110 protein-coding genes, 2 tRNA genes and 1 pseudogene (1 of these 113 only partly in view) are annotated in these 111,753 nt (G+C 65.1%); 40 read left to right on the forward strand and 73 right to left on the reverse strand.

The window, feature by feature from the left end:
- Positions 1–111 precede the first annotated feature (111 nt).
- Positions 112–882: a hypothetical protein gene (locus tag ACXJMY_RS17055; protein ID WP_456620498.1), complete on the forward strand. Its 771-nt coding sequence runs from the start codon at positions 112–114 to the stop codon at positions 880–882.
- Between the two features lie 157 nt (positions 883–1,039).
- Here ACXJMY_RS17055 and ACXJMY_RS17060 read toward each other — a convergent pair whose 3' ends face one another.
- The 5 genes from ACXJMY_RS17060 to ACXJMY_RS17080 form a co-directional block, all read right to left on the reverse strand.
- A complete protein-coding gene (locus ACXJMY_RS17060; RefSeq protein WP_456620499.1) occupies positions 1,040–1,846 on the reverse strand; it encodes an SDR family NAD(P)-dependent oxidoreductase in 807 nt (268 codons plus the stop codon).
- 90 nt (positions 1,847–1,936) lie between these two features.
- Positions 1,937–2,314 carry a DUF1850 domain-containing protein gene (locus ACXJMY_RS17065; protein WP_456620500.1) on the reverse strand — a complete coding sequence of 126 codons (378 nt, stop codon included), beginning with the start codon at positions 2,312–2,314 and terminating at the stop codon, positions 1,937–1,939.
- Positions 2,311–4,419 carry a TRAP transporter permease gene (locus tag ACXJMY_RS17070; protein WP_456620501.1) on the reverse strand — a complete coding sequence of 703 codons (2,109 nt, stop codon included), beginning with the start codon at positions 4,417–4,419 and terminating at the stop codon, positions 2,311–2,313. The genes ACXJMY_RS17065 and ACXJMY_RS17070 overlap by 4 nt, the downstream gene beginning before the upstream one ends.
- A gap of 112 nt (positions 4,420–4,531) precedes the next feature.
- A complete protein-coding gene (locus ACXJMY_RS17075) occupies positions 4,532–5,479 on the reverse strand; it encodes a TAXI family TRAP transporter solute-binding subunit (protein WP_456620502.1) in 948 nt (315 codons plus the stop codon).
- 341 nt (positions 5,480–5,820) lie between these two features.
- On the reverse strand, positions 5,821–6,300 hold the full coding sequence (locus ACXJMY_RS17080) for a hypothetical protein (protein ID WP_456620503.1): 480 nt from the start codon (positions 6,298–6,300) through the stop codon (positions 5,821–5,823).
- A gap of 194 nt (positions 6,301–6,494) precedes the next feature.
- Here ACXJMY_RS17080 and ACXJMY_RS17085 point away from each other — a divergent pair, with 194 nt between their 5' ends.
- On the forward strand, positions 6,495–6,797 hold the full coding sequence (locus ACXJMY_RS17085; RefSeq protein WP_456620504.1) for a hypothetical protein: 303 nt from the start codon (positions 6,495–6,497) through the stop codon (positions 6,795–6,797).
- Between the two features lie 209 nt (positions 6,798–7,006).
- Here ACXJMY_RS17085 and ACXJMY_RS17090 read toward each other — a convergent pair whose 3' ends face one another.
- Together ACXJMY_RS17090 and ACXJMY_RS17095 are read right to left on the reverse strand one after the other, a co-directional pair.
- On the reverse strand, positions 7,007–8,197 hold the full coding sequence (locus tag ACXJMY_RS17090) for a hypothetical protein (protein WP_456620505.1): 1,191 nt from the start codon (positions 8,195–8,197) through the stop codon (positions 7,007–7,009).
- A gap of 56 nt (positions 8,198–8,253) precedes the next feature.
- Positions 8,254–8,883: an NUDIX hydrolase gene (locus tag ACXJMY_RS17095; RefSeq protein WP_456620506.1), complete on the reverse strand. Its 630-nt coding sequence runs from the start codon at positions 8,881–8,883 to the stop codon at positions 8,254–8,256.
- Positions 8,884–8,950: 67 nt separating this feature from the next.
- Between ACXJMY_RS17095 and ACXJMY_RS17100 the strand changes: the two genes are divergently transcribed.
- The 6 genes from ACXJMY_RS17100 to ACXJMY_RS17125 all read left to right on the forward strand — a co-directional run bounded on the left by ACXJMY_RS17100 (position 8,951) and on the right by ACXJMY_RS17125 (position 14,009).
- Positions 8,951–9,376: a PaaI family thioesterase gene (locus tag ACXJMY_RS17100; RefSeq protein WP_456620507.1), complete on the forward strand. Its 426-nt coding sequence runs from the start codon at positions 8,951–8,953 to the stop codon at positions 9,374–9,376.
- 205 nt (positions 9,377–9,581) lie between these two features.
- Complete coding sequence (locus ACXJMY_RS17105; RefSeq protein WP_456620508.1) at positions 9,582–10,592, forward strand: aldo/keto reductase; 1,011 nt, start codon at positions 9,582–9,584, stop codon at positions 10,590–10,592.
- 15 nt (positions 10,593–10,607) lie between these two features.
- A complete protein-coding gene (locus ACXJMY_RS17110; RefSeq protein WP_456620509.1) occupies positions 10,608–11,921 on the forward strand; it encodes a tetratricopeptide repeat protein in 1,314 nt (437 codons plus the stop codon).
- Between the two features lie 213 nt (positions 11,922–12,134).
- On the forward strand, positions 12,135–12,713 hold the full coding sequence (locus ACXJMY_RS17115; protein ID WP_456620510.1) for a hypothetical protein: 579 nt from the start codon (positions 12,135–12,137) through the stop codon (positions 12,711–12,713).
- Between the two features lie 229 nt (positions 12,714–12,942).
- Positions 12,943–13,512: a cysteine hydrolase family protein gene (locus ACXJMY_RS17120; RefSeq protein WP_456620511.1), complete on the forward strand. Its 570-nt coding sequence runs from the start codon at positions 12,943–12,945 to the stop codon at positions 13,510–13,512.
- Positions 13,513–13,682: 170 nt separating this feature from the next.
- Positions 13,683–14,009: a hypothetical protein gene (locus ACXJMY_RS17125; protein WP_456620512.1), complete on the forward strand. Its 327-nt coding sequence runs from the start codon at positions 13,683–13,685 to the stop codon at positions 14,007–14,009.
- A gap of 86 nt (positions 14,010–14,095) precedes the next feature.
- On the opposite strand, the gene ACXJMY_RS17130 is transcribed toward ACXJMY_RS17125, so the two are convergent.
- The 4 genes from ACXJMY_RS17130 to ACXJMY_RS17145 form a co-directional block, all read right to left on the reverse strand.
- A complete protein-coding gene (locus tag ACXJMY_RS17130) occupies positions 14,096–15,367 on the reverse strand; it encodes a flavin monoamine oxidase family protein (RefSeq protein ID WP_456620513.1) in 1,272 nt (423 codons plus the stop codon).
- A gap of 9 nt (positions 15,368–15,376) precedes the next feature.
- Entirely contained in the window at positions 15,377–16,084 is a 708-nt protein-coding gene (locus ACXJMY_RS17135) for a RibD family protein (protein WP_456620514.1), read from the reverse strand.
- A gap of 22 nt (positions 16,085–16,106) precedes the next feature.
- On the reverse strand, positions 16,107–16,781 hold the full coding sequence (locus ACXJMY_RS17140; protein ID WP_456620515.1) for an FABP family protein: 675 nt from the start codon (positions 16,779–16,781) through the stop codon (positions 16,107–16,109).
- A gap of 167 nt (positions 16,782–16,948) precedes the next feature.
- Positions 16,949–17,872, reverse strand: coding sequence for a hypothetical protein (locus ACXJMY_RS17145; protein WP_456620634.1), 924 nt, complete (start codon positions 17,870–17,872; stop codon positions 16,949–16,951).
- Between the two features lie 92 nt (positions 17,873–17,964).
- Here ACXJMY_RS17145 and ACXJMY_RS17150 point away from each other — a divergent pair, with 92 nt between their 5' ends.
- The 3 genes from ACXJMY_RS17150 (at position 17,965) to ACXJMY_RS17160 (ending at position 21,613) form a co-directional block, all read left to right on the forward strand.
- On the forward strand, positions 17,965–19,104 hold the full coding sequence (locus ACXJMY_RS17150) for a TRAP transporter substrate-binding protein (RefSeq protein ID WP_456620628.1): 1,140 nt from the start codon (positions 17,965–17,967) through the stop codon (positions 19,102–19,104).
- Positions 19,105–19,196: 92 nt separating this feature from the next.
- A complete protein-coding gene (locus ACXJMY_RS17155) occupies positions 19,197–19,865 on the forward strand; it encodes a TRAP transporter small permease subunit (RefSeq protein WP_456620516.1) in 669 nt (222 codons plus the stop codon).
- Positions 19,862–21,613, forward strand: coding sequence for a TRAP transporter large permease (locus ACXJMY_RS17160; protein WP_456620517.1), 1,752 nt, complete (start codon positions 19,862–19,864; stop codon positions 21,611–21,613). Before ACXJMY_RS17155 ends, ACXJMY_RS17160 begins: the two co-directional genes overlap by 4 nt.
- A 716-nt stretch (positions 21,614–22,329) precedes the next feature.
- Here ACXJMY_RS17160 and ACXJMY_RS17165 read toward each other — a convergent pair.
- Positions 22,330–23,235, reverse strand: coding sequence for a LysR substrate-binding domain-containing protein (locus ACXJMY_RS17165; protein ID WP_456620518.1), 906 nt, complete (start codon positions 23,233–23,235; stop codon positions 22,330–22,332).
- A gap of 112 nt (positions 23,236–23,347) precedes the next feature.
- On the opposite strand from ACXJMY_RS17165, the gene ACXJMY_RS17170 reads away from it, so the two are divergent.
- From ACXJMY_RS17170 to ACXJMY_RS17200, 7 genes are all read left to right on the forward strand, one after another.
- Positions 23,348–23,941 carry an isochorismatase family protein gene (locus ACXJMY_RS17170; protein WP_456620519.1) on the forward strand — a complete coding sequence of 198 codons (594 nt, stop codon included), beginning with the start codon at positions 23,348–23,350 and terminating at the stop codon, positions 23,939–23,941.
- Between the two features lie 181 nt (positions 23,942–24,122).
- Entirely contained in the window at positions 24,123–24,587 is a 465-nt protein-coding gene (locus ACXJMY_RS17175; protein WP_456620520.1) for a cupin domain-containing protein, read from the forward strand.
- A gap of 55 nt (positions 24,588–24,642) precedes the next feature.
- Complete coding sequence (locus ACXJMY_RS17180) at positions 24,643–25,500, forward strand: alpha/beta fold hydrolase (RefSeq protein WP_456620521.1); 858 nt, start codon at positions 24,643–24,645, stop codon at positions 25,498–25,500.
- Position 25,501: 1 nt separating this feature from the next.
- Positions 25,502–26,236 carry a pirin family protein gene (locus ACXJMY_RS17185; protein ID WP_456620522.1) on the forward strand — a complete coding sequence of 245 codons (735 nt, stop codon included), beginning with the start codon at positions 25,502–25,504 and terminating at the stop codon, positions 26,234–26,236.
- Positions 26,237–26,243: 7 nt separating this feature from the next.
- Positions 26,244–27,410: an HlyD family secretion protein gene (locus ACXJMY_RS17190; protein ID WP_456620523.1), complete on the forward strand. Its 1,167-nt coding sequence runs from the start codon at positions 26,244–26,246 to the stop codon at positions 27,408–27,410.
- Positions 27,407–29,017: an MFS transporter gene (locus ACXJMY_RS17195; RefSeq protein ID WP_456620524.1), complete on the forward strand. Its 1,611-nt coding sequence runs from the start codon at positions 27,407–27,409 to the stop codon at positions 29,015–29,017. The genes ACXJMY_RS17190 and ACXJMY_RS17195 overlap by 4 nt, the downstream gene beginning before the upstream one ends.
- A 51-nt stretch (positions 29,018–29,068) precedes the next feature.
- A complete protein-coding gene (locus ACXJMY_RS17200) occupies positions 29,069–29,485 on the forward strand; it encodes a DoxX family protein (RefSeq protein WP_456620525.1) in 417 nt (138 codons plus the stop codon).
- Between the two features lie 534 nt (positions 29,486–30,019).
- Here ACXJMY_RS17200 and ACXJMY_RS17205 read toward each other — a convergent pair.
- From ACXJMY_RS17205 to ACXJMY_RS17250, 10 genes and pseudogenes are all read right to left on the reverse strand, one after another.
- Positions 30,020–30,355 (reverse strand): annotated as a pseudogene (locus ACXJMY_RS17205) (hypothetical protein); the annotation flags it as partial.
- A 78-nt stretch (positions 30,356–30,433) separates the two neighbouring features.
- Positions 30,434–30,509 (reverse strand) — tRNA-Phe (locus tag ACXJMY_RS17210).
- 185 nt (positions 30,510–30,694) lie between these two features.
- Positions 30,695–30,877, reverse strand: coding sequence for a DNA gyrase inhibitor YacG (yacG, locus tag ACXJMY_RS17215; protein WP_456620526.1), 183 nt, complete (start codon positions 30,875–30,877; stop codon positions 30,695–30,697).
- A 146-nt stretch (positions 30,878–31,023) separates the two neighbouring features.
- Positions 31,024–31,653 carry a Maf-like protein gene (locus ACXJMY_RS17220; protein WP_456620527.1) on the reverse strand — a complete coding sequence of 210 codons (630 nt, stop codon included), beginning with the start codon at positions 31,651–31,653 and terminating at the stop codon, positions 31,024–31,026.
- A 324-nt stretch (positions 31,654–31,977) separates the two neighbouring features.
- Complete coding sequence (locus ACXJMY_RS17225; protein WP_456620528.1) at positions 31,978–32,445, reverse strand: arsenate-mycothiol transferase ArsC; 468 nt, start codon at positions 32,443–32,445, stop codon at positions 31,978–31,980.
- Positions 32,446–32,450: 5 nt separating this feature from the next.
- Positions 32,451–32,948, reverse strand: coding sequence for a UPF0262 family protein (locus ACXJMY_RS17230; RefSeq protein WP_456620529.1), 498 nt, complete (start codon positions 32,946–32,948; stop codon positions 32,451–32,453).
- Positions 32,945–34,240: a histidinol dehydrogenase gene (gene hisD, locus ACXJMY_RS17235; protein WP_456620530.1), complete on the reverse strand. Its 1,296-nt coding sequence runs from the start codon at positions 34,238–34,240 to the stop codon at positions 32,945–32,947. Before hisD ends, ACXJMY_RS17230 begins: the two co-directional genes overlap by 4 nt.
- 284 nt (positions 34,241–34,524) lie before the next feature.
- A complete protein-coding gene (locus tag ACXJMY_RS17240; RefSeq protein WP_456620531.1) occupies positions 34,525–34,962 on the reverse strand; it encodes a DUF2948 family protein in 438 nt (145 codons plus the stop codon).
- An 82-nt stretch (positions 34,963–35,044) separates the two neighbouring features.
- On the reverse strand, positions 35,045–35,704 hold the full coding sequence (locus tag ACXJMY_RS17245; protein WP_456620532.1) for an epimerase: 660 nt from the start codon (positions 35,702–35,704) through the stop codon (positions 35,045–35,047).
- A gap of 26 nt (positions 35,705–35,730) precedes the next feature.
- Positions 35,731–36,669, reverse strand: a complete 939-nt coding sequence (locus ACXJMY_RS17250) for an SDR family oxidoreductase (protein WP_456620533.1) — start codon at positions 36,667–36,669, stop codon at positions 35,731–35,733.
- Positions 36,670–36,820: 151 nt separating this feature from the next.
- On the opposite strand from ACXJMY_RS17250, the gene ACXJMY_RS17255 reads away from it, so the two are divergent.
- Complete coding sequence (locus tag ACXJMY_RS17255) at positions 36,821–37,396, forward strand: TetR/AcrR family transcriptional regulator (RefSeq protein ID WP_456620534.1); 576 nt, start codon at positions 36,821–36,823, stop codon at positions 37,394–37,396.
- Positions 37,397–37,402: 6 nt separating this feature from the next.
- On the opposite strand, the gene ACXJMY_RS17260 is transcribed toward ACXJMY_RS17255, so the two are convergent.
- The 5 genes from ACXJMY_RS17260 to ACXJMY_RS17280 all read right to left on the reverse strand — a co-directional run bounded on the left by ACXJMY_RS17260 (position 37,403) and on the right by ACXJMY_RS17280 (position 41,560).
- Entirely contained in the window at positions 37,403–38,227 is an 825-nt protein-coding gene (locus ACXJMY_RS17260) for an alpha/beta fold hydrolase (RefSeq protein ID WP_456620535.1), read from the reverse strand.
- Positions 38,228–38,375: 148 nt separating this feature from the next.
- Complete coding sequence (locus ACXJMY_RS17265) at positions 38,376–38,885, reverse strand: hypothetical protein (RefSeq protein ID WP_456620536.1); 510 nt, start codon at positions 38,883–38,885, stop codon at positions 38,376–38,378.
- 295 nt (positions 38,886–39,180) lie between these two features.
- Complete coding sequence (locus ACXJMY_RS17270) at positions 39,181–39,489, reverse strand: EthD family reductase (protein WP_456620537.1); 309 nt, start codon at positions 39,487–39,489, stop codon at positions 39,181–39,183.
- 124 nt (positions 39,490–39,613) lie between these two features.
- A complete protein-coding gene (locus tag ACXJMY_RS17275) occupies positions 39,614–41,320 on the reverse strand; it encodes an FAD-dependent oxidoreductase (RefSeq protein ID WP_456620629.1) in 1,707 nt (568 codons plus the stop codon).
- A gap of 39 nt (positions 41,321–41,359) precedes the next feature.
- A complete protein-coding gene (locus tag ACXJMY_RS17280) occupies positions 41,360–41,560 on the reverse strand; it encodes a hypothetical protein (RefSeq protein WP_456620538.1) in 201 nt (66 codons plus the stop codon).
- A gap of 320 nt (positions 41,561–41,880) precedes the next feature.
- On the opposite strand from ACXJMY_RS17280, the gene ACXJMY_RS17285 reads away from it, so the two are divergent.
- Together ACXJMY_RS17285 and ACXJMY_RS17290 are read left to right on the forward strand one after the other, a co-directional pair.
- Positions 41,881–41,955 (forward strand) — tRNA-Thr (locus ACXJMY_RS17285).
- Positions 41,956–43,083: 1,128 nt separating this feature from the next.
- On the forward strand, positions 43,084–43,578 hold the full coding sequence (locus ACXJMY_RS17290) for a septal ring lytic transglycosylase RlpA family protein (protein WP_456620630.1): 495 nt from the start codon (positions 43,084–43,086) through the stop codon (positions 43,576–43,578).
- Between the two features lie 164 nt (positions 43,579–43,742).
- Here the strand turns inward: ACXJMY_RS17290 and ACXJMY_RS17295 are convergent, their stop codons facing one another.
- From ACXJMY_RS17295 to ACXJMY_RS17320, 6 genes are all read right to left on the reverse strand, one after another.
- On the reverse strand, positions 43,743–44,231 hold the full coding sequence (locus tag ACXJMY_RS17295) for a Crp/Fnr family transcriptional regulator (RefSeq protein ID WP_456620539.1): 489 nt from the start codon (positions 44,229–44,231) through the stop codon (positions 43,743–43,745).
- A 202-nt stretch (positions 44,232–44,433) separates the two neighbouring features.
- Positions 44,434–45,063 (reverse strand): ferric reductase, encoded by a 630-nt coding sequence (locus ACXJMY_RS17300; RefSeq protein ID WP_456620540.1) that lies wholly within the window; start codon positions 45,061–45,063, stop codon positions 44,434–44,436.
- Between the two features lie 12 nt (positions 45,064–45,075).
- Positions 45,076–45,579 (reverse strand): Twin-arginine translocation pathway signal, encoded by a 504-nt coding sequence (locus ACXJMY_RS17305; RefSeq protein WP_456620541.1) that lies wholly within the window; start codon positions 45,577–45,579, stop codon positions 45,076–45,078.
- A 145-nt stretch (positions 45,580–45,724) separates the two neighbouring features.
- A complete protein-coding gene (locus tag ACXJMY_RS17310) occupies positions 45,725–46,486 on the reverse strand; it encodes a metalloprotease (protein ID WP_456620542.1) in 762 nt (253 codons plus the stop codon).
- Between the two features lie 11 nt (positions 46,487–46,497).
- Positions 46,498–47,040 (reverse strand): hypothetical protein, encoded by a 543-nt coding sequence (locus ACXJMY_RS17315; protein ID WP_456620543.1) that lies wholly within the window; start codon positions 47,038–47,040, stop codon positions 46,498–46,500.
- Positions 47,041–47,405: 365 nt separating this feature from the next.
- A complete protein-coding gene (locus tag ACXJMY_RS17320) occupies positions 47,406–48,563 on the reverse strand; it encodes a hypothetical protein (protein WP_456620544.1) in 1,158 nt (385 codons plus the stop codon).
- Between ACXJMY_RS17320 and ACXJMY_RS17325 the strand changes: the two genes are divergently transcribed.
- The 3 genes from ACXJMY_RS17325 (at position 48,541) to ACXJMY_RS17335 (ending at position 50,980) form a co-directional block, all read left to right on the forward strand.
- Positions 48,541–48,717, forward strand: a complete 177-nt coding sequence (locus tag ACXJMY_RS17325) for a hypothetical protein (protein ID WP_456620545.1) — start codon at positions 48,541–48,543, stop codon at positions 48,715–48,717. The two genes, ACXJMY_RS17320 and ACXJMY_RS17325, sit on opposite strands and share 23 nt — an antisense overlap.
- 394 nt (positions 48,718–49,111) lie before the next feature.
- Positions 49,112–50,119: an LLM class flavin-dependent oxidoreductase gene (locus tag ACXJMY_RS17330; RefSeq protein ID WP_456620546.1), complete on the forward strand. Its 1,008-nt coding sequence runs from the start codon at positions 49,112–49,114 to the stop codon at positions 50,117–50,119.
- A gap of 132 nt (positions 50,120–50,251) precedes the next feature.
- Entirely contained in the window at positions 50,252–50,980 is a 729-nt protein-coding gene (locus tag ACXJMY_RS17335) for a helix-turn-helix transcriptional regulator (protein ID WP_456620547.1), read from the forward strand.
- A 31-nt stretch (positions 50,981–51,011) separates the two neighbouring features.
- Here the strand turns inward: ACXJMY_RS17335 and ACXJMY_RS17340 are convergent, their stop codons facing one another.
- Genes ACXJMY_RS17340 through ACXJMY_RS17365 form a run of 6 tightly spaced genes read right to left on the reverse strand, consistent with a single transcriptional unit; the run spans position 51,012 to position 55,625 of the window.
- The gene (locus ACXJMY_RS17340; RefSeq protein WP_456620548.1) at positions 51,012–51,887 is read right to left on the reverse strand and encodes an amidohydrolase family protein; all 876 of its coding nucleotides are present in this window, start codon (positions 51,885–51,887) and stop codon (positions 51,012–51,014) included.
- An 11-nt stretch (positions 51,888–51,898) separates the two neighbouring features.
- Complete coding sequence (locus ACXJMY_RS17345; RefSeq protein WP_456620549.1) at positions 51,899–52,291, reverse strand: RidA family protein; 393 nt, start codon at positions 52,289–52,291, stop codon at positions 51,899–51,901.
- Between the two features lie 25 nt (positions 52,292–52,316).
- Positions 52,317–53,120, reverse strand: a complete 804-nt coding sequence (hpaH, locus tag ACXJMY_RS17350; protein ID WP_456620550.1) for a 2-oxo-hept-4-ene-1,7-dioate hydratase — start codon at positions 53,118–53,120, stop codon at positions 52,317–52,319.
- 3 nt (positions 53,121–53,123) lie between these two features.
- Positions 53,124–53,984, reverse strand: coding sequence for a fumarylacetoacetate hydrolase family protein (locus ACXJMY_RS17355; RefSeq protein ID WP_456620551.1), 861 nt, complete (start codon positions 53,982–53,984; stop codon positions 53,124–53,126).
- A 54-nt stretch (positions 53,985–54,038) separates the two neighbouring features.
- Complete coding sequence (locus ACXJMY_RS17360; protein WP_456620552.1) at positions 54,039–54,656, reverse strand: flavin reductase family protein; 618 nt, start codon at positions 54,654–54,656, stop codon at positions 54,039–54,041.
- 3 nt (positions 54,657–54,659) lie between these two features.
- Positions 54,660–55,625, reverse strand: a complete 966-nt coding sequence (locus tag ACXJMY_RS17365) for a Bug family tripartite tricarboxylate transporter substrate binding protein (RefSeq protein WP_456620553.1) — start codon at positions 55,623–55,625, stop codon at positions 54,660–54,662.
- Between the two features lie 130 nt (positions 55,626–55,755).
- Between ACXJMY_RS17365 and ACXJMY_RS17370 the strand changes: the two genes are divergently transcribed.
- The 3 genes from ACXJMY_RS17370 (at position 55,756) to ACXJMY_RS17380 (ending at position 58,925) form a co-directional block, all read left to right on the forward strand.
- The gene (locus tag ACXJMY_RS17370) at positions 55,756–56,556 is read left to right on the forward strand and encodes an IclR family transcriptional regulator (RefSeq protein ID WP_456620554.1); all 801 of its coding nucleotides are present in this window, start codon (positions 55,756–55,758) and stop codon (positions 56,554–56,556) included.
- A 287-nt stretch (positions 56,557–56,843) separates the two neighbouring features.
- Positions 56,844–58,139 carry an O-acetylhomoserine aminocarboxypropyltransferase gene (locus ACXJMY_RS17375; protein ID WP_456620555.1) on the forward strand — a complete coding sequence of 432 codons (1,296 nt, stop codon included), beginning with the start codon at positions 56,844–56,846 and terminating at the stop codon, positions 58,137–58,139.
- 3 nt (positions 58,140–58,142) lie between these two features.
- Complete coding sequence (locus ACXJMY_RS17380; protein WP_456620556.1) at positions 58,143–58,925, forward strand: alpha/beta fold hydrolase; 783 nt, start codon at positions 58,143–58,145, stop codon at positions 58,923–58,925.
- A 174-nt stretch (positions 58,926–59,099) separates the two neighbouring features.
- Here ACXJMY_RS17380 and ACXJMY_RS17385 read toward each other — a convergent pair whose 3' ends face one another.
- Both ACXJMY_RS17385 and ACXJMY_RS17390 read right to left on the reverse strand, forming a co-directional pair.
- Complete coding sequence (locus tag ACXJMY_RS17385) at positions 59,100–60,053, reverse strand: aliphatic sulfonate ABC transporter substrate-binding protein (protein ID WP_456620557.1); 954 nt, start codon at positions 60,051–60,053, stop codon at positions 59,100–59,102.
- A 21-nt stretch (positions 60,054–60,074) separates the two neighbouring features.
- A complete protein-coding gene (locus tag ACXJMY_RS17390; protein ID WP_456620558.1) occupies positions 60,075–60,296 on the reverse strand; it encodes a hypothetical protein in 222 nt (73 codons plus the stop codon).
- A gap of 391 nt (positions 60,297–60,687) precedes the next feature.
- On the opposite strand from ACXJMY_RS17390, the gene ACXJMY_RS17395 reads away from it, so the two are divergent.
- Positions 60,688–61,419: an SDR family NAD(P)-dependent oxidoreductase gene (locus tag ACXJMY_RS17395; RefSeq protein WP_456620559.1), complete on the forward strand. Its 732-nt coding sequence runs from the start codon at positions 60,688–60,690 to the stop codon at positions 61,417–61,419.
- Between the two features lie 175 nt (positions 61,420–61,594).
- Here ACXJMY_RS17395 and ACXJMY_RS17400 read toward each other — a convergent pair whose 3' ends face one another.
- Genes ACXJMY_RS17400 through phnG form a run of 9 tightly spaced genes read right to left on the reverse strand, consistent with a single transcriptional unit; the run spans position 61,595 to position 68,523 of the window.
- A complete protein-coding gene (locus ACXJMY_RS17400) occupies positions 61,595–62,206 on the reverse strand; it encodes a pyridoxamine 5'-phosphate oxidase family protein (protein WP_456620560.1) in 612 nt (203 codons plus the stop codon).
- 27 nt (positions 62,207–62,233) lie between these two features.
- The gene (gene phnN, locus ACXJMY_RS17405) at positions 62,234–62,830 is read right to left on the reverse strand and encodes a phosphonate metabolism protein/1,5-bisphosphokinase (PRPP-forming) PhnN (RefSeq protein ID WP_456620561.1); all 597 of its coding nucleotides are present in this window, start codon (positions 62,828–62,830) and stop codon (positions 62,234–62,236) included.
- Entirely contained in the window at positions 62,827–63,984 is a 1,158-nt protein-coding gene (locus ACXJMY_RS17410) for an alpha-D-ribose 1-methylphosphonate 5-triphosphate diphosphatase (RefSeq protein ID WP_456620562.1), read from the reverse strand. The genes phnN and ACXJMY_RS17410 overlap by 4 nt, the downstream gene beginning before the upstream one ends.
- A 14-nt stretch (positions 63,985–63,998) precedes the next feature.
- On the reverse strand, positions 63,999–64,697 hold the full coding sequence (phnL, locus tag ACXJMY_RS17415) for a phosphonate C-P lyase system protein PhnL (RefSeq protein WP_456620563.1): 699 nt from the start codon (positions 64,695–64,697) through the stop codon (positions 63,999–64,001).
- An 8-nt stretch (positions 64,698–64,705) separates the two neighbouring features.
- A complete protein-coding gene (gene phnK / locus ACXJMY_RS17420) occupies positions 64,706–65,503 on the reverse strand; it encodes a phosphonate C-P lyase system protein PhnK (RefSeq protein WP_456620564.1) in 798 nt (265 codons plus the stop codon).
- A complete protein-coding gene (locus ACXJMY_RS17425; RefSeq protein ID WP_456620565.1) occupies positions 65,496–66,392 on the reverse strand; it encodes an alpha-D-ribose 1-methylphosphonate 5-phosphate C-P-lyase PhnJ in 897 nt (298 codons plus the stop codon). The genes phnK and ACXJMY_RS17425 overlap by 8 nt, the downstream gene beginning before the upstream one ends.
- The gene (locus ACXJMY_RS17430) at positions 66,389–67,492 is read right to left on the reverse strand and encodes a carbon-phosphorus lyase complex subunit PhnI (protein ID WP_456620566.1); all 1,104 of its coding nucleotides are present in this window, start codon (positions 67,490–67,492) and stop codon (positions 66,389–66,391) included. Before ACXJMY_RS17430 ends, ACXJMY_RS17425 begins: the two co-directional genes overlap by 4 nt.
- A 4-nt stretch (positions 67,493–67,496) precedes the next feature.
- Positions 67,497–68,105 carry a phosphonate C-P lyase system protein PhnH gene (gene phnH / locus ACXJMY_RS17435; RefSeq protein WP_456620567.1) on the reverse strand — a complete coding sequence of 203 codons (609 nt, stop codon included), beginning with the start codon at positions 68,103–68,105 and terminating at the stop codon, positions 67,497–67,499.
- A gap of 4 nt (positions 68,106–68,109) precedes the next feature.
- Positions 68,110–68,523: a phosphonate C-P lyase system protein PhnG gene (gene phnG / locus ACXJMY_RS17440; RefSeq protein WP_456620631.1), complete on the reverse strand. Its 414-nt coding sequence runs from the start codon at positions 68,521–68,523 to the stop codon at positions 68,110–68,112.
- A gap of 171 nt (positions 68,524–68,694) precedes the next feature.
- On the opposite strand from phnG, the gene phnF reads away from it, so the two are divergent.
- On the forward strand, positions 68,695–69,426 hold the full coding sequence (gene phnF / locus ACXJMY_RS17445) for a phosphonate metabolism transcriptional regulator PhnF (protein ID WP_456620568.1): 732 nt from the start codon (positions 68,695–68,697) through the stop codon (positions 69,424–69,426).
- A 126-nt stretch (positions 69,427–69,552) separates the two neighbouring features.
- On the opposite strand, the gene phnE (ACXJMY_RS17450) is transcribed toward phnF, so the two are convergent.
- The 4 genes from phnE (ACXJMY_RS17450) to phnC form a co-directional block, all read right to left on the reverse strand.
- Positions 69,553–70,401 carry a phosphonate ABC transporter, permease protein PhnE gene (gene phnE, locus ACXJMY_RS17450; protein WP_456620569.1) on the reverse strand — a complete coding sequence of 283 codons (849 nt, stop codon included), beginning with the start codon at positions 70,399–70,401 and terminating at the stop codon, positions 69,553–69,555.
- On the reverse strand, positions 70,398–71,282 hold the full coding sequence (gene phnE / locus ACXJMY_RS17455) for a phosphonate ABC transporter, permease protein PhnE (protein ID WP_456620570.1): 885 nt from the start codon (positions 71,280–71,282) through the stop codon (positions 70,398–70,400). Before phnE (ACXJMY_RS17455) ends, phnE (ACXJMY_RS17450) begins: the two co-directional genes overlap by 4 nt.
- 77 nt (positions 71,283–71,359) lie before the next feature.
- Positions 71,360–72,295, reverse strand: a complete 936-nt coding sequence (gene phnD, locus ACXJMY_RS17460; RefSeq protein WP_456620571.1) for a phosphonate ABC transporter substrate-binding protein — start codon at positions 72,293–72,295, stop codon at positions 71,360–71,362.
- A gap of 62 nt (positions 72,296–72,357) precedes the next feature.
- Entirely contained in the window at positions 72,358–73,167 is an 810-nt protein-coding gene (gene phnC, locus ACXJMY_RS17465) for a phosphonate ABC transporter ATP-binding protein (protein WP_456620572.1), read from the reverse strand.
- Positions 73,168–73,340: 173 nt separating this feature from the next.
- Here phnC and ACXJMY_RS17470 point away from each other — a divergent pair, with 173 nt between their 5' ends.
- The 3 genes from ACXJMY_RS17470 to ACXJMY_RS17480 are packed head-to-tail and all read left to right on the forward strand — an operon-like array spanning position 73,341 to position 75,898.
- A complete protein-coding gene (locus ACXJMY_RS17470) occupies positions 73,341–73,991 on the forward strand; it encodes a chloramphenicol acetyltransferase (RefSeq protein ID WP_456620573.1) in 651 nt (216 codons plus the stop codon).
- Entirely contained in the window at positions 73,988–75,181 is a 1,194-nt protein-coding gene (locus ACXJMY_RS17475; RefSeq protein WP_456620574.1) for an alpha-D-ribose 1-methylphosphonate 5-triphosphate diphosphatase, read from the forward strand. Before ACXJMY_RS17470 ends, ACXJMY_RS17475 begins: the two co-directional genes overlap by 4 nt.
- Positions 75,182–75,199: 18 nt before the next feature.
- The gene (locus tag ACXJMY_RS17480) at positions 75,200–75,898 is read left to right on the forward strand and encodes a DUF1045 domain-containing protein (protein ID WP_456620575.1); all 699 of its coding nucleotides are present in this window, start codon (positions 75,200–75,202) and stop codon (positions 75,896–75,898) included.
- Between the two features lie 3 nt (positions 75,899–75,901).
- Here the strand turns inward: ACXJMY_RS17480 and ACXJMY_RS17485 are convergent, their stop codons facing one another.
- The 7 genes from ACXJMY_RS17485 to ACXJMY_RS17515 all read right to left on the reverse strand — a co-directional run bounded on the left by ACXJMY_RS17485 (position 75,902) and on the right by ACXJMY_RS17515 (position 83,592).
- Positions 75,902–76,495, reverse strand: a complete 594-nt coding sequence (locus tag ACXJMY_RS17485; protein ID WP_456620632.1) for a hypothetical protein — start codon at positions 76,493–76,495, stop codon at positions 75,902–75,904.
- Between the two features lie 77 nt (positions 76,496–76,572).
- Entirely contained in the window at positions 76,573–77,973 is a 1,401-nt protein-coding gene (locus ACXJMY_RS17490) for a selenium-binding protein SBP56-related protein (protein WP_456620576.1), read from the reverse strand.
- A gap of 394 nt (positions 77,974–78,367) precedes the next feature.
- The gene (locus ACXJMY_RS17495; RefSeq protein WP_456620577.1) at positions 78,368–79,309 is read right to left on the reverse strand and encodes a dihydrodipicolinate synthase family protein; all 942 of its coding nucleotides are present in this window, start codon (positions 79,307–79,309) and stop codon (positions 78,368–78,370) included.
- 127 nt (positions 79,310–79,436) lie between these two features.
- Complete coding sequence (locus ACXJMY_RS17500; protein WP_456620578.1) at positions 79,437–81,518, reverse strand: methyl-accepting chemotaxis protein; 2,082 nt, start codon at positions 81,516–81,518, stop codon at positions 79,437–79,439.
- A gap of 123 nt (positions 81,519–81,641) precedes the next feature.
- Complete coding sequence (locus ACXJMY_RS17505; RefSeq protein WP_456620579.1) at positions 81,642–82,412, reverse strand: enoyl-CoA hydratase; 771 nt, start codon at positions 82,410–82,412, stop codon at positions 81,642–81,644.
- 12 nt (positions 82,413–82,424) lie between these two features.
- On the reverse strand, positions 82,425–82,889 hold the full coding sequence (locus ACXJMY_RS17510; RefSeq protein ID WP_456620580.1) for a MarR family winged helix-turn-helix transcriptional regulator: 465 nt from the start codon (positions 82,887–82,889) through the stop codon (positions 82,425–82,427).
- A 31-nt stretch (positions 82,890–82,920) separates the two neighbouring features.
- Complete coding sequence (locus ACXJMY_RS17515) at positions 82,921–83,592, reverse strand: TetR/AcrR family transcriptional regulator (protein ID WP_456620581.1); 672 nt, start codon at positions 83,590–83,592, stop codon at positions 82,921–82,923.
- 90 nt (positions 83,593–83,682) lie between these two features.
- On the opposite strand from ACXJMY_RS17515, the gene ACXJMY_RS17520 reads away from it, so the two are divergent.
- Together ACXJMY_RS17520 and ACXJMY_RS17525 are read left to right on the forward strand one after the other, a co-directional pair.
- A complete protein-coding gene (locus ACXJMY_RS17520; RefSeq protein WP_456620582.1) occupies positions 83,683–84,930 on the forward strand; it encodes an HlyD family secretion protein in 1,248 nt (415 codons plus the stop codon).
- The gene (locus tag ACXJMY_RS17525) at positions 84,878–86,491 is read left to right on the forward strand and encodes a DHA2 family efflux MFS transporter permease subunit (RefSeq protein ID WP_456620583.1); all 1,614 of its coding nucleotides are present in this window, start codon (positions 84,878–84,880) and stop codon (positions 86,489–86,491) included. The genes ACXJMY_RS17520 and ACXJMY_RS17525 overlap by 53 nt, the downstream gene beginning before the upstream one ends.
- Before the next feature lie 162 nt (positions 86,492–86,653).
- Here ACXJMY_RS17525 and ACXJMY_RS17530 read toward each other — a convergent pair whose 3' ends face one another.
- The 5 genes from ACXJMY_RS17530 to ACXJMY_RS17550 form a co-directional block, all read right to left on the reverse strand.
- Positions 86,654–88,315, reverse strand: coding sequence for a tannase/feruloyl esterase family alpha/beta hydrolase (locus ACXJMY_RS17530; RefSeq protein WP_456620584.1), 1,662 nt, complete (start codon positions 88,313–88,315; stop codon positions 86,654–86,656).
- Between the two features lie 97 nt (positions 88,316–88,412).
- A complete protein-coding gene (locus ACXJMY_RS17535; protein WP_456620585.1) occupies positions 88,413–89,867 on the reverse strand; it encodes a GntP family permease in 1,455 nt (484 codons plus the stop codon).
- A gap of 3 nt (positions 89,868–89,870) precedes the next feature.
- Entirely contained in the window at positions 89,871–90,890 is a 1,020-nt protein-coding gene (locus ACXJMY_RS17540; RefSeq protein ID WP_456620586.1) for a patatin-like phospholipase family protein, read from the reverse strand.
- 123 nt (positions 90,891–91,013) lie between these two features.
- On the reverse strand, positions 91,014–92,258 hold the full coding sequence (gene serA / locus ACXJMY_RS17545; protein WP_456620587.1) for a phosphoglycerate dehydrogenase: 1,245 nt from the start codon (positions 92,256–92,258) through the stop codon (positions 91,014–91,016).
- 284 nt (positions 92,259–92,542) lie between these two features.
- A complete protein-coding gene (locus ACXJMY_RS17550; protein ID WP_456620588.1) occupies positions 92,543–93,775 on the reverse strand; it encodes a rhodanese-like domain-containing protein in 1,233 nt (410 codons plus the stop codon).
- 237 nt (positions 93,776–94,012) lie between these two features.
- Between ACXJMY_RS17550 and ACXJMY_RS17555 the strand changes: the two genes are divergently transcribed.
- Positions 94,013–94,630: a hypothetical protein gene (locus ACXJMY_RS17555; RefSeq protein WP_456620589.1), complete on the forward strand. Its 618-nt coding sequence runs from the start codon at positions 94,013–94,015 to the stop codon at positions 94,628–94,630.
- 57 nt (positions 94,631–94,687) lie between these two features.
- On the opposite strand, the gene ACXJMY_RS17560 is transcribed toward ACXJMY_RS17555, so the two are convergent.
- The 4 genes from ACXJMY_RS17560 to ACXJMY_RS17575 form a co-directional block, all read right to left on the reverse strand.
- On the reverse strand, positions 94,688–95,881 hold the full coding sequence (locus tag ACXJMY_RS17560; RefSeq protein WP_456620590.1) for a PepSY-associated TM helix domain-containing protein: 1,194 nt from the start codon (positions 95,879–95,881) through the stop codon (positions 94,688–94,690).
- Positions 95,874–96,902 (reverse strand): extracellular solute-binding protein, encoded by a 1,029-nt coding sequence (locus tag ACXJMY_RS17565; RefSeq protein ID WP_456620591.1) that lies wholly within the window; start codon positions 96,900–96,902, stop codon positions 95,874–95,876. Before ACXJMY_RS17565 ends, ACXJMY_RS17560 begins: the two co-directional genes overlap by 8 nt.
- Before the next feature lie 2 nt (positions 96,903–96,904).
- Complete coding sequence (locus ACXJMY_RS17570) at positions 96,905–99,232, reverse strand: TonB-dependent siderophore receptor (protein WP_456620592.1); 2,328 nt, start codon at positions 99,230–99,232, stop codon at positions 96,905–96,907.
- 211 nt (positions 99,233–99,443) lie between these two features.
- A complete protein-coding gene (locus tag ACXJMY_RS17575; RefSeq protein ID WP_456620593.1) occupies positions 99,444–100,328 on the reverse strand; it encodes a dihydrodipicolinate synthase family protein in 885 nt (294 codons plus the stop codon).
- 178 nt (positions 100,329–100,506) lie between these two features.
- Between ACXJMY_RS17575 and ACXJMY_RS17580 the strand changes: the two genes are divergently transcribed.
- Entirely contained in the window at positions 100,507–101,919 is a 1,413-nt protein-coding gene (locus ACXJMY_RS17580; protein WP_456620594.1) for an FAD-binding oxidoreductase, read from the forward strand.
- A gap of 26 nt (positions 101,920–101,945) precedes the next feature.
- Positions 101,946–102,626: a GntR family transcriptional regulator gene (locus ACXJMY_RS17585; protein WP_456620595.1), complete on the forward strand. Its 681-nt coding sequence runs from the start codon at positions 101,946–101,948 to the stop codon at positions 102,624–102,626.
- Positions 102,627–102,632: 6 nt separating this feature from the next.
- Here ACXJMY_RS17585 and ACXJMY_RS17590 read toward each other — a convergent pair whose 3' ends face one another.
- Positions 102,633–102,797 carry a hypothetical protein gene (locus ACXJMY_RS17590; protein WP_456620596.1) on the reverse strand — a complete coding sequence of 55 codons (165 nt, stop codon included), beginning with the start codon at positions 102,795–102,797 and terminating at the stop codon, positions 102,633–102,635.
- Positions 102,798–103,018: 221 nt separating this feature from the next.
- On the opposite strand from ACXJMY_RS17590, the gene ACXJMY_RS17595 reads away from it, so the two are divergent.
- The gene (locus ACXJMY_RS17595; RefSeq protein ID WP_456620597.1) at positions 103,019–105,040 is read left to right on the forward strand and encodes a YgiQ family radical SAM protein; all 2,022 of its coding nucleotides are present in this window, start codon (positions 103,019–103,021) and stop codon (positions 105,038–105,040) included.
- A 149-nt stretch (positions 105,041–105,189) separates the two neighbouring features.
- Here ACXJMY_RS17595 and ACXJMY_RS17600 read toward each other — a convergent pair whose 3' ends face one another.
- Complete coding sequence (locus tag ACXJMY_RS17600) at positions 105,190–106,005, reverse strand: outer membrane protein (protein ID WP_456620598.1); 816 nt, start codon at positions 106,003–106,005, stop codon at positions 105,190–105,192.
- A gap of 43 nt (positions 106,006–106,048) precedes the next feature.
- The gene (locus ACXJMY_RS17605; protein WP_456620599.1) at positions 106,049–109,180 is read right to left on the reverse strand and encodes an autotransporter outer membrane beta-barrel domain-containing protein; all 3,132 of its coding nucleotides are present in this window, start codon (positions 109,178–109,180) and stop codon (positions 106,049–106,051) included.
- A 417-nt stretch (positions 109,181–109,597) separates the two neighbouring features.
- Between ACXJMY_RS17605 and ACXJMY_RS17610 the strand changes: the two genes are divergently transcribed.
- The gene (locus tag ACXJMY_RS17610) at positions 109,598–110,671 is read left to right on the forward strand and encodes an AraC family transcriptional regulator (protein ID WP_456620600.1); all 1,074 of its coding nucleotides are present in this window, start codon (positions 109,598–109,600) and stop codon (positions 110,669–110,671) included.
- 226 nt (positions 110,672–110,897) lie between these two features.
- Positions 110,898–111,753, forward strand: the 5' portion of a protein-coding gene (locus ACXJMY_RS17615; protein ID WP_456620601.1) for an AraC family transcriptional regulator. 113 nt of this gene lie beyond the right edge of the window; the window shows 856 of its 969 coding nt (coding positions 1–856); the start codon lies at positions 110,898–110,900; its stop codon lies beyond the right edge, outside the window.

Consider the following 111,753-nt stretch of genomic DNA (forward strand, 5'->3'; position numbering starts at 1 on the left):
GTCTTCGCCAAACACACGCCTGTGGTTATGGGTCCCGGCCTTCGCCGGGACGACACTGGAGGGTGAACGGCTGGCGTTGAACCCAACGCCGTCGTCGTAGACTCACTCCAGATGACGACCCTGATCGACGACCGTCGTGTACGCGCGCGTGATGCGGCGCCTGCACGATATTTTTATCTGCACATGGCGCTGGCCTGCGCGGCCACCGCTTTTCTCGGCTTCGCACCGACCTATTGGGTGCCGCTTGCCAACCGGACATTCTCCGCAAGTCCGGTGATCCATTTTCACGGACTCTTGTTCTTTACCTGGACGCTCTATTTCGTGCTCCAGACCTGGCTCGCCGCCTCCGGCCGCGTGGTCAATCACCGCTCGCTCGGCATCGCCGGCGTGTCGCTTGCGACCGCGATGACGATCTTCGGCTTCCTCGCTTCCGTGCATGTGATGCAGCATTCCGCCGCGCTCGGGCAGAAAGAGGCCGGCATCGCGTTCTCGATCGTGCCGATGAGCGGGATCGCGTTCTTCGCAGGCGCGTTCGTGCTCGCGATCATGAACACGCGGAAGCCCGAAGTTCACAAGCGCCTGATGCTGCTCGCCGCGGTCTCGATCCTCGACGCCGCGATCGCGCGCTGGTTTCTCACCTTCCTCGCCCCTCCCGGACCGCCGGGCCCGCCGCCGGTGCCTGTGACCATCGCGCCGGCGGTGGTCGCCTCGCTGCTGCTCGTCGTCGCCATGGTGCGCGACTTCCGCATCGAAGGCCGCGTGCATCCGGTCTACATCTACGGCACGCTCGCGCTGCTGGCGGTGAAGGTGTTGAACTGGCCGATCAGCGAGACCGCGGCCTGGCACACCTTCGCCGGCGGGATTCTGGCGCTGGCGCAGTAATGTCGTCCTGGCGAAAGCCAGGACCCATTACCCCGAAAGCCAGTTGTTGAAGCACGCTGGAGCAATCAGCGTGCCTATTCCACCGTCCTGTGGTTATGGGTCCCGGATCTGCGCGCGCTTGAGGCGCGCTTGTCCGGGACAACGGCGGAGATTGGAGCTACGCCCCCGCCTTGCACGTGATCCCGCCGTCCACCACGAGCTCGATCCCCGTCACATATTTCGACTCGTCCGATGCCAGGAACAGCGCGGCGTTGGCGACGTCGAAGGCGTCGCCCATGTGGCCCATCGGCACCTGGGCGTCGCGGGCGCGCCACATCGCTTCGACGTCGCCCTTGGCGTAGCTTGCCGCCAACCCTGCCGAGTGCTCCACCATCGGCGTCTTCATCAGGCCGGGCAGGATCGCATTCACGCGCACATGGTGGCGCGCGAACTCGATCGCCGTGGTGCGGGTCATCTGGTTCATTGCGGCCTTCGAGCTGCCGTAGGTGACGTAGGAGATGCCCATGTGGCGGATCGAGGCGATCGAGGAGATGTTGATGATCGAGCCGCCGCCCTGCTTCATCATCACGGGAATGACGTGCTTCATGGCGAAATAGGCGCTCTTGAGATTGACGCTGAAGACGCGGTCCCAGCTCTCCTCGGTCACATCGACCACGCTGCCCATCTCGGCGATGCCGACATTGTTGTCGAGCACGTCGATACGGCCGTAGGCCTTCAGGCACGCCGCGACCATCGCCTCGATCTCGGCTGCCCGCGACACGTCTGCGGTGAACGCGGTCGCCTTGCCACCTTCGTCCTTGATGATCTTCGCGGTCTCCTCGGCAGCAGTGCCGTTGCGGTCGATGCAGAATACCTGCGCACCCTCGCGCGCAAAGGTCACCGCGGTGGCCTTGCCGTTGCCCCAGCCGGGCCCGATCGAGCCGGCCCCCACCACCATCGCAACCTTGCCCTTGAGCCGATCCATCACGTGTCTCCCGTTGTTGTTCTTTGTAGCCCGGATGAGCGAAGCGATATCCGGGGGCGCCGTTCCCGGATATCGCTTCGCTCATCCGGGCTACGGATCTTTGCAGACGCTCATTTTTGTAACGTTAGCACCTATGGGATGCCCGACAATCTCCGACAACGTCCGGCACACGCCGTCATGGCAGAGTCGCCATTCCCCGGCCGCGCCGGAATTGCCGAGCACGACCTCCCGCATCGGCGCACGTTTCGGCTGCCATTGAAACCAGCCATCAACGAGCCGCGCCTCCGGCGGCGGCTCCATGCCGGCGCCGGTGCCCTTGACGCGCGCCTGCACCAGCTGGAGGCCGGCCGGCGTGACGCGCCAGTCCTCCTGCCAGTCGACCTTCTCGATCGAGTGCGTCCACACCAGCGTGAAGGCGGAAAGCGCCAGCGCCTTCACGCCGCCCGCTGTTGCGAGGCAGAGGCTCACACCGCCTCGACCGTGGCCGGCGGGCGCTGCCGCCACTGCCACAGCACGAGGGCCGCGGAGAGGGTAAAGCCCGCAGTGTCGCTGAACGGGAAGTCGCCGAGCAGGCAGAGCGCCGCGCCGAGCGCGACCACGCGCTCGAGCAGCGTCAGCCGCGTGAACAGGAAGCCGATCGCGACCATGCCGAACAGGCCGATCGCCACCAGCGCCTTGAAGCTCGCCAGCGCCACCGCGCCGTAAAAGCCGAGCTTGGCCGCCATCGGATCGCCGGCCTGCAGCATCAGCGCCGGCGAATAGACGAAGATGAAAGGGATGACATAGCCGGCAAGCGCGATGCGCATCGCCTCCCAGCCGATCTTGTCCGGGTTCTCTTTCGCGATCGGCGCCGCGGCAAGTGCGGCGAGCGCCACCGGCGGCGAGAGATCGGCCATGATGCCGTAATAGAACGCGAACATGTGGCTCGCGATCAGCGGCACGCCGAGCTTTGCCAGCGCGGGTGCGGCGAGCGCGGCGGTGATGATGTAGGTCGGGATGGTCGGGATGCCGGTGCCGAGCAGGATCGACAGCAGCATGGTCATGATCAGCGCCAGGAACAGGCTCTTCTCGCCGAGCCCGATCACCCAGCCGCCGAAGATGGTGCCGACGCCGGTCTGCGACATCATGCCGATGATGACGCCGACGATGGCGCAGGCCATGCCGACGGTGATGGCGGATTTCGCGCTCTCGGCCAGCGCGTCGCGGCAGGCCCGCAACGCCGCGGGGCCGCCGCGAATGAAAGCGGTGATCACGATCAGGCCGACCACGACGCTCGCGACCGGCACGATCTGCAAGCCGTCGCGCGACAGCGCGGCAACGACGAGCGCGAGCCCGATCCAGAAGATGTAGCGGATGGCCATGGAGGAGGCGCCAGCCGTGATGCTGGCGCCGAGGATCAGCGTCACCGTCAGCGCGAGGCCCATGCTGCCGGCATAGAGCGGCGTAAAACCTTCGAACAGCATGTAGACCAGTGCCGCCAGCGGCAGCACGAGGTACCAGCGCGTCACCAGCGCCTTCCAGGCGCTCGGGATCTCCGAGCGCTTCATGCCGACGAGGCCATGCTTGCCGGCTTCCAGATGCACCATCCAGAAGGCGGAGGCGAAATAGAGGATGGCGGGGATCGCCGCCGCTTTCACGATCTCCGAGTACTGGACGCCGAGCGTCTCCGCCATGATGAAGGCGACGGCGCCCATCACCGGCGGCATGATCTGTCCGCCCATCGAGGCCGTCGCCTCGACGCCGGCGGCGAACGCGCGGCGATAGCCGAACCTGATCATCAGGGGAATCGTGAACTGGCCGACGGTGACGACATTGGCGACGCCGGAGCCGGAGATCGTGCCCATCATGCCCGAGGCGAACACCGCGACCTTGGCCGGACCGCCGCGGGTCCTGCCGAACAACCCAAGAGATACGTCGGTGAAGAGCTGGATCATGCCGGCGCGCTCCAGGAACGAGCCGAACAGGATGAACAGGAAGATGTAGGTCGCGGACACGTAGATCGGCACGCCGTAAAAACCTTCGGTGCCGAAGGACAGATGCGTGACGATCTGGTCGAAATCATAGCCGCGATGGTTGAGCGGCGACGGCAGGTATTGCCCGAAGAACCAGTAGACGAGGCAGGCCCCGCACATCAGCGGCAGCGCCGCGCCCATCAGCCGCCGCGTGCCCTCGAAGATCAGCACCGCGAGCAGCGTGCCGACCACGAGATCGAGCCGCGTCGGATCGCCGTCGCGCGCGATCAGGTCGGCGTAGAAGATCCATTGATAGAGCCCGCACAGGAAGCCGGCGCCGCCGATCAGCCAGCCGAGCGCCCGGCCGACATCGCTTTTGGCGGTGAAATTGCCGATCAGGCCGAAGGTGAGGAGGATGAGGAAGCCGACATGGACGCCGCGCACCACCTGGCTCGGCAGATAGTTGAAGGCCGCGACATAGAGCTGGAAGGTGGCAAACGCGATGCCGATCCAGTAGGCGAGATGGCCCCACCAGCCCGGGCCAAAACCTTCCGGAAAGCCGTGCTCGAAATTGTCGAACTCGACCTTGATGGGCGCTTCGGTGCCCTCTGCCTGCAACATATTCGTTTCCCCGCGCCCTGAAATCGTCATGCCCGGGCTTGACCCGGGCATCCATCAAAAGATGACTCTTGGAGGATGGATGGCCGGGTCAAGCCCGGCCATGACACCTGTATTACTTGATCAGCCCTTTTTCCTTGTAATAGCGGATCGCGCCGGGATGCAGCGGAACCGGGCTGCCGGTGGCGGCCGTCTCGAGCTTGATCTCCTTGCCCGCCGCATGGGCATTCTGCAATTCCGGCAGCGACTCGTAGATCAGCTTGGTCATCTGGTAGGCGAGATCGTCGGACACCGCCGAGCTGGTCACGAGATAGTTGACCACGGCCGCGGTCGGCACGTCCTTGTCCTGGCCGGTATAGGTGTTGGCCGGAATGATCGCGGCGATGAAGGGCGGGCCGATCTTGTCGACGGTCTCCTTCGGCACCGAGACCACGGTGATCGGGCTCGAGGTCGAGAGATCCTTCAGCGAGGCGACGCCGAGGCCGGCCGATTGCAGCGTCGCCCCCAACTGGCGGTTCTTCATGAGGTCGACGGATTCGGCGAACGGCAGATATTCGACCTTGCCGAGATCCTTATAGGTCATGCCGGCGGCGGAAAGGATCGCGCGCGAATTGAGCTCCGTGCCTGACTTGGGCGCGCCGACCGAGAGGCTCTTGCCCTTGAGGTCCGCCAGCGTCTTGATGCCGGACTCGGCGGTGGCGACGATCTGGATGTAGTTCGGATAGATCGCGCCAATGGTCCTGAGCTTGTCGAGCTTGGTCTTGAAGCCCGCCTCCTCCTCGCCCTCCCAGGCCGCTTTCAGCGAGTCACCCAGCGTGAACGCCAGCTCGCCGCGGCCCTGCTGGAGCAGGATCAGGTTCTCGACCGACGCCTTGGTGGCCTGCACCTGCGTCTTCACGTTCGGAATCTTGTCGCCGTAGATTTTCCCGATCGCGACCCCGAGCGGATAGTAGACGCCGGAGGTGCCGCCGGTCAGCACGTTGATGAAGGATTGCGCATGCGCGCAAGGCGCCGACGCCGCCAGAGCAAGAGCCGCGGCCGCGCCGATAATCGTCCGTTTCATGATTTTCGTACTCCCCAAACCGGCGGGGAAATTGGCCGGATGAGGAGAGCGGGTCAACCCATCCAAAAGACAAAACAGGACTGCGGTAAACGGCCGTTCCGCCTCGACTTTTGGGGAACTGGCGGGTGCGGCGAGGTGGCGCAGGCGGATAATGAGYGGGCTCAAATGAGAGCGCACTCAGGCGCGCGGCAGGCTCGGTCACCTCTCCGCTTGCGGGAGAGGTCGCGCCGAAGGCGCGGGTGGGGGCTTTCTCCTCCAGGGGATTGTCCCGTTGCGGATGCACCCTCTCCCCAACCCTCCCCCGCAGGCGGGGGAGGGAGCGCACCGTCACTGGCAAGCCGTCACTGGAAGGTCATGTCCAGACACTTGGAGATGTCGGAGCCCAGCCCGGAGGAGATGATGATGCAGCCGCGGACCTTCTGCACGGTGACGTCGGCGGCCCAGACCGAGTAGCCGCCGGGGCCGAAGAACGAGTTGGTGTTCGGCGGCTCGGTCTCGGTGGCGTCGAAATCGTAATGACCGTCGGTCTCGAAGATGCGCGGCTTCTTGGTGCAGCCGCCATCGGTCTGGACGTTGATGACTTCCTTGTTGTCGCGGGTCAGCGCCAGCGAGACCTGGCAGCGGAAATATTCCGAGGTCTTGGTATTGAACAGGTAGGTGTAGGACTTGCAGGTCGCGGTGTTCAGCTTGCCCGGGGCCAGGCCGCGGCTGCACGAAATCCGCTGGTTGTGGCTGAGCTGGTAATCATCGGCCCGGGCGGCCGGCGCGAGCACCGTCAGCAACAGGCCGGCGGCCCAGCAAGCTTTAATGACAAGGTTCATCCGAATCATCCCCACCAATATTTTTGTCGAATTGCGTTCTAGACGGAAAGCGGAACATAGTCGCGAGGGGGCGAAGGGAAAATCACAAACTGCTGGACAAGACGTGATGCGCTGCGGCGCTTTCGCAAATTGACCGGGATACGCCGTTCGTGATTTGTTCAAGCCGGGCACCCCAATGGCGGGGAGGATGGATGATGGCATTTTCAACAAAGACATTTGCACTTGTAGCGGTGCTGGGCGCGTTCGCGGCGCCCGCACTGGCGCAGACCGCGGCGACGCCGTGGGAGCTCAAGCCCGACATGGGCTACGCCTATGACAAGGACGGCAAGACCTTCTCTTACAAGATGGGCACCAGCAATGCCGGCGAACTGCTGAAGGGCGCCAAGAAGGTGCCGCGCGGCACGCTGTTCTTCATTGGCCATAACGGCCAGCTCTACATGCGCAGCGGCCCGTATCTCGAAGGCGACGGCAAGTTCAAGTTCGGGTCGGATCAGTAGGGGATGGGCGGGGCACGCCACATACTCAATGTCGTCCCGGCGAAGGCCGGGACCCATACCGCGTGATCTACCGGCTTGCGCAAGGTGGCAGTACTGAACGACTAATCATCGCCAAACTGCTCCCTGGGGTTATGGGTCCCGGCCCCCCGTGCGCAATTGCGCACTAGGCCGGGACGACACCTTTTAAAGCGCCGACGCCAGATCCCTCGCTAAAACGCCGCAGCCAATTCCCTCGCGCCGGCATTGTTGCTGTTCGAGTCCATCCGCGAATCCGTCACCGCGAGCAGCTTCGCCACCGTGTTGTGGCGGATCGCGACCGGGTTGCGCTCGTAGCCGCCGCGCTGGAAGAAGTTCGAGGTCGGCACCCGCTCGCGCATGGCCTGCGGCATCGTCACCATATCGAGGCCGGTGCCGTCGCCGGTGAGGTTCATCATCTCGAGCTCGGCCGCGGTGAGCGGGCGGGTGTAGCCCTTGGCGCGGGCGAACAGCACCGAGGTCAAGAGCTTGTGGGTCTGCAACATCGGCCCGATGTCGATGTCGAGCACCATCGCATGCATGGCCCAGCCCTGCGCGGTGTCGCCGATCTTCTCGTGCTCCGACCAGGTGTCGGGCACCGATTTGGCATGCGCCACCATGCGCTTCAGCACGCCGAACTTGTGCTCCAGCGTCTTGCGTGCCGGTCCCGAGCTCTGCGCCACCTTGTCGCCGAGCGCACGGATGAATTCGTGGCCCTGCTCGGCCAGCAGCTCAACGCTGTTGGTGGTCAGCAACTGGTTGTAGCCCATCGCGGTCGAGATCGCGCGCTTGCCGCCATGCTCGATTCCCGATTGCACGTCGTAACTGCCGGTGCCGCCGGTCTCGAACGCATAGACCCGCACCGCCTGCTCGCGCGTGAGGCCTGAGGCGAGTGCGTAGCGCGCATAGGCGCGCTTGAACTCGACCTCGTTCGTCGCGCGCTGCGGCGTGAACTGGTAGAGCTCCTGCGCCGCGCGCAGGAAATCGGCGGCCACGGGTATAGGCCTTCGCGGTGGACGTTCCGGGGCTTCATCCGGCTGCGGATTCACCGGCCGCTTCGGCCCCGTATAGAGCGGCGGATGCTCCAGCACGTAATCGTCGAGCGTGACCTGCTGTCCGCTGCGCCGCTTGGCGTTGCGGCCACGCCGCTTCTCCGAGATCTGGCTCCAATAGGCGCCGGCCTCGGCGTCGAAGGCGGCGCGCGCCTCCTGATACTCCGCGAGCTTGCGGCGATATTCCGCGATCGCCTGCGGCGAGGCCTGCGCCATCGCATTCCTGACGGCTGGCGGCAGCGCGGCGGAATCCTGGGCCGGCGCCGCCGGCGCAAGCAGGACGAGCGCGAATGGAACCAGCGTCAGGGCGTGTCGAATCGGGTGATGATGCATGATGCCCTCCTAGCAGGCATCCGGTAACCGTCACGTTAACGTGCCGTTTACCATCGTCACTTCCAGGCGAACACCGGCTGTTCCAGTTCAGTCACGCGGGTCGGCCGCCCCGCCAGCACCTCGCGGAACTGATAGATCAGCGCCGCCGTCGGTGCGTGGATCAGGCTCGCCTGATGATGGAAGCGGATCACGCGGCGCGCGCTTTCGGGGATCGCGATAAAGTCGAAGGCGTCGTCGCGCTCGATCGTCGCGAGCCCGATGCGATGGACCGAGGCGACCTCATCCGGGTTCGGCCGGATCGCGGCGCTGTCGGCGGCCCAGACCACCACCGGCGTGATCAGATAGCCGGAGCGGGTCGGATAGTCGTCGAGCAGGCCGAGCACGTCGGTTGTCGTCAGCTTGAGCGCGAGCTCCTCGTCGAGCTCGCGCAGCGCTGCCTCGACCGGCGTTTCGCCTTGGTCGCAGCGCCCGCCCGGCAACGCCCACTGGCCGCGATGCGCGCGCAGGTGTGATGCGCGCAATGTGAGCAGGAACGCGGTGTCGGCGCCCCCATTCGCCGCAGTCAGCGCCAGCACCACCGCGGCCCGCTTCAGTGGCGACGGCTCGGCCGCGTCGGGCAGCCGCGCGAACGCCGCGCAGGCACCTGCGATATTCCGTCTGGTGGCATCGTCGAACGGTCTCATCATGCTTGACTACACCAGGACCGCATCTGATGAAACGAGGAGAGATACGCGTGCAAGGATGGGCCGGAAGATGATCGACAAGACCGCCGCAAAGCTCAAATCAGACGGCTGGACCATCGTCGACACCAGCGGCTTCATCCATTTGATCGGCCCCTTGTGGGAGCGCAAGGTCGACGGCCATTACGAATTCGCGCTTGGCACCGAGGACAAGCACCACAACCGTCGCGGCATGGTCCAGGGCGGCGTCATGATGACCTTCGCCGACCGCACCTGCGGCATGACTGCCCGCTATGTCTCGGGCAAGGAGTTCATGGCGACGGTGCAGCTCGACACCCATTTCCTCGAGGCCGGCCAGATCGGCGACATCCTGATCTCCCGCCCCCGCGTGGTGCGCGCGACGCGCAGCCTCATTTTCATGAGCACCGAGGTGACGGTGGACAATCGCTGCGTGGTGATGGCGAACGGCGTGTTCAAGATCTTGAAGGGGCCGGGGTAGCGTTAGGCTGCCACCGCGGCCGCGACAAACTCTCATGTCGTCCCGGCGAAGTGGAGGCAGTGCGGCTCAACGAACCCCGTCATTGCGAGCGCAGCGAAGCAATCCAAGTCTTTCCGCGGCGGCATTGCTGGATTGCTTCGCTGCGCTCGCAATGACGTAATTGGGAGGCTATGCTCGCGCCCAGAAGAAGCATCGAGGATAGCCCATGCAATACCGCCAACTCGGCCGCAGCGGCCTCAAAGTGTCGCCGATCTGTTTGGGCACCATGATGTTCGGCGGTCCCACCGATGAAGCGGACTCAACGCGCATCATCGCCAAGGCGCACGAGGCCGGCATCAATTTCATCGACACCGCGGATGCCTATTCGAAAGGTGCGTCCGAGGAGGTCGTCGGCCGCGCCATTGCCAGCAACCGCCACGACTGGGTGCTCGCGACAAAACTCGCCAATCCGATGGGCGACGATCCCAACCGTGTCGGCCTGTCGCGACGCTGGGTGTTGCAGGCCGCGGACGACAGCCTGACGCGGCTCGGCACCGACCACATCGACATCTACTATCTGCACAAGGAAGACCATGCGACGCCGCTGGAGGAGACGGTGCGCGCGATGGGCGATTTGATCCGCGCCGGCAAGGTGCGCTATTTCGGCGTCTCCAACTACCGCGCCTGGCGCGTCGCCGAGATCTGCAACATCTGCGACCGGCTCGGCATCGACCGGCCGGTGGCGAGCCAGCCTTATTACAACGCGATGAACCGTATGCCGGAGGTCGAGCACTTTCCGGCCTGTGGCTATTACGGCCTCGGCATCGTGCCCTATAGCCCCTTGGCGCGCGGCGTGCTCACCGGCAAATACCGCCCCGATGCTGCTCCGGACAAGGAGACGCGCGCGGGCCGCAACGACACCCGCATGATGCAGACGGAATGGCGGCCGGAATCGCTTCTGCTCGCGCAGGAGATCAAGACCCACGCCGAGAAGAACGGCATCACCGCCGGCCAGCTCGCGGTCGCCTGGGTGCTCAACTCCGCCTTCGTCTCCTCCGTCATCGCCGGCCCCCGCACCGAGGCGCAGTGGGACGACTATATCCGCGCGCTCGACTACCGCTTCACCGCCGAGGACGAAGCGTTGATCGACCGCCTGGTGACGCCGGGCCACCCGTCGACGCCCGGCTACAACGACCCGGCCTATCCGATCGAGGGACGTCGCGCGCGGACGGCGTAAGGGCGGGAGGCGATGATGGCGCAGGAGGACCGCTACGGACTGCCGCTCTCCACCGCTTCGCACGCGGCGGCATCCGCCTATCGCGAGGGCGTCGACCTCATGCTGGCGGGCTGGACCGGCACGGCGGAGGCGCTGGAGCGTGCGATCGCGGCCGATCCCGACTTTGCACTCGCCCATATCGCGCGGGGACGGCTGCACGCGTTCTATCAGCAGGGCGATCTTGCGCGAAGGAAAGCGGCGGTGGCGCGCGAGCTCGTTGCCAAACGCGGCACGGAGCGCGAGCGCTCGCATGTCGAGACGCTGGCGCTCGCGATCGAGGGACGCCTGCCCGAAGCATTGGCGGCGACGCTGAAGCACATCGACACCTGGCCGCGCGATGCCGTGGTGCTGTCGCTGCCGCTCGGCGCGTTCGGCCTGTTCGCCTTCTCCGGCATGGCCGATCACGACCAGGCGCGGCAGGCTTTGTGCGAGCGCGTCGCACATCATTACGGCGAGGACTGGTGGTTCCTGACGCTGCACGGCTGGGCGATGACCGAGAACGGCCATGTCGCGCGCGGCCGCAGCGTCACCGAGCGCGGTTTCGGCCTGCGCCGTGAAAATGCCCATGCCGCGCATGCCGTGCTGCATGCGATGTTCGAGGACGGCTCGATCGACGAAGCCGACCGCCTCGTCGACGACTGGATTCCTGGTTACGGCCGTGCCGGAATCCTGCACGGCCATATCCGCTGGCACCAGGCGCTGGGCGCACTCGAACATGGCGACGCGGCACGCGCGCTCGCGATCTATGCCGACGTGCTCCAGCCGCAGGCGACGCAGGCGCCGCCGCTCAACGTGATCACCGACGGCGGCTCGCTGCTGTGGCGCTTGTCCGCCTACGGCCATGCCGTGCCGCAGGCGCTCTGGGCCGAGGCCGACGCCGCGGCGCAACGCCTGTTCCCGAAATCGAGCCTGCCCTTTGCCGACGTGCACATGGCGCTGTTCGCGGCCGCCACGCAAAACCGTGAGGCATTGGCCGCGCGCCTCGCCATGATCGAGCAGCGGCTCACCGAGGGCAAGCTGCCCGCAGGTCCCGTGGTGCCGGCGATCTGCCGTGCGATGACCGCCTTTGCCGGCGAGGATTACGAGGCCTGCGTGCGCGAGCTCGCACCGGTGCTCGGCGAGGTCGTCCGCATCGGCGGCAGCCACGCCCAGCGCGAGCTGATCGAGGACACCTACATCGTCGCGCTCATGCGCGGCGGCGAACTGCCCAAGGCCCGCGCCCTGCTCGATGCCCGCCTGCACCGCCGCCCCTCCCTGCGCGATCAGCGCTGGCAGGCGGCGATGGCCTAGCGCCTGGGCCGGCTCCGCCACGAAAAAAACATGGCCCTGGCGGCAAGTGACGTCCGGGACGGATTGAGGCGATGTCACGAATCGCCGACGGGTGGCGCGGTGGTATTCCAGACTGGCTTGGCACGGACAACGGGATCGCAACCAATTCGTGGTTCGCTGGTTATTGCACGGAACCTTTCCACGTCCGTGGTCTCCTGGCACGCGAGCCTGACGATGCGCCTCCGCCGACCGGTTCTGGCCGCGACCCTCATGGTCTTCGCAAGCCCTTGTTTTGCTGAGTCTTCCACCCCCATCCCGGTCAACAATCCGCCCCTGCAGCAGCAGAACTTCATCGACCTGCTGGCGCTGATGTCGGGCCATTGCAAGACACTGAAGGTCGCCGGGCGCACCTTCGCCTGCAAGACGGTGGCCTACGCCCATGGCGACAAGGGCCGGGTCAATTTCGCGGTCGCCGTCGACGACCCCAGCGATGAGAACCACGTGGTGTCGTTCTCCGGCGAGAACGGCAAGCGGGCCGACGACAATTCCTACGAGCTGCCGATCGACCGTATGCTGCTCAATTCCAAGGACCGGCCGAAGGTCGACGGCCTGCCGGTACCGGCCGAGCAGACCTCCACCGGGACCTGCCGCCAGACCGGCAATTTCGCCGCCAAGCAGGTCTCCGACGTCACCTGCTCGGCGACCGACAGCGAGGGCCGCAGATACGAGCTGCTGTTCGTCTCGGACGGCAGGCCGGTGAGCGTGCGCCGCATCCGCCAATCCGCGCCGTCGATCCAGGATCCGTTCAAGTAGGGATCAGTTGCCGCGCAATATTCCGGATGGAGCTTTCTGCGTAGGGTGGGTTAGCCGAAGGCGTAACCCACCACGTCTATCTACGCGGAGACGAAAGAGGTGGGTTACGCTTCGCTAACCCACCCTACGCACTATTGCTTGCTTCGTCTCGAAACGAGGGAAGTTCGGCGTTGCCTGCGCAAGCCGGCACCTCGCATACTCGGCTCGACACATCGGAAAGCCGCTCTCCATGACCAGCCCTCTGCCTGCCCTCATCGTCGTCGATGTCCAGCGCGCGTTCGACCAATGGGAGGCGGCGGGAAAGCGGCGCAACAATCCGGACGCGGTCGCGCGCATCGTTGATCTCCTGACGGCGTTCAGGGCGAGCGGCGCACCGGTCTTCCACATCCGCCACGAGGGCACCAAGCCGACCTCGTCATTTCTGCCGACGAGCTCCGGCCACGCCGTCAAGGACGAGGCGCGCGAACAGCGAGGGGAGCCCGTGATCGTGAAGCGCGTCAACAGCGCCTTCATCGGCACCGACCTGGAGGACAGGCTGCGCGCGGCCGGCATCGGCACGCTGGTGATCTGCGGCGCCACCACCAACCATTGCGTCGAGACGACGACGCGGATGGCCGGCAATCTCGGCTTCGACGCAAGGCTCGTGCGCGACGCGACCTGGACGTTCGATCGCGTCGGCCCCGATGGCGATGTGCATTCGGCCGAGGCGATCCATGCGATGACGCTGTCGAATCTCAACGGCGAGTTCGCCCGCATCGTCAGCACGGATGATGTGATCGCTGCGCTCGCAGCGGCGTAACAGCAAGGCGATTGCATGGCGATCACGGCGTCATGCGACAATAAATCGCGCGACCTTCGATCCTTCACGCGTGAATCGGAACTACGTCTGCGTCGTTTCGACGCCCGCACTGGCCGGAACGCGCCGCACGCCCATGTGTTGTCACTCGACATCTCAACTGGAGTGATGACATGAAGTATCTCTTTGTCGCGATCGCTGTCGGTGCTGCGGCGTTGACCGGCGGATCCGCGGCATATGCGGCTGGCGGTGGAAACGTAAAGCAGAACGCGCAGGCCGGCCAATCGACCGACATCAGCGCGCAGCACAGACACCACCATCATGGCTACCGCCATCATCACTGGCGCCATCATGGCCACGGCTACTATCGTCCGCACTACCGGAGCTACGGCTATTACCCGCGGCACCACGGCTATTATGGCGGCGGACCGTACGGATATTACGGCGGCGGCGGTCCCGGCGTGACGTTGGGCTTCGGCAGTGGCGGCTACCGCTACTAAAACAAAAGGCCCGCAAGCGCGCGGGCCTTTCTGCTGATCGTCATGGCCGGGCGTGTCCCGGCCATCCATGTTCTTGATGTAAGCCGTCATTCCCGCAAAATCATGCCCGCCGTCTCCAGGCCGCTCGCAAGCGCAGCCTCGACCGTGCCCATGTCGCGGCCGCGATAGAGTGCTTCTCCCGAGAACAGGATCGGACCGTCGGCGCGCGCCAGGATCGCCTGCGCGGCGCGCGTCTGCGGCGTCRCCCAGGAATAGGCGCCGCGGGCGAAACGGTCGTGGGCCCAATTCGTGGCGGCGGCCGCCACGACATCGCGTGCGAGATCGTCGCGCGACAGGCCGAACATTGCGGCAAGCGAGCCAATCCCGGCCTCGATCAGCGCCTGCGAATCGAGGCCGGAGAGTCCTGCCGTTCTTGGACCTCCGAACCAGCCGGTGAGCACGGGATGCTCCGAGGGACGTTGCGTCCACCACACCGGGATCGTCTGGTCCGACAGCAGGAAGGTCATGTCCGCGAGATCATCCCTGCCGTCACGCCACCAGGGCCGCTCGAAGCGCAGCAGGATCTTGATGACATTGCCGAAGCCGATGTCATCTGCGGCAGCCGCCTTCGCGCGCGCAGCTTGCGGCAGTGCGATCTCGCGCAACAGCGGCAGCGGCACGGTGAGGATCACGCGATCGCATCCATGCACGTCACCGCCGGCGCAGCGGATGGTCACCGCGCCGCTGCTCTCCTCGATCGCCGACACCACGCAACCAAGGCGGATCGCAACGCCATGCCTGCGGCACTCCTTCACCAGGAGGTCGATGAGCGCACCATAGCCGCCGGCGATGCGCGCCTGCCCGGCGTGTCCGCCATCCATCCATTCCTCGCGCAGCGCCAGCGTCGAGGCGCGCTCGGGGTCGGCGGCGTCGTAGCCTTCAACCATGCGCTCGATCGAATGCCGCATCCGCGCATATGCGTCGCCGGCAAAATGGCGGCGCAGGAAATCGGCGACGGTGAGGTCGTGCTTCAGCCCGTTCAGCGCGGCTTGAAGCACGGCCTCATGCGGCTCGTGGCGATCCTCGCGCGACAGTTTTGTGCCATCAAAGCTCCATTGCGCGCCCTCGATCACCTGCAACGACAGTCCCGCTTCTCGCAGCAGGCCGCGCGTGACCGGCGCCTCGCCATGGACGAATTCGGCGCCGCCATCGGCCGGGTAGGCGAACTGCGACGCGGGCAATGGATGGATGCGCCCGCCGCAGCGGTCGCGCGCCTCCAGGATGGTGACGCGCCGGCCCGCACGCGCAAGCTCGCGCGCGGCCATCAAGCCGGCCGCGCCGGCGCCGACAATGACGATGTGCTCTGACTTGTCCGACATGCCGGCGCTTTATCTGCCCGCGCCTTGCGGCTCGTTCTGGATCAGATAGCGCAGCAGCAAAACACCGCCGCCGAGCGGCCGCGTGCTCTCCAGCGTCATCGCGGTGAGCGGAGCGCGCCGGTCGCTGTCGGCCTCCGTCGAGTCGAACACGAAGGGAGCGCCGCTTGCGCCATCCACCGCGGGGCTGAGGATCAGATTGAATTCGTCGATCAGACCGGCGCGCAGGAACGCGCCATTGGCGACGCCGCCGCCCTCCACCAGCAGGCGCTTCACGCCGAGCTCGCGATCGAGGATATCAAGCGTCAGCGCCAGATCGATCTCGGACTTGCCGGCGAAGATGTAGGACACGCCCTCGCCGCGCAGCCCCGCCAGGTGCGAATCCGGCACGCTGTCGGTCAGCACCACGACGATCGGATCGCCGCCGATGTCCGATCGGCCCCAGCCGATCTTGCCGTGCGCATCGAGCACGACGCCATAGGTGTCCGCATCGCGCCGCGCGAACCAGTTGTCGCGCGGAAACGTCGCGGTCGTCGCGGGATAGGGCTTGCCCTTGGCGAATTCCGAGCCGGTGACACGGCCGATCACCCAGGCATCCCCCTCGAGCTCCTCATGGATCTTCTCGAACCAGTCCACGCCCGCACCCTTCGGCCGCCAGCGGCTGGGATGGGTGCGGCCGTCCAGGCTGGAGTGCATCAGGCAGATGACGTAGGGTTTCATGCAAATTCTCCGTACCTGCGCCTCAGGTCGCCGGCCCTTTGCCCTTTCCACCGTCTTTGGCGCGATCGTTCACGATCACCGCAAGCGGATTGAGTTTGGGCGGCGCGACGAGCTTGAGCGTGTTGCTGTCGTGATGATTGAAAGGCGCGCCGCGCACGAACAGCTCGGTCTGGATCAGATAGCTCCAGCTTCCATCATCGTTGAAGGTGATGTCGCAGCGGTAAGAATCGGTGCGGAAGGCTTGTTCCAGAAAATCGGTCGAGCAGATCCCGTAAGCGGTGTCGCCGCGCTTCGCCGTGACCGCGATTGTCTTGTCATCCGGCGCGGCCTTGCCCGACGCCAGCAGCACCTGCCCGCGCGGGATCGCCAGCGTCTGCATGATCAGCCCGGTCGCGGGCTCCCACAGCCAGTAGCCGACCTGGTCGTGGAAGGTGATGTCCTCCTCGGGCGTGTTGATGTGGATGTGATAGCGCAGCCCATAGAGCAGCTGCGGCCCGTTGGCCTGCGGATCGATCGGGTCCATCCGGATATGCTCGATGAAGGTCCGCCGCTCCGGCCCCTCCGCCTTCGGGTTGATGTCGATGCCCTTGTCCGCCTGCCACACGCCGGCGAGCCGGCGCAGCGGCCCGAGATTGGCGAGGCCGTCGGGGGAGACGTCGTCGGGCTCGGTGAAGATGTCGGCGGGAATGGGGAGCATGGGGGCCTCGCGGGGATGTGGAGGCCAGCCATATCACGAGAACCACGTAGCCCGCATGAGCGAAGCGACATGCGGGATGGGCGTTAACCGCAAGCCCCGGATGTCGCCTTGCAAATCCGGGCCAGGCCCGCCGGGGCGGGCCTCGCCTCCTCCAGCCGCGGCCTCCGTTACTTCAACGCCAGGCTGCTGCAATACGCCGAGGTTTCACCGGATCGCCAGCCGGTGATCCGCCCGGCCTCCTTGCACTCGTCGTAGGTCTTGTAGTTGCCGACGTTTCGGCACGTGAACGAATACACGCCGCCCGAAGCATTGCAGCCAACCCAGGGCTTATCGCCCGTCTTGAAGCTCGATTGGCAGCCGCCGACGCAGCTGCCCGTGGCGGCGGCAAGCTTGGCAAGCTTCGCGGCGTCTGACTTCGGCGACGCCGACGCCGTCGAGATGGTTGGCGATGACCGGTCGGACGCGCTGCTGCGGGCCACCGCGTGCTGTGTCGGCTTGTGAGGCCTCGCCGCCTGCTTCGGCGCGTCGACCACGACGCCGGGAAGCTGGGTGCCGGCGCCGCCCGAGGGTGTCGGTTGCGACATGGCCGCGCCGCTCAGGCCACAGAGTGCAGTCGACGAGATCGCAACAACCAGACCAGCAACGAAGCACGACGAATATCTCATGGCCTTGCCCTTCCAGATGTGGGGACAGTCAATTCCGTCCCGGAACGGAAGGATATCACGGTCCGACGTGAGTTGCACCACGGCCTCCCGGCAACCGGACAGCGGCCGGCGACGGATTGCGCCTTCCGGCACCTCACATCCGCCGCGCCGTGACGACCGGCAATCCGTTCGACATGAAGACGGTGGAAGCCACGACATTCGCCGCGACAGTGGAGACCCTGACGGCCCGGCGTCGTCCTGGCCGACGAGGATTCGAAGATCGTTCACACCATCGCCAGAGCCGCAGCGATGCTCGCAGCCGGCGACCCGATCGCGGTGCGACATGGCCGGATCGCCGTTCAAACCGCGACGACCACGAGCACATTGATCCTTGTGCGGCGCGTCATTACCGCAATCCGCGTCGTAGCGTCGCATCATCCCGAACATTTCTTGCCAATCCCCTGCGCAAGTCTTTGACTTCTCCCAATAAAAAAGGGGCTGATCCGCAAGGGATCACTATCCCAAGGGAGGAGGAAACTATGACCAAATCATACAAGAGAAGTACGTCCAGCCGCCGCCGCTTTCTCAAGTTCGCTGCTGCGGGGGCCGCCGCGACGGTAGCCGCGCCGACGATCGTTAGCGCGCAGGGCCCAATGAGTATGCGCTTTCAGAGCACATGGCCGTCGAAGGATATCTTCCACGAATACGCGCTCGACTACGCCAAGACGGTCAACGACATGACCGGCGGCGACCTCAAGATCGAGGTGCTTCCCGCCGGCGCCGTGGTGCCCGCGTTCGGGCTGATCGATGCGGTGTCGAAAGGCACGCTCGACGGCGGCCACGGCGTGCTGGTCTACCACTACGGCAAGCAGAACGCGCTGGCGTTGTGGGGCTCGGGTCCGGGCTACGCCATGGACGCCAACATGCTGCTCGCCTGGCACAGGTGGGGCGGCGGCAAGGAGCTTCTCGCCAAACTGTATGCATCGGTCGGCCTGAACGTCGTGTCGTTCCCGTACGGACCGATGGCGACGCAGCCGCTCGGGTGGTTCAAGAAACCGGTCGCCAGCGTCGACGATCTCAAGGGCCTCAAATACCGCACCGTCGGCATCTCCATCGACATGTTCACCGCCATGGGCGCCGCGGTCAACGCGCTGCCGGGCGGCGAAATCGTGTCGGCGATGGATCGCGGCCTGCTCGACGCAGCCGAGTTCAACAACGCCTCGTCGGACCGCCTGCTTGGCTTCGCCGACGTCTCCAAGGTCTGCATGCTGCAGAGCTACCACCAGAACGCCGAGCAGCTCGAAATCACCTTCAACAAGACCAAGTACGACGCGCTGCCGGACAAGATGAAGGCGATCATTGCCAATGCGGTGAGCGCCGCTTCGCAAGAGATGCAATGGAAGGCGATCGACCGTTATTCGCAGGACTACATCGAGCTGCAGACCAAGGACAAGGTGAAGTTCTACAAGACGCCGGACTCCATTCTCAAGGCGCAGCTCGAGATCTACGACGAAATCGTCAAGAAGAAGTCGGCGGAAAATCCGCTGTTCAAGGAAATCGTCGAATCGCAGATCGCGTTTGCCAGGCGGGCGACGCAATGGGAGCAGGACACCGTAGTCGACCGCAAGATGGCGTTCGATTACTACTTCGGGCCAAAAGGGACCGCGAAGAAGTCCTGACGACATATTGAATCGGCGAGGCACCGTTCGGGACGGCGACCGGATGGTGCTTTGTCATTTCATTCTTTCCTCGGATTAATCGGCGGCGACCAATGACCGTCCAGAAATTTTTGCTTGTCATTGACGAAATCAGCACGTGGTGCGGCAAGGCCGCGGCCTGGTTGATCATATTGCTGATGACTGTCGTCTGCATCGAAGTGTTCAAGCGCTACATCATGAACATGCCGACGGCGTGGATCTTTGACCTTGAGAACATGCTGTACGGAAGCGCGTTCATGCTGTGCGGCGCCTACACGCTGGCGCAGAACGCCCATGTCCGCGGCGACTTCCTCTACAGCTCGATGCGGCCGCGCATGCAGGCGTCGCTGGACATCGTGCTCTATGCGGTTTTCTTTATCCCGGGCATCGCCGCCCTCATCTACGCGGGCTTTGACTACGCTTCCGACTCGTGGCGGATCGCGGAGCATTCGAACGTGACGGCAGATGGGCCGCCGGTTTATCACTTCAAATCCGTGATCCCCATCGCCGGTGCGCTGGTGATGCTGCAAGGCGTCGCCGAGATCGTGCGTTGCGTCGTCTGCCTGCGGACCGGCGAATGGCCCAGCCGGCTGAGGGACGTCGCCGAGATCGACGTCATCGAGCAGCAGCTCGCCCACAGCGAATATGTCGACGAGGAATCGCGCAAGATCGCCATCGAGCGGGCGCATGAAATCGACGAGAGTGCGCGCCAGCGCGGTATGGGCGGGGACGTGAACACATGAGCGATCCGGCACTCGGGCTCCTGATGCTCACGCTCATCGTGGTTGTGATCATGATGGGCTTCCCGACAGCGTTCACGCTGATGGGCCTCGGCATATTTTTTGGCTACATCGCGTTCTACGACCCGACGCATTCGTGGGCCGACAACCGCGTGTTCGATTTGATGGTTGAGCGCACCTACGGCGCCATGACCAACGACGTCCTGATCTCCATCCCGCTGTTCGTGCTGATGGGCTACGTGATGGAGCGCGGCGCGCTGGTCGACAGGATGTTCTATTCGATCCAGCTCGCGTTCCGCCGCGTGCCGGCTTCGCTTGCGGTCGCGACCCTGATCGTCTGCACGTTTTGGGGGATCGCGAGCGGCCTTGTCGGCGCGGTGGTGGTGCTGATGGGCGTCATCGCATTCAATCCCATGCTCAAGGCGGGGTACGACGTGAAGCTCGCCGCCGGCGTCATCACGGCCGGCGGCACGCTCGGCATCCTGATTCCGCCGTCGGTCATGATCATCGTCTATGCCGCGGTCGCCGGTCAGTCGATCGTCAAGCTGTACGCGGCGGCGATGTTCCCGGGCTTCTTTCTGTCGTTCCTGTATCTCATTTACATAGTCGCCTGGGCGATGATCAGTCCGAAGATCGCCCCGCCATTGCCGGAGGACCAAACCAAGGTTCCGGTGCCGGCGTGGCTGTCGAAGTTCGAGGACACCTATCGCTCGCAAACGATCCTGGTCTCGCTGATCAAGGGGCTGATCTCGCCGACGCAGGCAAGGCGGATCGACGCGGAAGGCCGTCCCGTCAGCTACTGGATGCTGCTCTCAAACCTCGGTTACGCGCTGGTGCCGTTTACGATCGTCGCCGGCACGATGGCCACCATCTGGTGGTACGTGGTTATTCACCAGCAGGCTGCCGTCGAACTTCCGGTAACCGGCGTGCAGCAATTGGGCACGCCAGAGCTGGTTACGCACGAGGCCACGCCCGCTGAACTGGGGCCGGGGCTCCAATTCCACCTCTGGTTCTGGGGCATCGCGGCTGTTTGCGCGCTGTTGCAGGTTCGTTACTACTGGAGGTTCGACGCCGAGCGGCTCTCGGTTGTGAAACTGCTGACCTCGTCGACCATGCCGCTCGGCATTCTCACCGTCGTCGTGCTCGCCGTCATCCTGTTCGGAATCTGCACCGCGACCGAGTCCGCCGCCGTTGGCGCCTTTGGCGCATTCTTGCTGGCGCTGCAAGCCCGCACGCTCGACTGGAAGCGTACCAAGGAAGCGGTGTTCCTGACCGCGAAGACCACCGCGATGGTGTGCTGGCTGTTCGTCGGCTCGGCGCTGTTCTCGGCAGTGTTCGCAATTCTCGGCGGGCAGGCGCTGCTTGAGCGATGGGTCCTGTCGCTCAACATGACACCGGTGCAGTTCATGCTCCTGTCGCAGGCGATCATCTTCGTGCTCGGCTGGCCGCTCGAATGGACCGAGATCATCATCATCTTCGTGCCGATCTTCCTGCCGATGCTGAAGCACTTCAACATCGACCCGATCCTGTGGGGGACGCTGGTGTTCGTAAACCTGCAGGCGGCGTTCCTGTCACCGCCGGTCGCGATGTCGGCGTTCTACCTCAAGGGCGTCGCACCGAAGCATGTCACGCTCAACCAGATCTTCGCCGGCATGATGCCCTACATGATGATCGTCATCCTGTGCATGGTCATCATGTACCTCTGGCCCGGCATGACGCTGTGGCTGCCGAACTATCTGTACGGGGGTTGAGGCGTAGCGGGGAGCTCCGGGCGCTAGTCACACAGGAATGGTGCCCAGGGAGGGAATCATACGTAACCACCGACAGGACGAACCGCTCTTTGTCCTTAGTATGGTGGCCTGAGCGCTTGGCGTAGTTGACGGAGGTCGGCTGCACCGCCATCGGAGGCGCCCAGTTTTCCTATTGGAGGGGCGCCTAACTTGCGAGGGCGAGCCGGGCTTTTGGCCGGCTATCACGTGAACGACTTTTAAGTTCCCCCTTGGGGAAGGCGCTCACTTCCGGATTGTGATTGACGAAAGAATATTTCGCGGCCGGGCGCGTGGGGTGACCGCTGCCCTCCAAAGGCACGTGTCAAGCCGGCCAGTGCGAAAGTGAGGAAGAAAGAGTATTGTACTGCAGTGGCTTGCGAGGGCTGCGCGTTGGGGATGCTCTGCTTTGGGCCTGCTGCCCCGCTCACCACACCGGAATGTAGAATCGGGCATACTTCTTGTTGATATAGTCCTTCACTTCCGCCGACCGGTAGATCGAAATAAACCGGGACGCGCCTGCTGCCGGCAAAGACGCAGCGCTTCATCGAATTTCCGCAGGAGCGCTTGGGAAAGGCCGGATGATTGGTGACGAACGATACCGCAATTCGATTGCGCATTTGGCCACCGTGTACCGCGATCGAATGCGAACGGCTCTGATATTTTCACGCAGCAGCCCAAGCACGCATTGGGACAGCAATCTAGACCTCGGCGAGTTTGGCGCGCAAGGCTTCCTCAAACACGCCGACGATGGCCTTGATCAGGCGTCCCGTGATTCTGTCCCTCTGCCACAACGCGGTCGTCTCGACAGGTGACGGCTCCCAGCCAGGCAGGACGGGAACGAGCGCGCCGGTTGCCATGGCGTCCTTGATCAGGAACACGGGCAGATTTGCAATACCGAGACCAGCGCGAGCAGCATCGACAAGAATGGTCTGGCGGTTTGCAGCAAAGGCGATCTGGGGGCGTACGACAACCCGGGTCCCGTGAGCATCTTTTAAATCCCATTCGATCAGATCGCGGCGGATCGCGAGCGCCGGCAGCGCTTCCACGTCTTGTGGGTTGCTCAGGCCGGGATGGGCGGAGAGGAAGGCGGGACTGGCGACCAGCACGCGCGGCACATCGGCGATTTTTCTGAACATCAGTTCGGAGTCCGCAACCGGTCCCATGCGAACGACGAGATCGTATCCTTCTTCGATGAGCGAGACCCTGCGATCCGCTAGCGTCATCTCTATTGTGACGTCGGGATGTCTGGCCTTGAAGGCGAACAGAACGGGAGCAAGAACGGCGCTCGCCATGTCCGGGGGAAGCGACAAGCGAGCTAAGCCTGATAGTGCGACGCGGTTATCCTGAACCTCGGCAACGGCATGCTCGGCCAGCATGAAGGCGGTCCGGCCTCGCTCGAAGAGTTGCTGCCCCTGCTCTGTCAGCACCACGCCCTTCTTTGTCCGGCGCGCAAGCCGGACGTTCAGGGTCTCTTCCAGGACCGACAGCCGGCGCGACAGCGTGGCCTTCGGGATCCCCGTCGCGCGCTCGGCTGAGGCGAGCCCACCAGCCTGCACGATGCGGATAAACAACGCGAGGCCGTCAAAATCGCCGAAGGTCTTCATGTTTCATTTATGGAACATGATGGTAGCAAATATCAAGTCTCCTCAACGTTTCGTTCCAACCCTAGCTTCCAGAAGGAGCCGCGGAGCTCACAACGAGCACAGGAGATTAGCCATGACCACGACCTTCACCCCCGAGAATTCGGCGCTTCTGCTGATCGACCATCAGGTTGGCACGATGCAGCTCATCAAGAATATCGACGTCGCGCTGGCCAAGCGCATGTCGCTCGCACTGGCCAAGGCCGCCAAAATCCTCGGCATCCCGACGGTGCTGACCTCCAGCCAGGAGGACCGTGTGCAGGGACCGCTGTTGCCGGAGCTGAAAGACATTCTGCCAGACGCCTACGACAAGCGCGTCAAGCGCGCAGGCATCGTCAACGCCTGGACCGACGCCAACTTCAAGGCGGCTGTCGAGGCGACCGGCCGAAAGAACCTGATCATGGCCGGCGTGACGACCGACGTATGCCTCGTCTTCCCGGCGATCGACGCGGTGACCGAAGGCTACAACGTGCAGGCCGTCATGGACGCTTCAGGTTCGCCGTACGAGCTTTCCGAGGACATGTCCCGCCGCCGCATGCAGGACGCCGGCGTCATCCTGACGGCCACCAACACCATGCTCGCTGAACTCGCCCAGAATTGGGGCACGCCCAAGGGCCAACAGCTCATCCAGTTGCTGTTCACCGACGTTCTTCCGCCCATCCAGTCGTAACCGGCGAACGCGACGCGATCGACGCGGCGGACAAGACTGGAGCCGCCAATGCGGCGGATATCTTCCTCGAAACGCTGCGGCTCTTCGACAAATCCCTCCGGTTCATCGAGGTGCATTTGTCGAAGAGCGCGCCGCCTAAGCCCCACCATAGATCAAACAGATCAAGAAGGCTGGACGGAACATGACCCAAAAACACATACCGATCGTCAATGCGCTCGCCACGGGTGAGGCCAACAGCGTTTTCGGATTCAAGCGCTATTTCCGGATCACGCCCGAAGATACGGGCGGCGCGTTCTGCGTGTTCGAGGAGGAAATCGAAGAAGGGGACGGCCCTCCTTTGCACATCCATTATGACGCGCACGAGATGTTCACGGTGCTGTCCGGGTCAGTGAAGTTTCACTGTGACGGAACGGAAGCCATGGCCGGGCCGGGAACGACCGCGTTGATCCCGCCTGGCGCGCGCCACGCCTTCAAAGGCATCGGCCCCGGCACATCCCGCGTGCTCGTCATGCTGTCCCCGGGGTACGGCGAAGGCTTCTTCCGTGCGGTCGCGAAAGAGGGGCTTTCAACGCAGGACGGGACGGACAGGGTGAACGAGCTCGCAGCGAAATACGGCGTCGAATTCGTCGGCCCGCCCATCGACTGACCATCACCAGCGCATGTTGCACCACCAATTCTCTTTAGTTGCAGAGAACCTTGCAATGAACCACATCAGTCACCGCGTTCCCTTCGATGGCGGCTTCCTGCATGCGTTGTCGTCCGGCCAGGGCGACGAAACCATTGTGCTCCTGCACGGCTGGCCACAGACAAGCCGGCAGTGGGAGCGCGTCAGCGCCTTGCTCGACGGCGACTATCAGCTCATAGCACCTGATCTGCGCGGGTGCGGCGACAGTTCCAAGCCGTTGACAGGCTATGATGCGTCAACCCAGTCCGACGATATCCTGGCGCTGGTTCGGCATTTCGGTCTCGGGCGCGTCCATCTCGTCGCCCATGATGTCGGCGGCCCGGTGGCTTACGCCTTCGCTGCCAAGCACCGCGATCACTGCGCGTCCCTCACCCTGATCGAAGCGCCGCTGTGGGGCATCGTCAGCGATAACGTCCCCGACCTGGTGACACTGTTCTGGCATCTGAAATTCCATCAGGACGTGGATATGGCCGCCAAGATGATCGGGGCAGATATCCCAGCCTACCTGAATCATTTCTACCGGAGCTTCGCTTTCAATCCCCATGCGGTAGTGCCCGACGAGGCCGCGGACTACATCCGCGCCTATAGCGGGATCGGCGCCTTGCGCGCGAGCCTGATGCACTATCACGCGATCCCCGAGACCGGCGAGCAGCTAAAAGAATTCAGCGCGCGAAAGCTGACCATTCCTGTTGCATCCTATGGCTCTGCAATGGTCATGGCTGACTATTCGGGGAACGCCGCAAAGCTGATCGCCGAGAAGGTCGATACGGGGATCGTTGAGAATTGCGGGCACTGGATGCCAGACGAGAAACCCGAATTCGTCGCTGAGCTGATCCGCAAGACCGTTACAAAAGCTCAGCAGGGAGTTTCCTGACGTGTTGAGAATTCTGTGCGCACAGGCCAGCCGCGGCTTCGAGCAAGGGCCATTCAAGATCCGGCGCGTGCGGCCGGGCCGTGTCTTCGGATCGAACGCCGATCCCGCCTTCGGGCCGCTCGCCGTCCTCGATCACGCCAATCTCGGCGTCGGCACCGTGGTGCGATTCCACGAGCACGTCAACGACGAGATACTCAGCTACATGTGGCACGGCACCATGGTGCACGAGGACTCGTCTGGCAACCGCGTTGCGCTGTCTCCGCACAGACTGATGATGATGAATGCAGGCAAGAGCTTCTGGCATGAGGAATCCGCGCCTTCAGACCCCGTTGAAATGCTTCAGATCTTCATCCGCCCGCGCGAGGCGGATCTGCCCGGCGAAGTCCAGTTCCACGACCGCGACGACACCGTTGCCGACGGCAACTGGCATCTCATCGCCGCGCCGGAGACAAGCGACGCGCCGCTCACGATCCGCCAGCAGGTCATCGTCTATGACGCGCACCTGCCGGCCGGCCGCGAGATTGAAATCCCGCGTGCCGATGGCATGCAGCAACTGCTGTATGTCTTCGACGGCGAGATCAATGCCGGCGCCGCCCATCTTTTGAAGGGAGATGCGCTCGCCGACAACGAGACCGCGCTTCCGGCGATCAAGGCCATTCGTCCGTCCACACTCCTGGCCTTTCTGGTCGATCGCGATGCGCATGCCACGCGCGCGGGCACCATCAGCGGCGGATGAGCGACACATGTCGATGCCCCTGCCCCAGCCCCCCGCGGATGCTGCCGAGGTGCCGCTCCCGGAACGGGTGCCGCATCCGGGAGCCGAACGGACGATCTCGCCCGCCCTGTGGGGCGCGCTCGGACGCTTCGGCATTCCGGCGCTCGCGCTTGCGATCATCCTGGGCTTTGTCACCATCGCGATCACACGATGGGACCTGTGGACAGCCCAGGCCGCGGTTCAGGAGACAGACAACGCATATGTTCGAACAGAGATGACGCGCCTCGCAAGCAGAGTCGCCGGAACGGTGCGTGCAATCGGGGTCAAAGACTACCAGCGTGTCAAAGCCGGCGATCTGCTAGCAGAAATCGATCCCTCTGATTATACCGTCCAGGTTGCTCAGGCCGTGGCCACTGCTGCCTCAGCCAGAACTGCACATAGCAACCTCGATAACCAGATCGCGCTGCAGCGTGCCACGATCTCACAAGCCGAAGCACAACAGGCATCTGCATTGGCGCAAGAAATTCAGGCTCGCCAGGAACGCGAGCGACAGGAGAAGCTTGCACAATCGGGTTTCTCCACGCAGCAAAAAGTCGAACAAGTCGTTGCCTCCCACGTCAAGGCCCAGAGTGACCTGCGGGCGAGCGAAGCTGCCGTGGAAGCGCAGCGACGACAGCTCGACGTACTGATTGGCACAAAGGCGCAACGTGCTGCTGACTTGCAGACTTCCGAGGCCGCTCTCGCGGCAGCGCAACTGCACCTCGATTATACCCGGATCACTGCCCCATTCGACGGCGTCGTCGGCGAACGAGGGGTGCAACAGGGTGACTATGTCAATGTCGGCAGCAGCCTGATCACGATTACGGCGCTCCCCAAAATCTATGTGATCGCCAATTACAAGGAAACCCAGTTGACACGGGTGACCGAGGGACAGCCCGTCGATATCACGGTCGATACATTCCCCGGCGAAGTACTGCACGGCTATGTCGAGCGCCTCTCTCCGGCAAGCGGGTCGCAACTCGCGCTGCTGCCTGCCGACAATGCGACGGGCAACTTCACCAAGGTGGTGCAGCGGATTTCCGTGCGGATCGGCTTCGCACCGAACCAGAAGCTGCTTGAGCGCCTTCGCTCAGGTATGTCGGTCACGACACGCATCCATACTGAAGCCTCCCGCAATCAGAGCGCACAGCCGTGAACGGTTCCGTGGAGAAAGGCGACAGCGACCCGGCGGCCAAGCCCACCTCGCCGTACCAACCACTTTACGCGGTCGCAGCCGTTCTGCTGGGGCCGTTCATCGTCGGCTTTCACAGCCGCTTCTTCGCGATCGGGCTCGTCGACATCAAGGGGGCCTTCGGTCTGAGCTTCGACGAAGGTGCCTGGCTCAGTACCGCCGGAACCGCGTCACAGATCATGATCGCGCCAGCCGTTGCCTGGTTTGCCTCGACGATCGGCATCCGGCGCCTATTCCTAATTCCGACGCTGCTCTACACCGTCGTCTCGATCGTCATCCCCTTTGTGCGCGCAGTCGATCTGCTGCTCGCTCTGCACATCGTCCATGGGCTGTGTCTCGGCGTATTCGTGCCGGCCACCATGATGGTGATCCTGCGCAACCTGCCACCCCGATGGTGGCTGCCGGCCATGGCGCTCTATGCGTTTCGGCTGGCATTCACGGCGAATGCCGGCATCTCCCTGGTGGGGATGTATGTTCAGACCCTCGGATGGGAATGGGTCTATTGGGGCGATGCACTGCTCGCTCCGCTCATGACCTTGTTCGTCTATCTTGGCGCCCCGTCCGTGCCGATCAATTACGATCTGCTGCGCCGGGCTGACTGGGGCGGCATGCTGCTGTTCGGCGCGGGACTCACTTTGCTTTACACAGGGCTCGATCAGGGCAACCGGCTCGACTGGCTCTCCTCCGGTACGGTCCTGGCCCTTCTGTGCGGCGGCGCGGCGCTGATTGCGGCATTCCTGGTGAACGAGGCCATCGTGCCGGAGCCCTGGGCCAGAGCGAGCGTCATCCTCTCGCGCAACATCGGATTGATGCTGCTCGCCGCGCTCTGCTTCATCTTGACCAGCCTGTCCAACGTCGCGCTCATCCCCAATTTCCTCACGACGGTTCGGCTATTGAGACCCGAACAAATCGGTCCGCTGCTGCTGAATTACGTCGCGCTGCCGCTCCTGCTGCTGGTTCCGCTGGCCGTCGTCCTGCTGCGACGGATCGATGCCCGGCTCGTGCTGATCCTCGGTCTCTCGGCATTTGCAGCCGCCGGCTTGCTCGGCACACGACTGACCAGCGACTGGGATCCCGCGGCCTTCGTGCCCCTCGCGCTTCTTCAGTCGGTGGGGTACGGCCTGACATTCATTGCGATCATGATCTATGCCTTCGCCAATGCCGATCCAACTCGCGCGACGGCCTTCTCGGCCTATATCCAGGTCTTGCGCCTCGGCGGCGCGGAAATCGGCGTGGCCCTGATCACGACCTGGCTGCGTGTCCGCGAACAGACGTACTCTAACCTGCTCGGTCAACACGTCGCCGCCGGTGACGCCGGCGTCACACAAGCTCTCTCTCAGATCACCGCGCCTTTCATCAGCCATGGATCGGATATTGCGACAGCCCGGGGGCTCAGCACCATGGCTGCCCTGGTCCGGCGCGAAGCCAATGTTCTCGCCTACATCGACGGGTTCTGGCTGACGTTCTGGGCTGCGCTTCTGGGACTCGTGATGGTCGTACTGATGACGTCCCCGCCGGAAGGTCCCTTCACCCCAAAACGCAACATGCATCCCGTCCGCAACGCCCAGTGATCAAAGTGAGATCGCTCGGTCGAGCCAGCCAAACATTACAGGAGACCATCCATGATCGAGGCAGACGCAACGCTGGTGATCGCACGCATTGCGATCGGATCACTCTTCGTTGTCAGCGCGATGGACAAGTTCCGGCTCGATCCGATGGAGATGGAGCAGGTCGCATCTCTTCATTTGCCCGTGCCTGCGCTTCTCATGCGGCTGACCGGTGCGTTCGAGCTCGCCGGTGCACTCGCACTTGGTCTGGGGCTCTATGCCCGAATTGCGGCGATCGGATTGGCGCTGTTCCTGGCCTTTGTCTCGCTCGCCTTCCTGCAGTTTTGGTCCGTCAAAAACCCTGCACAGATCCGCGCGATGATGCGCAACGCCTTCATGGGCAATATCGCTGTGATCGGTGGCCTGCTCTATATCAGCGTGTGCGGAGCGGGCGCTCTTGCGATTTGCGACCTCAATCTAGGCCCGCAGTAGCCCCATACAGCTAAAGCGATCCCGGCACGTGAGTGCCAAAACAGAAACGATCCAAAGGAACGATCTGATGATATTTTCAATGCTTCGCAAGGCTGCTTCGATCGGCGGGATCGCGCTGCAACCATAGCGTTTTTATCTGTTTTAGCCACCCATGGGGGCTCCCCGGTGCTAGCCAAACGGCGGAACGATAAAGCCCATCGGGCGGGTCCCCGAAATTTCAATCGACTTCCCGTCAAACACACAATCCGGCAGAGAGAGGTTGCCGCTGGCCGAGCTCGAGCAAGCATGGGTTGGGATCGATGTCCGAGGCGATCTGGCTGAAGTCCTGACGGTCGCTCTCAAAACGAAAACCCAGCCACCAGGGGTGGGGTTTAGCAATTTGAGTTGGTTGCGGGGACATGCAACCATCTCAAATTGCTATTTCAGGCGGTCGCTTAGCGTTGCCCTCCGAAGGCAAAGGTCACACGTTCGAATCATGTCGGGTGCTCGCGCGTCCGGTGCCCCGTCCCAAGAGCAGCGTCGCGCTGCGCGACTCTATCGCCGCGCCGACGAAACACCTCGCCACAATGCAAAGCTGCGCGGCCAACTGAGACTCCTGTTCGGGCTCGTCAAGTTCAGCGCTGGAAGCCTCTTCAGGAAGCGGGCCAGGGCAGCTTTGCGTGAACCACGGTCTAACGCATAGGCGGTCTGCTTGGATTCGATGCCGTCAAGGAGCCCTTGAATGTAGCCCGAGATTGTGTTCGCAGCCACGATAAGCGCCGTGTCGAGCGTATGGATGTACTTGCTCGTTACCGAGCCGTTGGCATGGCCGACCAGTGCTGCGACGGTTGCCTCGGTAAAGCCGAGTTCGTTGGTGATGCTCGACGGCGAACGCGCGACGTAATGGACCCCTAGGCCAGCACTCACGTCATTGCACAAAATCGCAGTCTAGCGCACAAAAGCGTAGTTTGGTGCCCAGGGGCGGAATCGAACCACCGACACTGCGATTTTCAGTCGCATGCTCTACCAACTGAGCTACCTGGGCGTGCTCCAAAGAGGGGCCAAGGCCCATCGAGCGGGCGGTTTATAGTGGGCTCGGAGCGGCCTGTCCACCCACGCTTCGCCGATGGCCTCTCGGAGCTTGGCCCGGCTGTGCACAAGCTGGGATGAGATTGGGATGACGCCGGCGAGCGCTCCGCCCTCATCAGGCAACCATTTGAAACTACTTAGTTATTCGACGTCATCGACCTCGTCATCCTTGCCGGGGATGACGTAGGAGCCCTTCAGCCAGCGGTTCAGGTCGACGTCGCGGCAGCGCGACGAGCAGAACGGACGGGTGGCCTCGGACTGCGGCTTGCCGCAGATCGCGCAGGTCTTGAGGGGACTGGCGGGCTTTTTGACTTGGTGGTCCATGATCGGGGCGGCGTCTACGAGGTTGCGGGGGTCAAGAGCCTGTCGGCAAACGGGTTCCTCGGGCGGCGGCGCATGCGTCCTCCGCAAGGACCCGGTGGGCCATTCTACTGTGCATGGGGTTGTTTTCGATATTTTTGTCGCCGCTCTCACACGCCGACTGCGTTGAGCCAGCCGAAGCGGATCGGAAAACCCTCGCCGCCGAGCAGCGTGGTGGTCTCGTAGAGCGGCAGGCCGACGACGTTGGTGTAGGAGCCGACCATCTTCACCACGAAGGACCCGGCGATGCCCTGCACGGCGTAGCCGCCGGCTTTGCCGCGCCACTCGCCGGAGCCGATATAGGCCTGGATGTCGTCCTCCGAGAGGCGCTTGAAGCGCACGCGGGTCTCGACCAGGCGCTGGCGGAAGGCCTCGCGCGGCGTGACGAGACAGATCGCGGTGTAGACGCGGTGGTTGCGGCCGGACAGCAGCCGCAGGCACTGCGCGGCCTCGTCGACGAGGTTGGCCTTGGGCAGGATGCGGCGGCCGACCGCCACAACCGTGTCGGCGGAGAGGATGAAGGCGCCGCGCAACTCGTCGTCGAGCTGCACAGACTTCAGCGCCGCATCGGCCTTGGCCCGCGCGAGCCGGTTGGCGCAGGCGCGCGGCAGCTCGCCCCGCTTCGGCGTCTCGTCGACGTCGGCCGGCCGGAGCGCGTCCGGCTCGATGCCGGCCTGGTTGAGCAGCGACAGGCGCCGCGGCGAACCGGAGGCAAGAACGAATTTGGGGCGGCCGAGCATCAGGTGATTTGGGGGATGAAGCAGGGGGTGAATTGCGCGCGGAACCTATCGGAAGGGGGCTGATTTCACAACCCGGGAACCCGGACTTTACTGATTCGACGGGCCCAGCATGCGTGTGCCTGCGGTCTGTGACGCCGGTGTTACGGCCTCTACGCCTCTCCCCGCGTGCGGGGAGAGGCCGGATTGCATCGAAGATGCAATCCGGGTGAGGGGGAGCATCCGCGCGCTCAACTTTCACCGTCCTCGCGGAGACTCCCCCTCACCCCGCCCCTCTCCCCGCAAGCGGGGCGAGGGAGAGGAGGCGCTGCGTCCGGGGCGCGAGGGCTACCCGCTCGCCGCCCCCACCTTCGCAAACCGCCTGCGGATACGCATCAACAGCTGGTCGCAGACGTCGCGGTAGGCGGCGAGCTTCTGGTCGCGGCTGCCTTCGATGGTGGTCGGATCATGCGTCGGCCAGTATTCGACATCGGCGGCGAGCGTGCGGGTCAGCTCCAGCGCCTTGTGATGCGCCTCCGGCGACAGCGTGATGATGAGGTCGAAGTTCAGCCCCTCCCAATCCTCCAGCTCCTCGAAGGTCTGCGGCTTGTGGGTGGAGATGTCTTGCCCCAGCTCGTCCATCACCGCGACCGCGAAGGGATCGAGCTCGCCCTTCCTCGCGCCGGCCGACTTCACGTAGAGGCCTTGCGGAAACATGTGCCGCAGCAGGCTCTCGGCCATCGGCGAGCGCACGCTGTTCATCGCGCAGGCGAACAGCACCGATTGCGGATCGCGTGCGCGTGGCGGACCCGCCATCGCACCTAACCCTTCCAGTGCAAGACAGTGATGAGCGTGAACAGGCGTCGCGAGGTCTCGAAATCGACCCGGACCTTGCCCTTCAGCCGCTCTTGCAGCGTGCGCGAGCCTTCGTCATGGATGCCGCGGCGGCCCATGTCAATGGCTTCGATCTTGTCCGGCGTCGCGGTGCGGATCGCCTGATAGTAGCTATCGCAGATCATGAAATAGTCCTTCACGATCCGCCGGAACGGCCCCAGCGACAACAGATGCACGACCACGGGCGTCGCGTCCTCGCAGCGGATGTCGAACATCAGCCGGTTGCCAGTGATGCCGATATGCAGCGTGAACGGCCCCTTGCCGTCGGCGCCCTCCGGCGCAAACAGGTTCTGCTCGATCAGATCGTAGATCGCGATCGCACGCTCATGCTCGATGTCGGGCCCGGAACGGCCGATCGACTCCTCGTCGAGGGTGACCGCGACGATGCGATTGGTCGAGTCGTCCTGTTCGGGCGGCCTGGTCATGACAGATTGAGGCGCAATCCAACCGAGCGCGAATGGGCATCAAGCCCCTCCGCCTTTCCGAGCGTCATCGCGGCCGGGCCCAGCGCACGCAGCTGATCCGGGCCGCATTTCAGGATCGAGGTGCGCTTGATGAAGTCGGCAACCCCCAGCCCCGAGGAGAACCGCGCCGAGCGCGCCGTCGGCAGCACGTGGTTGGAGCCGCCGACATAATCGCCGATCGCCTCCGGCGTATGCGCGCCGAGGAACACCGCGCCGGCGTTGCGGATCTTTGCGGCAAGCCCATCCGGGTCCGTGGTCATGATCTCGAGATGCTCGGCGGCGATGGCGTCCGCCAGCGGGATCGCATCGGTGAGATTCTTCACCATGATGATGGCGCCGAAGTCGGCCCAGGAGCGACCTGCGATCGCGGCACGCGGCAGCGTCTTCAACTGGGCTTCGACCGCCTTCTCGACATCGGCGGCAAGGCGCGCGGAATCGGTGATCAGGATCGATTGCGCGCTCGTGTCGTGCTCGGCCTGCGCCAGGAGGTCGGCGGCGATCCAATCGGCATTGCCGGTGTCGTCGGCGATGACCAGCACCTCGGAGGGGCCGGCGATCATGTCGATGCCGACCTTGCCGAACACCAGCCGCTTGGCGGCGGCGACATAGGCATTGCCGGGGCCGACAATCTTGGCCACCGGCGCGATCGTCGCGGTGCCGTGGGCGAGCGCGGCCACCGCCTGCGCGCCGCCGACACGATAGATCTCGGTGACGCCGCCGAGCTTTGCCGCCGCCAGCACCAGCGGATTGAGCTTGCCGTCGGGCGACGGCACCACCATCACGAGGCGCGCGACGCCGGCGACTTTTGCGGGCACGGCGTTCATCAGCACCGAGGACGGATAGGCCGCAGTCCCCCCGGGCACGTAGAGGCCGGCGGATTCGATCGCGGTGTAGCGCCAGCCGAGCTCGACGCCGAGCGGGTCGGTGAAGCGCTCGTCCTTCGGCAATTGCCGGACGTGGTAGGTCTCGATGCGGTCGCGCGCGAGTTTGAGCGCATCCAGCGTTGCGGCATCGCAGGCCTCAACCGCGGCCTCGATCTCGCCGGCCGTGACGCGCAGCGAGGCCGCATCCAGCGTCAGCCGGTCGAATTTTGCCGTGGCCTCGAGCAGGGCGGCATCGCCGCGCCTGGCCACATCGTCGACGATCGCGCGCGCGGCGGCCTCGACGTCGGCCGAGACCTCGCGCTTGGCGGCGAGGAAGGCCGCAAATCGCTGGTCAAAATCGGCGCTGCTGCGGTCGAGGCGAACGGGCATTTTGGGCTTGGCTTCCGGCTGGTTTTCGAGGGGGCGGATTGGCTCACCAGGTCCCCTGCTCAATGGCGCGACGGCCACCCGCCGTCAACCCTCGGCAGGTGTCGCCGTTTTCTGTGGTCATCCTGCTTTGACGTCGTCCTGGCGAAAGCCAGGACCCATTACCCCAAGTCTTTGTTATTGAACCAGGATGTTGCTCCAGCCCACTCTATCATAGCCGCCGGTGGTTATGGGTCCTGGCTTTCGCCAGGACGACGGCTGAGGGTTTGGCGCGGGATGCCCGTCCCTCACCCCTCCCCGACCGTTCCCAGCTCATCCGCCCCCAGATCGGTCAGCTCGCATTCCAGACATTCGACGTCGAGGCGGATGGCGCCGCCTTGGGCAAACAGCAGCAGCGCGCTGCCGCCGGGCTCCTCGTCGCGGCCGTCCTGGGGGTGAAACTCGATGCCGAGAAGATCCAGCAGCTTGTCCGGCGCGGCGAGGTCGATGTTGCGCGACTTGCAGGCCAGCACACGGTCGAAGCGCAGCGCGGCGACCAGCCGGCGCGGCGCGGCCTCACCTTCCAGCGTCTGTTCCCAGTCCAGCCGGCTCATGCCGACCACCAGCCGCTTCTCACCCTGCCGCCAGACGATGTCCGATGTCTGCACGCGGGCATCCTGCACATGGGTCGAGATCACGGCGAGATCGTCGGCATCGAGCGCAATCAGTTTGAGCTGGGGAGACATCACCGGCGCTTCTCCTTCGGGGCGGATGCGGCACAACGCGCATGGGCGCCAGAAATATCCGCAAAACTAACGGGCCGGCGGACTAGAGGCTATTGATATCCTTCATCTCCAGCACCTTCCGCGGATAACCCTGCCGGGCGACATGGATCATGGCGCGGCCGATCTGCTCGGTCGAGGTGACGAGCCCTGGCGAGATCCGGCGGAGCACCGACCAGAGTGGCCATGTCGCGGTGTAGACGGCCTGCACCCACGCGGTCTTGGAGCGGGCGCCGTGCAGGGGCTGGATCGCGCCGGGACGGAACATGTAGGCGCCCTTGAACGGCAGCTTGAGCAGATCGTTCTCGGTCTTGCCCTTGATCCGCGCCCACATCCGCGTCCCCTGCTCCGTGGAATCGGTTCCGGCGCCGGTGACGTAGGTGAAAATCATCTGCGGATTGAGCCTGGCCAGCATCGTCGCCGCCGCGAGCGTGATGTCGTAGGTGAGGTGGCGGTAACGCTCCTCGCTCATGCCGATCGAGGAGACGCCGAGACAGAAGAAACCGGCATCGAAGCCGGTGAGCTGCGCTTCGATCGCCGAATAGTCGATAAAATCGTCGTGGATGATCTCGGTGAGCTTGGCGTTGCGCACGCCGGTCGGGCTGCGACCGACCGCGACGACGCGCGCGACGCCGGGATCGATCAGGCATTCGCGCAAAACACCCTGCCCGACCATGCCGGTCGCGCCGAAGATGATGACTTGCATCGGAACGTCCCCAACGGCGTCGCGGCTCATGCGGCGGCCGCGATCTCGTCGAAGGATACACCGGTCAGTGTCGCCGAGACATCCCACAGCATCGCAGCAGCGGCAAAATCCTTCGCCCGCGGCATGATCTTCGCCGGCTCGGGCGGCCCCTTCAATTCATAGAACCCGTTCGGACCGTAATAGCCGCCGGGCTCGGCGAACGACGAGGTCGCCGCGAACAAGGTGGGCAGCGCGCCGTCGGCTGCGGACTGGCTGATCAAGGGCTGCAACAGCCGTCCGACTTGCCATGACAGGGTGTTGGTGCCCGGACCGTTCGGAATGAGATCGGTCCGCGCGTAGCCGGGATGGGCGGCGAGACTCATCACGCCCCACCCTGCCGCGTCGCTGCGGCGCTGCAACTCCAGCGCAAACATCAGCATCGCGAGCTTGGACTGGCAATAGGCCCGCCACGGCCGATAGGAGCGCTTGCATTGCAGGTCGTCGAAATCGATCGCGCCGGAGCGGTGCGCGAGACTGGACAGATTGACGATCCGGGCCGCCTTGGTGCGGCGAAGCTGCGGCAGCAGGCGTGCCGTGAGCGCATAATGGCCGAGATAGTTGGTGCCGAGCTGCATCTCGAAACCGTCCGCGGTCTCCTGCCGCGTCGGCAGCGCCATCACGCCGGCATTGTTGATCAGGAGGTCGAGCGTTTCATTGCTGGCGGCAAAGCGTCTGGCGAAATCGGCCACGGAGGCGAGACTTGCGAGATCCAGATGCTCATAGGCGATCAGCGCGTTGGGAAAGCGGTTGCAAATGCCCTCGATCGCCCGCAGGCCCTTTGCGTCGTTGCGCCCGGTGAGTATGACGATGGCGCCGGCACCCGCCAGCGCCAGTGCCGTCTCGTAGCCGAGGCCGCCCGTGGCTCCGGTGACGACGGCGGTCTTGCCGCTGAGGGAGGGGATGTCTGCCGTGGTCCAGTCGGTCATGCCATATCTCCAGGCTGGGGGATACAAAAGGCCCGCGACCGAACTAAATGTGCACTTGGTGCAACTTTGCAAGGGGTGAAGGAATTTGAAGGCTTCGAGGCACATCGGGAAACGCGCCAAGCCATTGTCTTCGGAAGAGAAACCGCCGGCAATGCCGGGCCTGCGCCAGCGCAAGCGGCAGCAGACCCGCGAGCGGCTGAAGCGCGCGGCGATGGCGCTGTTTCTGGAGCGCGGCTTCGAGGCCACGACCATCGACGATGTCGCGGCCGCGGCGGACGTGTCGCGCCGCAGCTTCTTCCATTATTTCGCCTCGAAGGAGGATGTGGTCGCCGCCTGGCAGGAGGATGCAGCGGCCGCGCTGGTCGCCGAGATCCTCGCCAGGCCCGCGGACGAATCCATGCTGACGGCGGCGGAGAATGCGATCGCCGCGGCGGTCAAGCGGATCGATCCGACCGAGGCAGCCGCGATGTCGCGGCTCAAGCGCGACAATCCCGCGCTTCACGCGCGCGACCAGCTCAAATACGAGAAGCTCGAGCGGGCCTTGGCGGAAGGGCTGGCCCAGCGCTCCGGCCGCAAATCAGACCGGCTGAAGGCGCGTCTCGTCGCCATGATCGCCACCGGCGCGATGCGCGTCGGCGGCGAGAGCTGGATCGGCGAAGGTGCGCGGGAAAAGCCGGAGGCTTTCGTCAAGCGGACCTTCGACGCGATCAGGGGGATATTGGAGTGAGGCGCCTCACCCCTTGAAGAACGCCAGCAGATCCGCGTTGATGGTCTCGGCATGTGTCGTCGGCATGCCGTGCGGAAAGCCCTTGTAGGTCTTCAGCGTGCCGTTCTTGAGCAGCTTGGCCGACAGCGGCGCAGAGTCGGCGTAAGGCACGATCTGGTCGTCGTCGCCGTGCATCACCAACACGGGCACGTTGATCTTCTTCAGGTCCTCGGTGAAGTCGGTCTGCGAGAAGGCGACGATGCCGTCGTAATGCGCCTTCGCGCCGCCCATCATGCCCTGCCGCCACCAGTTCTGGATCACCGCTTCCGACGGTTTCGCGCCGGGACGGTTGTAGCCGTAGAACGGGCCGGCGGCGATGTCGCGGTAGAAGCTCGAACGGCCGGCGGCGAGCTGGACCTGGAAATCGTCGAACACGCTCTTCGGCAGGCCGCCGGGATTGGCCGCGGTCTGCACCATCAGCGGCGGCACCGCGGACAGGATCGCAGCCTTCGCCACCCGGCTCTCGCCATGGCGCGCAATGTAATGCACGACCTCGCCGCCGCCGGTGGAGTGGCCGACGTGAATGGCGTTCTTGAGGTCGAGATGCGCCGTCACGGCCGCGAGGTCGTCGGCATAGTGATCCATGTCGTGGCCGTCGGCGACCTGCGACGAGCGGCCGTGGCCGCGGCGGTCATGGGCGATGACGCGGTAGCCGCGGGTCACGAAGAACATCATCTGCGCGTCCCAGTCGTCGGACGACAGCGGCCAGCCATGGCTGAACACGATCGGCTGACCGGAGCCCCAGTCCTTGTAGAAGATCTCGACGCCGTCTTTGGTGGTGATGGTGGGCATGAAAGGCTCCTTTTAGTGGGACGTCATTCCGGGGCGCGCATCCGCGCGAACCCGGAATCTGGAGATTGTTGTGCGAGATTCTCAGGTGCGCGATTGCGCACCAGAGTTCATCGCTGCGCGATGCCTCGGAATGACGAGGATCGTGCGATCAGGCAAACGCCATCGGCTTGAAGCGGCGCCAGGCGCCGACGGTCACCACCACGAAGAACACCAGCACGATGCCCTGCACCACGGCGAACACCGGGCCCGACGGCGGTGCCGGCGGCACGGCGGGCGCGAGCGCGGCCAGCGCCGGCACCTTCAGGAACGACTGGATCACCAGCACGAAGACGTTGAAATAGAGCGAGATCATCGCGGTCACGACGTAGACCGGACGCCAGACGCCGGCGAGCTTCATGCCGTACAGCGCGAAGCAGGCGATCGCGAGCAGCACCAGCGAGATGATGCCGATGATATGCGACGGCAGCAGCTCCTTGAACGGAAACAGGAAGCCGGTGGCGCTGGTCAGAATCGTGAACAGCAGGAAGATCGCGGTGAGGCCCGGCAGCGGCTTCGAACCCAGCAGGCCGAACATCACGATGAGGCCAGCGACGATCGCGATCAGGCTGATGATGACATGGACCAACGTGAAGGCGGGCAGGCTCAACCCAAGAACCATGGCATCTCTCCTATTCTCTGCATTGAGATCGGATTAGTATTACGGTCCTCATGAGATTGCCACATGCGTTGTCGTCACACGCATGGTCAAAGCCATGCGTCATCGTGCGAATCGACAAACGCATGGCTGAATTTTTTGCATCGCTGTCACAAACGACGGCAGTTTGTAGTTTGTAGCCCGGATGGAGCGTAGCGTAATCCGGGAATCGTGCCACAAGCGACAGCGGCCCCGGATTGCGCTTCGCTCCATCCGAGCTACGAGCTCTCAGGTCTTCGACGAAAGTTGAATCGATCCTTCACACGTCCTTGGTGTCGAAGATCAGYAGGTCGGCGCCGCCGCTGGCGAATTTCGGCACGTCGCCTGCTGCCGCCTTGCCCTCTGCACTGCCGAATGCCGCCTGGATGTCGGCCACGCTGTTGAAGGAGAGAATGGCGACGAGGTGGACTCCGGAAGGTCCCGCGGGGGAGCCGACCGGCCCCGTGCTGACGGCGTATTTTTTCAGGCCGGGAAGTTTCTTGGCGAGTGGAATGTGGGTCTCGGCATAATGCTTGTCGAAGGCGGCAGCATCCTTGGGCGTCTTGTAGAGCACGACGAGTTCAGCCATTTAGTCCTCCCTTGCGAATCCTTGTTCTTCCACGCGCGATTGGCCTCGCGACGGGGGATAGTCCGTGGGACACGGCAAGATGGCAAGTCAGATTCCGCTTGCCACCTGCTTGTCTTGTCCTTGGCTAAAGCGCCGGTTTTGCGGCGTCGCCGAGGAAGCCGTGCAGGGACGCCACGACCTGCGCGCCCTCGCCGATGGCGCCGCCGACGCGCTTGACCGAGCCGGAGCGGACGTCGCCGACGGCGTAGACGCCGGGCACGGAGGTCTCCAACGGCGCCACCAGCCGGCCCTGGTTCTGCTCGGACTGCGCGCCGGTGACGACGAAGCCGCCGCGATCGAGCGTCACGCCGCAGCCGTCGAGCCAGTTGGTGGCGGGATCGGCGCCGACGAACAGGAAGAGATTGCGGATGTCGGCAACATCCTCGTCGCTCGACAGCCGGCTCTTCCAGCGGATGCGCCGCAGCAGCGAGGCTTCATCGCCCTCGAGCGCCGTGATCTCGGTGTTGAACAGCAGCTCGATGTTCGGCGTCGCTTCGATGCGCTCAATGAGATAGCGCGACATGCTGGCCCCTAAGCCGCCGCCGCGGATGATCATCAGCACTTTCTTGGCATGGCCCGACAGGAACACGGCGGCCTGCCCCGCCGAATTGCCGGCGCCGACCAGCGCCACCTCCTCGCCGGAGCAAAGCCGCGCCTCCACGGGCGAGGCCCAGTACCAGACGCCGCGGCCCTCGAACTTGTCGAGGTTCGCCATCTCAGGCCGGCGATAGCGCGCGCCGCTCGCGACCACCACCGCACGCGAGCGCAATGTGTCGCCGCAATCCAGCGCAAGCGCGAAGGTGCCGGCTCTGCGCGAACAGTCCAGCGACTTCACCGACATCGGGATCATGATCTCGGCGCCGAACTTCTGCGCCTGGGTGAAGGCCCGGCCGGCCAGGGCCTGGCCGGAGATGCCGGTCGGAAAGCCGAGATAGTTTTCGATGCGCGCGCTGGCGCCGGCCTGGCCGCCGAAGGCGCGCGTATCGACGACCGCGACCGAGAGGCCTTCGGAGGCCGCGTAGACCGCGGTCGCGAGCCCCGCCGGCCCGCAGCCGACGATCGCGACGTCGTAGATGCGATCGTCCTTCGACCCGCCGATCATGCCGATGGCGCGCCCGAGCTCGATCTCGCTGGGATTGCGCAGCACGCTGCCGTCGGCGGTGACGACCAGCGGCCAATCCTCGGGCTTCGGCGAATAACGCGCAATCACCTCCGCCGCGTCATTCTCGCTGTCGGGATCAAGCAGATGATGCGGCTGGCCGTTGCGGGTGAGGAAGCCCTGCAAGCGCACCACGCCGGCGGAGTTCGACGGCCCGATCAGCACGGGGCCACCGATGCCGCCCTGGATCAGGCTGACCCGGCGCAGGATCAGCGCGCGCATGATGCGCTCGCCGAGCTCGGCTTCGGCGACCAGCAGCGCGCGCAGCCGGTCCGGCGGGATCAGGAGCACCTCGACATCGCCCTCGGCGCGGCCATCGACCAGCGCCGGCCTCCCCGAGAGCTGGCCGAGCTCGGCCAGGAATTGTCCCGGCCCCTGATCGATCACCGGGGTGATGTGACCGAGCCCGTCACGCTGGGCGATGGCGACATGGCCCTTCAGCACGACGAACATGCCCGGCCCCGGCTTGCCGGTCTCGAACAGCAGCGCGCCATCCGCGTAGGTGCGAAGCTCGCCGAAAAGACGCATCCGCTCGATCTCGGCGGGCGTCAGCGTCGGAAAGGTCTGCTCGGGGCGCGAGAACTGTGCCATCTGCGCCTCCCTGTCGGTTCGTTGCACCTCGTCTTGCCCCATGGTCACTCTCACTCATTCCAAAATTCTCGCCGCCGGATTCTAACCACCGGTCTTGCCGGCGATCCCCTCATCTAGGGAATCATCGTCGTTCTGCGAGGGCTCGGTGATGGCGGCACGTTCGCGCGCCTGCACCTTCCGCCGCTTCAGGTTTTCGCGCAGCGCCGATTTCAGCCGGTCGTCCCGGGACGCCCGGTCCTGTCTTGAGTCCTGCCTTGCGCTCTTGTCGTTCTCGTCGGTCATCACGGGCCCATCAATGCGATCGGCCGCAGGATGCCATCGAATAACGGCAGCTCAAGAGGCGATCACCGGCTGCGACAACGAAGTCGCCAGATTTGGGCGAATTCGAGGGCGTGGCCAACTGGCCAATTGGCTGGGGGATATCGGTACCCGAATCGGCCGAAAGCTGGCCGGCTCAAGCCAAAACAGCCATTTTGGCCCCGATATCAGCCCGATTTTCTCGATTTGACGGGGCCTGCAAGCTTGCACAGGCGGGGGGCTTGTGGCAGATATCGGCCCGCTTGGTAGGCCCCTCATGGCGGCCGATTCTTATCCCAGCACCTGCTGCCGTAGCTCAGTGGTAGAGCACTCCATTGGTAATGGAGAGGTCGACAGTTCAATCCTGTCTGGCAGCACCATTTTCTGGGTTCAATCACGCACAGATCGGCATTCTCGCGGCACGTAGCGCCCGAGTTTTTCTCGTTTCCTTGACCCTCTTTCCGTGAAGAGGGCGCAGGGAAGACCGGGTGCCGGCTGGCACCCATGATCCGCTGTGCGAAGAATTTGCACACGCAAATGCACAGGCGGACAACAGGTGGGCCGGAAAACACCCGGCCTTCCCTGCGCGATGGGTTGACGGCTTATGCGCGCTCTCCCCGGAGCCGAGTTCCTTCTGGCCTCCGTCACCTTGCGAATTGGCGATGTCCCGCGGCCCGGTTGAGCTCCGATCCATCTCCGCAAGGCTTGACCGTAGCAACGACGGTCAGGACCACACGTTTTCGCCGTACGCTTCAGCGCCGTCCGTTCCGCACGCAGCAAGGATCTCACGAGGTTCATCTCGCCCTGATCCCGCCTTCGCGTGCCCGACGCCACCGCGTCCACCGCACCCCCGCCCACGTTCGTGACGACGTACGATCGCCCCTCTTCCTGGACCAGGATGGCGGAATAGTGCCGTAAATCCGAATTTCGGTAAAGTGAAAAATTTTTGCGACGGGGGATTGACGGTGTTTCGGGGGAGCCAGGTGTTTTGCCCGACGGGTCAAATGAGCGCGGGCGTCTCAGCTCGTAGGATGGGGAGAGCGGAGCGAAACTCATCGCGCCTTGTCTGCGCGGAAGCATGATGGGTTTCGCAAGTGCTCTACCCATCCTACGCGCTCTCGCATCCTCGCCTGTCATCTGACGCGGGTGATGAACATCGTCGGGATCAAGCCGCTGATCGCTGCGATCATGGCCTGAGAGACGCAACAGGAATCTGGCTTCGGCGCCGACGCACCTGCGAAGCCGTATTTACACGGACAAGATCCTTGGCCGACGTCGCACGCGCCACTCACCTCAGGTTCCATCGAGCCATGCTGCTGACGCATTCTCTGTCTTAGTCGGTGAGAACCTAAAACACTGCGTGCGGACCACTCTGGTTCGCACAACGGTTCCGTAGCCAGGGGTTGGCTCGAATCCGCAAAGCTTTGGCGCAAGTTCATGAACGCTTCCGCGTTCGCTTGACCATGCTTGCGGTATCGGAACCGGACATCGAAAAAATCACAGGAGTTATGATGCTGTTCCGCTCGAGCGCCGCAAATTGCGGCGCCCTGGTTGCGCTTGCCGTTTCTGTTACCGTTGCTCGAAGTGAAGCGTGTGGCGTTCGCTCAAGCGCCGTCGTCGATGCCGCCTCTGGAGATGCGATCGTTGGCGCCGCGTCCATGTACAATCCGTTCAAGCCCGGCAAGGAGGAGGGCGGTCCGAGCACAGCTTCCGGCGAGCGTTATGATCCCTCTGTCTGGGCAGCCGCGATCAAGACGAATTTGCGCGGAAAATTCGGTGGGGTCCAATTTGGCGCAAGGCCGAAATATGCCCTCGTCGAGGCCGTCGGCAAGAAGGTCATCGTCAAGATCAATGACGTGGGGCCATTGAGGCCTGGCCGCATCATCGACCTCAACGAGCGGACGATGCGCCATTTCGATCCAAGCCTGGAGCTCGGAGTCATTGGCGACGTAAAAGTTAGCCCACTTTCAGGGGACGATTGGATCCCGGGACCGGTGGGCTGAACGTCCCACGCGAAGTGGCGTGGCCCGGATGGAGCGCAAGCGTAATCCGGGGCCATCAGTTGCGGAAGCAATCGTCACGGATTGCGCGGAGCCTGTCATCCGGCGGCGCTTCGCGCCGACCCGTTGGCTCCATCCGGGCTACGCGCTGAACGTCCCACACACATTCATCGCGCGGGGGTTTCCTCTTCGCCCGCCTGGTGTCCGGTGAAGCGATCGTCGGCACGGCGCAGCCGCCGGCAAAGCTCGCGATTGATGTTCTGCAGCACGATCACATAGGCGTGGATATCGGCCTTGTAGCAGGCGTAGAGCTTTTGCGCCGTCAGCTCGTACAGCACCGTCGGACTCTCCGCGACCACCGTGGCGGAGCGATTTTGCATTTCAATCAGCGCCATCTCGCCGAAGAAATCGCCGGCCTCCAGAACGGAAATCGGGATGACATTCCCCGCGTTCGCCCGTTTGCGCACCGCCAGCCGGCCGGACTTGACGATGAACATCGAGCGTCCCGGGTCGTCTTCCGCCACGACGGTCGCTCCGGCATCAAAGCGGCACTCGACCAGCATCGAAATCAGGAGGTCGAGGCTTGGGTCCGGAAGACCGCCGAAGAACGGCGTCGCGAGCAGGAACGCTTTCAGCTCGGGGGCACTGACAACCATCGCGCTAGGATACGCCCCGTCGCTATCTCCGACAAGCAGAGCACACGCAGGCGATGACGACGCTCAACGTGTTTGAAAAGCGGCGTAGCCCGGATGGAGCGAAGCGTAATCCGGGGCCAGCAGCCACGGATACAGTCGTCCCGGATTGCGCGGAGCCTGTCATCGGGCGGCGCTTCGCGCCGCCCCGTTGGCTCCATCCGGGCTACGAGCTCTCGCCGCGCAACGTCCTTCGCTTTCGCCACACCTGCAGGTCAATCATGACCTTTACGGTGGCCGCGAGGACAAGCGCGCACAGCGCCACTTTCGAGATTGTCTCCATCGTCCCCTCGATCAGCAGGCAATGGGCCACACTGCCTGCGACGATGACGATGGCGAGGGGAATATGGACGATGCGCCAGGTCAGGAGCCGCAGTCCCAATCGCCGGCGCAGCGCAGCCAGCAGCGCGACAGTGAAGATGGCCCACATGGCGGTCACGCCAAAGGGCGAGAACGGCGTCGGTGACGAGAAGGTCAGGGCGTCGATCATGTCGGGCGGACTGGTGATCCAGAGGCCGGCGACGTGGACCACCACCGCCAGGACCAGCGCGCCGCCGATCCAGTGATGCGCACGCCGTCCACGATAGGCCGACAGTCCCGGCAGATATCCGCCAATCAACAGAGGCTGAACCAGCACGAGACCCAGCGCAATGATCCCTGCGAATCCGGCCAGGATGTAGACCGGACCGCGCCATGCGAGCTGCTCGCTTCCCGCAGCAGCGGCGATCGGCACGCCAATGGCCAAAGCAAGGGCGGCCCAGATCAGGGGCGCCCGGGCCAATCTCCACCGCTTCATTCGCTGGCCCGGTCAGGCCGGCAGCAGGACGAAGTGCGCCTCGAGGCTGGTTTCCTTCGCGCTCCGCATCACCGGGCGCAGAAAGACGGTCTTGAATTCACCGCTGTCATAGGCGAGGTGGCCGTGCGGCTGGCCGAAAATCGGAATGATCTGCGGCATCTCGAGCCGGAACTTGCCGTCCTTGTCGGTGAGCGTGGCGCCATGACTCTGCGGCTCGTGCTCCTGCCCTTCGGTCGTGTGCGCCCAGATCTGGATGCGCTGCCCGGCGAGAGGTGCCCCGTCGCCGGCGCGGCGCACGGTGCCGCTCATCCAGAAGCCACCCTTTCCGATCCGCTCCACGATCGGCGCGCCCTTGCGATAATTGTTCGCCCCGCCCGACATCGAATCGGTCGGAGCGAGGCCTTCCGCGTGGGCCGGCAACAACAGCCCGGACACCCCGGCTGTCAAAACCCCGGTTGCCAAAACGGAACCGCCGGCGGCGAGGAGACTGCGGCGGTTGAATACGACCGTGGTCATGTCAGTTCCTCCTGGCGACGATGCACTGGCGCCGCCAAGGGTACATCAACAAGCGCGAGCCGCCCAGTTGGGATGAACGGCGCAACGGGTCGCAATAACGCTGTTGTGAACCGCGCCACGGCCCACATGCGTGGCGACGGCGGCGTCAGAATTTGTCCATGACGTATTTCATACCGATCGGAATGGCGTCCAGCAGCGGCTTCCTGTCATCGTGCCCGATCTGGTAACCTTTGACGATCGCCTGTCCCCGTTCCTCCGGCGTGCCATGATGGTCCTTGTCGTTGACCAGGGGGTCTCCGAACTTGAATTGCGTCATGGCGACGACGGCCGCGTTGAAACTCGGCTTCTCCCACTTTCGTACGCCCGCGAAATAGCCGGCCAAAAAATCGGCGTGCAGTTCCAGCCGTTTCACGGTGGTCTGTCCGTCGAGGAGAAGCTTGTCCAGCTTCAGCTTGAACTGGAGGATGTGTCCGAACTCGTGGGCGCAGACCGCCACGACCGCGGCATCTGGTGCCTCGGGCCTTGCCAGCAATTCCTTCAGATACCGCCGTCCGAAAAGGACCGTCCCATCGGTACCGGCCACGCGCTTCCTATCGGTTGCGAACGCAGCCGGAGCATCAGAGTCGTCGTAATATGCGAATGCGGGGGTGACGTTCAGACAATCGGAAATCCTGTTCAAGGTCTGCGCCAGCGCATAGTCGAAGTCCTTGTCGCCTGACGTGAGGATCATCGGTACATCGCCGGTAGGCCTTCGCGCATCCTGCTCGTTGCCGAGAATGTTGTCGGCCTCGCTGCTCGACAGGCTGCAGCCATAGATCGGATTGTGGCGGCTTCCCGCTGCCGCCGCGCCGGCGATGTCGAAGAGAAGAAGACCACAACCCGCGAGACAACATCTCCGTGTCAGCATCTGACGCCTCCCTAGCAGAGGTTTGGAAATTTCCGGCAGGCCTCTGAGGCCTTGTCCACCGGAGGTGGAGACTCCGACGGCGGATTCGGCGCGCTTCCCGGGGTCGGAGCGGCGGTTCGGGGAAGCGGCACGGGTTGGGCCGGCAGCGGCTGGGGCGCCGGGTTTCCAACGTTGAAGTTGGCGTACTCGATGCGGTTGGTATAGAGGCTGATGCCGAGCTGCCAGGTCGACACGCCGTTCTGATGCTGCGCCACCAGGGAGTAGACCGGCCCTGCAGGAAGCTGTGTCTGCCCGCTCACGACGACATTGGTCACCTGCCCAAGCTGGACCAGCTGCGGGTAGACGCCGCTGTTGCCCGTCTGCATGGCGATCGTCTGCCAAAGCTGCGGACCATACCAGGTGATGTTCGGCGTGCCCGTCTGCAATTGCTGGATGACGGCCATCAGGATTTGCCGGGGATCCGCCTGCGCTGACGCCGTCCTCGTCGCCGGCGCCTGAAGCAGGCAGGCCAGCACCACCGCGATCAAAAACCTGATCGATCCTTTCAAAATCATCTGCATCCCCTGCCACTCACGAACCGACCACAAGGCGCGACGTCCTCGGTCCAGCCCTGGTCTTCCCCTTCAGCCGACTACTTGATTTGCTCGGACCTGCTCCTGGTATCCGTATCCGTCCGGGGCACGACGACTGGCCGCTCCTGAGGCGGACGGTTGACGCCGGGAGCCGCATTGAATGAGCTCGTCGATCCGCCTCCAGTCCCCTGGCCTGAGCCAATGCCCGAACACATGATCCTGCAGCCGAAATCGCTCTGGTCGCACTTGCACTCGGCAGCGACGCGGCTCAATAGCTCGCCGTGGCGCAACGGAAACGCGATCAGCAGCAAGCCGGCCAACACCAGTGTTTTACGTGTGCTCATCCTTCACTCCACGGGTCTGAAACGAACGCTCTTGAAACCGACCACGACCGGGCGCGGCAGCAACGTATCGGGCAACAGCACGTTTGATGTCGCGCGGCGCTCGAAGGCGATCGCGCCACCCGGCGCGTTGTTCGTGCCGGCGTGGGGCGGCACCGGAGCGGGTGGCGGCGGTTTGCCGTCAGCATCGGCACCGCTGCCACTGGTGCCTGCGGTCACCGGAGCCGGTGACGCTGCAATCGCGGGCGATGCGGCCGGCTGGTTCACCCCGACATTTCCCCGTGTCCCGCCGTCTTCGCCCATGCTGGTCTGAATCGAACGCGCCAGGAACACGCGGCTGACGAGCGCAAGCTCCACCGAAAAGCGTGGCCGTTCGACCCCCGTCTTGCGGTCTTTCACCTTGTCGTCGATCCGCTTCCCGATCAGGATCGACAGCTGTTTGCGCAGTCCCAGCTCCGTGCAGAATAATTTCGTTGCGGAGGCCTGACAAAAATCAAGCAACCGAAGCTCCGCCGGCACCGCAGGAACGCCATAGGTTTCGGTGGCTGAAAACTTGACCTCGACCGTTTCGGTCGAGCTGGCGTCCGCGCCAAACCCGCCACTCAACAACTGGGACATCGCGCTTGCGCTGCCGCTTGCCCGCTTCACATTGGTGATGGTGAAGCGCGGGAACAACACAAGCGGAAGGGCGGTCCGGGTCGCGGGAGGCTTGAACAGCGAATCGGTGGTGGTCGCCTGCGGCCAAATCTGTCCGTCATGGTCGGGGCGCGCATTGGTGGCGGGAAATTGATAGACCGCCCGATAGGCATCCTCGATTTCCCGGGTCAAATCGAGATGCAGCAATTTGATCGAGCGCCCCGCAAACGGCTCGTCCGCCGCCGAATCGGTGGCCTCGTCGTCGGTGATCATCGCAAAAACGTCGCCGACCTGGATGTCCTCGACCGGCGGATAGACCGGCTCGAAGCCGAGCTTCTGGATTGCCTCATTCCATTGCTTCGCCACCGAGAGCTTGGGCTGCTCGCCGGACCCCGCCCAATTGATCGCCGCAAATATCGCGCCTGCCAGGACGATGAATCCAACCACAATCCAGGCCGTATAGCCCCGCTTTGCCGGGGGAGAAACGTCGTCAGGAGGATCACCCATGACCCAGCTCTCTATGTCCATCACGCGGCGCAGCCTGCGGCTGGGACGCCTTGCCAAAACATTTGCAGCGAGCCCGGCCCACCCTGCCGGCGGCCCGCCCGCGACGACGCTGCATCGACAACCAATCTCGTCGCAGGATGCCGCTTCGTTCGCCAAACACGACTTCAAACAATAAGCGCCACTAAACATGAAACTCGCGGTAGTTGCCACTCCCAATTCGGACAATCGCGGAATTACCGAGCGGCAACAGCAATGGGCTGGACGCTCGATCGCAACGACACGCCAACGACGAACGCGTCGCCGCGACGGCGTCCTGCCCAACAGGCAAGGCGCCGGGCGACGGCTTTACGAAGACGCCGCAGCGATGCACCGCCGGATCGCACAGGCGACGGATTTTCGTGATCGGCAATCCGAATAAATTCCTAATTATTTCAAATAGATGTGAACCGGCTCAGATCCGCATGGCGTCATCGAACCGGAGCGACGCGGCGGCGCTGACATTCCCTCGGCCGGACACTACATGTGAGAGCCCGACGCACGTCCCCGCGCGCCCCATCCGGTACCCCCACATGATCCCCTTTTCCGTGCTCGACCTCGCTCCCATTCGCCAAGGCGGCAATGCGGCGCAGGCGTTTGCCAATTCGCTCGATCTCGCCCGGCATGCCGAGGCGTGGGGCTACAAGCGGTTCTGGCTGGCCGAGCATCACAACATGACGGGCATCGCGAGTGCCGCGACGTCGGTGGTGATCGGGCATGTCGCGGGCGGGACCAGGACGATCCGCGTCGGCTCCGGCGGCGTCATGTTGCCGAACCATTCGCCGCTCGTCATCGCCGAGCAGTTCGGCACGCTGGAGTCGCTCTATCCGGGACGGATCGATCTCGGGCTGGGTCGCGCGCCGGGCACCGACCAGTTCACCGCGCGGGCGTTGCGGCGCGATCTCGCAACGAGCTCCGAGAACTTTCCGCATGACGTGCTGGAATTGCAGGCGCTGCTCGGCGACGTCCAGCCGAACCAGGCGATCCGCGCGGTGCCCGGCATGGGGACCAAGGTGCCGCTCTGGATCCTCGGCTCGAGCACCTTTGGCGCGCAGCTCGCAGGCATGCTCGGGCTGCCCTTCGCCTTCGCCTCGCATTTCGCGCCGCAAATGATGATGCCGGCGCTGCGCGAGTACCGGGCGCGCTTCGAGCCCTCGGTGCAGCTCGACAAGCCCTACGCGATGGTTGGCGTCAACGTGTTCGCAGCCGACAGCGACGTCGAGGCGCAGCGCATGTTCACCTCGCTGCAGCAGCAGTTCATCAATCTGCGCCGCGGCACGCCGGGTCCGCTGCCGCCGCCGGTCGACGACATGGACGCGCTGTGGTCGCCCGCGGAGAAGGCGGGCGTGGCCCAATCGCTGTCCTGCGCGGCGGTCGGCTCGCCCGCCGTGATCGAGCAGAAGCTGAAGGCGCTGATCGCCGAGACCGGCGCCGACGAACTGATAACGACGGGGCAGATCTACGATCACGCCGCCCGGCTGCGCTCGTTCGAGATCGCCGCCGAGGTGCGCGACAGGCTGGCGGCGCAACCGGCCGGGTGATCAAGGCATCACACGGCCGTCCCGGGCGTGGCAAATTTCGCGCAGATTGCAGTGACGGCATTGACGTCCTACACTCGGTGCCCGGAAGGGTGGCGCAGCGCCGATCCCTCAAAGCCTGATCGTAGGCCGCCGATGGACGTGGTCCGCAGTCGAGCATTCGATTTCGTCGAGACGGTGCGGCAGCTTCCGGACGTCGCGAGCATTCTGGATGCGATGAGCCGCACGCTCGGCCAGCACGGCTTCGACTATTTCTGTAGTTCCTATGTCGCCCCTCTGTCGACCGAACCGACGCGCAATGCCGTTCTCGCCGAACGGCTGCCGGCCGGCTTTCTCGACATGTATTCCGAGGCGCAGTATGTGTGGGACGATCCCGCGCTGCGTTATTGCAGGACAACGCTTCAGCCGTTCCGCTGGTTCAGGGAAGCGCCGTACGATCCGGAACGGGAGCCGCGCGCCGTCGAACTCGTGCGACGCGCCCGCGACTTCGGCATGGTGGATGGCGTGGTGATCCCGGTCATCTCGCCGGCGGGCCGCACCGGCCAGGTGTGGTTCGGCGGCGCCGAGATCGATCTGCCGGAGCGCGATCTCCCCGCGCTCCACCTCATGGCGCTTTACGCCTTCGACCGGGTGCTGAAGCTGCGCGGCCTGCCCGAGGCTCCGCAGCTCGTACTGTCCTCGCGTGAGCGCGAGGTGCTGACGCTTGCGGCCGTCGGGCGATCCAGCGACGAGATCGCCGACGCCCTGGCCATCACGGGACGCACCGTGAAGGCGCACATCAAGAGCTGCTGCAAGAAGCTCGGCGCAGCCACCCGCACGCAGGCCGTGATGATCGCCATGCGCGACCGGATCATCTCGCCCTGAGCGTGACAGCCCCGATCGCGACCGGAGCCGATCAGTCGGCGAAGCCGAACAGTTTTGCCGGATTGTGCACGAGGATCTTCTCCAGCGTCGCCTGGTCCGGCGCGTAGCGGTACATCAGCTCGAGCAGATCGGCGTCGTTGGGCGGCTGCTTGACGGAGACCGGATGCGGCCAGTCGCTGGCCCAGACGCAGCGATCGACTGCGGCCTCGATATAGGCGCGCGCGATCGGGATCACGTCGTCGTAGGGCGGGCCGGCCTTCGAGGTCTTCTCGCCGAGCGACAGCATCACCCAGAAGTTTCCCTTGGCGAGCAGCTCGAGCATCTTGCGCAGGTTCGGGTCGTTCCTGCCGGCTTCCGGATCGGGACGCGCCATGTGATCGATCAGCACGGGCACGTCGAGATTTTCGTACTTTGCGACGCTGGAGACGATGCCGTCCTTCTCGGGCTGGATCTTGACGTACCAGCCGAGCTCGCGGATGCGCGCAATGGCGCGGGCGAAATCGGCGTCCGACAGCACGGCGCCGAGCTCCTGGCGGAAGCTGAAGCGCGCGCCGCGGACGCCGGCATCATGGAGCTTTGCGAGATAGGCGTCGTTCGCCTCGGCAAACACCAGCGCGTTGGCGCAGCCGCGATAGTTCGGGCCCATCGCGGCGAGGCCGTCGAGCACGACGGAATGGTCGGCGCCGTAGGTCGTGGTCTGCACGATGATGCCGCGCTCGATGCCGAGCGTCTTGTGCACGCGCAGCGCCGCTTCCCAGGTCGCGGTCGGCATCCGATAGGCCGCACCGGGACGCTCGGGATATTTGTCGATCGGGCCCAGCACGTGAAACTGGCTGTCGATGGTCCTCAGTGGCGGCGCCTTGACCGGGCGGCGCGGATTGGGGTCGAACGGCAGATAGGTCGGCATGCGCATGCTCCTTAGTCGATCACGGCGGTGAAGTCGCACTGCACCAGCGCGCCGCCGTCCATAGTGTCCATCGGCAGCGCGTGGCGCGCCGGGCGCGAATGCTCGTCCGGGAACATCTTGAGCCACTCGACATTGACCGGGCCGCGCTGCGTACGGTCCTTCAGCCACACCGTCATCTTGATGATGTCGTCGGTCGAGCCGCCGGCGGCCTCCACCGTCGCCTTCATATGCGCGAACATGTTGGCGCATTGCGCGTCGAGACTCTCGGGCATGACGCCGGCCGCATCGCGGCCGAGGATGACGCCGGACATCACGAGATTGCCGATGCGACTGGCGTTCGGAATCGGGTTGGCATGCTTGAAGCCGCCGATGTGGATGCTCTTGCGCCGCGCTTGACCGGTCATGGTTCGCTCCCTCTCAATTGTTGGTTCAGACGAACTGGCACGACACCGAGCCGAACGCGCCATAATCGGCGTGGAAGGTGTCGCCGCGGCGGATGTCGACCGGCCGCGTGAACGATCCCGCCAGCACCACCTCGCCGGCCGCGAGATATTCGTCGTGCGGCGCGAGGCGATTGGCGAGCCAGGCGATGCCGTTGGCGGGATGGTTGAGCACGCCGGCGGCAAGCCCGGTCTCCTCGACCTCGCCGTTGCGGAACAACAGCGCGCCGATCCAGCGCAAATCCGCGTCCATCGGGCGGATCGGCCGGCCGCCCAGCACCAGCGCGGCATTGGCCGCGTTGTCCGAGATCGTGTCCATGACCCTGCGGGTCTTGCCGGTCTCGGGATCGACGCGATGCATGCGCGTCTCCAGGATCTCGAGCGCCGGCGTCACATAGTCGGTGGCGTTGAGCACATCGAAGATGGTGCAGTCCGGACCGCGCAGCGGCGCCTTCAGCACGAAGGCGAGCTCGACCTCGATCCGTGGCGCGTGGAAGCGATCGAACGGGATCGGCGTGGCGTCGGGATAGAACATGTCGGCGAACAGCACGCCGTAATCGGGCTCCTTGATGCCGACCGCGTTCTGCATCGCCTTGGAGGTCAGGCCGATCTTGTGGCCCTTGATGACGCGGCCGCGACCGAGCTGAAGTCTTGTCCAGGCGCGCTGGACGGCATAGGCATCCTCGATGGTGAAGCCGGGATAGTCTTTCGAGAACATCGGGATCAGCGCCTTGGTGCGCTCGGCCTCATCCAGGCGCGCGGCGAGACGTTCGATCGTGGCGGTGTCCAGCATGATCTATTGCTCCGCGGCGACGACGTTGCGCAGCACGCCGATGCGGCTGGATTCGACCTCGACGACGTCGCCGACCTTGAGCCAGCGCGGCGGGTCGAAGCGGGCGCCCGCCCCGGTCGGCGTGCCGGTCACGATCATGTCGCCCGGCTTCAGCGTGGCGAAGGTGGAGAGATAGGAGATCAGGACATCGAACGGGAACATCAGCCGCTCGGTCGTGTCCTGCTGCCGCACCTCGCCGTTGACGCGGGTGATAATGTCATGGGGCCCGCGCGGATCGAGCTCGTCCGCCGTGACGATCCACGGCCCGATGCTGCCGGAGCGGTCGAAGTTCTTGCCCTGCGTGACGTTGAACTTGCCGTGGCGCAGCCAGTCGCGGATCGTGCCCTCGTTGCACAGCGTCATGCCGAAGATGTGCGACCAGGCCTTTTCGCGCGATATGTGCCGGCCGCCGCGGCCGATCACGATGACGAGCTCGCCCTCATAATCGAGCTGCTCCGACACCTTCGGCTTCTCGATCGGCTGCCCCGAGCCGGTCATCGACGAGGGGCTGCGCACGAACAGGCTCGGATATTTGGGCAGGTCGGAGCTGTCCTTGTATTCCGCGTTGCGCTCAGCGTAGTTGACGCCGATGCACCACAGCTTTTCCGGCGCCAGCACCGGCGGCAGCAGCACGAGATCCGCGAGCGCATGATCGGGCTTCTGCCCGGCCGCCGCCTCCTGCGCATCCGCCAGCGCATTGGCCGCGATCAGCGCCTTGACGTCGGAGAAGTCGCGGCCGATCCGCTTCGTCAGATCGACGACACCGCCATCAACCGCCGCGCCATAGCGTGGCTCGCCGTCCAGGAGATAGCTTACAAGTCGCATGGTCGTTCTCTCCAATAGGTCTTCAGGCAAAGATCGGCGCGATTGGCTGCACGCTCAGTCCTTCGATTTCGGAGTCTGAAAGACGGTATTCAGCGTCACGATCTCGCCAAGACGGGCGTAGCGCGGCCCGCCGATGCGGGCGATCGGGTCGAGCGCCGCAGTCTCGACCTTGCCGTCGTTCACGAGGCCGTCGCGAATGTGGAACATCACGACCTCGCCGACGATGAGCCGGCTGCGGGCGTCGCCGAATTCGAGGCACTGCCGGAAGCGGCATTCCATCGCGACGGGTGCAACGCTAAGCCGCGGCACCCTGATGCGCTCGCTCGCGATCGTCTCCAGGCCGAGCTCCGCGACCTCGCTGATTTCAGGCGGATGCTCGACGGAGCTGTCGTGCACCGCAGACATCAGCGGGGTATCGGCGATGTGGATGACGTATTCCTCGGTATCGAGGATGTTGTGCGCGGTGTCCTTGTAATCGGCGCCCTTGCGGCCGACGCTGATGGCGAGCATCGGCGGCTTCTGCGAGACGAAGGTGAAGGCGCTGAAGGGCGCGAGGTTGAGTACCCCGCTCCGCGACAGGCTCGTCACCCAGGCAATGGGGCGCGGCACCACGATGCCGGTCATCAGCCGGTAGATGCGCTCGGCGCCGAGCTCGGTGGGATCGATCCGCATCGATCAGTCCGCCTTGATGTTGGCCTTGCGCACGACCGGAATCCACTTGGCGTCCTCGCGCTCGAGATAGGCCCTGAACTCGACCGGCGTCATCGCCACGGATTCCGCACCGAGCTTGTCGAACTTGTCGATGACGCCGGGATCTTTCAGGATCGCGGTCAGCGTCTCATGCAGCTTCTCGACGATCGGCGCCGGCGTACCGGCGGGCGCGAACAGGCCGGTGAAGGTCTGGCCGTCGAAATCCTTGTAGCCGAGCTCGGCGAAGGTCGGCACGTCCGGCAGCGACTTCAGGCGATGCGGGCTGGTGACCGCCAGCGCCCGGAACAGGCCGGCCTTGATGTGTTGCAGGCTGACCGACAGCTGGTCGAACGCGAACTGCACCTGACCGCCGAGCAGGTCGTTGATGGCCGGCGCATTGCCGCGGTAATGCGCGGTGACCCATTGCAGCTCAAGGCTGGACTGCATCAGCTCGCTGAGCAGATGGTTGGTGGTGCCGGGGCCGGGCGAGGCCATGGTCAGCTTGCCGGGATCGCGCTTGGCGAGATCGATGAACTCCTTGAAATTATTGGCCTGGACCGACGGATGGACCTCGAGCACCAGCGGCGTCATCGAGATGGTCGAGATCGGCAGAAAATCCTTCTTCCAGCTATAGGCGTCGCGCTTGTTGATCTCGGTTGCGAACAGCACCGGGCCGTTGGCGCCGACGAACAGCGTGTAGCCGTCGGGCGCCGATTTCGCGAAGGCCTCGCCCGCGATCATGCCGCCGGCACCGGCCTTGTTCTCGATGATGAAGGGCTGGCCGAGCTTTTCCTGGAGCTTGTCGGCGATGATGCGCGCCGCGCTGTCGACGTTGCCGCCGGCCGGATAGGGCACGATCAGCTTGACGTTGCGCGTCGGCCATTGCTGGCCCGCTGCGGGTCCCGCCAGCATCGCAGCTGCTGCAGCTATGGCAATCCAGATTAATCTCATGTTAACCTCCCGGCGGCGCTTCCAAATTCACATCGATTGCCCTGACGTCGCACATGGCATCTCGACCGGAGCGCAATCTCCAGATGAGCGCTTTACCTGTCGAGCGAATTGTGGCGTTCTTGTCCATATTATGGACAAGACGATTTCCGCAAGGTCCACGCGCGGCAGCACGGAACCGCGACAGGGCGCGCAGGCGATCCGGCGCGCGCTCGCGGTGCTGCGCATTCTTGCCGCAGGGCGCGAAGACGGCGTGCCGCTGGCCGAGGTCGTTCGGGCGACCGGCCTCACCCGTCCGACCGTGCATCGGATCGTTCACGTGCTGATCGAGGAAGGCATCGTCGAACGGCACGGCAGGAGTGGCCGCTACGCCATCGGCAACCAGGTGCCGGAGCTGGCGCTCGCGCGTCCCCAGCCCTCGCCGCTGCTCGTCGCCGCGGCGCCCTCGCTGCGACGCGCATCCGCAGAGGTCGGCGACACGCTGTTCCTGACGGTGCGGACCGGCAACGACACGCTGTGCGTGGACCGCAGGATCGGCTCGTACCCGATCCAGGTGCTGTCGATCGAGGTCGGCGCGCGCCGCCCGCTCGGCGTCAGCAGCGCAGGCGTCGCGATCCTTGCTGCGATGCCGGCGCAGGACGCGCGAAAAATCGTCGCAGCCAACGAGAAGCGGTTCGAGGCCTACCGGACCGACGTCGCGACTGTGCTGAGCGGGATCAGCGCGGCGCGACGGCGAGGATATAATATGAGAGAGATCGGCCTGGTGCAGGGCACGAAATCGATCTCGACCTGGATCAAGACCCCGGACGGACGACCGGCCGCCGCGATGACCGTCTCCGCCGTGCGGACGAGGCTCGGCCCGCGCCGCGAGCAGGAGGTGGTAGAGATCCTGCTGCGGGAGGCGCGGATCATCGAGCAGGCCATCCGCGGCTAGGCTTCGCCTCTCCCCGCGTGCGGGGAGAGGCCGGAATTCAAGCGCAGCTTGAATTCCGGGTGAGGGGGAGTCTCCGCGAGTCCAACTCTCACCGTCCCCGCGGAGAGTCCCCCCTCACCCCAACCCTCTCCCCGCAAGCGGGGCGAGGGAGCGCACTGCCACTGCGGCAACRGTTCGCATCACATTCTGGCGCTGCGAGCCGTCACGCGGCGCTGTCAATGGGCTGACGTGGTGCATCGTTTTGTGGCACAACGGCCGCCATCGCCGACCGACCAACGAGGCCACGCATGCCCGCGCCAAAACCGCCTGCCTTCGAGACCCTGAGCCTGCATGCCGGCCAGCATCCGGATCCCGCGACCGGGGCCCGCGCGGTGCCGATCTACCAGACCACGTCCTACGTGTTTCAGGATTCCGATCACGCCGCCGCGCTGTTCAACCTGGAGCGCGCCGGCCACATCTATACGCGCATCTCCAACCCGACCACCGGCGTGCTGGAGGAGCGGCTCGCGGCGCTGGAGGGCGGCGTCGGCGCGATCTGCACCGCCAGCGGCCAGGCGGCGATGCATCTCGCCATCGCGACGCTGCTCAACGCCGGCGACCACATCGTGGCGTCGAGCTCGCTCTATGGCGGCACCATCAACCTGCTGGCACACACGCTGCCGCGCTTCGGCATCACCACCACCTTCGTCAAGCCGCGCGACCACGACGCGTTCCGTGCGGCGATCAAGCCAAACACCAAGCTGGTGATCGGCGAAACCATCGGCAATCCCGGGCTGGAGGTACTGGACATTCCGAAGGTCGCTCAGATCGCGCATGACGCAAAAATCCCGCTGCTGATCGACAACACCTTTGCGACGCCCTATCTCAGCCGTCCCATCGAGCTCGGCGCCGACATCGTGATGCATTCGGCGACAAAGTGGATCGGCGGCCACGGCATCGCGATCGGCGGCGCCATCGTCGACGGCGGCCGTTTCGACTGGCGCGGCTCCGGCAAGTTCGGCGTGCTGACCGAGCCCTATGGCGGCTATCACGGCATCGTCTTCGACGAGCAGTTCGGCACGGCGGCCTTCATCATGCGCGCGCGCACCGAGGGCCTGCGCGATTTCGGCGCCTGCCTGTCGCCGACCAACGCGTTCCAGCTGCTTCAGGGCGTCGAGACGCTCGGCGTCCGCATGGACCGGCATATGCAGAACACGCATCTGGTGTTGGAAGCGCTGAAGTCCAACAAGGCGGTGGACTGGGTGCTGCATCCCTCGCTTGAAGACCACACGGACTACCAGCTTGCCAAGCAGCTCTTGCCGCGCGGCGCCGGCTCGATCGTCTCGTTCGGCATCAAGGGCGGGCGGCCCGCCGGGCGCAAGTTCATCGAAGCGCTGCGCATGATCAGCCATCTCGCCAATGTCGGCGACGCCAAGACGCTGGTGATCCACCCGGCTTCGACCACGCATCAGCAGATGGACGCCGCGCAGCTCAAGGCCGCCGGCGTCGGTGAGGAGCTGGTGCGGCTGTCGGTCGGGATCGAAACCGCCTCCGACATCATCGACGATCTCGCCCAGGCGCTGCGCATCTCGCAAAAGGTTTAAGCCATGAAGCTCTCCGTCAACGGCACCGAGGTGTTTGTCGCAACCGGCGGCCGCGAATTCGACAAGTCCCTGCCCGCGGTGGTCTTCATCCATGGCGCCGGCTTCGACCATTCGACCTGGGCGCTGCACACGCGCTGGTTCGCCCATCACGGCTTTGCCGTGCTGGCGCCTGATATGCCCGGCCACGGCCGCTCGGCCGGGCCTTCGCTCGCAAGCATCGCCGAGATGGCGGATTGGACTGCGGCGCTGCTCGATGCGGCAGGAGCTGCGAAAGCGCATCTGATTGGCCACTCCATGGGATCGCTGATCTCGCTGGAGACGGCGGCGCGTCACCCCGAAAAAGTCTCGGCACTGAGCCTGATCGGCACCGCCGCGACCATGACGGTCGGCCCGGATCTGCTGAAGGCCGCCGAAGCCAACTCGCAGGATGCCAACGACATGGTGTCGATCTGGGGCCTCGGCTTCAACGCCGAGCTCGGCGGCAGCCTCGCGCCGGGACTGTGGATGCATGGCGGTGCGCAGGCCGTGCTCAAGAGTTGCGAGCCGGGCGTGCTGTTCAGGGATTTGTCCGCATGCAATGCTTACGCGAATGCGCTCACCGCCGCCGCGAGCGTGAAGGTGCCGACGACGCTCGTCCTCGGCGAACGGGACATGATGACGCCGGCAAAGGCGGGCAAGGCGCTCGCCGCCGCAATCCCGCATGCAAAGACGGTCGTGGTGGCGGGCGCCGGCCACATGATCATGGCGGAGCGCCCGGATGAACTTTTGGCCGCACTAACGGGCTGAAGGCTTGGATAGAGGAGTGCCTGCACGGCGTCATGGCCGGGCATAGCCGTCCGAAGGACGGCGTCGCTCCGCTCGCCTATGTCCCGGCCATCCACGTCTAGCCGCGTGGAAGGAAGAAACGTGGATGCCCGGGACAAGCCCGGGCATGACGACGACAAATTGTTCGTGCTCAGCTCAAGAGCCCGGCGTCCACTTCCAGACGATGTCTGAGACGTTGACCGGCTTCGGAATCAGGCCGAGCTTTGCAAAACGGTCGGCAACCGCCTGCTGGCTCTTGATCACCTCCGCATCGAGCGGCACCACGCGATAGTTGGAGCGGTTGACGAAGCGGCGGATTGCCTCGATGTCGACGCCGGTCGCCTCGGCTTGCGCCTTCGCGACCTCCTCGTGATGTGAATCCGCCCACACGCCTTCCGACGCAAAGGCCGTGTTGAGCTTTGCGACCAGCGCGGGATATTTCTCCACGAAGTCCGTTCCGGCGATATAGAACGCATTCGGCTTGTGCACGTCCTTGTCGAAGGCGATGACGCGCGCGTTCTCCTTCAGTTCGGCGAGCGCCAGATACGGATCCCAGATCGACCAGGCATCAACCGAGCCTTTCACGAAGGCCGCCGTCGCATCGGCCGGCGCGAGCGGTGCCGGCGTGATGTCGGCCCAGGACAGGCCTGCCTTCTCCAGAGCTGCGACCAGAAGATTATGCGCGCTCGATCCCTTGCCGAACGCGATGCGCTTGCCCTTGAGATCGGCCAGCGTCTTGATCGGCGAGTCCTTCGGCACGACGATGGCCTGGGTATTGCCGTCCGACTTCACCGCCGCAACATAGCGGATTCTTGCGCCGCCGGCCTGCGCGAAGATCGGCGGGGAATCGCCGACATAGCCGAAATCGACGCTGCCGACATTGATGGCCTCCAACAACGGCGGGCCGAACTGGAAGTCGACCCACTTGATCTCGATGCCGAGCGGCTTGAAAGCGTCCTCCAGCGTCTGACGCTGGCGCACCGCCGGGAAGAAGCCGCCCTTCTGCGTGCCGATGCGGATTTCCGCCGGCTTGTCCTCGGCGTGCGCGGGTGCAGCCAGGGCTGTCGCAAGCAGGAGCGTCGTTGCGAGAATGTGTCGTCGAGTAATCATATCGCGGTCCTTTCGGTGGGGTCAGTTGGCGAAGAGTTGCAAATTCGTGCGCCGGCTCCGCTCGGAGAACACCGCGCGCGCGGCCCGCTCGGCTTCGCGCGCGGAGCGGAACTGTCGCCCTTCGAGGCTGTCGAACAGCCGCTCGGAGGAGAAGAAGCGGAAGCCGCGCTCATCGCGCGTGATGATGCCGGCGGCGCGGTCGTGGATTTCGATGATGTAGGCGTTTGACTGGGATTGGGACATGACTGCTCGCTCGCCGGATTTCTCGGCGTTCCTGTCTGGGATTTTCGGAGTGAGGTGCTGCTACAGCGCGGTCAGCAACAACAACAGGCGCCGGTGGCCGCCGAGAAACAGCGCCGCGTCATGCATTCATGCATGTCGCCCGGACGACGCTGGTGATCGGTTCTCATATCGCGGCTTCGGCTCGAGGAGCAGTTTCGATGCCTCGAATATCGAGCGAATAACGCGACTGGTCAATGAAATGGCTATCCATATTTGCCGCGAGCGCGCATGGGCGCTTCTTCGGGTGGACGCAGCGGCAAACGAATTCATCTCGCGATGAGTTCAACGCAAGCTCAGGGCTGGCCGTGGTACTGTCCGGTCAACATGGAACAAATGACAGGGAGGCCTGGACATGGCGGATGATCTGAAGGGGCGCACCGCGCTCGTCACCGGCGGCTCGCGCGGGATTGGCGCTGCGGTCTGCCGCGCGCTGGCTGAAGCCGGCGCCGCGGTGGCGATCAACTGCCGCGAGCGGATCGGGCAGGCCGAGCAACTGGCGGACGAGATCGGCAAGCGCGGCGGCCGCGCGATGGCCGTTGCCGCCGACGTGTCGCAGCGCGAGGCCGTGACCGCGATGGTCGAGCGCGTCGCGGCCGGGCTCGGGCCCATCGACATCCTCGTCAACAATGCCGGCATCGCCATCACACGCGGCGTCGACGATCTCACCGAAGACGATTTCGACCGCACCATCCTGGTCAACCTGAAATCCGTCTTCCTGTGCACGCAGGCGGTGCTGCCTGGGATGCGCGCGCGAAAATGGGGCCGCATCGTCAACATCTCCTCCGGTGCCGCGCGCGGCGCCGGCGCGATCGGGCCGCACTACAACGCATCCAAGGCCGGCATGGAGGGCCTCACGCGCGGCTATGCGGCGCGGCTGGTCAAGGACGGCATCACCGTCAACGCGGTGGCGCCGTCGCTGATCGAGACCGACATGATGAGCGGGCAGAAGCAACTCGTCAGCCGCATCCCACTCGGCCGCTTCGGCACCGCGGAGGAAGTGGCGAAGGCCGTGATGCTGCTGGTCGACAATGCCTACATGACCGGACAGGCGATCGCGCTGAGCGGCGGGATGGCGTTTAATTGATGGGACCCTTCGCCTCTCCCCGCGTGCGGGGACAGGCCGGAATGCGCGCGCAGCGCGGATCCGGGTGAGGCGGACTCTCCGCGAGTCCATCTGTCACCGTGTTTGCGGAAGCAGCCCCTCACCCCAACCCTCTCCCCGTAAGAACGGGGAGAGGGAGACGAGAGAGCGGGGACACTCACCACATCGTCGCAGCAGCCCGCTCCGGCCAGATGCGATCATATTCCGCACCACCCACCTTGTTCTCGCTCATCTCGGCGAGGATCTGCCCCGGCGTCGGCAGCGTCTTGGGATCGACCCGCTTGTCGGGATTCCAGAGATCGGAGCGGACGATGGCGCGGGCGCATTGGAAGTAGATCTCATCGACCGTCATCACCATGACGCTGCGCGGCGCCTTGCCTTCGACCTTGAAGGACGCCAGCAGTTCGGGATCGATCGAGAGATGGGCGCGGCCGTTGGCACGGACCGCGTTGCCAGAGCCGGGGATCAGGAACATCAGCGACACCCGCGGATCGCGCACGATGTTGCGCAGGGAATCGACCCGGTTGTTGCCGCGGCGATCCGGCAGCATCAGCGTCTTGGGATCGTGAATGCGGACGAAGCCGGGCAGATCGCCGCGCGGCGAGCAGTCGATGCCCTCCGGCCCTATGGTCGCGAGCGCCGCAAACGGCGCCTTCTCGATGAAGATACGGTAGAGGGGCGTGACGTGGTCGGCGACTTTCACGGTCGAGGCGTCATTGGTGGCGCCGTAGATGGCTTCAAGCTGTTCGACCGTTTCGATCACCGTCATTCCACTCTCTCCTGGTTGCGCCGGCCGTTACTCGTGCCAGCCTTCGTTCCTGATCACGCGCACGAGCTGGCGGCTGTGGTACTCCGCGCTGCCGGCGTTGAGAATGGTGACATCCGCCTGCGATGCTGCGTCATCGACGCTGCGCGACAGGCGCTCCACGATATTACCGTCGCTGTGCCGGGCGCGCGCGGCGAGCCGCTGGGCCAGCACGTCCGGCGGCGCGGTGATCGCGACCACGACGACGTCGGCATAAGCCTGGCGCAGCGCGGCAATCACGGTGCGCGAGACGTTGGCGACGACCGCACGCCCGGCCTGGATGTCGTCGTTGATTTCGAGCGGCAGCGCGTAGGAATGCCCATGCGCCTCCCAGTGCACGGCGAAATCGCCGTGATCGCGTCCGCGGTGGAATTCGGCGGGACTCATTGCAATGTTGTCCTCGTCGGCGGAGGACTCGCGCGTCACGACACGGCGCGGGAAGACGATGTCGTGATCGTCGACGCAAGCCGCCTGCGCGAGCCGCAGCAGCGTATCCTTGCCGGCGCCGCTCGGACCGACCACGAGCACGAGCCGCCCGGGCCCGATCGCGCCCGCCTGCCCGGGCGCCATGGTCGCGGTCTCGCTCATGCGACACGGCCTCCTTCGCGCCAGACGCTGCGAACGACGGGAACGCTGCCCGCGACGTGCACGCGGATCAGATCGGCACGCTTGCCGACCGCGACCTCACCGCGGTCGGAGAGCCCCACCGCGTCGGCCGGGGCCTTGGTCACGGTGCGGACCGCCGAGGGCAGATCGATCGTCGGCACATGCTCGGGCAATTGCAGCGCGCCCATCAGGAGGCTCGACGGGATGTAGTCGGACGACAGGATGTCGAGCAGGCCTTCGCGCGCGAGATCGACCGCGGCGATGTTGCCGGAGTGCGAGCCGCCGCGCACCACGTTCGGCGCACCCATCAGGATATCGATGCCGGCCTGATGCAGGCCGCGCGCAGCCTCGATCGTGGTCGGAAACTCCGCCACCGCGACGCCGTCACGCACGGCGTCCGCAACGTTTTCCTCGGTGGTGTCGTCATGGCTCGCGAGCGGGATCTTGTACCCATGCGCGAGCGCGACGATCTCGCGCATGTTGGTCGCGGCATAGGCCTTCTGGTATTCGAAACGCCGTGCGAACAGCTCGTCGAGCTCGGCGTCGGTCTTGCCACCATTCTTGCCGCGGTAATAGTCGCGCAGCTTGCCCTCGTCGCGGAACTGGCGCTGACCGGGCGTGTGGTCCATCAGCGACATCAGCCGCACGTCGGGACGGCCGACCAGCTCCCTGGCCTCCTCGACCACGCTCGGCATCGGGATTTCGCAGCGCAGGTGCAGAAAGTGATCGGCGCGCAGCAGATCGGCGTCCCGCGCGGTCGTGATCGCGGCGGCCAACGTGCCGGCGCGGCCGTCGACTTCCTCGGCGCCGTCCTCGCGCCAGACCCGGAGCGAGTCGAACACCGTGGTGATGCCCGAGGTCGCGAGCTGGCCGTCGTAGGACACGACGGCGGCGACCGGGTTCCAGAAAACTTTCGGCCGCGGCACGTAATGCGCTTCGAGATGATCGGTATGGAGTTCGATCAGGCCAGGCATGATCAGATCGCCGCCGGCATCCTCGGCGCCCGCGGGGGCTTTGCCCTCGCCGATCTCGGCAATGCGTCCATCCGCAAGCGCGAGCCAGCCCTGCTCGATCACCCGGTCGGCCAGAACGATCCTGGCGTTGGCGATCACAATGTCCTTCGGCTTGGCGTACATGTCCTTGTCTTCCTTCAGGCCGCGGCGGCAAAGCTGGCGACGTCGACGATGCGGTCGGCGATCAGATGGCGGATCTCGTCGTCATGGACGATCGCGACCATGGCGACGCCCTGGCGTTTCTTCTCGCCGATCAGCTCGACCACCACAGCGCGATTGGCGGCGTCGAGCGAAGCGGTCGGCTCGTCGAGCAGCAGGATCGGCAGGTCCGGGATGAAGCCGCGCGCGATGTTGACGCGCTGCTGCTCGCCGCCGGAAAAGGTCGCAGGCGGAAGCTGCCACAGCCGCTCGGGGATGTTGAGGCGATGCAGCAGGCCGCCCGCGCGCGCCTGCGCGTCGGCCCGGCTCATGCCGCCGGCGATCAGGGGCTCGGCCACGACGTCGATGGTCGCAACCCGCGGCACCGCGCGCAGAAACTGGCTGACATAGCCGATGGTCGCGCGGCGGACATTGAGCACCTGCCGCGGCTCGGCGGTGGCAAGATCGATCAGCGCGCCGCGATGGCGGATGCCGATGCGGCCGGAGTCGCAGCGATAGTTGCCGAAGATCATCTTCAGGATCGACGACTTGCCGGCGCCGGACGGACCGGACAGCACGACGCATTCGCCCGGGTCGACGTGGAAGGTCACGCCGCTGACGACAGGCAGCTCGATGCCGCCTTGCAGGTGCATCGTAAAGGTCTTTTTCGCGTCGGCGATTTCGATCATGGCGGTCATCGGAAAACTCATGGCGGCAAAATCGAGGAAACGAGGAGCTGGGTGTAGGGCTCGCGGGGATCGTCGAGCACCTGGTCGGTGAGCCCGGTCTCGATGACGCGGCCGCCCTTCATCACCATCACGCGATGCGACAGCAGCCGCGCGACCGCGAGATCATGCGTAACGATGACCACGGCGAGATGCAATTCGGAAACGAGGTTGCGCAAGAGATCGAGCAGGCGCGCCTGCACGGAGACGTCGAGACCGCCGGTCGGCTCGTCCATGAACACCAGCCGCGGTTCGGTGACGAGGTTGCGCGCGATCTGGAGGCGCTGGCGCATGCCGCCGGAATAGGTGCGCGGCGCATCGTCGATCCGCGCGACGTCGATCTCGACACGGGTGAGCCAGTCGGACGCGGTGTCGCGAATGCGGCCGTAGTGGTTCCAGCCCACCGCCATCAGCCGCTCGCCGACATTGGCGCCGGCCGAGACCGCCATGCGCAGGCCCTGCGCAGGATCCTGGTGCACAAAGCCCCAATCGGTGCGGAACAGGAAGCGCCGCTCGGCCTCGCCAAGCGTGGCGAGATCGCGGGTGACGCCGTCGCGCATCCGATACGACACATGCCCGCCGCTGGCCGCGAGCTGGCCCGACAGCAGCTGGAGCAGCGTCGACTTGCCCGAACCGGATTCGCCGACAATCGCCAGCACCTCGCCGGGAAAAAGCGAGAACGACACGTCGCGGCACGCCGCGATGCGGCCATAGGATTTGCTGAGGAATTTTGCGACCAGCAGCGGCTCATCGGTCTCGAGCATGTCTCGATCAGCCATTTGACTTCTCCTGCGCCTTCTCCTTGTACGGCGCAGCACTCAGGCTGCCATGATGACCGGCGGCCTGACGTCCCTCGCAATAGTCGGTGTCCGAGCAGACGAACATGCGACTGCCCTTGTCGTCGGTGACGATCTCGTCGAGATAGGAATTCTCGGTGCCGCACAGCGCGCACGGCGCGTTGAAGCGATAGGGCTCGAACGGATGATCCTCGAAATCGAGCGACACCACCTGCGTGTAGGGCGGGATCGCATAGATGCGCTTCTCGCGGCCGGCGCCGAACAGCTGCAGCGCCGGGCAATTGTCCATCTTGGGATTGTCGAATTTCGGCGTCGGCGACGGATCCATCACATAGCGCGCGTTGACCTTCACCGGATAGGCGTAGGCCGTCGCGATATGGCCGAAGCGGGCGATGTCCTCGTAGAGCTTGACATGCATCAGGCCGTATTCGGCGAGCGCGTGCATGCGCCGCGTCTCGGTCTCGCGCGGCTCGAGGAAACGCAGCGGCTCCGGGATCGGCACCTGGTAGACCAGCACCTGGTTGTCGCTCAGCGCCGTCTCCGGGATGCGGTGACGGGTCTGGATCACGGTTGCCTGTTCCGTCGCCGTCGTCGTGGCGACGCCGGCGGTCTTGGCGAAGAATTTCCGGATCGAGATCGCGTTGGTGGTGTCGTCGGACCCCTGGTCGATCACCTTCAGCACGTCCTCAGGCCCCAGGATCGCGGCGGTGACCTGCACGCCGCCGGTGCCCCAGCCATAGGGCATCGGCATTTCGCGGCTGGCGAACGGCACCTGATAGCCGGGAATCGCGATCGCCTTGAGGATCGCGCGGCGGATCATCCGCTTGGTCTGTTCGTCGAGATAGGCGAAGTTGTAGGCGGGCGCGTTCATTCCGCGGCCTCCTTCATGGCATCGGGCGCATTGGCCTCGGCAAACTCCTGACGCAGCTTGCGCAACAGGCCGAGCTCGGACTGGAAGTCGACATAATGCGGCAGCTTCAGATGCTCGACGAAGCCGGTCGCCTGCACATTGTCGGAATGCGACATCACGAATTCCTCGTCCTGCGCCGGCGCGACGGCCTCCTCGCCCAATTCGCGGGCGCGCAGCGCACGGTCCACCAGCGCCATCGACATGGTCTTGCGCTCGCTCTGGCCGAAGGCAAGGCCATAGCCCCGGGTGAAGCACGGCGCTTCCGTCGCAGACCCCTTGAACTGGTTGACCATCTGGCACTCGGTGAGCTCGATCGCGCCGAGCGGCACGGCGAAGCCTGCGTCCTCCGCAAAGAATTCGACCTCGACCTCGCCGAAGCGAATCTCGCCGGCGAAAGGGTGGTTGCGGCCGTAGCCGCGCTGGGTGGAGTAGCCCATCGCCAGCAAGAACCCTTCGTCACCGCGCGCGAGATTCTGCAGGCGCAGGTCGCGGTCGGCCGGGAAATTCAGCGGCTCGCGGGTGAGATCGCCGACGCTGGCGCCGTCCTCGGCTTGCGGCGAGGATTCGATCAGTCCGTCACGCCCCAGAATGTCGGTCACGCGCGGCGTCGGCGCTGTCGAAGCCTCTGCCGTAGCCGGCTGCTCGGGCACAAAGCCTTCGGCGAGCGTCGGATCTAGCAGGCGATGGGTATAGTCGAAGGTCGGCCCGAGGATCTGGCCGCCGGGAATGTCCTTGAAGGTCGAGGACACCCGCCGCCGCACCCGCATCGCGCCGGTGTCGACCGGCTCGCTCGCGCCGAAGCGCGGCAGCGTGGCGCGGAAGGCGCGAACCAGGAAGATCGCCTCGATCAGGTCGCCGCGCGCCTGCTTGATCGCGAGCGCCGCGAGCTCGCGATCATAGAGCGAGCCCTCGCTCATGACACGATCGACCGCGAGGCCAAGCTGCTCCGAAATCTGGTCGAGCGAGACTTCCGGAACGCTTTGATCGCCGCGCCGCGCATGCGCCAGCAGGCGATGAGCGTTCTCGATGGCGCGTTCGCCGCCTTTGACTGCGACATACATGTGGCTAGCTTCCCTTGCTCACGACGCGCGTGGTGCGGGGGATCGCGACCACGGCGTCATCCGCGACCAGCACCAGATCGATGCCGCGCGGAAACAGCGCCTCGTTGATGCGCAGACGCTCGAACAGGTCGAAAGGCTTGATCGAGGCCTGGAGCGTCGCGACGCCGTCGATGCCGGGGCCGCGCAGCTCGAAGCTGCGGCCTGCGTCCAGGCTCTCGACCTGAATGATCACCGTGGTCGAACGGTCCGGATATTCGCTAGTGCCGAGCGCGAAGCGCTCGAACGCCGGCAGCGCGGCGCCGTCGCTGATCAGCGCGAAGCTCGCGATCGAGGAGTCCTGGATGACCGGCGCGCCGGTGTGGAATTTCAGCCACTTCACCACGTCGGTGTTTTCCGACATCCGCGCGTCGAGCCAGAGCGGCGTATCGTGATCGAACAGCGTCAGCGCGATCGCGGCCGTGCCGCGCATCATCGTATCAGGGGTTCCCGCCATCGGGACGATGCGCTGGACCGAGCCCGGCCGCGCCATCGCGTCCATGACCGAGCGAAAGGTCGATTGCGCCGACAGCACCTTGTCGACGAATCCGGGCGGCAGTTCCGCAATCGTGGTCATGGCCTCAACCCTCACCGCGCACCATGGTGTAGAAATCAACCTTCGTCGCGGCGGTCTCGGCCGCCGCCTGGTTCCGGCGCAGCATAAGCTGCTCGCGCAACGGCGCGATAACGTCGCGCTCCACCAGCCCGCCGAAATCCCGCGACTGCGCCAGCGCGTCGCACAGCGCGATCAGCCGCGCCTTCTCGCCGTCGCGCCCGAGCGTGTAGCCGAAGCCGACCTCGCCGCTCGCAAGCCGCACGGCGGCGCGCGACACCGTCGCCTCGCCCAGATTGAACGGCGCGCCGTCGCCGCCGACCCTGCCGCGCAGCATGACGAGGCCGTTTTCCGGCGCGCGCAGATCCTGATGGCCGGGCAGAGCGAGAGTGCGGAGGCGAGCGGCGATCTCGCCCGCCTCCGCATGCGCCAGCACGGCCATCGCGGCCTTGCGCTGCGCTTGCTGGTTGTTGTTCTGGGTCACCGCTTTCACCGAACTTTTCTACAGAACTTGCCGAATTCAAGTTGTCTATGATAATAGACAACTTGATACGGAAGCGCCATGACTGTTTCGTGACAAACGTGTGATTTCTGGGCTAGGCTGACCAGCGATATGAGCATGCAGGACACCGCCTCTTCAGGCGTCGCGCTGTGGCGCCTGGTCGCCGACGGCATCGAGCGCGGCATCGCCGACGGCCGCTTTGCCGCCGGCGACAAGCTGCCTGGCGAGGTGGAGATCGCGGAAACCTATCGCGTGAACCGCCACACCGTGCGGCGCGCACTCGCTGCCCTTGCGGAGCGCGGCCTGGTGCGGGCCGAGCGCGGCAGCGGAACCTATGTCGAGGCACAGCGCCTCGCCTATCCGCTGCGCTCGCGCACGCGTTTCTCCGAGATCGTCGGCGCCGGCGGCCGCGAACCGCGCGGCCAGTTGATCGAGGCCTCCGACGACGTCGCGACCCGCGAGCTGGCGCGAGAGCTCGGCCTGAAGATCGGTGCACCGCTGGTGCGGATCGAGGCAATCCGTCTCGCCGACCGCACCCCGATCTGTGTCTCCACCACCTGGCTGTCAGCGGAACTGTTTCCAAGCGCAGGAACTGTATTCGCCGCGACGCGCTCGATGACGAAGATGCTGGAGCATTATGGCATCCGCGACTACCGCCGCGGCGCAACCCGGATCACCGCCGGCATCGTCGATGCGACCGACGCCGCGCGGCTCGATCTGCCGCTGGGACGGCCGATCCTGGTGGTCGACGCGACCGATCTCGACCTGGACGGCAAGCCGCTGGTGACCAAGCACTCGCGCTTCGCCGCGGAGCGCGTGGAGTTTCTGGTGGAGAACGGCTGAGCGAGCGACCACGCAGGGCTCGTAGGGTGGGCAAAGGCGCACTTGCGCCGTGCCCACCATCTCGCCGCGATATCTAAACAGCAGTGGTGGGCACGCTTCGCTTTGCCCACCCTACGAGATCGGTGATCAGGCGACAGCCCGCCGGCCAATGATCGCAAACCGCAGCTTGCCCGAGATGAAATCGATCGCGGCGACCGCGACCAGGATCATCAGGATCAGGAACGACACCTTTTGCCATTCCAGCACGCGGATCTGCTCGGCGAGCTGGAGGCCGATGCCGCCGGCGCCGACGATGCCGATGATGGTGGCCGAGCGGGTGTTCGATTCAATGAAGTAGAGCACCTGGCCGGCGATGACGGGCAGTACCTGCGGCAACAGGCCGAAGCGGATCTCGTGCAGCGGGCTGCCGCCGGAGGCGCGGATGCCCTCGACCTGCTTCTGGTCGGCGCCTTCGATCGCCTCCGAGAACAGTTTTCCGAAGGCGCCGAAATCCGATACCGCAATCGCAAGCACGCCGGCGAAGGGGCCGAGCCCCACGACGTTGATCCAGACGAGCGCCCAGATCAGCGTATCGACGCCACGGATCGAATCCAGGAACCGCCGCACGGGAAAACGCAGGATCGGCGAGGGTATGATGTTGCGCGCGGCAAACAGGCTGACCGGAAGCGCGAACAGAGCGGCGAGCGTGGTGCCGAGCAGCGCGATCGACAGCGTCTCGCCGAGCGCCTTCAGATAGATCGGCAGCGACGAGCCGGGATCCGGCGGGATCATCATCAGGCTGATCCAGCCGAGCTGGCTGAGGCCGGCAAAGAAGCGCGACGGCGAGAAGTCGAGGTCGACCAGGCCATACACCAGGATCGCGAACGCCGCGACGATCATCGCCGGCGTCGCGAGCCGCGCCGAGGCCGGCCGCTCGAACACATCGGGATAGCGCGCGCGAAGCTGCGCGGTATCGAGTTCCTGCGGCTTCGTCACGTCCGCGCCTCCTTGCCGAACAGGCGGCCACGCAGCCAGCCGGTGCTGATGTCGATGACGAAGACGGTGATGATGATGGTGAGCAGGATCGCGCTGACGTCGGAGTAATAGAACTTGCGGATGGCGACGACGAGCTCCTGGCCGATGCCGCCGGCACCGACGAAACCCATCACCGAGGCCTCGCGGACGTTGATCTCGAAGCGCAGCAGCGCGTAGCTGGCGTAGCCCGCCGTCACCTGCGGCACGACCGCGAAACGCATGCAGGACAGCCAGCTCGCCCCGGTCGAGCGGATGCCCTCGACCGGCTTCATGTCGGCATTCTCGACGATCTCCGAGAACAGCTTTCCGAGCGCGCCGGTGGAGTGGATGGCGATCGCGAGCACACCGGCCATCGGCCCGAGCCCGAAGGCGATGACGAAGATCAGCGCAAAGACGATGCCGGGGACGGTGCGGGCGAACTCGAGCAGGCGGCGCACCACGAAGCGCAGCCAGGACGACGGCGAGGTATTCTCGGCCGCGAAAAAATTCAGGGCGAAGGCGAAGGTCGCGCCGATCAGCGTGCCGACATAGGAGATCAGCAGCGTCTCGCCCAGCATCTTCAGCCATTTGCGCCAGCCCCACAGCCACTCGCCGACATCGGTCCAGACCCGCTGGCCGCTGTCGAGCGTGAAGATGCGGTCGAAATAGCTGAGGAAATTGCCGAAATGGTTGAAGAGCGTGCGCAGATTCACTTCCGCGCCGACTGCGGCGAGAAGCAGCGCGGCGGCGAACACCACAGCTCCGAGCAGAAGACGGAGCCGCCTGCGCGCGACCGCCTGGCCATAGGCGGCGTTCAGCGCAGCCAGCTGCTGCTCGGGGAGAATCGAAACCGCGACGGTCATGGGGTCAAGGCAGGTGGTCGATCAAAAGAGAAAGAGCCGGGTCCAGGGACCCGGCTCGAGTAGCTCGTCCCAAAAGCTCAGGACGCCTTCTTCTTGCGCAATGCATCGACGAACTTGATCAGCTCGATCGTGCCATCCCAGTCCTTGGTGGTGGCGTGATTAAAACCCTTCTTCTGGCCGTCCTGGAGGCGATCGAACGCCGCCTTGTCCTTCGCCGGCGCGTCGAAGAAGGCCTTGGCGATGGCCGCCTTGGCGTCATCCGGCAGGTCGGAGTTGTAGGCATAGGGGCCGTTGATGATCGGCGCCGACTTGTGGATGATGCGGAAGTCGTCCTTCTTCATCGCCGAGCCGTCGGCATTCTTCAGCATGCCCTTGGTCAGCATCTGCGCCAGCGTCGAATCGTCGTCGGTGGTCCACTGGTTGGCGGCGACGTCGACCGTGCCCTGCGCCAGCGCCAGCATCGCGTTCTCGTGACTGCCGGTGAAGACGACCTTGCTGAAATAGGTGTCGGCATCCGGGATGCCCATCTTGTCGAGCTCGAAGCGCGGCACGTTGTTGCCCGACGTCGAGTTCGGATCGACGAGGCCAAGGTTCTTGCCCTTGAGGTCGTCGACCTTCTTGTAGGCACTGCTCGCCTTGACGAAGAACACCGAATAGTAGCCGGTCGAGCCGTCGGCGTTGATGTCGTTGGCGAAAGCGTCGGTCTTGACGCCGGTCAGGCGGGCGCGGGCGAACGAAGCCGAGCCGTAGCTCGCGATATGAATGTTGCCAGCACGCTGGCCTTCGATGACCGCGGCGTAGTCGTTGGCAATGCGCAGCGTGACCTTCACGCCCAGTTCCTTGGAGAGATAGCTCATGAACGGCGCCCAGCGTTCGGTGACGCCCGAGGCGTTCTCGGCCGGGACGACCGCGAAGGTCAGCTCAGGATATTTGGCTTTCCAGTCGTCTGCGGAGGCGGAAGCGGTGAACGCGAGCGCGGCGGCGCCGGCAAGGACTAATCTGCGAGTGATCATGATACCCTCTTCATAGGTTGGGTCGGTTGACGCAAAAATGGCAACTACAGGTGCGGCGCCGCTCAGGCGGCGGCCGCCGTTCCAAGCGCCGGAATGGCCTCGGGCGCCGCTGCAGGCGTACCGCCCATGACGTCGGCGGCTTCGAGGTCGTAAAGCTCGCGCGCAACGTGATCGGTCAGCGCAGCCGGCGCGCCGTCGAACACCACGCGGCCCTGCGCCATGCCGATCAGGCGGTCGCAATAGCTGCGCGCCAGATCGAGCGAATGCAGGTTGCAGAGCACGGTGATGCCGAAGTGCTTGTTGATGCGCAGCAGCGCATCCATCACGATCTTGGTGTTGCGCGGATCGAGCGAGGCGATCGGCTCGTCGGCGAGGATGATGTCGGGCTGCTGGACCAGGGCGCGGGCGATGGCAACGCGCTGCTGCTGGCCGCCGGAGAGCTGGTCGGCGCGCTGGGCCGCGAGCGAGGCGATATCGAACTGCTCCAGCGCGGACATCGCCAGCGCCTTGTCGTGCTCGGGCCAGGTCTGCGTCAGCGAGCGCCAGGCCGGCATGGTCGCGAGACGGCCCATCAGGACGTTGGTCAGCACGTCGAGCCGGCCGACCAGGTTGAATTGCTGAAAGATCATCGCCGAGCGGGCGCGCCACTGCCGCAATTCCTTGCCGCGCAGCGCGGTGACGTCGAGGCCGTCGAACAGGATGCGGCCCTGCGTCGGCGTCGCGAGGCGATTGATCATGCGCAGCATGGTCGACTTGCCGGCGCCGGAGCGCCCGATCACACCGACGAAACCGCCGGGGGAGATTTGAAACGAAGCGTCGTCCACCGCGGCTTTTGCGCCGAAGCGGCACGTCAGACCTTCAACCACCAGCATGCAGGGCTCCAGAGTAGCTGGGACCCACCGCTAACGCCGGCGCTTGACACTTGTGTGACACGCGCGCTGCGGTGCGGCGATCCTACACACCTCATCCCCTGTCATCGCGGCGTCATGACATTGTCATCAAGCCACTCGAAGAGGAACGCCGTCCCCAAACTTTCGGATGCAACATGGTCGCCAAAGCGCTTTCGGTCCAACCGACCATCGATCCCTCGGCGAAGCTGCACGAAACGAAGCTCGGCACCTATACCGAGGTTGGCGCGCGCACGATCCTGCACGAAGTGACGATGGGCGATTATTCCTATGTGGTGAACGACGCGCAGATCACCTACACGACCATCGGGAGATTCTGCTCGATCGCGGCGATGACCCGTATCAATCCCGGCAATCATCCGATGCAGCGCGCCACGCAGGCGCATTTCACCTATCGCTCCAGCGCCTACTTCCCGGGCGAGAGCGACGATACCGAGTTCTTCGACTGGCGACGCCAGCATCACGTCCATATCGGCCATGACGTCTGGATCGGCCATGGCGCGATCGTGCTGCCGGGCCGCAACATCGGCACCGGCGCCGTGATCGCGGCCGGCGCCATCGTCACCAAGGACGTGCCGGCCTACACCATCGTTGCGGGCAATCCGGCGCGGATCGTCCGGCGGCGGTTCTCGGAAGAGATCGCCGGACGGCTGGCCTGGTGGGACTGGGATCACGACAAATTGCGTGAAGCCCTGCCCGATTTCCGCAAGCTCGGGATTGAAGATTTCCTCTCGACATACGAAGCACGGGCTTACTCCCCTGCCAGCAAACGAAGCGCGATCGCGTGACAGATATCTTTCTCGAAGGTGGCCGGGCCCTGATCGGCTCGAAGATCGTTGAAGCCTCGCTCGCCGTCTCCGGGCAGGACATCGCGGAGCTTGGTGGCGGCCGCGGCCGTGCGCGGGTCGCGATCGACGCGCGCGACCTGCTGGTGCTGCCCGGCATCGTCGATCTGCACGGCGACGCGTTCGAGCGGCAGATGATGCCGCGCGCCGGCGTCGATTTTCCGATCGACGTCGCGCTCGCCGACACCGACCGCCAGGTCATCGGCAACGGCATCACCACGGTGTTCCACGCCACGACCTGGTCGTGGGAGCCGGGCCTGCGCAGCGGCGACAATGCGCGGCGCCTGCTGGAGGCGATCGAACGGCAGCGCCCGCACTTCGCCGCCGATACCCGTTTCCACCTGCGGCACGAGACCTACAATCTCGACGCCGAAGACGAGATCGGCCGGTGGCTCACCGAGGGTCGCGTCGACCTGTTCGCCTTCAACGACCACATGGACGGGGTCGTTGCCGACATCTCCAATCCGCGCAAGCGCAACCGCATGGTGGAGCGCACCGGGCTGTCGAGCGAGGATTTCGACGGGCTCGTCGCGCATATCGTGTCGCGCGCCGCCGACGTTCCGGCGTCGATCACCCGGCTCGCCGCGGTTGCCCGCGCGGCCGAGGTGCGCATGCTCTCGCATGACGATGCGACGCCGGCGATGCGGCAGGGCTTTCGTGCCATGGGCGTGACGCTCGCCGAATTTCCGATCAACGAGGAAACGGCGCGCGACGCCGCGGCCGCCGGCGATGCCATCGTCTACGGCGCGCCGAACGTGGTGCGCGGCGGCAGCCACACCGGCTGGACCAGGGCGTCCGACATGATCGCCAAGGGGCTCTGCTCGGTGCTGGCGTCGGACTATTATTATCCCGCGCCGCTGCTCGCCGCGTTCCGGCTCGCAGCCGACGGCGTGCTGCCGCTGACGGAGGCCTGGAATCTGGTCTCCGCCGGACCAGCGCACGCAACCGGTCTCGCCGATCGCGGCGTGCTGGCGCAAGGACGCCGCGCCGACATTCTGCTGGTCGACGACAGCGTGCCGCTGCGGCCGCGTCTCGTCGCGGTGATCGCAGCCGGAAAGCTCGTGCACTTGACCGATGCGACACGGCTGCTCAGCGCGGCGGCGACGCCGCGCGAGGCTGTCGTCGCGGCCTAAACCGGTTATGCTCGGTCAATGACTGATTTTCCCCGCTACGCGATCTACCATGCCGCCGGCGCCGACAGCGCCGTCTCGCGCTTCGGCGCCGAACTGCTCGGCTATGACGCGCACACCGGCCGCGAGCTGCCATTCCCGGACGAGGCGCTGCGCACGGCTCCGGACTGGCGCGACGTCACCGCCGATCCCCGCAAATACGGCTTTCACGCCACGCTGAAGGCGCCGATGGCGCTGGCGCCAGGCAGGAGCGAGGCCGGACTTGTTGCGGCTTGCGCGACATTCGCCGGCAGGCCGCGCGCCATTCCGGTGATCCGCCCGGTCGTCGATTCCATCAGCGGCTTCATCGCGGTCATTCCGGCCGAGCCGGTCGACGAACTCCAGCAGCTCGCGGCCGATTGCGCTCGCGATTTCGATGCTTTCCGCGCGCCGCTGAGCGCGGAAGACCGTGTGCGGCGCAAGCCCGAGAAGCTCAGCGAACGGCAGCGCGACTATCTCGATCGCTGGGGCTATCCCTACGTCATGGAGGAATTCCGCTTCCACATGACGCTGACCGGCCGGCTCGATGCGGAACGGCGCCGGCCGATTCTGGACATGCTGCGGGGAAGGTTTGCCACGCTCGGTCTTGATACGCTCGCGATCGATCGCCTCGCGCTGTTCAAGCAGGACGAGACCAAGGCGCGCTTCCGCATCATCGGTGAGTGGGCTTTGACGCGGTAGGCGTCAGTGCCAGCTCGCGAGATTGAAGGCGAGCGCCACGACGCCCACCAGAATGAGGCTGGTCGCCCAGATTGCGTCCAGGTTGAACCAGCTTCGCGAGACGAACCTCAATCCCAGATGGCGGTAGACCAGCCACGCCAGACATCCGCCGGCGCCGATCATGGCGGCAACGTGCACCAAGGACACCAGCACCGCCATCCCGAGGCTTGCCTTCATCAGCGCGCCCGCCGCCTCATGGCTGGCATCAAGTTCGAAGGCCTGGCAGAGCCCGAGATAGATCGGCACGAGCATCAAGGCGGCGCCGTGAGCAATGGCAACGGCAAATGACCAGAGCGCCAATTGGGTTGGCGGAATTCGTGCCAGCGCGCGCGGATGGCGCCGCTCGACCAGCCGATAGACGCCGAAGCCGATGACGAGGAGGCTCGCGCAGAGCTGGATCGAACGCTGCCACTCGGCCAGCACGAGCAGGAACGCGAATGGCAGCAGCACGAGAAGTGTTGCCAGCAGATGTCCGGCCGCCAGCGCCCACAACGCACGGAAAAGTGCGCGCGGGCTCTTGTCCATGAGCCCGGCCGAAACGGCGAGCGGCCAGCCCATTCCCGGATTGACCCCGTGATAGAGACCGCTCGCAACAAGGGCGAGCCACAGCCAGCCGAGGCTCGCGTGCGCCCAATCTAGGCCGACGGGTAGCAAAAGGAGTCCGTCGAACAATCGCCGCCCTCCAGCCTGATCTGGTGCGCACGATATCCGTCGGGGAAGCTCACGAAGTAGTTCTTGTCGAGCTCGAGGCCGCCATTGCGACCGACATTGGCCATGACTTCCGCACCGGGAACGCCGTCGGGATAGAACTGGTCATCCCAGGTGGAATAGAGCGAATTGGTCCAATACACCCGCCTGCCGTCGCGGCTGATCTCGACCATCTGCGGGCCGGCCGCAAATGCCTTGCCGTTCGGATGGGGGGTGCGGCGCGCGATGCCGCCGATGTGAACCGAGCCCGCAAGCTTCGGCTTGCGCGGATCACTCACGTCGTACTGGCGCATTTCACCCGTGCCCCAGCACGAGACATAGAGAAAACGATCATCCATCGACAGGTCGATGTCGGTCACCAGCGGCGGCACGGCGCCAAAGCCCTGGAGCAGCGGCGGGAGCTGCTCCTTTGGCGCGGGTTCGGGCGGGATCGTCGCCGTCTTCTCGGCATGGAATTTTCCGCCTTCGCGCCACCAGGTCCAGATCGACGCTTCGAGATTCGTGGTGTCGACCACAACGCCGACGAAGCCGTATTCGCGAACCGGATCGTGCGCCGGCCGTACCTCCAGCGCCATCTGATGATTGGCGCCGAGGTCGATGGTCTGCACGTTGCGACGGGCGTGGAGATCCCAGAAGTGGAGACGATGGCCGTATTTGTTCGACAGCAGATCCTCCGGGACGATCCCGTTCTCGAACTGCGGCGGCAACGCCCACTCGCTCGTCACCATGTAGTCGCGCGGCAGGTTCCACCAGAAATCATAGTGCAGCGTCTGCGGACCGCGGTCGATCTCCCATCGTCCAAGGACCTCAAACGTCTCGCAATCCAYGATGAAGACGCCCGGAGGCCCGTTGGTGCCGTCCTTGCCGCCGCCGCCCAGCGTGCTCACATAGATGCCGTCCGGCCCGCAATGGATGGTATGCGGCCGCGAGTAGCCGGTCTTCTTGAAGATTTCCTCGGGCTCGATGATCTTGTGGATTTTGGCCTGGGTCGGATCGGGCTTGGTGTCGATGATGTAGATCCGCGACGAGCGTATCCCGGGGATGATGAGATAGCGTCGCTCGATGAAGGCGTGTCCAGCGAGCGGCGACAAGGCGGAGGAGCAGGCATTCCAGCCGAAGTGATGAAACTCATCGCCCTTGTTGGGCATCGTCACGGTGTGGACGATTTTGCTGTAGGTCGGCGATCCCGGCTTGACGTCGATGACCGCGAGAGCATCCGGTTTTGAGAAATCCGGACTGAGCAGCAACGTGTAGGCAAAGTTCTCCGCTGGTGCTTCCATCGCAAGCTTGGGCGATGCGTGAAAGGTGGGATCCGGCCTGATCGTCATGGCACTGCCTCCCTGTTTCGTCGGCTCGCTCCAACCTGGCTCGGGATAGCGGCATAATAAAGAGCTGTTACGCGATGTCTTGAGATGCTCCGCGGGCCCGATTGGCGAGCGTACAATATGCCATCGCCGGGCTGCGGGAAACCGCCGGAACCGCGTTAATTCGACGCCTTCAGGCGGATGGAAGCTGGCGGGATGAGGCCAGGGCGCGCGGCCCAAGCCTCAGTGTCGTCCTGGCGAAGGCCAGGACCCATAACCCCAGGGAGGGGTTATGGAGCAGGCTGACAACTCCGAGTCTTCGCCAAACTCGATCCTGTGGTTATGGATCCCGGATCTGCGCGCGCTTGGGGCGCGCTTGTCCGGGACGACAGCGGGGATCATCGGGACGACAGCAGCGCTACTTCCCCCACCGCAGCGCCAATGCATCACGCTCCTTCGCCAGTTCCAGCAGCCCCGCCCGCGTCGCCGGATGCAGTGGCTGGAGCGGATGGCGCACGGCGTCCGACTTGATCACGCCGCCGGCCTGCATCATGACCTTGCAGGCGATCAGGCCACATTGCCGGTTCTCGTAGTTGATCAGCGGCAGCCAGCGCTCGTAGGCGGCTTTCGCCTCCTCGCGCTTGCCGGCGAAATAGGGGTCGATGATCTGACGGATGCCATCGGGATAGCCGCCGCCGGTCATGGCGCCGGTCGCGCCGGCATCGAGATCGGCCATCAGCGTGATCGCCTCTTCACCGTCCCAGGGACCCTCGATGTCCTTGCCGCCCGCCTCGATCAGGCTCCGGAGCTTTGCGGCGGCGCCGGGCACCTCGATCTTGAAGTAGCGGACGTTCGAAAACTCCCGCGACAGCCGCGCGAGCAGCTCGACCGACAGCGGCGTGCCCGCCACCGGCGCATCCTGGATCATGATCGGAATAGTGATCGCGCCCGAGAGCACACGGAAGAATTCGACGATGCCCTTCTCGGGCACGCGGAAGGTCGCGCCGTGATAGGGCGGCATGACCATGACCATGGCGGCCCCTGCTGCTTCGGCCTGCTTGCTGCGCGCGGCGCAGACGGCCGAGCTGAAATGCGTCGTGGTGACGATGACGGGAAGGCGGCCGGCGACATGCTCGAGCACGGCATGCATCACGGTCTCGCGCTCGGCATCGGTCAGCACGAACTGCTCGGAGAAATTGGCGAGAATGCACAGGCCATGCGAGCCGGCGTCGATCATGAAATCGACGCAGCGGCGCTGGCCGTCGAGATCGAGCTCGCCGCGCTCGTCGAAAATGGTGGGCACGACCGGGAACACGCCGCGATAGGGGCGCTGGACCTTGGTTTGTGGCGTGACCGGCATCGAACTCTCCATCCCTGATGTGTCTTACGTCTGCGGCGCGCGCGTGGCGCAGCGTCACAGATGTACCCGCCGCGCGGATCGGCGGCAATGCCGATCGCGCGACGTTGGGATGGAGAAAATGTCGAGATTATGCCGTCTTCACCGCGCCCAGAAAACCTTCGACCGCGACGCGGAGACGATCGGCGTCGGCCGACATCTTCTTCACGGATTCGAACAGCACCGTGCCGGCGTTGCCGGTCTCCTGGTTGAGCCTCGCGACGCTGCCGATGGTGTCGGTGACCTCGCGGGTTCCCTGCGCGGCCTGCTGGAAATTGCGCGAGATCTCGGTGGTGGCCGCGCGCTGCTCCTCGACCGCTGCCGCAATCGCCGTCATCTTCTCGTCGATGCCGCCGATGGCACCGCCGATCGACCGGATGGCCGCGACGGCCTGGCCCGTGGCGCCCTGGATCTCCTCGACCTGGCGCGAGATCTCTTCCGTTGCGGTGGCGGTCTGTGCGGCGAGGTTCTTGACCTCGCCGGCGACCACGGCAAAGCCGCGGYCCGCCTCGCCGGCGCGCGCGGCCTCGATGGTGGCGTTCAGCGCCAAAAGGTTGGTCTGGCCGGCGATCGCGTGGATCATCTTCACGACCTCGCCGATTCGGCTCGCGGTCTGGTCGAGGATCTCGACCGTCGCGTTGGTCTGCTCGGCCTGCGCCACGGCTTCGCGCGCCTCACGCGCGCTGGCCTGCACCTGCGCGGAGATCTCGCCGACGGACGCGGAGAGCTCCTCGGTCGCGGCCGCGATGGTCTCGAGATTGTTGGTGGCCTGCTCGGCGGAAGAGGACACCGCCGCGGTCTGGCTGCTCGATTCCGAGACCAGCGAGCGCACATCGGTCGCGGTGGCATCGAGTTCCCGCGCCGACGCCGCAACGCTGTGGATGACGGCCTGCACGGTGTCGTCGAAACTGCGGCATGCGGCATCGACGGAGCCGGAGCGGGCGAGCTGCAACGCCTGCTGCGATTCGCGTTCCTGGCCCAGACGCTCCGCGGTCGCCGCACTTTCGCGCAGGCTTTCGAGCGCGGCGGCCATGGTGCCGAACTCGTCGGGATATTTCGACTGCGGCACCGGCGTCGCGTAGTCGCGCGCGCCGATCCGCGCGATGGCGTCGAGCAGAGCGCGCACCGGGCGCATCAGGCGGTTGCGAATCACATACACGCCGGCCAGGGTCACGGCGAGCGCCAGCATGAACGCCAGCGACTGCACGATGAGGTTGGTCAGAGCCTTCGCCTGCACCGTCTCGGCCCGCGCGATCGATTGATCCAGCGCCTTGGTCGCGACCGCGACGATGAGCGGGAACGGCGACTGGCACAGCGTGTTCCACTCCGAGGCGGGCATCGCGGGCTTGCCGCTGCCGTCGAGATTCCTGGTCAGCTCGCCGATCTGCTTCAGGACGCCATCGGTCTTGGCCTTCGCGTCCGACGCTGCCGTAACCAGCTCCGCCGTCACGTCGGGCGCAGCCAGCAACTCGGCCATGCCCGCCCAGCCGGAGGCGATCGTGCCATCCCATTGCGCCACCGACCGCTTCTGAACGTCGTCGAGCGGCTTGCTGCTGTTGATGTTCGAGCGAAGCGACGAACAATGGACCCCATAACGGTCACGCACCTGCCAGGCGAAGCGGCGGACCTGAATCATGCGAGCGATGTAGGGATCGTTCATCCAGGCGCGGTTTGACACCGCGGTGGAGGCGAGGTTCGCCGTGTCGATGACCTTGGTGACGGCATCGTACCAGGAATTGGTCCGCTCCATCTTGCGCTCGGCACGCGGCAGCTTGGCCTCGTCGTAGAACAGCTGGAATTTCGGCGCGGCCTCGTCCCAGCGCTGCTTCAACGTGCTGGCGAGCTCGTCGCGGCGGGCGAAATCGACGGTGGCGAGCGCCGCGGTGATGGCCTCATAGCCACCCTGCTCGGCCTTCTCGGCTTCGCCGAGCTTCGCACGCGGATCCTCCTCGCCGAGCAGCGCGCTCTGGGCGTCGCCGCGATTGCTGCGCAGCGACAGCACGCCCTGGAAGATCGCCTTGTCAGCGGCGGCAAGCCGCGCGGTCTCGAGACTGTCGCTATGGCGGCCGAAGGCCCCGACCATCTGAATCGCCGTGCTGGCCAGCACGCCGGCGGCCAGCAGGGCCATCAACGCCAGAAGCAGCGTGCTTACCGATTTCTTAAACATTGCCATGAGTCAGGGGCCCACTCTTCACGAGTGGGCACCTTGCATCGCGACCTGCCAATGTTTCGTTAAGGTTTTAGTCAAATTGCCTACAACTCCCGATCGGCCGGACCGTGGGACCGAGCACGGCCCTCAGGCGACCTTGGTGAAATCGGGCGGACGGCGTTCCGCAAACGCGGTGAAGGCCTCGCGCGCCTCGGCGGTGCGCAGGCGCTGCGCGAACTGCTCGCCTTCCGCGTTCATCTGCGCGACCAAGGCCTCGCCATTGCGCATCAGCCGCTTGGTCGCGGTGAGCGCGCCGGCCGGCTGGCGGGCAAGACGCTGCGCCAGCGCGAGCGCCTCGGCATCGAGCTTGTCGAGCGGCACCACCCGGTTGGCAATGCCCCATTCCAGCGCGGCCTTGGCCGGAACGGTCTCGCCCAGCGCGAACATCTCGTAGGCGCGGGCGTAACCGATGCGCGCCGGCATCAGCAGGCTGGAAGCGGCTTCCGGGACCAGCGCGAGGCTGACGAAGGGCGTCGACAATTGCGCATTGTCGGCGAGCACGACGAGGTCGCAATGCAGCAGCATCGTGGTGCCGACGCCGACGGCGCGGCCCTGGACCGCCGCAACCAGCGGCCGGGTGCAGCGCGCCAGGGACTGGATGAAACGCACGACGTTGCGGTTGCCCTCGGATTTGCCGGAGGCGACGGCTGCGAACTCACCGACGTCGTTGCCGGCGGTGAACATGTCACCCTCGCCGCGGATCAGGATCACGCGGACGGCCGCATCGGATTCCGCGGATTCGATGCTATCCGCGAGCTTGCCGTACATCGCATCCGTCAGCGCGTTCTTCTTGTCGGGGCGCGCCAGCGTGAGGGTGAGAATTCCAGCGTTGTTCTCGATCCGGACATGCTCGGTCATGGGTCTCTCCTGTTATTCCTCTGGATCTCTTGGAAACTTGTCCTTTGGAAACTTGTCCTGAATGCTCGTCAGCCAGCGCGCGACGATGTCGATTTCCGCGCTGGTAAATCCCTCCGTCAGCGCCGCATTGACTTCGGCGGCCCCCGCTTTCGCCTGCGCCAGCGCGGTGCGGCCCTTCGGCGTCAGCCAGATGCGCCAGGCGCGCCCATCTTCGCGGTCGGCCCGCCGCTCGACCAGCTTTGCCGCCGCCGTGCGATCGACCAGGCCGGAAATGCCGGCCGGGCCGAGATCGAGCGCAATGCCCGCCTCGCCCATCAGGACGCCGTCCTGCTTGCCCAGGATGAACAGCAGCCCGGCCTGCGCCGGCGTCACATCGTTGTCCGGCCGGGTCGCCATCCAGCGCTGCAATCGCCGCTGCGCGACGTTCAACAGGTAGATCAGCCGGTGATGTCGCGCCGCGGCCACATTATTTCGCATGCGAAATAGATAGACGAGGCGGAGCGGATTGTCAAAGGGGCTGCCGGGCCGACGCGCCGCGACAGCCGTCCAGGAACAGGACCGCGCAGCGCCGCACGCGCCGCTCGATCTGCTTGCGCGACGGCAAGGGCATGCCGCCATAGATCGCCGCGCGCTGCGGCGCCGATGCGACCATGCCGATCAGCATGCCGGCAACTTCCTCCGCATCGTCGATGACGATGCGCTTGCGCTTGACCTGGACGCGCAGCCAGCCCGCGAGCGTCCTGACGGTTCGGGAAATGCCGTTGTTGTAGAAGTTGGCGGCGAGCTCGGGGAACGCGGCGGATTCCTGCAGCACCATGCGCTGCAACGCCACGACCTCCGGATCGAGCGCGAGATCGGCGCAGGCCAGCAGCGCGGCGCGCAAGCCCGTCTCGATGTCGACGTCGTCGCTTCCTTGCAGATCGACCGCGGAGAGCAGCCGCTCGAGCCGGTCGGCGCACATCGCCTCGAACAGCGCGGCCTTGCCCGGAAACAGGCGATAGAGCGTCTTGGTCGAGATGCCGGCGCGGCGTGCCAGCTCTTCGGTACTGGTCGCGGCGTAGCCGTCGACGGCGAAGGCGTGCCGCGCGGCGTCGAAGACGATCTGTTTCGTCTCCTCGTCGCTGCGCAGTTGCGGCCGTCCGCGGGGGCGGCATTCGGTGGAAGATTTTTCCGGAGCCATGTTTTTACATGATGACTGTCATTCTATTGACAGTCTTGAAGCTAGTCCTATTTTGGAAATCGTCAAGTTTCCTAATTGAGGGGAGCGGCCATGACCGTCCACACCACCCCGTCCAGGATCGAAGCCGCCGTCGTTCCGGCCAAAGCGCCGGAGGTCAGCCTGCCGGCGACGCCGCCAGTCGCCCGGCGCCAAAAACTGAACGTCCGCAAGCTGTTGCTGGCGGGGGTGGCCGCAGTCGCGTTGGCGGGCGCAAGCTGGTACGGCTACGACTATTGGACCGTCGGCCGCTTCCTCGTCTCCACCGACGACGCCTATGTGAAGGCCGACAACACCACCATCGCACCGAAGGTGAGCGGCTATCTCGACCGCGTCCTGGTGGGCGATAACGAGCCTGTGAAGGCCGGCCAGGTGCTGGCCCGGATCGACGACCGCGACTTCCGCGTCGCACTCGACCAGGCCAAGGCCGATGTCGCCGCCGCGAATGCGACGGTGACGAGCAAGGAGGCGCAGCTCGAGGTTCAGGACGCCGTGATCGCGGCTGCCAAATCGACCATCGATGTCGACAATGCCGCGAAGATGTTCGCCCAGCAGGAGAACAAGCGTTACACCGACCTGGCGGCAACCGGCTATGGCAGCGTGCAGAACGCACAGCAAGCACAGGCGCGCAACGCCGGCGCGGACGCCGCGATCGCGCGCGACAATGCCAACCTCATCTCCGCACAGAAGCAGGTCGATCTCCTGAAGGCCGAGATCGTGCAAGCCAAGGCCGCTGCAGCGCGCGCGGCGGCGATCCAGCATCAGGCCGAGCTCAACCTCGGCTACACCACCGTGGTCTCGCCGATCGACGGCGTGGTCGGCAACCGCTCCTTGCGCGTCGGCCAGTTCGTGCAGGCGGGCACGCAGCTGATGTCGATCGTGCCGGCCGAGGGCGCCTATGTGGTCGCCAATTTCAAGGAGACGCAGCTTACCCACGTGCAGGCGGGCCAGGCCGTCGACATCGAGGTCGACATGTTCCCGGGGCAGGTGGTGCATGGCCACGTCGATTCCATCGCGCCGGCCAGCGGCCAGGAATTCGCGCTGCTGCCGCCGGACAACGCCACCGGCAATTTCACCAAGGTGGTGCAGCGCATCCCCGTCAAGATCGCGCTCGACTCCGGACACGGTCCCGCGATCGCGCTCCGCCCGGGCATGTCGGTGATCCCGACGATTGCAACACGTTCGACTGCGCCGGCCGCAAATGCGGCCGCCGCACCCAAGGCGAAGCTCGTTTCCGGAGGGTCCTGCCATGTCAAACAGCCTCTCAATTTCGACGCCCGCAACACTGGCCGCGACGCCTGACCGCGCCATAGCCGATCCCAATCGCGCCAGTGCCGCGACCTGGATTGCCGTGCTCGCCGCCATGATCGGCTCGTTCATGGCGATCCTGAACATCCAGATCACCAACGCCTCGCTGCTCAACATCGAGGGCGGCATCGGCACCGGCGCCGACAACGGCTCCTGGATCTCGACCTCGTACCTGATCGGCGAGATCATCGTGATTCCGCTGACCGACTATTTGAGCCGCGTGTTCTCGTTCCGCCGCTACATGCTGGCGAGCGCGGCGCTGTTCGCCGCCTTCTCGGTCGCCTGCGCCTTCACCCATGATCTGCCCTCGATGATCGCGATGCGCGGCCTGCAGGGCTTTGCCGGCGGTGTGCTGATCCCGATGGCCTTCACGCTGGTCCTGACCAAGCTGCCGAAGCCGCAGCAGCCGATCGGCCTTGCGATCTTCGCGCTATCCGTCACCTTTGCCCCCGCGATCGGCCCGACCATCGGCGGCTATCTCACGGAAAACTACGGCTGGCGCACCATCTTCTTCGTCAACGTGATCCCGACGGCAATCATGGTGACCGCGCTCTATCTGACGCTGGAGCGGCAGAAGATGCAGCTCGGGCTGTTGAAGGAGGGCGACTGGGCCGGGATATTCACCATGGCGATCGGGCTGTCGGCGCTGCAGGCCGTGCTCGAGGAAGGCAACAAGGACGACTGGTTCTCCTCGCCCTTCATCGTCAAGCTCGCGGTGATCGCGGCCGTCAGCCTCACGCTGTTCGTCGCGATCGAGCTCCGAATCGAGAAGCCGTTGATCCGGTTGCGGCTGCTCACCCAGCGCAATTTCGGCTTCGGCACCATCGCGATGACGATGGTCGGCTTCGCGCTGTTCGGCTCGGTCTACATCCTGCCGGCCTATCTCGGCCAGGCCCAGGGCTACAACGCCGAGCAGATCGGCAACGTGCTGGCCTGGACCGGACTGCCGCAACTCGTGCTGATTCCGCTGATCCCGAAGCTGATGCAACGCTTCGACACGCGCTACATCGCGATCACCGGGCTTCTGATCTTCGCCTATAGCTGCTTCATGAACACGGCGATGTCGCCGGACTATGCCGGCGACCAGCTCTGGATTCCGAACATCGTGCGCGCGGTGGGACAGGCCATGGTGCTGACGCCGCTGACCTCGGTGCTGACCGGCGGCATCGCACCGCAGGACGCCGCCGCGGCCTCCGGCATCAGCAACATGTTCCGCAACCTCGGCGGCGCGATCGGCACCGCGACGCTCGCAACCATCATCACCAAGCGCGAGCAGTTCCACTCCAACATCATCGGCCATTCCGTCACGCTCGGCCGCGAGGAGGTCCGCAGCCGCATCGCGCAGATGACGGACTACTTCATCGCACATGGCGTGCCCGACCCCCACGCCGCGCGCGGGCAGGCGATCATCGCACTTGGCAAGACCGTCAAGCGCCAGGCGCTGGTGATGGGCTATTCCGACACTTTTGCGGTGATCGGCGCGGTGCTGGTGCTCGCCGCAATCGCGGTGCTGCTGACGCGGAAGGTGAAGGCGGCCGGCGGCCCGGCGCATTGAACACTTCTTCTCCCTCTCCCCGCTCTTCGCGGGGAGAGGGTTGGGGTGAGGGGGAGCCTCCGCGGGGACGGTGACAGTTGAGTTCGCGGAGACTCCCCTCACCCGGAATTCAAGCGCTGCTTGAATTCCGACCTCTCCCCGCAAGCGGGGAGAGGTGAAGGCCTACGGAGCGCAGAAGAAGCTCGCAGCCTCCGTCACCGGGCCGCCATTGTAATGCGGCCAGGCCGGCCAGCGGCACAGCGGCAGCGCGCGGACGGCCGCGAAGGACGGCGCCTCGACCTTCTGCTCGCTGACCTCGAGATCGCGGGGCGCCTTGCCGTTCTCGACCCAGTCGACCAGCACGCTCAGCATGTCGACATTGGCCGGCGCGCCGGAACCGACATGGTCGACGCCTGGCGCCGTGTAGAGCCTTGCGAACAACTCCGTCGTCGCCGAGCCCATCAGGCGCTCGACGCTCTCGAAATAACGGATGCCGGCATAGGGGCTCTGCGCGTAATCGGCCATGTGCTCGAGCATGATCAGCCGGCCGCCGCGCTCGCGAAAGCGGCTGAGGTCGGGATTGGTCGAGTCCATGAGGTTCGAGACCTCAAGCAGCCGTGCCTTGTGCTCCTCGACCTTGTAGGTCGTCACATCGAGCTTGGGGTCGCGCGCGAACACATATTGAATGCCGCCGGCGTCGTAGATCCAGGCGATGCCGTTGTTGGGCGCGGGTGGCTGCGCCGGCGGCGCGGTGCCGAGCCACCACGCAACCCAGCCGCCGGTCGGCCCGACCGACGGCGTATCCTCGCCCGAGACGCCCCAGCCCGGATAATCGTCGAGGCCGTTGGCGAGCGGGAACGGAAATTTGTAGGTCGCGTGCAGCGTGTTCACGGCCTTGATCTGCGCATCGGTGAGGCACTGATCGCCCGTCTTGCCGCTATCACAGCGCAATCTCTCCGCCTTGAACGCCGCCTTGCAGGCCACGGGATTTTGCACCAGCGCGTCAGCGGAGCCATCGGCCTTGTCGCAGGCCGCCCGCACCGCATCGCCGACGAGCTTCACCTGCGCCGGATTGATCCAGCCGTCCCCCATGGTCACGAGGCCCGAACGCGTGCCGGCATGTTGCAGGCCGACCCAGTTGATGACGGGCACGCGGGCAAAAATGCCGTCGAAATCGTCGGGATAGCGCTGCGCCATAGTCAGGCCTTCGCGTCCCCCTTCGGACGAGCCCATGAAGTACATCTTTTCGGGCTTCTTGCCGTAGGCGCGCTCCATCAGCGCGACGGCGGCATCGCGCACCTTCTTGTAGGCGCGGTGGGCGAAATTCTCGAACGCTTCGTCGTTGAGCGCGAAGACCTGCGGCGGCTCGCCCGGCTTGGTCTCGTGGCCGGAATCGGTGCCATAGGTGACAAAGCCGCGCGCGAGCGGCGACGGCTTGTCGAACGGATAGGCCGGCGGCAGGGCAAGGCCGGTGATCAGCACGCCGTTGAACCCGCCGCCGCCATATTGCACCGAGCGCCCGTTCCATTCGACCGGCAGATTGACCTGGAATTTGATCGGCGGCGCCTTGGGATCGGCCGGCTCGATATGGCCGAGCACCTTGCAGAAGGCGGGATTGGCCGGCGTGACACGCCCCGACGGCGTCGGCCCGCGCTCGGCGACGGCGAGTTGCGACGGTGCCTGCAACGCCGCGGAATCGACCTTCACGGCATCGGCGCCGCCGACGAGGCCCTTGCAGACCGTATCCGCATCCTCCGCCAAAATTGCCGCGGAGGCGCCACCCGCGCCCAGCACGGCCGCCGAGCCCAAGAGCAACGCACACAGCTTCGCATCGATTCGCGTCATCGTTTCCACCCGGCTTTTTCTGTCTTGTTGCGTCTGACAGGTGGCCGCATTCAATGCAACCTTCGCCCTCCCGTCAATCGCTCACGCCAGCTTTCGATCAGAACGATCCCAGCGCACCACCCAATGCGATGACGGCCACCAGCGCCAGCAGCGACGTCACGATGCCGACCATCACGATGTCGAAATAGCTGTCGCGATGGGTCAGGCCGCAGATCGCCAACAGGCTTACAACGGCACCATTGTGCGGCAGGATATCCAGCGTCCCCGAGCCGATCACCGCCACACGATGCATCAGCCCGAGGTCGATGCCGGTGAGCGCGGCAAGCTCGACATAGGTCGGGCCAAGCGCGTCGAGCGCTATGGTCAGGCCGCCGGACGCCGAACCGGTCAGCGCCGCCAGGACGTTGGTTGCGACCGCGAGCGAGACCAGCGGGCCGCCTTCGATGCCGAGGACCCAGTCGCGCACGAGCGCGAACGCCGGCAGCGAGGCGACCACCGCGCCGAACCCGACGAGGCTGGCGACACTGAACGCGGGCAGGACCGACGCGTTGGCGCCGGCGTCCATGGTCTGGCGCAGCGCGGGCAGGCGAGCCCAGTTCAGCACGACGGTGACGATGATGGCCGCGGTCAATGCGACCGCGACCGACCACACGCCCGCGACGGCGGCGAGCGACGTGGCGCCAAAACGCTGCTCGGCGAGATAGCTGACGTCGAGCCGCGGCAATACGACAAGGGACATCACGAGATTGACGGCCACGACGACAACCAAGGGCAGGATCGCGCTCAGCACCGGGGACGGCTGATCGCTGCGACGCCCGTGCTGCATTTCCGCCGGGTCGAATTCCCGCGCCGTCGTTGCGCGCTCGCGCACGAGCTCGTCGGCGGCGGCGCGCTCGGTCGCCCCCTCGATGTCATCGCCATAGCCTTCTCCCGCGCGGCGGGCCGCGGCTTCGGCGCGATGCAGCCACCACAATCCTCCGCCGAGCATGATGAGGGAGGCGAGGACGCCGAGGCCAGGGGCGGCAAAGGGCGTCGTGCCGAAGAACGGCATCGGGATCGCATTCTGGATCGACGGCGTGCCCGGCAGAGCCGACATGGTGAAGGTCGATGTGCCCAGCACGATTGCCGCCGGGATCAGGCGGCGCGGAATCGCAGCGGCACGAAACAGCGAGCGGGCCATCGGGACGATGACGAAGAACGCGACGAACAGGCTGACGCCGCCATAGGTGACCAGCGCACCGGCGAGCACGACCGCGAGGATCACGCGCCGCTCGCCGAGACGAGCCGCCATGAAGCCCGCGACCGACCTGACCGCTCCGCTGTCGTCCATCAGCTTGCCGAAGACGGCACCGAGCAGGAAGATCGGGAAGAACTGCGCCAGGAATCCCGCCGCATTCACCATGAAGACCTGGGTCAGATTGGCCAGCAGCGGCTCGCCCCCGAACAGCGCGGCAACGAGCCCGGCGAACGGCGCGAGCAGCAGCACGCTCCAGCCGCGGAAGGCGAACAGGATCAATAGGCCGAGCCCGACGAGAATGCCGAGAAGACCCACGTCTCAGCACTCCGCCAGGAGGACGTCGAGATCGGCGGTCGAGCGCTGGCCTATATCCGCACCGTGCTCGTCGAGAAACGTCTCGGCGGCCTGACGTCCCTCGGCGCGCAGAATCGAGACGAATTCCCATTCGGCGTTGAGCTTGGAGGACGCGCCGAACTTCGCCAGCATGTCGCTCTTGACGCGGTGGGTCCGCATCTTCGCCCAGCGCGCGCCCTCGCCGCTGCCGGGGTCGGCCGCCTGGCGCAGCAGCGCGATCATGCGCAGCTCCTTCATCAGTGGCGAATTGAACGAAATCTCGTTCAGCCGATTGAGAATCTCCGCGGCCGTCCTCGGCGCCTCGAGCGTTTCGGTCGGATTGATCTGAACGAGAATGGTATCGTGCGCGTCGCTCTCGCGGATCAGCGGCGTGATCGTCGGGTTGCCCGCGAAGCCGCCGTCCCAATAGGGCTCGCCGTCGATCTCGATCGCGCGGAACATGGTCGGCAGGCAGGCCGACGCCAGCAGCACGTCAGCCGTGATCTCGGCGTTGCGGAAGATCCGTCCGCGCCCGGTGCGCACGCGCGTTGCGGTGACGAACAGTTTGATCGGCGAAAGCGCGAGCCGCTCGAAATCGATGCTCTCGGCCAGCACCTCGCGCAACGGATTGTAGCCCGTCGGATTGAGATCGTAGGGCGAGAGCACGCGCGACATCAGATCAGTGAGGATGTAGGCTGGCGATGTATCGAGCGTCCAGCGCCCCATCAAGCGGTCGAGCGGCGAACGCTGCAGCGGGCTGAAAGCCGCGGCCTTCGACACGCGGCGCCAGTATCGTTCCAGCGCATCACGCGCACCCTCGGCACCACCCGCGGTCCACCCGTCTGCGAGCACCGCCGCATTCATCGCGCCTGCGGACGTGCCGGAGATCGCGGCGATGGTGAGCCGCTTCTCTTCCAGCAGGCGGTCGAGCACACCCCAGGTGAATGCGCCGTGCGAACCACCGCCTTGAAGCGCGAGATCGATCAGTACGGCGTCCCGTTCCATGGCGGCACCCACGCAACTGAAACTCAAATTCGACGCGATTTGTCACACGAGCGTCGAAGACGATGGCGCAGTGTAGAGAGCCTTGACCGAGAAATGCAACTGGAACGTGGGTCCTCTCACTTTCTAGTGCTCGAACACCAGCCGCGCGCCGACGGTGCCCTCGAGGCCGCGGATTTGCGCGAGCAGCGCCGCCGAATCCTGCCCGCCGAGGTCGGCGTCGAGCACGACGTAACCGAGGTCGCCCGCGGTCTCCAGATATTGCGCGGCGATATTGATGTCGCGCTGGAGGAAGACCTCGTTCAGCCGGCGCAGCATGCCCGGCACGTTGCGATGGACATGGCTGAAGCGCGCGCCTGCGGGACGCAAGTGTAGCTGCACCTCCGGGAAATTCACCGCGCCCATGGTCGATCCCGTGATGAAATAGTCGACCAGCTTGCGCGCGACTTCGCCGCCGATGCGCTCCTGCGCTTCCTCGGTCGAGCCGCCGATATGCGGGGTGAGGATGACGTTGCCGAGGCCCTGCACCGGGCTCTTGAAGCGATCCGAATTCGACGAGGGCTCGACCGGGAAGACGTCGATGGCGGCGCCCGCGATGTGCCCGTCGCGCAAACAGCTTGCAAGCGCGTCGAGATCGACCACGGTGCCGCGGCTGTTATTGATCAGGAACGAGCCGGGCTTCATCGCCCGCAGCTCCTTCTCGCCGATCATGCCGGCGGTCTCCGGCGTCTCCGGCACGTGCAGGCTGACCACGTCGCTCTGCGCCAGAAGCTCTTCGAGCTTCTCGACCGGCTCGGTATTGCCGTGGCGCAGCTTGTCGGTGCGGTCGTAATAGATCACGCGCATGCCCATCGCCTCAGCAAGAGTCGAGAGCTGCGAGCCGATATTGCCGTAGCCGATGATGCCGAGGGTGCGGCCGCGCACCTCGCGGCTGCCGGTCGCCGATTTATCCCAGCCGCCGTCGTGGGCCGACACCGAGCGCGGAAAAATCTGCCGCAGCAGCATCACGATCTCGCCGATCACGAGCTCGGCGACGCTGCGGGTGTTGGAGAACGGCGCATTGAAGACGGGAATGCCGCGCTTGCGCGCCGCCAACAGGTCGACCTGGTTGGTGCCGACGCTGAAGCAGCCGACCGCGAGCAGCTGGTCGGCGGCCTCGAGCACGTCATCGGTGATCTGGGTGCGGGAGCGGATACCGAGCAGCGACACGCCCTTCAGCGCCTGCCGCAGCGCCTCGCCGTCCAGCGCCTTGGTCAGCCGCTCGACATTGGTGAAGCCGGCGCTCCGGAACAGGTCCACGGCGCTGTCGTTGACGCCTTCGAGCAGCAGCGCCTTCGCGTTCCGCTCGGGGCTTTGGCCTGGGGCTGGCATAGTATCTCCATCGATTGCGGCTTTGCCGCAGCTCATAGACCGCGGACGAGACGCAGCACAATAGGGTTTGGATACGGGGAGAAGATGGCAGGGGGGCGAGGCAATTTCGCTACCGCCTCGTCATCCTGAGGCGCGAGCCCTGTGGTGCGAATGCACCGCAGGGCGAGCCTCGAAGGATGGAACGCCCCCGATGCAGCCGGGCCGTCGCCCTTCGAGGGCCGCTAAGAAGCGGCCACCTCAGGGTGACGGTGAGAGACTAATGCTCGCGGCACGGCCGCTGCGCCTCAAATCACATAAAACCCGTGCGTGCCGTCGCGGCGGAGCTGGTCGACGAGGCCGTATTCCCAGTCGAGATAGGCCTGCATCGCGCCTTCGGCGACGTCGGTGCCTTCATAGGGACGGCGGTAGCGATGCGCCGGATCGGGCTTCGGCAGCGGTTGCGGCGCGCCGACCTCGAGCGCGCCGTCATAGCCGCCTTCCAGCACATAGACGTCCCAGCCCATCTGCGCGAGCCAGGACGCCGTCATGTCGGCGCGCACGGCCTTGTCGTCGGTCAGGAGGATGCGCGCGCCGCGCACCGGCGCGGCCATGTCGGTCTCCTGGACCAGCTGGCCGCCGGGATAGTGACGAAAGCCCGGGAGATGACCGCCGGTGTATTCCTGCTCGTCGCGCACGTCGAAGCGATAGAGCGTGCGGTCGCTCTGCGCCGCGAGCGCCGACGCCTCGTTCGCGCCGATGTGGCGAACGCCGGCGCGATAGGCGACGTCGCGGGCGTTGCCAGGGCCGCCCTCGAACGGCCCGATCGCACCGCGCCGGTCGGCACCGTGATCGAGATCGTGCCGGGCCAGCGTCCAGCCGATGGTGCCGTTGCGCAGCGCCCGCACCTTGTTCGGCACGCCGGCGTTGATCAGCGACTGGGTGCCGATGATCGAGCGGGTGCGGCCGGCGCAATTGACGATGATGGTGGTGTCGGGATCGCGCACGGCGGTTCCTGCCCGCAACACCAGCTCCGCACCGGGCACGCTGACCGAGCCCGGAATGTTCATGGTCGCGTATTCATCGAAGCGGCGGACGTCGAGTATGGCGATGTTGGCCTTGTCCGCGATCAGTTTTGCCACTTCGTCGGCGCTGAACGACGGTGTGTGACGTCGCGCCTCGACCAGCTCGCCGAACGCTTTCGAATAGGAATTGACGTCCTCGAACACCTCGTAACCCGCCGCACGCCAGGCCTTGAGCCCGCCGTCGAGCGCGCGGATGTTGGTGTAGCCGAGCGCGGCAAGGCGTCCGGCACCCACAGCGACCAGCCCCTCCCCGTCGTCATAGAGCACGACCGGCACGTCCTTGCGCGGCAGCCTCACCTCGGCCTCGATCGCGATCCGGTCCGCCGCCATGTTGGCGGCGAACAGCGGATGGCCGGTGGCAAACGCGGCCTCGTATCTGAGATCGATGAGCGCGATTTCCTCACGCAACAGCAGCGCGCGGCGGATATCGGCGGGGGTGACGGTCGGGATCGTCATCGGACATGCAGCCTTCGAAGTTTGAACAGGGCGCTTTTGGCCGATTGCGGACCGCTTGACCAGCCCGACGAGGGCATGCCCTCCCACTCTGCGGCGTGCAATCCCTTGGAGCTGCTGAAAACAAGCATGTTGTCCGCGGGCGCGGGGCAGGTAAAGTTCCGATTCGCGCGTGGGGGGAGGGGCAGCATGCGAACTATAAAATTCCTGGTGGTGTTTCTGGTGCTTCCGGGTGCGGCCATGGCCGCGCTGACCAATGCGGAGCGCAAGTCCCAATTCGAGCGGGCGATGGCGTCGATCATAGCAGGGACGACGCCGACCGTGTTCGGCTTTGTCCGCGACACGCTGATCAAGGACTACGTCGCCTGCAAGCCCAACAAGGGGCAGGCCGTGGAGCTCATCAGCGCGAGCTATTTCCGGTCCTGTGAACACGAGGACGCGTCGGCCACCGGCGAGCGCTCACTGGAAGCGTGCCAGTTGCGCTATGGCAAGCCGTGCGCCCTGCTAGCGGTGAACGAGGAGATCGTCGCGGAAGGCGAACTGACAGCGCGGGACATGCCGCATCTGCATTATGCAGGCAAGTATGATCTGTCCCAGATTCCGATCATCCGGCGGGTGACGCGACAGCGCCCCGACGTGCAGAATTACGATAAGGCCATGGAGCCGAAAGCGATGGCCATCCACCCTTGGGGGAAGCTGTTCATCTCGGCGGGCGATGCGAGCTTGAATGATGCCCAGGCGTCCGCACTTGCAAAATGCAACAGCGATCCCACGCGAAATGGCAGGGATGGCGGCTGCTTTGTCTACGCCGTCAACAACGACGTCATCATTGGTGAACGGCACATGCAGCCGAAGTGACGTGTCAAGCAAATATCTTGACTCGATCCAGGCGGATTTGACCAGCGGCTTGTCGGATCACTCGCCCGGAACGAGGCGCCCGAGCGGCGGCTGCGCGGGACGCCGCAGCCTTCGGCGCGACAGGTAGAGCAGGACGCCGGTGACCGAGAACAGCGGCATCAGCGCTGCGGCGATCATGAACGCGAGCTTGCCGGGCCAGCCGAGGACCGCGCCGCGATGGATGTCGAGCACGTTGGCGATGATCTTCTCGCCGAGCGTCTTGTCGGCATAGCGTTCCGCCGAGACCAGCTGGCCGGTGACGGCATCGACGCGGAACTCGTCGCGCGTGGTATCGAGCGTGGAGTCCTTCCCCCACGAGCGGATCCGTAGCACCGCGCCCGAACCGGCGGGCAGCGTCAGCAGGGCCTTGGAGAAGCGGCCGCCCTCCTCGCGCTGGAACGTCGTCCATGCACGATCAAATCCGACGGCCTGAACCGGCTCGGGACGGTCCGCCGCGCGCGGCGCCTTTGTGGGCATCTTGGGCTGCATCCTTGCCGCCGCCACATGTGGGCGCGACAGCAGCCAGACCACGCCGTCCTTGTACCAGTCGAACGAGTACCAGAGCCCGGTCAGCGTCATCACCAGATAGACCGGCAAGACCCAGGTGCCGATGACGGCGTGCAGCGAGCGGTGCAGACCGCGCCCGCTGAGTCCGAGATTGGGCTTCAGCCACATCTTCACGCTGCCTGCGCGACGCGGCCAGCGCAGCACCAGGCCCGAGACCAGCATCACGATCAGGCCGAGCGCAGCGACGCCGGTGATCTGGCGTCCCCAGCCCTTGGCATCGCCGGGGATGAGCAGCCAGCGATGCAGCCTGCGCACGGTCGCAAAAAATTCCTCGCCGCGCGGCGTACCCAGCACGCGCGCGTCGTAGGGATCGACATAGAGCGAGGACGGCCGCGTGCCCTGCTCGTCACGCGCGAAGCGGACATGCACCGCGGTGGATGGATCGCTCGCCAGCGTGACGGCGGAGACCTTGCCGAGGTCCTGCGCCGCCGTCAGGCGCGCGACCAGCTCGTCCGGCATCAGCGCCGGCGCCGTCCGCGGCGCGACCTGCATGATTCCGGCGTTCAGGTGGTCGACGATCTCGTCCTCAAAACTCATGATCGCGCCGGTCAGCGCGATCAGGGTCAGCAGCAGCGCGAGGGCGAGGCCCGCGATGGAATGGACCTCGTGCAAAGCCACCTTGATGTTGTGCCCCAGCCTAGTCATCGAAGCCGGCCTTCTTGATGAGTGCGATCGCAACCTGCTGATGCCTGGCGACCTCTTCGATCGGCAGCACATCGACAGTGAACGAGCCGATATCGGCGACGATCGGAGCCCGCTCCGCGGTCGCAAGCACGGGATATTCGAGCTCGGCCGCCGCAAAGACGCGCTGCGCCGCCTGGGTGACGAGGAMCTCGAGGAATTTTTGGGCGGCAGACGGATGCGGCGCATGTTTCGCGATGGCCGCGCCGGTGAGATTCACATGCGTACCACCGCCCCTGAAGACCGTTGGGATCGCCCTGACCGCCAACGCCCATTCGCGCCATTCGGCGCCGTCCCGTCCGTCACGCAATTGCGCCAGCGCCACGGTGTTACCGATGCCGATTTCGCACGCGCCTTGCGCGATCTCGCGGATCAAATCGTTGTCCTTGCCGGACGGCTTGTGCGCAAGATTGGCCTTCAGGCCGGCGAGCCAGGCCTCCGTCGCGGCCTCGCCGTGATGGGCGAGATAGGCCGCGACCAGGGCGACATTGTTCTGATGCAGCGGCGCGCGCATGCACAATTTGCCGCGCCATTGCGGACTTGCGAGGTCTTCATAGTCGATCGCCGCGAGCGCGCTGTCCTTGCGCGCCAGAACCACGCGGGGACGGATGGCGAGCGCGAGCCACTGCCCGCTACCACTGCGCAAATGCGGCGGGACGACTCGATCGAGCAGCGGCGATGCAAAGGCCTGCGTCAGGCCGCGATTGGCAAGCTGAGTGGTCTTGTCCAACCCGATCGTCATCAGGACGTCCGCAGGCGACGCTTCGCCTTCCGATGCCAAGCGCTTGGCGAGACTGTCCTCGACGAAGACGATTTTGACCCTGATGCCGCTCGCTTCCGTGAACGCCGCGATCGACGGCTCGAGCAGGGCAGCCTCCCTGGTCGAATAGAGCGTGATCTCCTCGGCGCGGCTCGCAACTGTGCTGACAAGGCAGGCGGCCGCCAGCGCGATCAGGACCGCGATGGCTTTGTGCCGCGCCGCCATTGCTAGAACTTCACCGTTGCCGACATCGAGAAGCGCCGCGCGTCGCCGATCGCGACGTTCAGATTGTTCACGGCGGAGGGATAGTAGACGGTGTCGAACAGGTTCTTGACGTTGAACTGATAGATCACCGGGAACTGCTCGTACTTCGTCTCGTAGGTGGCGAAGATATCGGCGACCACATAGGACGGCAAGAAGAAGCTGTTGATCGCATCGCCGGGACGATCGCCGACGTAGCGCGCGCCGCCGCCGAGGCGGAGCTGGCCCGGCAAAGCTGTGCCAAAGTCATAGACCAGATAGAGCGAAGCTGTGTTCAGCGCGACGTTCTGCAGCTTCCTGCCGAGCAACGTGACATCCTCGGATGCCGTCACCCGCGCGTCGGTATAGCCATAGCTGCCGATCAAGGCCCAGCTGTCGGTGAGCCTGCCGGTGACATCCAACTCGACGCCGCGCGAGCGGGCACGGCCGACGGTGTGGATTTCCACGACATTCGCGCTGTTGGTGACCGTCGTCTGCACGTTCTTCTTGTCGAGATCGTAAAGCGCGATCGTGCCGGAGATGCGCTGGTTGACATCGAACTTGACGCCAGTCTCGTATGACACGCCCTCTTCCGGCGCGACATTGGAGCCGATCACGACGCCGATCGGTGCAATGGTCGAGTTCGGCTTCAACGACTCGGTGTAGCTCGCATAAAGCGAGATTTGGTCGGTGAGCTTGAGGATGGCACCGCCGAGAGGCAGCACCTTGTCCTGGGACACGTTGGTGTTGGTGACGAAGGGCTTTCCGCGCCCGGCGATCTGGTCGTAGTCCATGTAGCGCACGCCGCCGACCAGCGCGAAGCGTTCGGTCAGATGCAGCGTGTCCTGGAAGAACATCGACCACTGGCCGAGCTTGTCGGTCTGGGCACTGTCGGGGTTCGACACCGTCGTCCCCGGTCCGATCAGCCCGTAGACGGGATTGTAGACATTGATGGCAGGGGTCGCCTGCCGGATCAGATTGTCACGGTAGATGGTGCGATACTGGCCGTCGCCGCCGAACACCACCTCATTGCGCATGTTGCCGAGCCAGAAGCCGCCGGAAACGTAGGACGTTCCGTAACTGGCATTGCTGAGCGAGCCCTGCGTGCCGTCATTGCTGCGCGTCTCGACGCCCGTCGTGAAGCTGAGGGTGGAGATGCGGAGCTGGTTGGCGCTGAAGGTTTCGGTGTTGTAGCTGTAGCCGGCGTAGAGCTTCCAGTCCTGGTTGAAGCGGTGCTCGACCGATGCCTGGATCAGGTCGGACGTGCCCCACGTGTTGTTGAAGGGCTCGTCGAGCCGGCGTGTGGCGGGCACCGCCAGCGGCGCTTTCGTCACCGGATTGAACGCCGTGCCGCGATCGAACGGATAGATGAACTCGCGGTGCTCGTAGTTGAGCTGAACCGTGGTGTCCTGGCCGTACCAGGCCAGTGACGGCGCCACCAGCATCTCGCGGTGGCGGCCGAAATTTCTCCAATAGTCCTCGCTGACGCCGTAGCCGATGAAACGATAGGCAAGGCCCTGGTCGCCGATCGGACCGGTGACGTCGAGCAAGCCGTCGGCTCCGCTACGATTGTTCGCGAAGGTCGAGCCGAGCAGGGTCACCGAGCCGTGCTGATAAAGCTCGGGGCGCTTGCTGATGGTGTTGACGATGCCGCCGGGGTCCATGATGCCGTAGAGCAGCGAAGCCGGCCCCTTCAGCACCTCGACGCTTTCGACGGCAGGATTGAGGCTGCGGCCCTGCACCAGCGGCATGCCGTTGCGCATGATCGAGCCGTCGCGGTTGTCACCGAAGCCGCGGCGGATCACTGCGTCCTGGCTGCCGGCGAGCGTATTGGTCTGGGTGATACCGGAGACGTTGATGAGCGCATCGTCGATGTTGCGCGGCAACTGATCCTTCAGGACCTGCGCGGGCACGATGTTGACGGCCTGCGAGGTGTTGAGCGGCGAGGCCCCCGAGCGCAGCGTGGTCGCACTCGGCATGGCGCGATAGCCGAGATTGGCGGCTTGTTTCGCAGCGGCTTCAGCCGCGGCGCGTTCCGACGGCGTCGGTGCGGCCGCGGTGGCGACATTCCGGCTGCGCTGACGCGCGGCGGCTTGCGTGCGGCGTGAGGACTGCTCCGACGCACGTGCCGGCTTCGGCCGCTGCACCGGCGCATCCACCGTCACCGGCGGCAGAGCCGATTGGGCCTGCGCGGTCGTCGTGTTGGAAGGCAATTCGGCAAGGAGCACGGCTGCTCCGATGAGAAGACGCGCACGGCTCTTGCCGGCGCGATTTCGATGGCCGCTTACGCGCTGACCATCAGCATTGGCACGCACTTTCGATCCACTTCAGGTCGGACACCACATTGAGGTGCGCGCGTGTAACAGTCGCCGCGAGTGAAGAGAACCGTAGCAGGACTTGAATCGCTCTAGTGTTGAATCGTTCTAGGCGCAGATCAGCGCCGAACGGCAATCGACGATTGATGTCGCAGGGACCGCGACACGCTGCACGCGAATTTGCGGCATCGTGTCACGGCATTGTGCGATCTCAGGCGATGGCGGGCGTCACCAACTCGTCGAGCTTCCGCTTGAGCGCGGTGCCGTCAGACAAGGCACGCAGCGGCGGACGCACACGCAACCAGCTGGCATCGCCGGTCTGCGCCGCGAGAATGGCCTTCAGCGTCGCGAGGAAAGATGGCGTCTTCACCACGATGTCGACCGCGGCCTGCATCCGCGCTTCGACATCCTTGCCGTCGATCATCGCCTTGACCAGCTCCGGCGCGATATTGGCCATGCCGCAGATGGTGCCGGCGCCGCCGGCGGCGATCGCGCGGGCGATGTCGGCCTCGTTGCCGACGGTGATGGCGAGTTCGGGGCTCGCTGCGCGGAACGCCTGGAACTGCTTGAAGTCGCCGCTGGAGTCCTTCAACCCCGCGACCAGCTTACCGTAACGCTTGCGCAGGCTCGCGGCGACGGTCGTCGGAATCGCGACGCCCGAAATCTGCGGGATGTGATAGAGCGAGGCGCGCAGGCGATCGTCGGCGACGCCATCGATGATGGCGGCGAAGGCATCCTCGATGCCCTCGGGCGTGACGTTACGATCGAAGTAGGGCGGCAAGTACAGCACGTGGCGCAGGCCGAGGCCGAGCACCGCACGCGTCAGTGCGATGCTGTCGCTGATGGCGGGAAAGCCGCCGCCGATTCCGATGCGCTCCGCGGCGATTCCGGCCTTGAGCATCGCCTCGATCGTCGCGACACGCTCGGCGACATTGAAGGAAGTGCCCTCGCCGGTGGTGCCGAACAGCACGACGCCATCGACGCCTTTGTTGAAGAGCTGCTTGGTATGGGCGGCGAGCTTGGCGGAATCCACACTGCCGTCCGGTGTCAGCGGCGTCGCCGACGCCACCCAGAACCCGCGAATTGCCTCCGTCATGACACCACCCATTGTTGCGGCTTCGGACTAAGCCTCTGATCGATAACGATCTTCGGAGGCCGCCGGAGCCTTGTTTTTGCTTTACTTTCCATCTTGTACCTTACATACAAGAAGGACGCAATTCCCTCGGCGTAACCGGCGCGCGACTGGGCGCGACCCGATCCTGATGAGGTCTCGCATGGACATGGTGACCCCCGTCGAACGTTCCGACCACTGGCTTGGCGCTTTGCGCGGAAAGCTCGGCGCGGCCGCCGTGCTGACCGGCACCGATGTGCCTGCGCGCAATGGCAACGACTGGAGCGCGAGCCTGCCGCAAACGCCGCTGGCGGTGATCCGCCCGCTCGATGCGCAAGGCGTTGCCGACGCCATCATCGCCTGCCGAGAGGCGCGGCTGCCGTTCGTGCCGCAGGGCGGATTGACCGGGCTCTGCCGCGGCGCTTCGCCCGAGCCGGGGTGGGTCGCGATCTCGCTCGAGCGCATGACCGGCATCGAGGAGATCGACCGCGCGTCCGCGACGATGACGGTGAAGGCCGGCACGCCGCTGGAGACGATTCAGAAAGCCGCTGACGAAGCAGGCTTCTTCTTTCCGCTCGATCTCGGCTCGCGCGGCTCCTGCGCCATCGGCGGCAACCTCTCCACCAATGCCGGCGGCAACCGCGTGATCCGCTACGGCATGACGCGCGAACTGGTGCTCGGCCTCGAAGTGGTGCTGCCCGACGGAACCATCATCACCAGCCTCAACAAGCTGATGAAGAACAATGCCGGCTATGACCTGAAGCATCTCTTCATCGGCTCGGAAGGCACGCTTGGCATCATCACCCGCGTGGTGCTGCGGCTGTTTCCAAAGCCGCGCTCGACCATGGCTGCGCTGTGCGCGCTGAAGGACTATGCCGCGGTGATCGCGCTGCTCGACGCCGCGCGCTCTGGACTTGGCCCGCTGCTGTCGGCGTTCGAGGTGATGTGGCCGGACTATTGGGACGTGATCACGGCGCGCGCCGGCGTGAAGCCGCCGGTTGCCGCAGGCCACGGCCTCTACGTGCTGGTGGAGGCACAGGGCACCGACGAGAACCTGGATGCACCGCGCTTCCAGAGCTGGCTTGAGGAGCTGATGGAGCGCGGACTGCTGGTGGACGCCGCGGTGGCGCAATCGCTGGCGCAGACGCAGGCGTTCTGGCGGGTGCGCGACATCTGCGCCGAATTCGGCCAGGTGCTGGGGCCGCACATCTCCTACGACATCGGCCTTGCGGTGGCGCGGATGGACGAGTTCGTCACGCGCTGCAAGGCCGCGCTCGCCGCCGGCATCAAGGGATGCGAGAGCGTCTATTACGGCCATATCGGCGACGGCAATCTGCATCTGGTCTCCTGGGTCACGGGCCTGACCGTCGAGCACCAGCCCAAGGAGGAGATGGATGCGATCATCTACGGCCTGGTGCGCGAGATGGGCGGCAGCGTCTCCGCCGAGCACGGCATCGGCACGCTGAAGAAGAAGTGGCTGGGGCATGCCCGCAGCGAGGCCGAGATCGCGCTGATGCGGACGCTGAAGGCCGCGCTCGACCCCGATCACCTGCTCAATCCCGGCAAGGTGATCTGAACGGCCGCAATGCGACGAGAGAGCCGATGCGATCCTTGAAGCTCGATACGCCGAAATCGCTGTCGCAGCGGGTGATGCAGCGGCTGCGGCAGGCCATCATCGACGGCGAGTTCGCGCTAGGGGCAGCGATCTCCGAGGAGATGGTGGCGAATTCCTTCGGCGTCAGCCGCACGCCGGTGCGCGAGGCGATGGGGCAATTGCAGGCGCAGGGGCTGGTGGTGATCAGACCCCAGGTCGGCAGCTTCGTGTTCACGCCGAGCGCCGAGGACATCAATGCGCTCTGCGCTTTCAGGATCGCACTCGAACCCAAGGCCGCCGAGCTCGCGTTCCGTCACGACCGCGACGGTGCGGTCGCGACGATGAGCGGCGCGATCGCGGCGATGGAGCCGGCAGTCGCGGCCAGGGACAACATCGCCTATGGCCGCGCCGACGCCGCCTTTCACGAAGCGCTGTTCACGCACTGCGGCAACCGCTATCTCGTCGAATCCTACCAGCTCGCATCTAGCCGCGTCGCGGCGTTGCGCACCAACCTCACCTCGCCGATCGACGTGCGCACCCGCACCTCGTTCGACGAGCATCGCAAGCTGCTTGATCTGTTCGGTCGCGGCGAGTTTGCGGCGTTCGCGGAGCTGATGACGACGCATATCACCAATTCAGGCGTGGTCTATGCCAAAGCCTTGAAGGTGGACGCACTGAAGGCGGGGTGAGCGCTTCTACCGCGCGTCTTTCGGTCCCGGCCTGTCCAGGAAATCCAACGCGGTGTTGATCTGCTCGAGCTGGTGCTCGATCCTGTCGCGGTCCTCGACGGCTTGCGCCTTGTCGAGCTCCTCCACGAGCTTCTGCTTTCGCAACAACAAGTTCTCAATGACCGTGCTCACAGCTCCCCCATCGCCAGAGGCGACATCACGAACGCCGAGATGATAGAGGCGCGCGCCGAGCCCGCGCCAAACCCTCGATCAAAATGTTCATGGGCGCGGTTGGTTCCTATGGCCGAGCCCCGATCTGCGCCGCCGTCGGGATGCCCCCGCGGCGATCACCGCGTCGTGACGGCCCGCCATCTGGTTGTATTTGCAGGCCCCAAGGCCTATGCGTATGCGCCATGGACACCCAAATCGTTACCGCCGAAAAGCCCCTGATGGCCCTGGCGCGGCCCCACAAGCCCGCGCCGTTCCTGCCGATGAGCCGCGCCGAGATGAATGCGCTCGGCTGGGACGCCTGCGACATCGTGCTGGTGACGGGCGATGCCTATGTCGACCATCCGAGTTTTGGCATGGCGATCATCGGCCGGCTGCTGGAGGCGCAAGGCTTCCGGGTCGGCATCATCGCGCAGCCGGACTGGCATTCGGCCGAGCCGTTCAAGGCGCTCGGCAAGCCAAAGGTGTTCTTTGGCGTCACCGGCGGCAACATGGACTCCATGGTGAACCGTTACACCGCGGACCGCCGCCTGCGCCATGACGACGCCTATACGGCGGGCGGCGAAGGCGGCAAGCGGCCGGACCGCTGCACCATCGTCTACGCCCAGCGCTGCCGCGAGGCGTTCAAGGACGTGCCGGTCGTGCTCGGCGGCATCGAGGCGTCGCTGCGCCGGATCGCGCATTACGACTATTGGTCCGACAAGGTGCGCCGCTCGGTGCTGGCCGACGCCAAGGCGGATCTCTTGCTCTACGGCAATGCCGAGCGCGCCGTCGTCGAGGTAGCCAACCGTCTTGCGGCCGGCGAAGCGCCGCGCGAGCTCAACGACATCCGCGGCGTCGCGCTGTTCCGCCGCGTGCCCGAAGACTATTCCGAACTGCACGCCGACGATCTCGATTCCGCCGACGAGGGCGCAACGCGCCAGAAGGGCGCCACCGTGATCCGCCTGCCGGCGCTCGAGCAGGTCGAGCAGGACCGCGAGGCCTATGCGCGCGCCTCGCGCGTGCTGCACCGGGAGAGCAATCCCGGCAATGCGCGGCCGCTGGTGCAGCGTCACGGCGACCGCGACCTCTGGCTCAACCCGCCGCCGATCCCGCTGACCAGCGACGAGATGGACGCGGTCTACGACCTGCCCTATGCGCGGGCCCCGCATCCGTCCTACGGCGAGGCCAAGATTCCCGCCTGGGACATGATCAAGTTCTCGGTGACGATCATGCGCGGCTGCTTCGGCGGCTGCACCTTCTGCTCGATCACCGAGCACGAAGGCCGCATCATCCAGAACCGCTCGGAAGGCTCGATCCTGCGCGAGATCGAGAAGATCCGCGACAAGACGCCGGGCTTCACCGGCGTGATCTCCGACATCGGCGGCCCCACCGCCAACATGTACCGGATGGCGTGCAAGGATCCGAAGGTCGAGGCGGCGTGCCGGCGGCCGTCCTGCGTCTTCCCGGAAATCTGCCCGAACCTCAACACCTCGCATGACGATCTGATCCGGCTCTATCGCAAGGTGCGCGAGACCAAGGGCATCAAGAAGGTGATGGTCGCCTCCGGCGTGCGCTACGACCTCGCGGTCGAGAGTCCCGAATACATCAAGGAGCTCGTCACCCATCACGTCGGCGGTTATCTGAAGATCGCGCCGGAGCATACCGAGCGCGGCCCGCTCGACAAGATGATGAAGCCGGGCATCGGCGCCTACGACAAGTTCAAGCGGATGTTCGACGCCGCGGCCGAGCAGGCCGGCAAGAAATACTATCTGATCCCGTACTTCATCGCGGCGCATCCGGGCACGACCGACGAAGACATGATGAACCTCGCGCTCTGGCTCAAGAAGAACCGCTACCGCGCGGATCAAGTGCAGACCTTCCTGCCCTCGCCGATGGCGACCGCGACCGCGATGTACCACACCGGCGTCAACCCGCTGCGCGGCGTGCGGCGCGGCGGCAGCGACAAGGTCGAGGCGATCAAGGGGCTTCGTCAACGAAGGCTGCACAAGGCGTTCCTGCGCTATCACGACCCCGACAACTGGCCGGTGCTGCGCGAGGCGCTGAAGGCGATGGGCCGCGCCGATCTGATCGGCTCCCGTCCCGACCAGTTAGTCCCAGCGCACCAGCCGCCCGGCACCGGCAAGGCCGCCGGCACGCGGCGCCCGGTGCGCCCCGGCGACAAGACGCAGCGCTTCACGACCAAGGGCCTGCGGGTGATGAAGTAGCGGCAATTGGAATGCGATCAGGTTTCGGCCTGACGCTTGCGTGCCCCCAAAACAAAAATCTCGAAAACAACCCCATGCACAGTAGCCGGCGCTAGCGGGATCAATGGCTTAGGCGGGTTGTGAATCCGCCGCCTTTTGGCTTCCGGCGCTCAGTACTTGGCGACCACTGGTCCGGGCGTGAACTGGTAATTGAAGCCGGCACGCAGGACATGATCGTGGAACTTGACCGTAGTCTCGTTGGCAGTCCCGCCGAAATAGGTGGCCGACCCCAGATCGAGATAGAGGTATTCGAGTTTTGCTGACCAGTTGCGGTTGAATTTCTTTTCGATGCCGGCCCCTGCGGTCCAGCCCCAGCGAGTCTGGCTCTCTGAGACCGCCGCACCGACAACCGTAACCGGCGCCCCGGCCGGCGCGTTGTTGCCATCGAACAGTTGCCCGGTCAGCGTCGCCTGAGTTCCGAACTGGACCTCTCCGACCGCCAGCCCCCCGGTCGCATAGAGCAGCAGGCTGGGATCGGCCAATAGTCCGGCGCGACCGCGGAAGGTTGCAAACCACGGAAAATCAGTGCTGCTGTTGGCAGTGCCGGTAATGCCAACCGAACCGATCCTGACCGCCGGCAGCGTGTCAATCGAACGGCCGCGCTCGCCGGTGCCTTGAATATCGGCCTCGACACCCAGGACCCATTTCGGATCGACCTGCCAGTTGTAGCCGATCTGACCGCCGCCAAGCCCCCCATCAACGGTCTGTCCGATGCTCACAGCAAGCGGTGTGGTCGGCACGACCGTGGCGTTGGAGCGGCCCCAGCTATAGCCGCCGTTCAACCCCGCATAAAACCCCGTCCAATTGTAGCCGGGATCGACCATCGGCGGCGCCTTGACGTAGGACCTCGGCGCCAGGTCAGCAGCCATCGCGCCCGTTGCAAGCAGCGGCAACGCCGCCGCCATTCCAATCACAATCCGATTCATCAAAAACTCCTCAACACGAACGCCTGAAAGCCGTTGGTGCACGTCACCACTGATATCTGGCGATGCCCTTGCCGGCGTAGCTGCGGGTGACGTTCGAGAACTCACCCTCGAAAGTGCCGGACAGCGAGAAGCCGTTCAGCCATTTCACCTCCGCCGCGCCCGTGACCAGCGCGGCATCGTGCGCTGAGGCTGCGCCGTTCACCACGAAGCTCGCGCCCGGCAGGGTCTGGAAGGTGGCGGAGATCGCGCGATCCGGATTGAAATCGTGCGCCCACGCCGCACGGCTGCGCAGCGTGAGGATCGCGGTCTCGAGCGCATAGGAGCGGTCGGTGCGCAGGCCGAGCTCGCCGCGTGCAGCGGTGACGTCCCTGCCCGCATAATTCAGCGCAAAGGTGTTGGCGCCGGAGACCGCCTGCTCGCCATAACCCGGCAGGTACAAACTGGTGAACTGCGCCGCCGCGTACGGCGTGATCCCCATCCAGGGCGTGGCATAGCGATAACCGCCTTCGAGGCGTCCCGACAGCGCGTTGGCCTTGAACCGGGCACGCAGATGATCTGCACCCGCGATGGTCACCGTGCGATCCGTCGTCACGTCCTGCCAGCCATAGGCGAGCGCACCGGCCACGTAGGCATTGCCCATGGTGTGGCGCGCATACACACCGGCCTGGAACAGGTCGGAGCTGCCGCTGCCGAGCCCGTTGGCAGCGCCAAAACTGGTGCCGCCGCCGCCGAGCGCGAAACCGAGCAGCGTGTTCGGCGACAACAGGTAATCGGCGCCCGCGGCAACGCCGGCGATGCGGCTGGTCGCGGTGTTCGAGCCGACCACCGCATTGCCGTCGGTGGTCTGCGAGCCGCCATAGCCGGCCGCCCACACGCTCCAGCGCTGCGTGAACGAGTCCCCGGCACCACGCGCCTGCCGGCCGATCGCCGCATAGGCGTCGCGACCCGCGTTCGCACGCGCGGCTGCGCCGTCGTCGGCATATCGCGAGGCTCCGCCCGCCGGCGCGGGCGTATCGTTGCGGTTGCCGAAGAACGGATCGAGCAGCGTGTTGAGGAACTGGCCCATGGCATTGAAGGTGCCTTGCTGGGCGCCGGTGGCGACTTCGCCGGAGGCCTGCGTCAGCCCGTTGAGGAGGTTTTGGCCCGTCGCGTTGAACAGCTTATTGAAGCCGGTCGTCATCGAGCCACCCGCGAGCAGCCCGTTGTCGATTGCAGCGGCGACATTCCTCTGGTTGATGTTGGCGAAGCCGGGCAGCGACGGCGACAGCAATCCGGGATCGAGTGTCAGCAGCTCGTTGTTGCCCGACTGGGTCACCCGCGCGTTGCGGGCGTAGGCCGGGTTGCTTATCGAGATCGACCCGAACGTCCCGGTCGTGTTCGACGAGCTGACGATGACGTAGGTCGTGGTCGTCGCGACGCGGCCGGTCATGTTCACCACAAGGCTGCCGGCGAGCTGCGCCGCGCCGGTCACCACGGTCTTGCTGGCGGATGTCCCGGAGACCTGGACCAGGTAGGTCGCGGCCGCGGTCAGCACCAGATTGCCCGCAATGGTGAGCGTGCCAATCGAGCTCGGGTTGCCCGGCGCCAGCGTGCCGCCGTAGATCGTGGTGTCGCCGATGGTGCCGATGCCACCCAGCGTGCCGCCGGCATACACCTTGGTGGCGGAGTTGGCGATCGAACCGCTCACCGACAGCGTGCCACCGTCAACGAAGGTCGGCCCGGTATAGGTGCTGGTCCCGGTCAGGATCGTGGTGCCCGACAACTGGTTAACGACGCCGCTGTTGCCGGGTCCACCGTCAATAATGTCCGACGCGAAAACATAGCCCGTCGAGGTGTGGTTGAAACTGATCGCGCCGGTGCCGGCGCCGAACTGGATCGTGGCCGCCGTCAATGTGCCCGGCGTCGCCGCCGCCGAACCCGGTGCCGCGCCGATATTGAGCGCGCCGGTCGAGCCGACCTGATTGGCGATCAAGAGCGCACCATTGGCGGACACGTTGCCGCCATTGGAGATGGTCAACGAGCCGTTACCTCCGTCACCGATCCTGATCATCGACGCATTGGTCCAGGACGAACCCGCGCCGTCGACGGTGACGCTGCCGTTCGAGCCGACGTTGGCTCCGATCACCGCCCCGATGTTGACCACGCTGCCGCCATGCGTGACCGCGACCGAGCCGGTGGTGTTTTGGCCGACATCGAGGGTACCGACTGCCCATGACGACCCGGCGCCGTCGATCACGGCCGACCCGCCGCTCCCGCCGGGACTCACGCCAATCACGGCACCCCCTGTCGAAGCCTGGCCGCCGTTGGAGACCACCAGCGTTCCCGTGCCGGCGCCCCCGAGCGCGAGGGCATTGGCGGTGATCCAGGCGGAGCCTGCGCCATCGACGAACACTGAACCGGTCGCGCCCGCCGAGGTGCCGACAGCCGCGTTGCCGCTGGCGACCATGCCGCCATTGGTGATGGTGAGCGTGCCGGTGCCGGCCGCGCCGACAGTCAGGACGGCGTTCGAGTTCAGGCCCAGGCCCGAGCCTGCCCCATCGACCGTGACACTGCCGGTTGCGCCGGCAATGCCGCCGAGATTGATAGGCCCCGTGCTCGTCACGATGCCGCCATGCGTGATCGCGACCGTGCCAGTGCCGAAATAGCCGATATCCAGGGCGGTGTTGGACCAGCTCGAACCGGCTCCGCTGACGGTGACGGCACCGGTAGCCCCCGCGAAGCTGCCGACGATGCCGCCAAGGTTGCTGACCGCACCGCCATTGCTGATCGTGAGCGTGCCGGATCCCGCCGAGCCGACCACCAGTCCGGCGGCGCCGGTCCAGTTCGAGCCGGCTCCGTCGACGGAGGCCGTGCCGATGCTGTTGGCAGAGAATCCGAGATAGCCGAAGCCGCTGATGGCGAGGCCGCCGCCGTTCGTGATCGCAAGATTGCCGTTGCCGGCGTTGCCGACGATCATTTGCTGGCCGGTCGCCGCTCCGCCGTTGATGACGGTCGCATGCGGCGACGTCGTGTCGATCGTCACGTTGTCGGCCGCGTTCGGCACGGCGGACGGATTATTCCAGTTGCCCGCAGCGAACCAGTTGCTCGACACGGTGCCGAGCCACTGCGGCGTGGCCGCGTAGGCCGGCGACAGTGCCACACCGGTCAACGCGGTCGAACCGATCAGTAACGCCATCAATGCGGCCGCTCGTGACACAAAGCTGCTCCGAGCAACAGCCCGGTTCATGCCTGCGTCGGGGTTGAATGAAAGATTTGGACCCTTCGGCATGCATGACCTCGTACAAATCGAATATTGATCCCGGTGCACGCACCGGTCAGACGACTCGTCCCGGCCACACGGCGGGACTGAATCGCGCTGAAACTGTTGCTGGCATCAATGAGGTACGCGGAGTTCGCTGTCTTGGAACGGAACGCCAATCGCTTCACCTTCAGCGCTCTGCGGTCGTGGCGGCGGCTCCGTGATGCAGAACGGCCACGGCACAAAGCGCTCCGGAAAATGGCTTCCAACGCAACCGCAGACTGAATTCGTCCGCGTGGCTCGCCGCCCGATGGCGGCGCGATCAACGTGCGGGAGACATCGATTTCGCCACGATTGGACTCCAGCGCCAATCGTTTAGATTGGCGCGATTTCCGCTGGCGCTGGCCTTTCGCTTCGGCAATCCCCGGGTATGGTGCGCTGTCGCAGGCGAAGGGAGTCATGATGAATCAGGCGGGCGCGCCGAATTTCTTTGTCAACCGCTACACGGGCCCGCCGCGTGGACGCGATTACGAGAGATGGCGCGAGGAAATGTACCGGTGCACGCTCCGGGTCGACGTCCAGCCCGGCGCTGGCGACAGCATCGACTGCAAATTGCAGGTCAGCCTGCTGGGTGGCATCCTGTTGGGTGCCTCCAACGGAACGTCGGCTGAATTCTCGCGCACCCCCGACACACTGAAGGATGGCTACGACGGCCTGTGCCTCGTCATCGCCACATCCGGCCGCGTGCTCATATCGCACGAGGAGCATTCGATCGAACTGTCGGAATCGCAAATGTGTCTCGGCGACATGAGCGTGCTCTGTGGCACGCGCATGAGCAGCGATTGCGAGGTCAAGACCATACGCATCCCGCGCTCCCAGCTGCTGACGATCTGCCCAAAGGCCGAGGACCGGCTCGCACTCCTTCTTGGCGGTCAAGATCCCCTGAGAGAAGCGATTGCACGCTACCACGCGCTTGCCGCCAGTGTTGGCCCGCACACAGACGTGATCGGCCAGCACCTGATGGCGCAACACATGGTCGATCTCATCGCCCTGTTGCTGGGGTCGGACGCCGACCGAACGGAACTGGCGAGCTACAGGGGGCATTCTGCCGCGCGGCTCGACCTCATGCGCGCCGACGTCATCGCCAATCTCGGTCGAGGTGATCTGACGATCTATTCGGTCGCCCAGAAGGCCGGCGTCAGCCCGCGCAACGCCCAACGGATTTTCGAGCAGACCGGAACCACGTTCACCGAATTCCTCCTTGAACAGCGCCTGCTGCTGGTGCGCAAGCTGCTGCTCGATCCCCTCAACCGATGGCGCAAGGTCTCCGACCTCGCCCACTCGGCGGGCTTCCCCGACGTGTCCTATTTCAACCGCGTGTTTCGACGGCGGTTCGGCGTCACACCATCCGACATGCGCGCCGCTTGAGGGCGAGACGCGTGAGAAGATGTCTCACAGAGTTCGCTGTCTTGGAACGGAAACGCCATTCGCTTCACTTCCAGGGCCCTGAGAACGTAGCGGCGCAATCGGAGACACCGGTTTCGTCACGATTGGACTCCCGCGCCAATCGTGTAGATTGGCGCGATATTCGCCGGCCCCGCCTTTCGCTCAGGAAATCCCGGAACAGGGTGGGCTGTCGCAAGCGAAGGGAGACATGATGCAACAAGCGGGCGCGCCGAATTTCTTTGTCAACCGTTACACGGGCCCGCCCCATGGACGCGATTACGAGAGATGGCGCGAGGAATTGTGCCGGTGCTCCTTCCGGGTCGACATCCAGCCGGGCGCCGGCGATACCATCGACTGCAAATTGCAGGTCAGCCTGCTGGGTGGCATCATGATGGCTGTCGCAAGCGGATCATCGGCTGAAATCTCGCGCACGCGCGAAACCCTGCAGGACGGTTACGACGGCCTGTCCCTCGTCATCGCCACGTCCGGCCGCATACTCCTACGACATGAGGAACAGTCGATCGAGCTGTCGGAATCGCAAATGGGTCTCGGAGACATGAGCGTGCTCTGTGGCACGCGCATGAGCGGCGATCGCGAGGCCAAGGCCATACGCATTCCGCGATCGCTGCTCCTGACGATCTGCCCCAAGGCCGAGGACCGGCTGGGGCAGGTGCTTGGCGGTCAAGCTCCCATAAGAGAAGCGATTCTACGCTACCACGCACTTGCCGCCCGTGTTGGCCCGCACACAGACGTGGTTGGCCAGCACCTGATGGCGCAACATATGGTCGATCTCATCGCCCTGTTGCTGGGGACGGACGCCGACCGCACGGAACTGGCGAACAGCAGAGGGCATTCCGCCGCGCGGCTCGACCTCATGCGCGCCGACATCATCGCCAATCTGAACCGAGGTGATCTGACCATCCATTCGGTGGCCCAGAAGGCCGGCCTCAGTCCGCGCCGTGCCCAGCGGATGTTCGAACAGACGGGCACCACGTTCACCGAATTCCTGCTTGAACAGCGCATGCTGCTCGTGCGCAGGCTGCTGCTCGATCCCCTCAACCGAT

It is taken from the genome of Bradyrhizobium sp. P5_C12 (genome assembly GCF_054049735.1).

Bases quoted from the DNA above. Each gene is read 5' to 3' on its own strand.
- ACXJMY_RS17055 (WP_456620498.1), top strand. From the start codon at position 112: ATGACGACCCTGATCGACGACCGTCGTGTACGCGCGCGTGATGCGGCG.
- ACXJMY_RS17060 (WP_456620499.1), bottom strand. From the start codon at position 1,846: ATGGATCGGCTCAAGGGCAAGGTTGCGATGGTGGTGGGGGCCGGCTCG.
- ACXJMY_RS17070 (WP_456620501.1), bottom strand. From the start codon at position 4,419: ATGTTGCAGGCAGAGGGCACCGAAGCGCCCATCAAGGTCGAGTTCGAC.
- ACXJMY_RS17075 (WP_456620502.1), bottom strand. From the start codon at position 5,479: ATGAAACGGACGATTATCGGCGCGGCCGCGGCTCTTGCTCTGGCGGCG.
- ACXJMY_RS17080 (WP_456620503.1), bottom strand. From the start codon at position 6,300: ATGAACCTTGTCATTAAAGCTTGCTGGGCCGCCGGCCTGTTGCTGACG.
- ACXJMY_RS17085 (WP_456620504.1), top strand. From the start codon at position 6,495: ATGGCATTTTCAACAAAGACATTTGCACTTGTAGCGGTGCTGGGCGCG.
- ACXJMY_RS17090 (WP_456620505.1), bottom strand. From the start codon at position 8,197: ATGCATCATCACCCGATTCGACACGCCCTGACGCTGGTTCCATTCGCG.
- ACXJMY_RS17095 (WP_456620506.1), bottom strand. From the start codon at position 8,883: ATGATGAGACCGTTCGACGATGCCACCAGACGGAATATCGCAGGTGCC.
- ACXJMY_RS17100 (WP_456620507.1), top strand. From the start codon at position 8,951: ATGATCGACAAGACCGCCGCAAAGCTCAAATCAGACGGCTGGACCATC.
- ACXJMY_RS17105 (WP_456620508.1), top strand. From the start codon at position 9,582: ATGCAATACCGCCAACTCGGCCGCAGCGGCCTCAAAGTGTCGCCGATC.
- ACXJMY_RS17110 (WP_456620509.1), top strand. From the start codon at position 10,608: ATGGCGCAGGAGGACCGCTACGGACTGCCGCTCTCCACCGCTTCGCAC.
- ACXJMY_RS17115 (WP_456620510.1), top strand. From the start codon at position 12,135: ATGCGCCTCCGCCGACCGGTTCTGGCCGCGACCCTCATGGTCTTCGCA.
- ACXJMY_RS17120 (WP_456620511.1), top strand. From the start codon at position 12,943: ATGACCAGCCCTCTGCCTGCCCTCATCGTCGTCGATGTCCAGCGCGCG.
- ACXJMY_RS17125 (WP_456620512.1), top strand. From the start codon at position 13,683: ATGAAGTATCTCTTTGTCGCGATCGCTGTCGGTGCTGCGGCGTTGACC.
- ACXJMY_RS17135 (WP_456620514.1), bottom strand. From the start codon at position 16,084: ATGAAACCCTACGTCATCTGCCTGATGCACTCCAGCCTGGACGGCCGC.
- ACXJMY_RS17140 (WP_456620515.1), bottom strand. From the start codon at position 16,781: ATGCTCCCCATTCCCGCCGACATCTTCACCGAGCCCGACGACGTCTCC.
- ACXJMY_RS17145 (WP_456620634.1), bottom strand. From the start codon at position 17,872: ATGTTCGGGATGATGCGACGCTACGACGCGGATTGCGGTAATGACGCG.
- ACXJMY_RS17150 (WP_456620628.1), top strand. From the start codon at position 17,965: ATGACCAAATCATACAAGAGAAGTACGTCCAGCCGCCGCCGCTTTCTC.
- ACXJMY_RS17155 (WP_456620516.1), top strand. From the start codon at position 19,197: ATGACCGTCCAGAAATTTTTGCTTGTCATTGACGAAATCAGCACGTGG.
- ACXJMY_RS17160 (WP_456620517.1), top strand. From the start codon at position 19,862: ATGAGCGATCCGGCACTCGGGCTCCTGATGCTCACGCTCATCGTGGTT.
- ACXJMY_RS17165 (WP_456620518.1), bottom strand. From the start codon at position 23,235: ATGAAGACCTTCGGCGATTTTGACGGCCTCGCGTTGTTTATCCGCATC.
- ACXJMY_RS17170 (WP_456620519.1), top strand. From the start codon at position 23,348: ATGACCACGACCTTCACCCCCGAGAATTCGGCGCTTCTGCTGATCGAC.
- ACXJMY_RS17175 (WP_456620520.1), top strand. From the start codon at position 24,123: ATGACCCAAAAACACATACCGATCGTCAATGCGCTCGCCACGGGTGAG.
- ACXJMY_RS17180 (WP_456620521.1), top strand. From the start codon at position 24,643: ATGAACCACATCAGTCACCGCGTTCCCTTCGATGGCGGCTTCCTGCAT.
- ACXJMY_RS17190 (WP_456620523.1), top strand. From the start codon at position 26,244: ATGTCGATGCCCCTGCCCCAGCCCCCCGCGGATGCTGCCGAGGTGCCG.
- ACXJMY_RS17200 (WP_456620525.1), top strand. From the start codon at position 29,069: ATGATCGAGGCAGACGCAACGCTGGTGATCGCACGCATTGCGATCGGA.
- yacG (WP_456620526.1), bottom strand. From the start codon at position 30,877: ATGGACCACCAAGTCAAAAAGCCCGCCAGTCCCCTCAAGACCTGCGCG.
- ACXJMY_RS17220 (WP_456620527.1), bottom strand. From the start codon at position 31,653: ATGCTCGGCCGCCCCAAATTCGTTCTTGCCTCCGGTTCGCCGCGGCGC.
- ACXJMY_RS17225 (WP_456620528.1), bottom strand. From the start codon at position 32,445: ATGGCGGGTCCGCCACGCGCACGCGATCCGCAATCGGTGCTGTTCGCC.
- ACXJMY_RS17230 (WP_456620529.1), bottom strand. From the start codon at position 32,948: ATGACCAGGCCGCCCGAACAGGACGACTCGACCAATCGCATCGTCGCG.
- hisD (WP_456620530.1), bottom strand. From the start codon at position 34,240: ATGCCCGTTCGCCTCGACCGCAGCAGCGCCGATTTTGACCAGCGATTT.
- ACXJMY_RS17240 (WP_456620531.1), bottom strand. From the start codon at position 34,962: ATGTCTCCCCAGCTCAAACTGATTGCGCTCGATGCCGACGATCTCGCC.
- ACXJMY_RS17245 (WP_456620532.1), bottom strand. From the start codon at position 35,704: ATGCAAGTCATCATCTTCGGCGCGACCGGCATGGTCGGGCAGGGTGTT.
- ACXJMY_RS17250 (WP_456620533.1), bottom strand. From the start codon at position 36,669: ATGACCGACTGGACCACGGCAGACATCCCCTCCCTCAGCGGCAAGACC.
- ACXJMY_RS17255 (WP_456620534.1), top strand. From the start codon at position 36,821: ATGCCGGGCCTGCGCCAGCGCAAGCGGCAGCAGACCCGCGAGCGGCTG.
- ACXJMY_RS17260 (WP_456620535.1), bottom strand. From the start codon at position 38,227: ATGCCCACCATCACCACCAAAGACGGCGTCGAGATCTTCTACAAGGAC.
- ACXJMY_RS17265 (WP_456620536.1), bottom strand. From the start codon at position 38,885: ATGGTTCTTGGGTTGAGCCTGCCCGCCTTCACGTTGGTCCATGTCATC.
- ACXJMY_RS17275 (WP_456620629.1), bottom strand. From the start codon at position 41,320: ATGGGGCAAGACGAGGTGCAACGAACCGACAGGGAGGCGCAGATGGCA.
- ACXJMY_RS17280 (WP_456620538.1), bottom strand. From the start codon at position 41,560: ATGACCGACGAGAACGACAAGAGCGCAAGGCAGGACTCAAGACAGGAC.
- ACXJMY_RS17290 (WP_456620630.1), top strand. From the start codon at position 43,084: ATGATGCTGTTCCGCTCGAGCGCCGCAAATTGCGGCGCCCTGGTTGCG.
- ACXJMY_RS17295 (WP_456620539.1), bottom strand. From the start codon at position 44,231: ATGGTTGTCAGTGCCCCCGAGCTGAAAGCGTTCCTGCTCGCGACGCCG.
- ACXJMY_RS17300 (WP_456620540.1), bottom strand. From the start codon at position 45,063: ATGAAGCGGTGGAGATTGGCCCGGGCGCCCCTGATCTGGGCCGCCCTT.
- ACXJMY_RS17305 (WP_456620541.1), bottom strand. From the start codon at position 45,579: ATGACCACGGTCGTATTCAACCGCCGCAGTCTCCTCGCCGCCGGCGGT.
- ACXJMY_RS17310 (WP_456620542.1), bottom strand. From the start codon at position 46,486: ATGCTGACACGGAGATGTTGTCTCGCGGGTTGTGGTCTTCTTCTCTTC.
- ACXJMY_RS17315 (WP_456620543.1), bottom strand. From the start codon at position 47,040: ATGATTTTGAAAGGATCGATCAGGTTTTTGATCGCGGTGGTGCTGGCC.
- ACXJMY_RS17325 (WP_456620545.1), top strand. From the start codon at position 48,541: ATGACCCAGCTCTCTATGTCCATCACGCGGCGCAGCCTGCGGCTGGGA.
- ACXJMY_RS17320 (WP_456620544.1), bottom strand. From the start codon at position 48,563: ATGGACATAGAGAGCTGGGTCATGGGTGATCCTCCTGACGACGTTTCT.
- ACXJMY_RS17330 (WP_456620546.1), top strand. From the start codon at position 49,112: ATGATCCCCTTTTCCGTGCTCGACCTCGCTCCCATTCGCCAAGGCGGC.
- ACXJMY_RS17335 (WP_456620547.1), top strand. From the start codon at position 50,252: ATGGACGTGGTCCGCAGTCGAGCATTCGATTTCGTCGAGACGGTGCGG.
- ACXJMY_RS17340 (WP_456620548.1), bottom strand. From the start codon at position 51,887: ATGCCGACCTATCTGCCGTTCGACCCCAATCCGCGCCGCCCGGTCAAG.
- ACXJMY_RS17345 (WP_456620549.1), bottom strand. From the start codon at position 52,291: ATGACCGGTCAAGCGCGGCGCAAGAGCATCCACATCGGCGGCTTCAAG.
- hpaH (WP_456620550.1), bottom strand. From the start codon at position 53,120: ATGCTGGACACCGCCACGATCGAACGTCTCGCCGCGCGCCTGGATGAG.
- ACXJMY_RS17355 (WP_456620551.1), bottom strand. From the start codon at position 53,984: ATGCGACTTGTAAGCTATCTCCTGGACGGCGAGCCACGCTATGGCGCG.
- ACXJMY_RS17360 (WP_456620552.1), bottom strand. From the start codon at position 54,656: ATGCGGATCGATCCCACCGAGCTCGGCGCCGAGCGCATCTACCGGCTG.
- ACXJMY_RS17365 (WP_456620553.1), bottom strand. From the start codon at position 55,625: ATGAGATTAATCTGGATTGCCATAGCTGCAGCAGCTGCGATGCTGGCG.
- ACXJMY_RS17370 (WP_456620554.1), top strand. From the start codon at position 55,756: ATGGACAAGACGATTTCCGCAAGGTCCACGCGCGGCAGCACGGAACCG.
- ACXJMY_RS17375 (WP_456620555.1), top strand. From the start codon at position 56,844: ATGCCCGCGCCAAAACCGCCTGCCTTCGAGACCCTGAGCCTGCATGCC.
- ACXJMY_RS17380 (WP_456620556.1), top strand. From the start codon at position 58,143: ATGAAGCTCTCCGTCAACGGCACCGAGGTGTTTGTCGCAACCGGCGGC.
- ACXJMY_RS17385 (WP_456620557.1), bottom strand. From the start codon at position 60,053: ATGATTACTCGACGACACATTCTCGCAACGACGCTCCTGCTTGCGACA.
- ACXJMY_RS17390 (WP_456620558.1), bottom strand. From the start codon at position 60,296: ATGTCCCAATCCCAGTCAAACGCCTACATCATCGAAATCCACGACCGC.
- ACXJMY_RS17395 (WP_456620559.1), top strand. From the start codon at position 60,688: ATGGCGGATGATCTGAAGGGGCGCACCGCGCTCGTCACCGGCGGCTCG.
- ACXJMY_RS17400 (WP_456620560.1), bottom strand. From the start codon at position 62,206: ATGACGGTGATCGAAACGGTCGAACAGCTTGAAGCCATCTACGGCGCC.
- phnN (WP_456620561.1), bottom strand. From the start codon at position 62,830: ATGAGCGAGACCGCGACCATGGCGCCCGGGCAGGCGGGCGCGATCGGG.
- ACXJMY_RS17410 (WP_456620562.1), bottom strand. From the start codon at position 63,984: ATGTACGCCAAGCCGAAGGACATTGTGATCGCCAACGCCAGGATCGTT.
- phnL (WP_456620563.1), bottom strand. From the start codon at position 64,697: ATGACCGCCATGATCGAAATCGCCGACGCGAAAAAGACCTTTACGATG.
- phnK (WP_456620564.1), bottom strand. From the start codon at position 65,503: ATGGCTGATCGAGACATGCTCGAGACCGATGAGCCGCTGCTGGTCGCA.
- ACXJMY_RS17425 (WP_456620565.1), bottom strand. From the start codon at position 66,392: ATGAACGCGCCCGCCTACAACTTCGCCTATCTCGACGAACAGACCAAG.
- ACXJMY_RS17430 (WP_456620566.1), bottom strand. From the start codon at position 67,492: ATGTATGTCGCAGTCAAAGGCGGCGAACGCGCCATCGAGAACGCTCAT.
- phnH (WP_456620567.1), bottom strand. From the start codon at position 68,105: ATGACCACGATTGCGGAACTGCCGCCCGGATTCGTCGACAAGGTGCTG.
- phnG (WP_456620631.1), bottom strand. From the start codon at position 68,523: ATGGCCGTGCTGGCGCATGCGGAGGCGGGCGAGATCGCCGCTCGCCTC.
- phnF (WP_456620568.1), top strand. From the start codon at position 68,695: ATGAGCATGCAGGACACCGCCTCTTCAGGCGTCGCGCTGTGGCGCCTG.
- phnE (WP_456620570.1), bottom strand. From the start codon at position 71,282: ATGACCGTCGCGGTTTCGATTCTCCCCGAGCAGCAGCTGGCTGCGCTG.
- phnD (WP_456620571.1), bottom strand. From the start codon at position 72,295: ATGATCACTCGCAGATTAGTCCTTGCCGGCGCCGCCGCGCTCGCGTTC.
- phnC (WP_456620572.1), bottom strand. From the start codon at position 73,167: ATGCTGGTGGTTGAAGGTCTGACGTGCCGCTTCGGCGCAAAAGCCGCG.
- ACXJMY_RS17470 (WP_456620573.1), top strand. From the start codon at position 73,341: ATGGTCGCCAAAGCGCTTTCGGTCCAACCGACCATCGATCCCTCGGCG.
- ACXJMY_RS17480 (WP_456620575.1), top strand. From the start codon at position 75,200: ATGACTGATTTTCCCCGCTACGCGATCTACCATGCCGCCGGCGCCGAC.
- ACXJMY_RS17485 (WP_456620632.1), bottom strand. From the start codon at position 76,495: ATGGGCTGGCCGCTCGCCGTTTCGGCCGGGCTCATGGACAAGAGCCCG.
- ACXJMY_RS17495 (WP_456620577.1), bottom strand. From the start codon at position 79,309: ATGCCGGTCACGCCACAAACCAAGGTCCAGCGCCCCTATCGCGGCGTG.
- ACXJMY_RS17505 (WP_456620579.1), bottom strand. From the start codon at position 82,412: ATGACCGAGCATGTCCGGATCGAGAACAACGCTGGAATTCTCACCCTC.
- ACXJMY_RS17510 (WP_456620580.1), bottom strand. From the start codon at position 82,889: ATGCGAAATAATGTGGCCGCGGCGCGACATCACCGGCTGATCTACCTG.
- ACXJMY_RS17515 (WP_456620581.1), bottom strand. From the start codon at position 83,592: ATGGCTCCGGAAAAATCTTCCACCGAATGCCGCCCCCGCGGACGGCCG.
- ACXJMY_RS17520 (WP_456620582.1), top strand. From the start codon at position 83,683: ATGACCGTCCACACCACCCCGTCCAGGATCGAAGCCGCCGTCGTTCCG.
- ACXJMY_RS17525 (WP_456620583.1), top strand. From the start codon at position 84,878: ATGTCAAACAGCCTCTCAATTTCGACGCCCGCAACACTGGCCGCGACG.
- ACXJMY_RS17530 (WP_456620584.1), bottom strand. From the start codon at position 88,315: ATGACGCGAATCGATGCGAAGCTGTGTGCGTTGCTCTTGGGCTCGGCG.
- ACXJMY_RS17540 (WP_456620586.1), bottom strand. From the start codon at position 90,890: ATGGAACGGGACGCCGTACTGATCGATCTCGCGCTTCAAGGCGGTGGT.
- serA (WP_456620587.1), bottom strand. From the start codon at position 92,258: ATGCCAGCCCCAGGCCAAAGCCCCGAGCGGAACGCGAAGGCGCTGCTG.
- ACXJMY_RS17550 (WP_456620588.1), bottom strand. From the start codon at position 93,775: ATGACGATCCCGACCGTCACCCCCGCCGATATCCGCCGCGCGCTGCTG.
- ACXJMY_RS17555 (WP_456620589.1), top strand. From the start codon at position 94,013: ATGGCCGCGCTGACCAATGCGGAGCGCAAGTCCCAATTCGAGCGGGCG.
- ACXJMY_RS17560 (WP_456620590.1), bottom strand. From the start codon at position 95,881: ATGACTAGGCTGGGGCACAACATCAAGGTGGCTTTGCACGAGGTCCAT.
- ACXJMY_RS17575 (WP_456620593.1), bottom strand. From the start codon at position 100,328: ATGACGGAGGCAATTCGCGGGTTCTGGGTGGCGTCGGCGACGCCGCTG.
- ACXJMY_RS17580 (WP_456620594.1), top strand. From the start codon at position 100,507: ATGGACATGGTGACCCCCGTCGAACGTTCCGACCACTGGCTTGGCGCT.
- ACXJMY_RS17585 (WP_456620595.1), top strand. From the start codon at position 101,946: ATGCGATCCTTGAAGCTCGATACGCCGAAATCGCTGTCGCAGCGGGTG.
- ACXJMY_RS17595 (WP_456620597.1), top strand. From the start codon at position 103,019: ATGGACACCCAAATCGTTACCGCCGAAAAGCCCCTGATGGCCCTGGCG.
- ACXJMY_RS17600 (WP_456620598.1), bottom strand. From the start codon at position 106,005: ATGAATCGGATTGTGATTGGAATGGCGGCGGCGTTGCCGCTGCTTGCA.
- ACXJMY_RS17605 (WP_456620599.1), bottom strand. From the start codon at position 109,180: ATGGCGTTACTGATCGGTTCGACCGCGTTGACCGGTGTGGCACTGTCG.